The following is an 84,717-nucleotide window of genomic DNA, read 5'->3' as shown; positions in this document are numbered from 1 at the left end:
CTGGTATTGCCTGTTAAAGAAATTGTAGTTCCTGAGGCAGTACAAACAGTTGCATTCGATGCAGAAGCAGTACCACCTACGGAGGCAGCCGAAACAGCTACTGTTACTTCGTTAGAATATGCGACTGCACAAACCCCACTAGTTACTTTGGCTCTATAAATAGTTTCTTGTGTTAAATTCCCTGTCAATAAAGAAGTACGAGTAGAATCTGTAATATCTACGAAAAATCCTGCTACTTTCTTTTGCCATTGAATCGTTCCTGTATTGCCTGTTAAAGAAATTGTAGTTCCTGAGGCAGTACAAACAGTTGCATTCGATGCAGAAGCAGTACCACCTACGGAGGCAGCCGAAACAGCTACTGTTACTTCGTTAGAATATGCGACTGCACAAATCCCACTAGTTACTTTGGCTCTATAAATAGTTTCTTGTGTTAAATTTCCTGTTAATAAAGTAGTACGAGTAGAATCCGTAATATCTACGAAAAATCCTGCTACTTTCTTTTGCCATTGAATCGTTCCTGTATTGCCTGTTAAAGAAATTGTAGTTCCTGAGGCAGTACAAACAGTTGCATTCGTTGCAGATGCTGTTCCTCCAACTGAGGCGGGTGTTACTGTTCCAGTTAGTGGTGATTCAGCAGTTGTTGCTCCTGTAGAAGTTATTTGTAGAGATTCAGCACCTGGGTTTGTCGCAGTAGCCTTCATCCGTATATATACAGTAGTAGCTGCTACTGAACCTCCTGATTGAGTAAGAGTTAATGTTGGAGAAAAATTACTATTATCTGTTGAAAGTTCGTAAGCGCTACCGGTAAAAGATAAAAGAATATCTGCTGTTAAATCAGCACCTCCTACTGTAATGCTTTGAGAAGCCGATGTAACATCGACACAAGAATTAAAATCACCAAGCGTAGAATCATCTAAAGTAATTGAAGGGGATGTTACCCCTAATAATTTGTTCAATGCAGCATCAACTGGGTCAGAGGATGTACTTGAACTCCTTGATGTAAAAGGTGATGAATAAAGTGCATTAGCATCATCCGCTGGATCTACAAATATGAAAGCATTATGCAAACTCGTAGATGTTTGAGTGAAGCTGGCATCGGTTTGAACGAAATAAAATCCTGTTATGTTGTTGCCTGGTTCCTTTATCAAACGAGATATAGTCCCATAAATAGTAGTAGGACCGGGTCCATAAGTCAAAGTACCATTTACATTATTGCCAGAAAATTGGGTTCCAGCAGTGGCAGATGTAAAAGTATACGGTCCAGAACCGGTTTCAGAAGTTATAGTGATCGACGTGGATTCTACTTTATAAGTCCCCGTTCCTTGAAAGATTTTATTAAATGTGACTTGAGGATATGCCGGGGGAGAAGAAGTTAAATTTCCAAAAGAAATAAAACTGATTAAAAAAGTAGAGAGAAAAATAAGCGCAGAACGCAGCTTAAAATACTTAAGATAACTTAAATATCTTTTCATGATATTAATTTTGAACATGTATATAATTTAAAACGTTGCAAGAAAGAGCAATAAACGTAGTTAATGAAAAAAAAGAACGTGCTTTTAGTCTAAAAAATCAAAAATTATACTACAAAACTTATAGAGTTCTAAAAAATTATTAAATTCGCACAGGCTTTACTACCCTAGTTCTAAATTAATACCATGCTTTTCTATATATCAATTGCAATTATCTTCATTGCATTAATCAGTGTGCTGTATAACTACAGAGAAAATCAATCTTCTTTGTACCTCAGCTTGATACTGGTTATTTTTTCTACTTATTCTCTGACGCATTATTACACTGTGTATGGTAAAGACCCAATTCTTTTGGCTTTTTTCTATGGACATTTTTCACCTTTATGGTACTTATTAGGACCTTTGATCTTTTGGTATTCGAAAAGTATCGTTGAAAAAGACCGTTTTAAAATTGGTGGCAAACAGTTTTTTCATTTGATCCCCTTCACTATACATATCGTTTCAATTTTCCCTTATTATTTTTTGCCATTTTCAGTCAAATTAGATATTGCTAAAAAAGTCGTTGGTAATATCAATGAATTCCATCGATTCGATATTGTTAATCGATTTTATTCCCAAGATGTAGCTTTTTTTACTCGTCCAGCTTTACTTTTTATTTATTCGCTTTTTTCCTTAATCTTCGTCTATCAGAGAAACAAATTGCAAAGAAATGAGCACAGTAAATGGGCCATTTATTTTTTAGCTTCTATGGTACTTCTGTCTATTAATTTTGGCTTTTTAACTTACATCACATATAGTAGCAAAAATTTACAAGAGGCTGTCACAAATTCTCCCTTTAATATATTATCAGGAATTGGATATTTGAGTGTACCAATTATCATTTTCACTTTATTCCCTGAAATAATATATGGTAAGACTCATTTCAAAGTTCAAAAAAAGGTACTTCCCAAAACGGAAAATTATGGCCTTTTCATAGATGAATATAAAATCATTGCCGACAAATTTTACGACTTTATGAGCCAAATGCCTTATTTGAATCCCGATTTTAATTTGCGGGATGTTGAAACTCGATTAGGCTATACAGAAGATCAACTCAAAGAATGTTTGAAATATAATTTCAACAAGAAATTCACAGAAATCAGAGCTGAATACCGGGTGAATTACGCCAAAAAATTATTAGAAGATGGAGCCTCCAGAAACACTTCGATAGACGGAATTGGCGCCCTTTCTGGTTTCTCCAATCGAGCCAATTTTTATTCTACTTTTAAAAATTACACTGGACAAACCCCTTCTGAATATTTAAAATCTTTGCAAGAGGTTAGCTGTTAGAAGAGGGAAAAGAGAAGAGAGAAGAGAGGAGAGAGAAGAGAGAAGAGAGAAAAGAGAAAAGAGGAAAGTAAAAATAGGTAATAATGAGAATTAAGAGTCAAAATATCTGAATTATCATACGCACTGCCGTGTTAAATCTGATACCTATTACCTTTTTACATTCAATGTTATTGATTCTATTTATCCACGGATTAAAATCCATGGCTACAATAATGATCATCCCTACGGGATTCTAAATTCTACATTCTTAATTTTTAATTCTACATTCAACGAAAGGGAAAAGAGAAAAGAAATACTTATTACCTTTTACCTCTTTTCTCTCTCCTCTCTTCTCTTTCCTCTTTTCTCTCTTCTCTTTCCTCTTTTCTCTCTTCCTAGTAAACAAACTCTCCAAACTCACTTTTAATCGTCAGTTTCTTCACTTCTGAAGCCTCAACTCGGCCAACGATTTGCGCAGGAATTCCAAATGATTGAGAAATGGAGATGATTTGATCCGCAAAAGCTGGATTAGCATAAGCTTCTAGCCTGTGACCCATGTTAAACACCTTGTACATTTCGCTGTAACTTGTTCCACTTTCTTTTTGAATCAATTCAAATAGGGCAGGGACCTTGAACAAATTGTCTTTGATAACGTGAACATTCTCTACAAAATGCATCACTTTCGTTTGTGCACCGCCTGAGCAATGCACCATTCCATGCAAGTGTGGTCTTAATTCTGTTAACAAAGCTTTTACGACTGGAGCATAAGTTCTTGTTGGCGACAAAATTAATTGCCCTACGTTTAAGGGTGTTCCTGCTACCGGCTCCGTTAATTGCTTGGATCCAGAATACACTAAATCTGAAGGAACTTGTGGGTCAAAACTTTCAGGGTATTTTTTAGCCAAATAATTGCCCAAGACATCATGACGAGCGGAAGTTAATCCATTACTACCCATTCCTCCATTATATACTTTTTCGTAATTCGCTTGTCCGTCTGAAGCCAAACCAATAATTACATCACCTGCCTGAATATTTCCATTAGAAATCACATCAGAACGCTTCATTCTTCCAATAACCGTGCTATCTACAATAATGGTTCGCACTAAATCACCTACATCGGCAGTTTCACCACCTGTAGAATAAATTCCTATTCCATTATCACGAAGCATTTGTAACACTTCTTCCGTACCGTTGATAATTTCGGCAATTACCTCCCCTGGAATCAAGTTTTTATTTCTTCCAATCGTGCTAGAAAGCAACATTTGATCCGTAGCACCTACACAAATTAAATCGTCTGTGTTCATCACTACCGCATCTTGAGCAATTCCTCTCCAAACAGAAATGTCTCCAGTTTCTTTCCAATATAAATAGGCTAAAGACGATTTAGTACCTGCACCATCTGCGTGCATGATGTTGCAATAATCCTCATCTCCACCTAAAATATCTGGTGAAATTTTACAAAAAGCTTGAGGGAAAAGTCCTTTGTCAAGCTTAGAAATTGCTTGGTGGACATCTTCTTTTGAAGCAGAAACTCCGCGTTGTAAATAGCGCTCAGATGACATAATTTTTTATGATATTTTTAATTGTGCAAATTCTTTGGCAAAATACGTCAAGATCACTTGAGCTCCTGCTCTTTTAATCGCCAAAAGGCTTTCTAACATGGCTTTTTCTCCATCAATCCAACCGTTCAATGCTGCAGCTTTTACCATGGCATATTCTCCCGAAACATTATATGCGGCAATGGGTAAATTGCTGTTCTCTTTCAACAAAGCGATAATATCCAAATAGGCCAAAGCAGGTTTTACCATCAGAAAATCCGCTCCTTCCAACTCATCCAACTCCGCTTCACGAAGTGCTTCTCTTTGATTCGCTGGATTCATTTGATAGGTTTTTTTGTCTCCAAATTTAGGGGCCGATTCCAAGGCATCTCTAAATGGTCCGTAAAAGGCTGAAGCATATTTAGCAGTGTAAGCCATAATACCTACATCAGTAAATCCTGCCTCATCCAAGGATTCTCTTAAATACCCTACTCGGCCATCCATCATATCAGATGGGCCAATCAATTTACTTCCAGCTTGTGCTTGAGCAATGGCCATTTTGGCCAAAATGGGCAATGTTTCATCATTGATGATTTGACCATTTTTCACCACACCGTCATGTCCATCGGAACTGTAGGGGTCCATGGCTACATCTGTTAATAAACTAATTTCCGGAAATCTGCTTGAAATGGCATGAATGGACTCTAAATATAAATTTCCTTTTCGGTAACTTTCTGAGGCTATAGAATCTTTTTTATCTTCTGCAATTTGAGGAAATAAAGCAAATGATTGAATGCCTAATGCAACACATTCATCTATTTCTTTTAAAAGTAAATCTAAACTAAAGCGATGAATACCCGGCATAGATGCTATGGCCGACTTTTTATTAACTCCATCCATCACAAACAAAGGGAACATCATGTCCTTCACAGACAATCTATTTTCCTCTACCATTGTACGAATAACAGCACTTTGGCGATTTCTTCTTGGTCTTTGCAGCATACAATTTTGAATTAGGTTGCAATTTACGGAAAAGCAGGGATAGTTATGAATTATGGGTTATGAATTATGAAGTATGATTTGAAGATAATTACCCATATAAATTCATAACTCATAATTCATAACTCATAAATTATACACATCCCACATATTTCCCAGGAATGGGATTATAACCCAATTCTTGAGTTAATCCCACTTCGGAGCTGAAATAACCCCAGGTAGTTAATTGTTTGATGAGGGTAAAAAAATGAGGGGGAAGCTCATTTTCATTAATGCGACTTGCCTTTTTATCTAAATCGAGGACAAAATCCCATTTTTGTTGGGGAGAATACTGCAAGAAATCTTTGGGGATATTTCCCAATCCATCCATGAACACTTTTTGCTCCTCTTTGGTATAACAATCCGAAACAATGGTTTGCATGAAATTGGCTATTTTGGCAGCTTTCGCTCCTGCCGATTTCTTCGTTGTTGGAATGATGATTTCCCCTATTTCGTCCAGTATTTGTAATTCTGTTTCAGAAAAAGCTAGTCCTTTTTCGGAGGATTGACAAGCAGATAAAAATGCTTCTGCTCCAACAAATCCAGCAAAAAATAAAGTGGCACCCGCCTGAATGGATCTTCTTCTGTTCATCTTAGAATTTCCCCTGTTTAAATTCTTCTACTGCATGAGCCACTGCCCTTGCTGTTAAAGCCATGTATAATATGGATGGGCTTTGATTTCCAGTGCTAGTCATACAAGCACCATCAGTTATGTAAACATTTAGACAACTATGTAATTGATTGTTTTCGTTTAGCATAGAAGATTGAGGATCTTTGCCCATTCTGACTCCACCCATTTCATGAATATCTAAACCAGGGGCTTGCTTACTATCATGGACTTCGATGTCCACACAACCAATCCTACCCAACATTTCTTTGCTTTGCTCCAAAAAATCCTTGACCATTAATTCATCATTCTGATCATAGCCTACATCCGTGACCAACAACGGGATTCCCCAAGCGTCTTTTTGGTCCTTGCTCAAATAAACTCGGTTTGTTGCCTTTGGAATGGTTTCTCCTTGCATGTACATATAAATGTGCCAATCGCCTAATTCTGATAACGCCTCTTTATAATCCGCGCCTATTTGTGGACCTTGCTCTGTTCCTGTTTTACGTGTCCGATAAGCCCCCGTAAACGTAGTATAGCCCCCCACAAAATCCATGTCTTTTTTATACAAATTACGGTAATTGGCTAAAATAGCTTCGGTGGGATTATTTCCATATACATACTTATCTAGGAAACCATCGATTTTCGCATTGGCAGAAGCACGATAATTATGGAAACAAATGTATCGACCCAATATATCATGGTCATTTCCTAAACCATTGGTAAAACGGGAGGACCTTGAGTTTAATAAAATCAAATTGGTATTTAAGGCCGAGGCATTCAAAAAAATGATTTTGGCATAAAAAATCTCTTCCTTATGCGTTTCAGCATCGATGATTTTAACGCCTTTGGCCTTGCCTGTTTGCTCATCATAAATCACAGAATGAACTACTGAATGGGGTCTTAATGTCAAATTACCTGTCTTTTTCGCCCATGGCAAAGTGGAGGCATTGGAGCTAAAATAGCCACCATAAGGACAACCTCGCATACATAAATTACGTCCTTGGCAATCGCTGCGCCCTTGTTCTTTTTGAAGCTCAGAGGCTTTACTCAATTGAGCCCAACGCCCTTGGACTACATGCCTTTCTGGATAAAATTCCTTGATTTTATCCGCCATGTATTGTTCTACGCAATTGAAATCGAAAGGTGGCAAAAACTCGCCATCGGGCATGGCATCAATTCCGTCTTTATTTCCACAAACACCAATGAATTTCTCTACATGGGAATACCAAGGGGCAATATCTTTATATTGAATGGGCCATTCAATACCATAACCGTATTTAGCCGGCGATTCAAATTCCGATTGACTCCATCGTTGAGTAGCTCTTCCCCAAATCAATGATTTACCTCCTACTTGATAACCCCTAATCCAATCGAATGGTCTTTTTTGAACATAGGGATGATCCTGGTCTTTCACAAAAAAATGGGCAGTATCTTCCCCAAAGCCTGCAGCTTTTGAAATTAATGGATTTTCTTCCCGATATTTTCTAGTAACTTTTCCACGGTGAGCAAACTCCCAAGGAGCCTTCATGGCCGTGGGATAATCTTTGTTGTGTTCAACATTTCTGCCTCGCTCAAGCACCAAGGTTTTTAATCCTTTTTCACAAAGTTCTTTGGCTGCCCAACCTCCAGAAATACCTGAACCGACAACAATTGCATCAAATGTATTCATCCCAAAAGATGTTAAAACTAAACGTTTTCATTGATCAAACATTCCACATGGGGATGTAACCATAAAAAAGAGGCTGGTAAGAAAGTAGAAATTTTCTTTGTCATCAATTGCTTGATCGCTTCTTCTTTGCCAGAACCTGTTACCAAAAATAGAATTTTTTTGGCTTGTAATATACTTTTCAAACCTAAAGTTAAACCAAAAGCAGGTTCATCACCTTGCGATAAAGTAGGGTCGTGTTGGATGGTACTTTCCGCTAAAATGGCTTTGTGGCAATCAACTTGTAATTCAGCAGCGGGTTCATTAAAACCTATGTGTCCATTTTTCCCCAAACCTAAAATAACAATATCTAAAGGCCCATTTTGATCAATGGAATCCTGGATTCTTTTACATTCTGCCAGCAAATCAGTGTTATTTGTATCAAATTCTTCATAACGGTCAGCCGAAACGTGCAATGGGCCTAGTAAGTGTTGTTTCAAATAACTTTGGCAGGAATCGGGATGTGACATTGGAATAATTCCCCATTCATCCAATTTGGTTACTTGTAAATGATCAAACAAACTAGCATCTTTCTGATATGCCTCCGCTAAAGCGGCATACATTCCAGTTGGAGATCCTCCTGTAGCAGCACCTAATCGTAAATTCTTTTTTTGTGTTAAATCAGATATGATGATCGCACTAGCTGCTGCACTCATGGAAGCGTAGTCTTTGAATCTAGTAATTTTCATGTAATTAAGAATGTAGGGTGTAAAATTAAGAATGAAGAATTAAGAATGTATGACGCATGATGTAAAATTAAGAATGTAGAATTGAAAATATAGAATTAATCTTACATCCTACTTCAACAACTCATACACCCTCACAAAATCGATATCATAACTTAAAGGAAAAACGCTCTCGTCCACGCCTTTGGCGCCACCCCAATTTCCACCAACAGCCAAATTGAGAATCAAATGAAAGCGTTTGTTAAATGGCCAATGGCTTGCATCTTGACCATCATTTTTGAAACTATAAAAAAGTTCATCATCGATAAATCCTTGGATATAATCAGGCGTCCAATCTACTCGATACACATGGAATTCACTGTCAGCAGTGGCGACTTGCTTTTTAACCCCCACTTGAGTCCCTTTGGTATGATTGAAAGCGCCAGTGTGTACGGTACAATGTACCACATTGGGGTCATAACCGACGTGTTCCATGATATCAATTTCTCCGGAATTGGGCCAATTTCCATACATTTGATCTGTTGGAAGCATCCAAAATGCTGGCCAGGTTCCACGTCCTTTTGGTACTCTAATTCTTGCTTCAAATCTTCCATATAACCAATCGCCTTTACCTTTTGTGACTAAACGGGCAGAACTAAAAGTCCCCGATTCAATGCTTTCTTTTTTGGCAGTAATAGACAAAATCCCATTTTGAATACTAGCATTGGCTCCTGAGGTATAATATTGTAATTCATTGTTTCCCCAACCTCCAGCACCTAAATCATAGGACCATTTCGCCAAATCGGGCTTTGTCCCTTGATTAAATTCATCAGACCAAATGGGCTTTTCGGAAAAAGTGTAGTCTTTCTTTTTTTTACTTTGTGTAGACTTTTCTTGAAAACTTAAAAGAAAAAAACTGATGAATAGTAATATGTAACTGATGTATTTCATTATAAAATCAATTTGATTAGTAAAATCTAAATTAGATAATTTTTTTATAGATATTTTAAATTTATGCTTAGATTTAGTTTTTCAAACCCTAAATCAAAAATTCATGAAAAAATTAACTACATTTTTTGCATTAATTTGCTTCCTTTTTATTTCATTTTTCTCTAACGCAAAACCAGCTGACAATCTAGATTATTTTGTTGGAAAATGGCAAATTGTTATCAAAGGAACCCCGAATGGAGATGCTCAAATGGTGTTTCTCCTAACTAAAAAAGATGGAGAAATTGCGGGTGTCATTCAAGATACATCAGGAACTGAAATTTCAGTTATTTCTAAGACTGAGATCAAAGAAGGTGCTATCACCTTGTTTTTTACAGCACAAGGTTATGATGTCAATTTAGATTTGAAAAAGAAAGACGAAAATCATGTAGAAGGCAGTTTAATGTCGATGTTTGATGCCGTTGGTGAAAGAATTAAAACAGACAAATAAAGTTTTAAAGCGGTCAATGACCGCTTTTTTTATATCAATAAACCTGCACTCGATTGAAGCGCGTAAATCGATTTAAATAAATACGACTTTAAATCAATTAATTTTTCAGCAGCTTCCATTGCTTTTGTTTCTCTACTATTGATTAAAAACAAAGATGATTCGCCTTGTTCGAATTTCGATTCTTCCGCTTTTACCAAAGCTTGATAATTTTTCAAAGCATTTTCTTGGGTATTAATCTGCTTTTTTAAACTTTGAAATTGATTGAAATAGGCATGGATTTTTAGCTCAATCCCTTGTTTTTTTTGAGCCAAATTCAAATTCTCTTCCTGTATCTTTAACTTCGCTTGCGCATATTCTCCACGTCCCTGAGAAAACCTTAATGGAATTTCTACCTTTAGGCCATATTGAAAATTATTGTCCAATAAATTGGAAGTATATAACGTTGGGCCACCTTTTGATAACTGATTATAGGTCAAGTCGAGCTTAGGCAATAAACTTTGAAATTTTAATTTTCGATCTACTTGAAGTGCCTCGATTTTGTACTGATAACTTTTTAGTTCTGGATGGTTGGCATAAGCCTTTTCTAACAAAGAGTTTTTGTCTAAATCAAAATCTGCCAACAAAGAAAAATCAGTCCAACGTTCATTGGGGCGTACATCCAAATCCAATTCCATCGGGGTATTATTTTCTGACCATAAATAAACAGAAAGCGACAAGGCATTATTTTGAAAATCGAGCCATTTGTTTTGATATAGATTTTCAAAATATTGAACTTGAGTACTTGCTTCCAATGTGTCTATTGCCGGCCGATCCCCTAATTCCACACTTCTCAATACATAATTTTTACGTTTTAGCGAGATGTCCAAATTCTGCTTTACAATGTTCAAAACGGTATAGCTTTTTGCCCACATAAAATACGCCTCCATCGCCTCATAGATCAAAGTGTTGATCGTGTTCCTTTGTTCTTCAAACGCCATTTTGTTCATTATTTTGGCTTGTGCCAAAGCAGCTCTGCGTTTATCAATCACTAAATTTTTGGCCAATGGGACATTGATTCCTATGTAGCTGGTTTGTCCCAAAGTCCTACTTGGGTCTATTCGAGTTCCTTGTAAATTTTCAATTCCAGCACTCAATTCAATGCCATACCAAGTTGGAATACTCAATTCCGGCGAATGATATTCGTAGTAATTTTTCGAATCTAAGGTCTTTTTTGCACTATAATGCGACAATATGGGGTCAAATGCTCCTCTTGCCTTTAAAATTTCTGCTTCTGATTTTCGGATTCCTATACTCGCTTTTTGTGAAATAGGATGATAGGTCTGAACAATTTTCAAAAACGATTCCGGGTTCAAGACCTTTTCTTGCGCAATGCAAATCTGCCCAATCAATAAAAAAAGAAAGATACTATTTTTCACTTTTCGATTCATTTTTAGATTTTGCTTGATAAAAATCGGCAGGGAAGCCGTTGATGTTTCTCCAAATTTCATACCAAAGTGGGACATCGTTTAATAAGGCAATTCCTTGCACGCCTGCACCTATTTTGATTTGCTTTGGCCATTTTTTTTCCGTGGCATCTTCGATAACAATCACTCGAAATAATCCATTGGGACTAATGGAATTTTCTACCGCTAAAATTCTACCTGAAAATGTTCCAAAACTTTGCTCAGGCCATCCACCCGCAAATACAATTGCTGGAAATCCATCAAAGATGAATCGAACCTTTTGATCAGGAGCAATCAAGGGTAAATCTACTGGTCGAACAAACATTTCTACTGCATAATTATTGCTAGTAGGAACGATAGTCAATAATTCTTCCCCTTCTTTCAATAGTTCTCCAATTCCTGCTTTTTTGGCTTGAATCACTTGTCCATCTTGAGGGGCAATTAAATAATACATCCCATTTCGAATGGTATAGTTGCTAACTTGATTTTCTAGTTTGGCAACATCGCCTTTCGTCGTCTCAATTTGTCCTAAATTTTGAAATCGATCGCTCTCCGCTTTGTTGATTTTTTCGTCATACTCTTGGTCGACACTTCTCAATTCAATTTTGGCATTGCTAATGTCTTGAAGCGTTTGATTCACCTTATTTTCGGAGATAGTTTTTTTTGCCAAAGCATTTTGCATGGCCGCATTTCTTTGTTGATATTGAGTTTGAGATATCAAACCTTCTCGGTACATTTTTTGGTTTCTTTCAAATTGATCTTTGACTAATTGATATTCATTGTTCGTGGCCTCCAATTCTGCTTTTTCTCCCAATATTTTTTGGTTTAATTGGGTTACTTTATTCGTTAATTGCTCTTTTTTTAAATTTTTGGCAGTTTTTAGATTTTCAATTTGAGATAAGGTGGCTTGTACTTTTTGTTCATAAAAAGTCAAAGAATTTTTCTTCGCAATCAATTGATCTTGCGTTCTAGGAATCAAATTAGGATCCAAATATTCCGCCTTGATTTCAGCAATTTTCACAAGTGTATCTCCCTTTTTCACAAAATCTCCTTCTTTAACTCTCCAATAGGCTATTTTCCCCGCAATTGGACTATAGATTTTTTGGGGTTTTTGCTCTTGGTACAGGCTTGTAATATTTCCTTTTGTTCGGATATTTTGAGTCCATGGCAAAAAAATGATGAGTAGACACAACAGGATAAAACCCACCAGCCATATTTTGATACTCGTATTTTTACCGTGCTGATATATCAGGTCGAATGACTTAAATTTTTCCATTTTTGAAAGTAATTTGTTGGTCTGTTTTTGCATTATATTCAGGATCATTGGACACAACAATAATGGTTGCATCGATGTCTTTGGATAATAAATAGGCTTTCAGCCTTTCCGTACTTTTGGAATCCAAGCCGCTCCAAGGTTCTTCTAAAAGAAGTAGTTTCTTGTCGCCAGTTAAGGCTCTCAACAATAAAATTTTGCGAATTATTGTCTGTGGGGTCTTTTTTCCAATGGGCTCAATTTTACTGTCAAATCCCTCTGGAAAATGTTTGATGAAATCTTCAAAGCCTAATTTTCTTGCAGTTTCCATGATGGACGCTGGCGTCATGCTTTCTTGACCTAAGCTAATATTTTCCCATACCGTTCCACCAAATATTTCTTGACCATGTAGTAAAATGCCCGTTTGTAAACGCAGACTTTTTAAGTCATAATTTTGAATGGGAATGTGATTGACTAATAAGTTGCCTTGAAAATCTTGATAATTTCCTGTCAGCATACGTATAAACAAGGACTTGCCTGAACCCTCATCTCCACTTACGCTAACTTTACTTCCCGCAGGAATGTGTACGGATACTTGATCCAGTAATTTTTTGTTGGCTTCAAATTGAAAACTGAAATTTTCCATGGCCAATTCAAAAGGTAATACTTTATTGACAGGCAAGTTGCCCGATTTTTCCAAGGGCGCTTCCGTAACAGAAGCGATTTTTTCTAAGCCGGTGATGACGTCATAAGCACTATCTAAACTGATGATTAGTTTCTCCACCGCTGAAATAATCATCAAAATGACAATTTCTGCTGCAATGAATTCTCCAATGTTTAATTGTTGGTTGACCAATAAATAGGTTCCCAAAGTTAACATGAGGATAGTCAAGCTGACTTTGAAAAAGATCAAGGTTTTGTATTGGAACAACAAAATTTGAAAATGTTTCGTACGGGCTTGTAAATAACCACTTACATTTTTATCGGTTTTGGTTATGTTTAAGTTAGAACCTTGACTAAATTTAAATGACTTCAAAGTTCTCGCCATTTCACTGAAAAAGCCCACGACTTCGTATTTGTAATTCGACTCTTCAATGCTTGTTTCAATACCGATTTTACTGGTAAATTTTAAAATTCCACCTAAAATCAAAAGCAGTACAATTCCCAATAGAATGAATAATGGGTGATATAGCGATAACAAAATGACCCCAAAAATGATTTGAACACTGGCGATGGGGATGTCTAACAGTAATTTCGCAAATCCTTTTTGAATGTTGACGGTATCAAAAAATCGATTAACTTTTTCAGGTATAAAATATTTATCCGTCAATTTTAAATCCATTTTTGGAAGCTTATCGGCAAATTCAAATGCATAATGAGCAAAGATTTTTTGCTGAATTGTTTCGATGATTTTCATTTGATTGACCTGAAACAGTCCAACCAAAAACACGCCAATCACTACCAAAAATATCAAAATATAGATGGAAGTGACCATTGTCGCTCCCATGACTAATCCAATGATGGTTTGTACGCCAAGTGGTAAACTCAAATTGACTAATCCGCTTAGAATAGAAAATAAATAAATGGAAGTTATCTCTTTTTTATTTTCTTTTAATAAAACAGAAACTCGATTCATTGCTGTCTTTTTTTTCATTTTCGTCATTTAGTAAGGCAAAATTAAAATACTTTTTTAAATAATAGTAATACTATTATAAATAAAATTAAAAATATTTTTTGAGTTAGTAATTCTATCAATTAATTTTGCCATCATCATATCTTTAACCAATGGACTATTCACTAAGTTTTAAAGTCAATGAAAAAATTTATCTCCGTGACCCTGAGGGTACGGAATTGGGGAAATCAATTGTCAAAGGTGCCATTGATTTAATCCACCAATTGGGTTTTGAGCATTTTACGTTCAAAAAATTGGCTTTGGAATTGAATACCACAGAAGCCACTATTTATCGATACTTTGAAAATAAGCATCGTTTATTGTTATATATTTTAAATTGGTATTGGTCTTACATGGAGTATTTGGTGGTTATCCAATTACAACCGATAGAAAATCCCAAGTCGAAATTGGAAAGATTGGTGGAATTATTAGCGCATGAATTACCTGAGAGCGTAGGCCAAACGGATTACAATAAAAAGTATTTACATCAAATTGTCATTACGGAAAGTAGTAAGGTATACCTTGTCAAAGAAGTGAAGGAAATTAACCAAAATGAGGTTTATAAACCGTATAAAGACCTTTGTTCTCGAATTTCTGATTTGATTCAATCCTACAATGAGAATTATCCTTTCCCTCATTCGCTGAGTTCTACTTTGGTTGAAACCGCTCATTCCCAATTATTTTTTAGTAGCTTTTTGCCTCGCCTAACCGACGTTGGGAAGGAGAACAAGCAAAAATTTGTTGAGAAATATTTGAAAGATTTGGTTTTTAAGGTGATAGGATTGATGTAAGATGTATGAGGTAAGATGTATGAGGTAATAGGTAAGAGGTAAGAGGTAATGATCCTTAATGGCTTAATGTTTTAAATCTTTGTGTCGTTGTGTTTACACAAAGGCACAGTGTAATTGAACTACAAGTTCAAATCATTGTACACACTAAGCAAAGCTGAGCGCATATTCCTCTTTTCTCTCGCCTCTCTTCTCTCTCTTCCTAAAATTTTATCAAATAACTGAACTCTTAAACCCTTAAATTGCAGGGGGCAAGGGGACGCATAACCCCTTAAAAAAAGAAAATTAGGTTTACTATCTAGTTACTTATATTTCCAATCAATATTCTGATTTTCTTCAATGATGAGGAAAGAGAAAAATCTTAATGGCTTAATGTTTTAAACTTTTGTGTGTTAACTCCAATTTTTAAACACTATGTTCACAAAGAAAAATTTAACCCTTAATTCGCATTAATAGGTAATAGGTAAAAGGTGATAGGTAAAAGGTGATAGGTAAGAGGTAAAAGGTAAGAGGTAATAGGTGATAAGTAAGAGGTATGATACTGATGGCTGGAGTCGAAGCCAGAGGTCGAAATGATTTAGTTATTATGTCGTCTTTGTGGTAAAATGCTTCAACAATCTAATTTATAGACGGAATTAAATACGGAATTTCTTTTTTGGTACTTGCATTCAATAGCATTTTAGACCCACTGGACTTTAGTTTTTCCCCCAATTTTTGCGCTAAAAAACGCCCTATTTTGTGATTCGATAGGAATAAATTTGATTTTTCAGATATATCATTTTGGGTATCATAAAGTTCAAAATGTTGGTCTTTATGGAAATATATCAATTTCCATTTGCCTTGACGGATCGCACTAAATGCTTGAATATCAGATGATCCATTGGTTCGCATGTGTGGATGATGCCAAGTTAAAAATCTATGTTTATTCGATTTTTTTTGTTGAATAAGGGATAAAATAGATTGCCCATCCGATTTCCGTTTAGGCAGCTTTGCTAAATCAAGGATTGTTGGGAAAACATCCTCTATGATGATATTTTCATGGTTGCTAGTTCCATTTTTCCCGATTCCCGAAATAATAAATGGAATACGCAAGCCTCCTTCATAGCCAGAAGTTTTTCCACTTCTCAATGGACTATTATAGGTATTCCTTAATTTTTTTCCTCTTCATACATCGGTTAATCCACCATTGTCTGATAAGAAAATAATGACCGTGTTTTTGGTCAACTGGTTCTTGTCCAAATAATTCAACCAATCGCCCAAACTTTTGTCCATGCCTTCAATCAAAGAAGCATATTTAGCTTCCGTGCTATCCATTCCTTTGGCATAGTAGTAATCCACAAAGCGCGAGTCTGCTTGAATTGGAGTATGCACCGCAAAATTTGAAAAGAGCATAAAAAACGGTTGCTTCTCTTTGCGAACTGAATCTAACACACGTAAACTTTCTTGCGTTAAGGCTTCTGTCAAGTGAATATCTTTTCCCCAAAAACGTTCTAAGTTTGGGACCGCTCGGATGTCAGAATTGCCATTAGGCTTGTTACCAAAATTTTGTAATCCAGAATAACTCGCAGGTTGGCCAGCGGCAGTTCCCGCAATATTGATATCAAATCCATGCAATTTGGGATTTGCACCAGGTGTATCATAAGCTCCAAAATGGGCTTTTCCAGCATGTATAGTGGTGTATCCTTGGTCTTTCAGTTTTTGCGCTAAACTTTTGGCAGTAAAACTATTGGGAAATGGATTTGGACTTAAACCGTTCATATTCCATTGAGGAACTTCATAATTCGAGTCTCCACCTTCTTTTGGATTTTGATCTTTTTGAAAGGTCCATGAAGAAACTTTGTGATTTATCGGATTCATTCCAGTCAACATAGAAACTCGAGAAGGCGTACAATTTTGATGAGCATAGGCATGAGTGAATTTCACACCACGGGCAGCTAATCTTTCCATATTAGGGGTTCGGTACAATCGATTCCAATGTGTAATAGAATCAGCAAATGGGACCGAAACATCTTGCCAGCCAAGGTCATCTACTAAAAATATCAAGAAATTTTTTTGCTGTGCAGTCGCAGAAAAGCTGAATAGAACTAGTCCGCACAAAATGAATTGATATACTTTTTTCATTCCTAAAAGTAGGACTTTTTACCAAATTTTCAAACGGAATGAGCAACCCAAAGCGCTGTACCAATCTGAATTATTTTGTAAGCTTTTACCTGCTGAAAAATCTATTTTTACATCATCCGATATATAATAGGCTAGTCCAAAATCGCCCCAAAATTCAGTATCTATCGATTTAGGGAAACGACCAAATACTTCCACATAAGCGTATCCTCTTTCACCTATATTCATATTAGGAGCAAATCGATAGATGCCTTCTATTTTTCCGTTGGAGTGATATTCCAATCCTACATTATATCCGATTCCAAAGCGTTCAGAGAGGTTATTTTGAAAGGTAAAAACAGTTTCTCCAATGGAATGGGGTAGGTTATTTCTCTCACTTTCATCTCTACTTTCATTGTCCCAATGGTATTGAACGATTAAAGCCGTTTTTGGAAGAAAAGATTTTTGTGATTCGATCAATTGCACTTTAAAACCAAAGGATTCTGTTGTGAATGAAGGTGAAATACCCGTTCCTGCTGATAATACTGTGGTATATCTCAACTCCCAATTTTTGTGAATACCTATTTTCAATAAAGAAGTGGGTAATAGATAGGCAATATCCGTAGGAGAAATAGATCGATTGAAGCCAAATTCCCCTTGAAAATACCCTTTTTTGACAATAAATGGACACTCTGTTTGATCTGGACGGTCCGTTTCTATTCTTCCAATTTGCTGGGAATAGCTTGATAATGAACAGATTATTAATAGTAAAAGGAGATAAATGCTGTGTTTCATGGTGCAATATAATTATTTTTTAGTCTTATCTAAAAAATAATTTATGCAAACTTAAATCGTTCGTTTTTTATCTATCAAGATTTGTAGTAATTTTAGACTCTATCTAAAGCTATTTTGAAAATCCATTTAATCATGAGTAAATCCCTATTTTTAATCCTTAGCATTTTGTCATTCCAGCTTTTTGCTCAAGCAGATTTTGAGAAAAAACTTCAAAAGCAATTAATTCTAGCAGAGGATGGATCCATCATTCAAATAGAGGCAGGAAATTTTCAATTGACAAAAAGTTTGTCTTTGGAAGGGAAGAAAAACATCATCATTCGAGGGAGTGGAATCGATAAAACAGTGTTGAGTTTCAAAGGTCAAGTGCAAGGAGCAGAGGGGATTAAAGTATCTAATTGTGAGAATATCATCATAGAAGACCTCACTGCTGAAGACTCGAAAGGCGATTTAATCAAAACCATGCACGTAAAAGGAATGACCTTTCGACGCTTAAAAACTGCTTGGACAGGTGGTCCAAAATCGACGAACGGAAGTTATGCCTTATATCCTGTTTTATGTGAAAATGTAGTAATTGACAGCTGCATAGCGATTGGCGCTTCTGATGCAGGCATATATGTAGGGCAATCGAAAAATATCATCGTTCGAAATTGCGAAGCCTATCAAAATGTTGCTGGGATTGAGATTGAAAACTCACTAAATGCGGAAGTTTTCAATAATAAGGCGATTGGTAATACGGGTGGGATTTTGGTATTTGATTTACCTGATTTAATTCAGAAAAAAGGGGGTCATGTTCGAGTGTATCACAATGTTGTTCAAGAAAATAATTTGAAGAATTTTGCGCCCAAAGGAAATATTGTGGGGAATGTGCCCAAAGGGACGGGAATGATGGTATTGGCTACCAGTGATGTGGAAATTTTTGATAATCAGATTTTGAATAATCAAACTATTGGTGTGTCGGTTGTCAGTTATTTTATGACTGAATTAAAGATCAAAGACAAAGAATATGATCCCTATCCAACAGGCATTTTTATACACGACAATCATTTTGAAAGAAATGCTGGGCGCGCTCCTGCCGATAGTCGCTTTGGAAAATTATATCGTTTTAAATTGAGATTTGGGCGAAAACTCCCATTCGTGGTTTATGATGGAATTTTGAATTCAGAAAAGCTTGGAAAGGACGGTCAATATTATCCTGAATATCGAATCTGTGTTAAGAATAATATCAACCAATTCTCAGCGATGTTAGATGCCGAGCATGATTTTAAAAATATTCAAATCGGGGAAGACTATTTTAATTGTGAATTGGGAATGATTAAATCCATACAATTTTAGATGAAATATATTACGTTTTTAATTTTTGCTTCTTTGATTTTGTTGGGTTTAATGTCCACGCATCCTGCAGTGGAATTTAATTACAAAGAAAATTTATCTGAATACGGTTTTTTCAAAGGGGATATTAAATTACAGATTCCTTCAGAGGGAGTTGTTCCTTATTCTTTAAATGCTCCATTGTTTTCTGATTATGCTCACAAGTTGAGATTTGTTCGATTACCCAATGGTCAAAAAGTGAATTACAATCCCGATTCAGTCTTGCAATTTCCTGTGGGAACCGCCATCGTTAAAACATTTTATTACAAAAATGATGAGCGAAAAGAACAATCGGGCAGAAGATTAATGGAAACTCGAGTGCTCTTGCATGAGCCAAAAGGATGGATTGCATTGCCTTATATTTGGAACAAAGAGCAAACAGAGGCAGTATTGGAAGTCGCTGGTGGATCAGAGAAAGTTTCTTGGTTGGATCAAAAGGGCGAAAAAAGACAGGTGGAATATTCCATTCCCAATATGAATCAGTGTAAAGGTTGCCATGAACGTGGCGGAAAGATGACTCCCATTGGGCCATCGGCTAGACAATTGAATGGAGATTTTGAATATACGGATGGACGCAAAAATCAATTAGCGCATTGGTCTGATTTAGGATATTTGAATGATTTGCCAAAAGATAAAATAGGGATTCCCCGCTTGGTCAATTATTCCAATCCATCGGAAAGTTTAGATGAACGAGTGAAAGCCTATTTAGATATTAATTGCGCACATTGTCATAATTCTGCTGGGCCAGCACGTTCTTCGGGTTTGTTTTTGGGATGGGATATTCAAGACAAAACGGCTTATGGATTTATGAAACCGCCCGTTGCAGCGGGTAGAGGTTCTGGTAATTTGAGATTTGATATAGTTCCTGGAAAACCAGAGGAAAGTATTTTGCATTACAGGATGGCCTCAAAAGATCCGGGTGTCATGATGCCCGAATTAGGGAGAAGTTTAAATCATGAAGAAGGAATAGAGTTGGTTCGAGAATGGATTAAGTCAATAAACAATAAATCCACGAATCATTAATCCGTGGATTTCAACACTTTTATTCTAATTCTACTAATTAAAAAACAATTTTCATCTAACCCGCTAATGCTAAATGAATGGTGTAAAATTAGAGGACTTGGCACAAATTTCATTCTTGTAATTTGGGATAGTCGCATTCTAATTTGATAAATATCAAGCAATTGCAAAGTTTATCAGTAATTATTCCTTAGTTATGCGGCAAAAAGTTTCTGCCCGCATACCTAAAAAAGAAGCGAGGTATTTAGAAGGAATTTTTTCGATGAGATTCGGATTAAAATTTTCCTTGAAATATTTGAATCTCTCCGATGCGTTCGTGGTTCTTAAAATGGTTTCACGGTCATAAGAAGCCATAAAATATTTTTCGAGAAAAAAACGGTATAGCGCTTCCATTTCAGGGAAATTACTTAAACAATAACGCAAATCGCTTATTTCAATATAGTCTAAATAGCAATCGTCTAAGGCTTGAAAGCTTTCTTTGGAAACTTGATTTTTAAAATAGGATTCAAAACTAAGAATGAACTCTTTTTCCAAGCAAATCCAGGTTGTAATTTCTGTTTTTTCTCGAATCATAAATCCTCGTGCTGCTCCTTTTTTAAGCATGAAAATTCGATCACAAAAATTACCAGAATGGGCAAAAATTTCTCCTTTTTTATAATTGACTTGTTGAATTCTTTCTGAGAGAAAATTTTTCAAACCTTTGGATAAGGGCATTACTTCGGTTAAAGCCAAAATGCTCAATAAATTGCGCGTCGGAAACGCTTCCTGTGTACTGTTATTAGTGGTCATGGTAATAAAATTTACCAAATATATTCAAACTTAGTGGCTAAGCCAATATTATTTTAAAATTGTTTCAAATAACTTATTTTAGAAATTACATGGTTTTCTACTTGGTTTTTGAAAGCGGAATTTTGATAGGCGAATTGATTGAAAACTAAATAGATATAAGACAGTGGTTGATATTCCCACGAAAGTCGAATATTGTAATTATGTGATTCGTTTTCAGAGTTTTTTTGATAAAATCCAATCACTTGTACCCTAGGATTCAATGCAAATCTTCCTTCAAGCGAATATAAATCAATGGTTTTGGTTTCTTTTAAATCGCCTACAGCCTCAAAAGCGTTTCGATTTAATCTAGCTGAAAATGAAACATGTGGAATTGGGACAAACTGTAATGTCCAGTCACCTGAAATTAGCGAACCATTAAAATACGAGCCCCAATTGTAAATGGTTTGTAAATTTAACATTCTGGAAGGGTCAGTACTGGCATAGATTTGATGTCTAACATAATTGTATTCCCCTGTCGAAATTTTAACACCCAATGGCTCAAAAACCTCCGTTAAATTTTGATAAGTTGGGGTGATGCTATACCCAAAATAGGCTCCACTTTGCAAGTTCAACCAAGCAGGGTAAATGGTCCAAGAACGTTCAATTAACTTGCCAGTGGAGGCTTGATGATAAAATTCCGGGAAAATACTTGGCTCCCAAGCTCTAAGCCACTTTTTAAATGGTAATCTTTTTCCTCTATACCAATAAAAAATACCAGGCGTAGTTGCAACCACATCTTTGCGGGAAACAAAACCTAATTCTGGATTATAATCTTTGGAAACAACAGATTGAGTCCACCAAATTTTAAACTGATTGCTTACATAATAATATTGCGCATAGGCGGAATAGCCTTGTTGGCCAGTATTATTGGAAGCGGAATGTGAGGCCATGGCACTCAAAGAATGAGACTCTCCTAATCGAAAAAAACCATCCACGGAATTAACAATATTGGATCCACCAGGTTGATCTTTGACGGTTACAATTCCACCAATTCTATTTTGATCTCCGATGTTTTCGGAGTACCTACCCACAAAAAAATTGGTTGGCACAGGCGTATCTAGGCCCTTTTGTCGCATTAAAATAGCCCCGTAATTTCTTTTGATCGATCGATGAACAAATCTGCCACCCAACTCAATCGGAATCGGATTCCCAAAGTCATCTAATCCAATTCGTCTGCTGAAAAAGGGTTGAATGCGCATATTTCCTCCAGATTCATCAGGGTTTCGACTGATTCCAACTCCAAAAAGGGAGGCGTTTTCCAAGAAAAATTGCCTTCTTTCAGGGAAAAAAACGGAAAACCGAGAAGTATTATTGACTTGTCGATCGGCATCTGCCTGTGCGAAATCGGTGTTTGCCGTAAGATCTAAAACATCATTCGAATTAAAAGCCCATTTTAATTCGCCACCTAATTTTGTACTGAATTGGTTCGCTTGATTTTGAAAATCGCTTCCCGAATAATTGTCGAAAGAATTGAGCAAATAAGGTTGAATTCGAATATTGGGTTTGGGTGGTGGCGGTTGTAAATTGGATAAAATTCCGGCATAGTCCATGCGCAAATAAGTAAAAGACCGAGGGAAAGGTGAAAAGGCACTGAGTTCATTGCTCAATCTTCTATTTCGGTACACATTAAAGCCCCAATTTTGGGTTTTTTGATTGGTTTTTGGATACCTCAAAGTTTCCCATGGAACCGCAATTTCAGCTACCCATCCGCTATCTAATCGAGAAGTCCTTACTCGCCAAAGTCCATCCCAATCTACATCATAATACAAATCGTCAAAGGACAATAAATCTCTTTGAACTCCATAAGGATTGGTGGCAATCGACATGGCATTTCTTTTGTCATTAAATCCGTCAAAAGAAAATGCAACAATATCGTGTGATAAATAATTAAAATCTCTTTTAAAGTCGGTAGCGCGAATGGATTTCTTGCCTAAAGAATCTTTGGCAAATACGCTTAAATAGAGATAATGTTGATTGTAAAGTGCCTTAATTTCGGTGTCATGATTAGGTCGATTGCCTTGAAAAGGTTCTACTTGGGTAAATCTTGTGCTTGGTGCCGATGTTCGCCATTCTTTTTCATTAAGAATTCCGTCCACATGAATTGCTCCATGGATTGGAATTGCTTTGATTTCTTTGCGAATCGAATCAGGTTTGAAAACGCTTGCATCTTGTGCTTGCAATGGAATAGAGAGGATCCCTAGAAAAAATAGAATTATAAAATAGCGCATAAAAAAAGGAAACAGGAGTCGTTTAACTCACTATTTCCTTCAAATTTACGAAAATAAATAAATTAGTTTTGAATAAATTCTCCTCCAGCGCGAAGTTCAATTTCTTCACCTACCATCGCTGCAGGCATAGATCCTACACCCCAAGCCGTACGGTTTAATGTACCAGTTACTTTAAATCCAGCTACTTTTTTGCCTTGACGGTTTGTTGTTACGCCATTCAATGTCAAACTTAAGTTAACAGGCTTAGTAACTCCGTGCATGGTTAAATTACCCACTAAAGTGAATTTACGATCAGCAGTTTTTGCGATAGAAATACTTTTGAAAGCAATAGCTGGGAATTTTGCTGCATCAAAAAAATCTGGACTTTTCAAGTGTGTATCACGGCGCTCGTTATCCGTATTAACTGTGTTTACATCGGCAGTTAATTCAAATTTTGCATCTGAAAAATCATCTTTGGAAGAAGTAAGTGTTGCATCCGTAATCTTGAAAGATCCTTCTACATCTGAAATAGAAAGGTGAACTACGCTAAATCCTAATTTTGAGTGTGCTTTGTCAATCGAAAAAGTTTGAGCAGAAGCGAACAGGGTCGTTAGGCAAAGGCCTAATGCTAACGTTAATTTTTTCATAGAATAATCATTTTTAAGGTGAAAGATTGAAAATACGATTTAATGAATTGTTGGCTTTACAAACACGACCAAATTTATCAAAAAATAGACAAACTCCTCACTTTCAAGAAAAATAACTAATTTGCCTTAATATCTCAACCTATAAACATGAAGTACCTTTTTTCTATTCTTTTGTCATTTCTAGCCTTGCATTTGTTCGCTCAAGATGTGATTGTATCAACCAAATTGGGACAACTAGCTGGCACCCATCTTCCGAAAAGTAATATCGATGAATTTTTAGGAATTCCTTTCGCTCAACCGCCCGTGGGCGATTTAAGATGGAAAGCGCCTCAGGTTATGAATCCTTGGGCGGGTATTCGGCCAGCAAAGGAATTTGGTCCAAGTCCGATGCAAGCAAAGCCAAGCCCATTTTTATATTGGTCGTCCGAATTTTTAATTCCCGAAAGTCCCATCAGTGAAGATTGTTTGTATCTCAATGTTTGGGCACCCTCGAATAAAAAAGCACTTAAACCGGTTTTAGTCTATATTTATGGGGGCGGATTTCGAAGCGGAGGCAGTGCTTGCCCCATTTACAAGGGTGAAGCCATGGCTCAAAAGGAAATGGTTTTTGTGAGTATTAATTACCGAGTTGGAGTGTTTGGATTTTTAGCCCACCCAGAATTAAGTGCAGAATCGGGCGTTGATGCCTCTGGAAATTATGGAATTTTGGATATGATTGCTGCATTAAAATGGGTGAAAGAAAATATTTCTGCTTTTGGAGGAGATCCCAATCTAGTAACGATTGCAGGACAATCGGCTGGCTCCATGGCAGTTAATTATTTATGCGCTTCTCCTTTGGCGAAAGGTCTATTCAAAGGAGCTATAGCGGAAAGTGGAGCAAGTATTTTGCCTAATTCGACACGTACCAATATAAAGAAATCAGATGCGGAAATGATGGGATTGGCTTTTGCCAAATCCGTCGGTTCTTCAAATATTTCAGCTTTAAGAGCATTGTCCGCTGAGAAAATTCAAGCCATGGAAGGAGGGTTGACGAGACCTTATCAAGATGGTTATGTACTTCCTCAATCGATTCAAGAAATTTATCAAAATGGGAAACAAAATGATGTTGGTTTGTTGATGGGTTGGAATGCAGACGATAAAGTTAGCGGGCAAGTCCTTCCTGCATCCGAATTTCAACAGAATATGGAGAAAAAATATGGAATAAATGCAGGGAAGGTGTTTAAGTACTATCCTTTTGAAAAGGTTGCCTCTCAATTTAATTTGAGTAGAGATGAGCTTTTTGGGATACAAGTTCATTCTTGGGCAAAAGCTCAAAATTTACTTGGGAAATCGCCTGTTTATGTGTATCAATTTAACAGAGCCTTGCCAGCGTTTGATTCAAAAACAGCTTTTGGGGCCTTTCATACGGGAGAGGTGCCCTATGCCTATGCGAATTTACAAGCTGTTCATAGACCTTGGGAGCAGGTTGATTATTTGTTGAGTGAAAAAATGTCCAATTATTGGGCCAATTTTGTTAAAACGGGTGATCCAAACGGAAAGGATCTCGTTTTATGGCCAGCGTTTACCAATCAAAAACAAGAAGTTCAGCTATTGGATCAAAAGATTGAAAGCAAAAAATTGCCGAATAGGGAAGCATTGGAAATGTTAGAGGACCTCTTACAAAAATAATCAATTCCAAAATCGCTTTATCAATAAGCAAACTTCCTACTTCTAGTTAATTTGATTAAATTTGAGTCTTGATCAAAAAATAACCATTAAATGAAAAGAATTACCTTAATCATCACTAGTTTAAGCTTGTTATTATTGTTGAGCTTGCCTATTTTTTCACAAAACGTTCAATCTTCTACGATTTCATCAGGAGGTTCAACGGTAAAAGTAAATGGTAAGTATTATAGCCATGTAGTTGGACAACAAAGTGTTGCAGGTACAGTAACAAAAAATGGTTTAACAGTCCGCCAAGGATTTAAACAGCCTAATTTGTTGATGAAGAGTATTAAAAAATCGGGAAAAGAAATCAATACGGCAGAAGTAAATCCCATTGCTTACACCGTATTTCCGAATCCGTTTAAAGATAAATTGACCATCAAAATGTCGCTAAAAACGAGTTTAACCTCTTATTTAGTGATTTACGACATGCAAGGAAATGTTAAGTTGGAACAAACTTTCCCAGCAGATATTGATGAGATTGTGTTAGACAAGTTTGAAAATTTCAGAGGTGGAAAGTACATAATGCACATCCTTCACAAAGGAAATCCATTTGTTTTTACCCTCATTAAAGATGTTGAATAGTTTTTGATCCTTATATGAATCGTTCGAGAATTGCCTTATTGCTGTTGGTTGTGTTTCTTTTTTCTGGAGTGTTTTTTTGGTATAAAAATGGCTCAAATACAACAACAAGCTCAGAGAATAGCCCAAGTCAATTAGTCGAAACGCCCACCTTTGTCGCTGATTCTGCTTATCATTTTATTGAAAAACAAGTTGCTTTTGGGCCTCGAGTTCCCAATTCCGCTGCTCAAGAAAAATGCAAAAATTGGTTGATTGAAAAATTCAAATCTTACGGTTGGACGATTAAAACACAAGCTTTTAGTGCCAATGATTATTCGGGTAAAAAGCTTTTTGGGACAAATATCATCGCACAATTTCAACCAGAAAAAGCGAAACGAATTTTGTTAGCTGCCCATTGGGATGCCAGACCTAAGGCAGATAAAGATTCAGTTCGTGTGAATGAACCGATTGATGCTGCCAACGATGGGGCGAGTGGGCCGGGAGTTTTGTTGGAATTGGCGCGTTTACTTTCAACTAGTAGCAATAAACCCAATGTGGGTATTGATATCGTACTTTTTGATTTAGAAGATAGTGGTAGTTCTGATGATCCTACAGGGATGTCTTGGGCCTTGGGTTCTCAATATTGGGCAGCCCATTTAATGCCAGAAAATTATAAACCTTTTTACGGGATTTTGTTGGATATGGTGGGGGCAAAAGGGGCCACATTTCCTACAGAAGGGAGTTCGATGCAATATGCTCCAGGAATTGTTCATTCTGTATGGTCAATTGCTTCTGAATTAGGTTACAATAATTATTTTATTGATCAAGATGGTCCTGGTATTACTGATGATCATACAGCGATCAATGAAATCGCAAAAATTCAAATGATTGATATCGTGGAGTTGCATCCTGCTACTCCCAATACTTTTGGTAGTTATCATCATACGCATCAAGATAATATGTCAATTATTGACAAATCGACATTAAAGGCGGTTGGTCAAACACTTTTACAAGTTTTATACAGAGAATAATTTCATGGAAGAAGTAGAATTAAAAAAAGTACATCTAAATGATGTGCATGTAGGTTTAGGAGCGAAAATGGTTCCATTTGCTGGATATAATATGCCTGTTTTGTACAACAATCTGATCCAAGAACACCTTTGTGTTCGTTCTGGAGTAGGAGTTTTTGATGTAAGTCACATGGGCGAGTTCTTTTTATCTGGAGAAAAAGCCTTGGATTTGATTCAATATGTTTGTTCCAACGACGCTTCCAAATTGGTTGATGGTAAAGTGCAGTATAGTTGCTTACCAAATAATGAAGGCGGTATTGTGGATGATTTATTGGTGTATAAAATAAAGGACAACGAATATTTGTTGGTGGTAAATGCGTCCAATATTGAAAAAGATTGGAACTGGATTTCTTCGCACAATACCTTTGGGGTTGAGATGCAAAACCGTAGTGATGAATACAGTCTTTTCGCTGTTCAAGGACCTAAAGCTATTTTGGCTTTACAAAAATTAACAGCTGTTGATTTGTCGAGCATGCCTTATTACACTTTTAAAATTGACACTTTTGCTGGTTTTGAAAATGTGATTATTTCTAACACAGGATATACAGGAGCAGGTGGTTTTGAGATATATGTCAAAAATGAAAATGCCTTAGCTGTTTGGAATGCCATTTTTGAAGCGGGTAAAGAATTTGATATGTTACCTATTGGATTAGGTGCAAGGGACACGCTTCGTACCGAAATGGGCTATTGTCTATATGGCCATGATATTGATGACACCACGTCCCCGATTGAAGCAGGATTAGGTTGGATTACTTCGTTCAATAAAGATTTTATTGCCAAGGATATTCATGCTAAAATCAAAGCCGAAGGGCCGAAGAAGAAATTGGTGGGTTTTGAAATGATTGACCGTGGAATTCCTCGTCAGCACTACCCAATTGCGGATGAGAATGGGAATACAATCGGAGAAGTGACTTCTGGAACTCAATCGCCAAGTTTGTCTAAAGGAATTGGAATGGGATATGTTAGTAGTGAAAATGCGAAAGTGGGGACTGAAATTTTCATTCAAATTCGCGATAAATCCTTGAAAGCTCAGGTAGTAAAATTCCCATTTATTTAATTGAATAAAGAATGAGAAAAATTGACGTTTGTTTATCTCCCGATTTGATTCATTTGTATGATTTAACCAACATGGCGGTTGTAGTGGTGGATATTTTCCGTGCAACTTCCTGTATGGTCACAGCCTTTGCGCATGGCGCGCAAGAGATTGTTCCAGTTGAACAATTGGATGTTTGTGAATCATATCGAGAAAAAGGCTATTTAACTTCTGCAGAGCGTAATGGAATTACTCCTGAGGGCTTTGATTTTGATAATTCTCCCTTTAGTTATCAAAAAGAAAAAGTAAAAGGTGCTAAAATTTGTGTAACAACAACTAACGGAACTGTTGCAATCCAGCGTTCAAAATCGGCACCTTTGGTTTATGTAGGAGCATTTTTAAATATTTCAAGCATTGTCGAAGCCTTAAAAGTTTGGCAAGGAGATGCATTGGTTGTGTGTGCTGGTTGGAAAGGAAAACCTAATTTGGAAGATACCTTGTTTGCTGGAGCTGTGATTGATCGGTTGCATGGATCATTTCAAGTAGCAGATGATGCAGCATTGATGGCTTGGAAAGCTTATCATATGGCAAGTTCAGATTTATTAACTGCGGTAAAAAATTCTTCACACGTAAATCGTTTATTAGGCCTGGGGATTGAAAAGGATATTTCTTTTTGTTTAGAAATGGATAAATATCCCGTTCTTCCACGTTTGTCAAATGGCGCCTTAATTTTAGAATAATTTTATTGTATCATTTTGATTTATTTAAAAATTGCATAATTTTAAGATAAATTATTCTTTTTTGTAACCTAAATGTGATTTTATTATGAAGATTTTAACTCAAATTCCGTCCATTTTATTGGCATTTTTGTTTTTATTCGGAGGTTTAAATTTCTTTTTCAATTTTGTTCCGAATCCTCCCATGACTGGAAATCCAGCCAAATTCATGGAATTATTTGGTGGTACAGGCTATATGACTGTAATCAAAGTGTTGGAAGTAATCGGTGGAGTGTTGATTTTATTTCCACTACGTAGAGCATTGGCATTGGTTATTCTAACTCCTATTGTGGTCAATATTTTGTTGTTTGAAATTTATATTTCCAATGCTCCGAGTGTAGGTATTGTTTTGGCAATTTTGGCGATCATTACCATCTACCAAGAAAGAGATAAATTTAAAGGAATCGTTTAAATAGGATAAATGCATATTTTAATTTGCCCTGATAAATTCAAAGGTTCTTTAAGTGCTACGCAAGTTTGTGACGCTTTAGAGAAGGGAATTTATCAGGGTAATTCTTTGTATGAGGTAACTAAATTACCTTTGGCTGATGGGGGCGAAGGGACATTGGATGTTTTGCAAGCTGTTTTAGGCGGAGAGCTAATTTCTGTGTTGGTCAATGATCCCTTATTTAGGTCTATTAAAGCAGATTACCTTTGGATGGAAAGTCGGAAAAAGGCATTTATTGAAATGTCGAGAGCCTCTGGATTACCATTATTGTCGAATTCCGAAAGAGACCCTTTAAAAACCACTAGTTTTGGAACAGGCCAATTAATCTTAGATGCATTAGAAAGAGGCGCTACTGACATCGTGTTAACCGTTGGAGGTTCTGCCACCAATGATGCTGGAATAGGGATGGCTGCGGCATTGGGTTATGCCTTTTTGGATGAAAATGGAAATGATTTAGCGCCAATTGGAGAAAACCTTATTCATATTCAACAGATCATTCCCTCCGAATTTTTAAGTCAATTTTCGCACGTTAAATTTCAGGTGGCGACGGATGTCGAAAATCCATTGAATGGACCTGAGGGTGCGGCTTTTATTTTTGCCGCACAAAAGGGTGGAACAATCGATTCAATTAGATATTTAGATAATGGTTTAAATAATATCGCTCGATTTTTTGATCAAAAGGAAAATATTTCTCAACAAGCAGGTGCAGGTGCGGCAGGCGGCTTAGGAGCTGGGGCTAATTACTTTCTACAAGCTGAAATTATTTCGGGTTCTCAAATGGTGTTAGAGGCGGTTGATTTTAATCAAAATCTAATGAAAGTAGATTTTGTCATCACCGGTGAAGGTAAAATTGATGAGCAAACTTGGTATGGTAAACTCGTAGCGGAAGTTCTAAAAAGAGCCCAAAAAGCAAAAAAGCCCTGTGTTTTAATTTGTGGGATGATTGAAAACGCTGAAATACGACCTTCTGAATTCCAAGCATTCCCTATTTATGCAATTTCAGACTTTGCCAAAAATCAAGAAGATTCGATGCTACATGCAGACCAATACTTACATTTGATTGGTGAAACTATGGCGAAGAAAGGCTTTTAGAATTTTTCTTGGCATAAATATCTCGGCAAAAATTGACCTTTCCTGTTGAGTCTAAATCGACTAAATTGTACCAAATAACAAGCGGTGTATAAGTAGAAAGTGGAACTATTTTGGGTTTACTGTTTTTACTTAATTGATTTGGGTCTAATTGCTTTCGGATGGCTGAGTTGTCTGAAAGAATAAATTTGGCAAGGTCAAAAGGCTTTTCTAGGCGGACACAACCATGACTTCTGAAAAAGCGTTTGGATTGGAAGAGATGCCGTTCTGCTGTGTCATGCAAATAAATTAAGAAAGGGCTGTAAAATTCGAATTTCAAATAGCCTAAGGTTGAATTTACATTTGGGTTTTCTCGTAAACGATATGGAAAATAATTGGCGTTTAGGCTTTGCCAATTAATTTTGAAAGGATTTACCGGTTGATAATTCAGAGTAAACACTTGAAAATGACTTTTTTGTAAATATCCGATATCCTTTTTGATTTTTGGTAAGTATTCTTCTACAGAAATTTTGGTAGGAAGATACCAATAGGGATTCATTATGATTTGATCAATTTTGCTTACAAGCGTTCTTGTTGGTCTTTCTGGTCGGCCAAGAATGACTTTCATCCGTAAAACTTCATCGCCAAATTTGAAGCTTCTTAGTTGAGTGGATGGGATGTTGACCAATATAAATTGGGAATAATTCTTTTTAAATGCTGCCAGCCAGCGATATTGATTGATCGACTTGTTTAAGCGTTCAATTTTTATTTTTTGAGTGGGTTGAGACCTTTCGAGGCTATCTAATGCGTTTAATAGTAGATGAACTTCTTTGGAGGAATTCAAAAATTGGGTTACTAAAACGCCTAAGCTCTGATTTTTACAATGAAAATTGACTAAACTATCAACTTTATAGTTGTATAGACGATTGGGAATTCCATTAAATGCTATGTCAGGTTTTTGATTCCCGTAGGCTAAATGTTTGAAAAATTGGATGGCTGTTTTTTGAATTTGAGCTTCCAATTGAATAGAATCTTGCTGGTTTTTGAGATGATTTGATTTTTGAGCCAAATGCTTCGCATAATCATTGGAATGAAGTGCAAATCGTTTAGAGGAAAGGATTAAACTATCTAAATCGTTGATTGATTGAGTTTGGTTTAACCAAAGGAATTTACTGGTTGTCTGACCAAGCAGTGAGAATTGTAAAAGAACAAGGGCTATGATATATTTCATGCACCATATTTTAAAGCTAAAGCTAATTGACCTGCGTGGTAGGCGGTATGAGATACGATTCTTCCGAATGCTTCCGCTTTAGTTTTAGTTCCAAATTCTTTGGTTGTGATTATTTCTTCCCAATCTTCCTCCGTTTGTTGAGCAACAATGTTCTTTAACTGTTGGAAAGAATTTTCTACGTATTGTATAAGTTCAGGCAAATTGGTCCATTCTCCTGTATCTGTTTGTGCAATGACTGTTTTAGCTATTACTTTAACTTCTGTGTCACCAAAAACGTTCTTTGCAAAAAGTAATTCTACATCTCCAATATGGCGAATTAAAAATCCCACAGAGTTGACAGAATTACCCAATCGTTTTTTTAAGTCGCTCTCTTTTAAATCGGAGGATAATAATTTAGTGAATCGAGTCCTAGACTCAATCCACAATTTAAGCATTAAGTCGGTTTTCGTTTTCATCTTATTTATATTTTAATATCCTTGCTTGATATTTTTGCCATTTCTGCTGGACTACCTTTCCAGATACTCCAAGCGTCTGTTTTTTGTCGAGTAAGATTGGCTCCCATCGCAATGAGTGTTCCTTCTCCCAATACCGTTTGATCTCTGATGGTTGAATTTACTCCGAAGAAACAATAATCACCTACTTGGCAACCACCAGATAATACCACGTGAGAGGTAAAGAAAACGTGATTCCCAATTTTACTATGATGACCAATGTGATTTCCTGACCAAAGAACGCAATCATCACCAATAGTCACATAGGGTTGAATGGTATTATCTTCCAGGATAAAACAATTTTTCCCAATTTTTTCGGTTAAAACGGTTGCTCTGGAACTGATATAGGAAATGTAATCGTAGCCTTTTTCTAAACCTTTTTCATACACTCTTGCGCGAACTTGATTCATTTGTCGTTCGGTTAAAGGAACAAAAAATTTATATTCGCTAGGGGGATAGATAGTTTCTACTGATTCAAATGGAACAACAGGAAAACCATGGAATTCTGATTCGTTGATATAGGCTTCTTCCACAGTAAAGGCAACCACTTCGTGTTCGCTATCTGTTTGAAGATAGAATAATGCCAATTCAGCAGTTTGTGTATTTCCAAAAATTACTACTTTAGCCATAATATATTGATTAGAAAAGGGATGTTCCTGTCATTTCTTTTGGTTGGCTTACTCCCATTAATTTCAAAATGGTTGGAGAAACATCACCAAGTTTTCCATTATTCAATGTTGGATGAAAATCATTATCCACCAAAATACAAGGAACTAAATTAGTTGAGTGAGCTGTATTCGGCGACCCGTCTTCGTTGATCATCACATCTGCATTTCCATGGTCAGCGATGATAATGAAGGAATAACCATGTGCTAAGCCTGCATTGACTACTTTTTCTGCACATGCATCAACGGTCTCAACCGCCTTAACAACCGCTTCAAAAACGCCCGTATGGCCCACCATGTCTGGATTTGCAAAATTTAAGCAAACGAAATCAACTTCTTCTTTTTCTAATTCAGGAATAAGGGCATCGCGTAAATCTGCCGCCGACATTTCGGGTTGTAAATCATAAGTGGCTACTTTTGGCGAATTTCTTAAAATATTGGATTGGCCAATAAAAGGCTGTTCGCGCCCTCCTGAGAAGAAAAATGTAACGTGTGGATATTTTTCTGTCTCCGCAATTCTGATCTGTTTTTTACCTGCACCTTCCAAAACTTCACCCATTGTCATCGGTAAATTGGAATCATTGAAAATGACATTGACACCAACAAATTCTTTGTCATATTCTGTCATGGTCAAATAATACAAATTCAACTTGTGCATATTTTCTTCATGGAAGTCCTTTTGCGTCAGAGCTTGAGTTATTTCACGTCCTCTATCTGTTCTGAAGTTGAAACAAATGACAACATCCCCTTCTTGAATGGTGGCGATTGGACTACCATCTGGATTAGTCATAATGATGGGTTGAATGAATTCATCCGTAACTCCAGCGGCATAACTATCTTGGATAGATTGTAAAACATCGGTAGAAGGATGCCCCTCCGCATGAACCATTGCTTTGTATGCTAAAGCAACACGCTCCCAACGATTATCACGATCCATGGCAAAATATCGACCTACCACAGATGCAATTTTAGCGCCTGTTTTTAAGGTATGTTGATATAAATCTGTCATGAATTTTAATCCTGATTTTGGATCCGTATCGCGACCATCTGTAAAAGCGTGAACATAAACACGGCTTAAATTAGCTTCTTGTGCGGTACTTAGTAATGATTTTAAATGTTCAATGTGTGCATGCACACCTCCATCAGAAACTAATCCCATGAAGTGAACAGATTTATTGTTTTCTTTAGCGTAAGAGAAGGCTTTTTCTAATTCAGGCTCTTGGCCCAAGGTGTTTTCTGTTACAGCTTTATTGATTCGAACTAGATTTTGATAAACGACACGGCCAGCACCTAAATTCATGTGACCAACCTCTGAATTACCCATTTGCCCCTCAGGTAAACCAACGGCTAAACCTGAAGCTTCTAACTTAGAATGCGGATATTTTTGATACAAAGAATTGATAAAGGGAGTTTTTGCCGCATCAATCGCTGAAACTTTTGGATTTGTTGCAATTCCCCAACCATCCAATATCATTAATACTACTTTCTTATTCACGTTATTGTCATTTTAAAATACCCACAAAAATAACCAAAAAAGATGGAAATGGAAGTCCTTCCCATGGTATATTTAGTCCAAATTTAAATCTTTATCAAACGGTCATATTCTTTACTTGTCTCCACAATGTCCTTTACTTCTATGACATTTTTGTCTGAACCAAGGAGCGCTAAATAAATCATGGATTTTCCCACTTCCTGCAATGTGGAAACCATGGATGGCATAATTGCTCTCAAAAGCGGATACATCCAATTGATGTATTTGTAAAACGATAGGGTGTGTGAAAGTCCTTTCGTTGGGAAAATAAGGGAAGGTCTAAAAGCATAAAAACTTTTGAAGCCTACTAAGCGCAAATCATTTTCAGTTCTTCCTTTGACTCTTGCCCACATGATTTTACCATTTTCTGTTCTATCTGTACCCACGCCCGACACATATATAAAGGTCATATTGGGATTATTGTCTATGATTGCCTCAGCAAATCCAAGGGTAAGTGTATGGGTTTTTTCTGTATAATCAGCCTCTTTCATTCCTAGGGAAGAAACTCCCAAGCAGAAAAAGCAGGCATCATACCCTTTTACTTTTGAGCTTAATTCCGCGGGCTTGAGAAAGTCGGGAAGTATGATTTCTTTTAATTTCGGGTCAGATTTTCCAGATGGTTTTCTACTAATGACCAAAACTTCTTCAATAAAAGGTGATTCAAGGCATTCGTGGAGAACGCCTTCTCCAACCATTCCTGTTACTCCTGTAACAATTACTTTGATTTTTGATTTTTCCATCGTACAATTGGGAAATATTTAAATCTCTATTTAATTTTTAAATGAAAACGAGCAATAGACGTAAATTTTTACAAACATCAGGAATTTTTGCAACAGCATCAGCATTCAATTCCATTAATTCTGTAGGATCCGGAAAAATGAATTTCATTCACCATGTTTTATTTTGGGCAAAAAATCCCAACAACGAAGCGGAAGTTAATCAATTAAAGTCCGCATTAAGCGCATTGGGTAAGCTTCCAATGATTCAATCAGCCCATATCGGTAGACCCATTGTAACAGATTTTGATAAACCTGTAACAGAAGGTTCATACACTTTTTCAGTGGTTTTAATTTTCGAAAGTGCTGAAAAGGAAAAGGAGTATTTATATCATCCTTTACACAAAAAATTCATTGACGAGAACAAACACATTTGGGGAAAGGTTCAGGTTATCGATTCTGAGGTTTTATAATTTATCTTTTATTCTAAGAAGGCCGAAAAATAGTAGGCTCACAAGTAAATAGCTGAAAATCAAGGCAATGCTGATGAATTTTAGCATTGCTAAAAGAAAAGTTAATTGAATGCTATATTCATTATAATATCCTGATACGGACAAAAGCATCAAGGTATTTTCCAAATAGTCAAAGATAAAAGGCAAAAAACACAAAGTGATTACGTATTTGCCTATACGTAACAAAATAGAATTATTAGCAAGAGTTGATTGAGCCAATTGTACACTTGTGTAAAAAAAGTAAGTATAGGCTGGGATAAAAAACAAATCAAAGATGATATTGATCATTACATCACTGTAATCCCATTTTGATAGTAGGTCATTTAGTTTTTCTGAAGACCAAGCAAATTCAAGAGAAAGTATTCCACCTTTAACTTGTTCGCTTAATATCGAACCTTGGATTTGTAAAATAATTAGTGCTAAACTAGCCAGGGAAAGACTAATTAGCCATCTTGTTTTTAATGACATGCTGATAATGAAGTGATAAAGAATTGCGAATATATTTGTTTTTTTGATAGATTTAAACGTAGATTCCTTTAAAAAGATTTTTTTCGTGTTATTCACGTATTATATTATTTTCTTAACCAACATATTCTTGACCTAATGAAAGTTCGAATACTATTTTTAATTGCATTAGTATTTCCTTATCAATTTTTTGGACAGTCAATTGATAAACTTATTCGGCTTTCAGAAACGGAGCGAATAGAGAAATATCTTTCTTCGGATGAGTTGGAAGGCAGGAAGCCTTTTACTCCAGGCATTGAAAAAGCGGCACAATTTATTTCCAAGGAATTTGAAAAAAATAAGCTAGACTATTTTTCAGCTAATTCGTATTTGCAGACTTTTCAACTATATAAGCCTAGTCTTATTTCTGCCAAACTAAAACTTGAAAACGTTGAAGTGGTAGGCAATAAAATGGTCGTTTTTACTCGCACGGAAAAAGTTACAATCGATGAAAATTCGGGCTATACTATTTCATCTATTAAAAAAGGTGACAATCTTTTTCGATCCGTCTATCAATATTTATCCAAAAAATCGCCACAAATTGTTTTTGTCGATGAAAGTTTTAGCACTCAATTTTCTCGCTTGTCCAATAGAAATCCTTTGAAGAAAAATCAGGAAACAGTTGTATTTATTTTGTCTGATGTAGTTCCCGCTCATTTTAAAATAGAAGCAGTTCATTCCGTTACACCCTTGAATTTATCCAATGTGGTAGCCATGATTCCGGGAAAGTCATTGACAAACGAATACGTGATTTTTTCTGGACATTATGACCATTTAGGGATCATTTCCAAAGGAGGGAGCATTGTTGACTCTATCTACAATGGAGCCAATGATGATGCGGCGGGAACAACGGCGATGATCATGCTTGCCAAGTACTTTAAAAAGAAAAATAACAATGAGCGAACTTTGCTTTTTGTGGCATTTACTGCTGAAGAAAGTGGTGGCTTTGGTTCCAGCTATTTTTCTGAACAATTAAATCCTGAATCAGTAAAAGCCATGTTCAATTTGGAAATGATTGGTACTGAAAGCAAATGGGGCAAAAATAGTGCCTATATCACAGGTTTTGATAAGTCGAATATGGGTCAAATTTTACAAGAAAATTTAAAAGGAACAGCTTTTACTTTCTATCCAGATCCATATACGGATCAAAATTTATTTTATCGTTCGGATAATGCTACTTTAGCCCGCTTGGGTGTACCTGCACATACTATTTCTACTTCTAAAATGGATTCAGAACCGAATTATCACCAAGCGAGTGACGAATATCAAACGCTGGATTTAGTCAATATGAATGAAATCATAAAGGCCATTGCCAAAAGTTCTGAAAGTATTATTTCAGGGAAAGATACCCCCTCACGAGTAGATACTTTACAATTAAAATAACTGGGATATAATTTTTAAAACCTTAATTCGTTTTTGCACCAATTCAACCCTAAATTAGCCTACAATGATGGAAGACAAAATTAAAAGAAATGAATTTTTAAAATCTCTGGGACTCAAAGGCGCCTCTTTGATGGCAGTTTATTGTGGAGTGAGTACGCTGAGTTCTTGTTCTAAGGAAGAAAGCATTACACCCGCTTCTAATGTAGATTTCACCTTGGATTTAAGTCAGTCAGCTAATTCGGCGCTTACAAAAGATGGGGGTTATTTGATAAATAATCGTGTGGTTGTGGCAAGAATTTCTTCCACGAATTATGTGGCTGTCACGCAGATTTGTTCCCATGAAAATAAAGTAGCCGTTATTTATATGGGTGGTGGATTTTATTGTCTAGAACACGGTGCGACATTTGATACAACGGGAAAAGGCACCAATGGTAATGGGGCACGTGGATTAACAGCCTATAAAGCTACACTTACAGGAACTAGCTTGAGAATTTATTCGTAGTTTATTTTCGCTTGAAAAAGTAAAAATGAATTCCACCGGGTAGTGCAGCAGATTCAGAAATGGTATAATATCCTTGTGCATCTGCTGCAAAGGCCAGTCCTTCCCCTTGCGGTTCTCCTAATCCATCTGCTGAGGAATATTTGGATCTACATGGGACTGTTTTTGCTTGTCTAGCTAAAGCATCTGGAATGGATTCTCCATCTTTTCTTTTCCAATAATAGATATACCCGTAATTTCGAATGATGATTTCTTTATTGTCAAATGAAACATCTCCAGCTGTAATATAAAACAATTCTTTTACGGAAGTATTATTTGAAAAAGGATTGGAAAAACTCAACTCACTGATAAATTCAGCGGTTAATACTGCACCGTCTTTTACATTCGCAGCACTAATTTTATAAAGTCGTTTTAAGTCTTCGCGTTTAGATACAATAAAAATATCTTTGCTAACTTGGTCGACTAGCAAACATTCCATGTCTCGCATTCCATCTGGCAAAACGAAGCTAAGTTTTTTGACTTGGCTAATGGCATTGATATCAGGCCCCGAATTAGAGACCGTAGGTTCAGTAAACCAATAGATATTATAAGATTGATAAACGACATTGTTATCCCCAAAATCTGCTACATAAATCGTTGAGCTACCATCTGCTTCTGTGGTAATACTCATATCCTCCCAATCTCTGTTATTGGCATTGGTTAAGTAAAATTCTTTTTTGCCTTTTCCGTTGGAATCGAAATAAAATATACGATTAAGATCTCCTGAATCGTTCAGTGCCCAAAAATACCCTGGATTTTTTCGGCTAGCGATTAAACCTGAACCTTCATCTAATTGCTCATTTTCAATAATTCCTTTGTCTATATATTCGTTATAGCTGGATTCTGTATCTACAGGCTTTGGAGGAACTGGGGTAGGTTCAGGGCTAGATGGACATGCCATCAGTATAATACTTACTAAAAAGAGTAAAAGGGAATTTTTAAACATTCAATTGCTATTATTGGGGTTTTCTGATTTGGTATCAGTGTTATTTATTAGGGTTACTCTAACTTTTTTAATCCTTCTTGCGTCGACAGAATGAATTTTAAACTGAAAGGATTCTACAATTAGTTCTTCCCCAGCATGTGGAATGCGAGAAAATAGTTCAATCATTAATCCTGCTAATGTTTCACTTTCTCCTTTTACTTTTTCAAAAAATGAGGCATCTAAATCAAAAACTCTTGAAAAATCATTCAATGAGATTTTGGCTTCAAACAAATAGGTGTTTTCATCTAGTTTTTTAAAATCAGCCTCCTCATCATCAAACTCATCATTAATTTCTCCAACAATTTCTTCAATGATATCTTCCATGGTGACCAAACCTTCCGTTTCTCCGTATTCATTCACAACAATGGCCATGTGCACCCTTTTTTCTTGAAAATCGTATAGTAAATCGTCGATTTTTTTATTTTCTGGAACAAAAAATGGTTGGTGAATCAAGGATATCCAATCGAAATTTTCATCTTGATCGATGTGTTTTAACAAATCTTTGATGTATAAAATTCCTTCAATTTTATCAATGGTTTCTTTATAAATAGGGACACGTGAATATCCATTTTTATTGATTTTGTCCATTAATTCATGGAAATCCATGGTAGTATCAAAGGCAACAATATCTCTTCGTGCTTTCATAACCCCTTTCACAGAAATATTCCCAAAATTTAAAATACCTCTCAAGATGTCTTTTTCTTGTTCAGAAGTGTTTTCGTCTGTGGTGATTTCTAAGGCTTGATTTAGCTCCTGAGTAGTTAATGTATATGATTTACGTTCAATTTTTTTCTCGATTAAACCCGAAATGCCCAATAAAACTTTGGATAATGGTGCGAAAATGAACGTAAAAAAAGATAATAAGGGTGCCGAAAACAAGGCAAAATTGATGTTGTTTTGTTGGGCCCAAACTTTCGGAATTAACTCGCCAAAAAAAGTAATGATGAAGGTTACACCAAATAATAAAATCAATGTTACCAATAATGTCTCCACCGAATTTGGCCCTAATAGCTGTTCTGTAAGGTAATTAGCCAGCGTAATAAATATGATATTGACGAAATTTATGGATATCAAAAGAGTTGCCAGCAAACGTTGAGGTTTGTCTAACAAATTGCTTACTTTTTTCTCATTTTCCGATTCACTTTCACGCAAGGAATTGCGTTGCTCAGAATTTAATGAAAAAAATGCAACCTCTGAACCTGCCAATAAAGCTGATAGAGCTAATAATGACAATAAAACAAATCCGATAAGTATAATGGAACTTAGGCTAATTGTTGAGGTAAAGACCAATAAATGATTACTCAGGTTGGGGTCTGCGTCCATGGGGTTAAAGCAAATTTCCTCCAAAAATACAAAAAAAGGGGAATACAAACACCTTATATTCCCCTCTAATCTAAAAAATTAAAATGGTAAATCGTCGCCTTCGCTTTGTACCTGTGCAGGGAATGCCTCCGATTTTGCTGATTCATTGCCAATGTTTACAGCTTCGGGTTTGGGTCTTGGCTCTGTATTTTCGTTGGTATTTCTTCCTCCAATGAGATTCATCGAAGTAGCTCTGATTTTATAGCCTCTGACGGTTGCGCCGTTTTTATCTTGCCATTCTTCGGAGCGAATTTTTCCTTCTATGTAAACTTGGTTCCCTTTACGTAGGTATTGTTCAGCGACATTCGCCAAATTATCCCATAATTCTACGCGATGCCATTCTGTTTGGTCAACTCTTTGACCATCTTTTGCCGTGTATGATTCAGAAGTAGCAACGTTGATATTGGCTACTTTCATACCACTTGGTAAGCTTCTTACTTCAGGGTCATTTCCTAAATTCCCCAAGATAATTACTTTGTTTACTCCTGCCATTTTTTTAATGTTTAAGGTTATTAATGGATATTTTTTCTGCCTTAAAGATAAGCGACAGAATCATCTTGAAAAATACCCAAATGCATATTATCAGTAATCAGATTTAATAACAAAACTGATTTTCCTTGCTTTTCGAAGTCTTTGGGCGACATCCACTCATAATTTGAAGGAATTTCACCCATAAAATTATCACTTATTTGGACATGCCAAGCTTGAGTGTGGATTTTTTGGTGACTTAAAATATGTACAGCAGGAGATTTTAATGGTAATATGGTCTGGGGGATCATTCTCAGAAAATCATCTTTTTCCATTAGTCCATCTAAGGTAGTTTTTTTAGCCGACTCCATTAAATAAAACTCAAATAAACCTTGCCAAATATCTTTTTCTGTTCTTTTTCTAACCAATATTTTTCCCGCTTTTTCCACAATAAAATAATTGAAAAATCGATCTCTTTGCTTGTTTTTTTTAAGTTTGACAGGAAAATCTTTCACCCTTTTTAAAGAAAAAGCCTTGCATTCTTTTTGTAAAGGGCAAGTTTCACAAAGAGGTGCTGGTGCGCATTGAAGCGATCCAAATTCCATAATAGCCTGATTGAACTCGGCTGGAAATTCATGTGGGATCAATTCATCCGCCAATTCAGTAAATATTTTTCGAGCAGACGAATGCGAAATATCAGTTTCAATGGCGAAAAATCGGGCTAAAATGCGATATACATTTCCATCTACTACGGCTTTTGCTTCGTTGAAAGCAAACGAGGCAATAGCCGCCGCCGTGTATGGGCCTACGCCTTTTAATTGAATTAAGTCTTGGTATTTTTGAGGAAAAACCCCTCCTAATTCATTGGCAATGTATTTGGCTGTTTGATGTAAATTTCTGGCTCTGGAATAATAGCCCAAGCCTTGCCAATTTCTAAATAAAAGTGCTTCCTCAGCATTGGCTAAATCCTGAACCGTGGGAAAAGCTTCCAATAAACGATGAAAATAAGGAAGACCTTGGGCAATTCTTGTTTGTTGCAAAATGATTTCAGACAACCAAATCACATAGGGGTCATTGCTTTGTCGCCAAGGTAAATCCCGTGCATTTTTTTTGTACCAAGAAATAATTGTGCTTGAAAATGGGTGCATTTTTACTTGGATCTGCTTTTCCAAATCATTCCAATAATTGAAAGTAATAAAAATCCCAGACTAATGAAATCTTGCCAACTTATGCCTTGTGGATTATTCATTAATGTTTGAAAATTTTGTGCTTCATGTCCTGTCCATAATGCCAGAAATGTTCTAGGCAACATACCCAAGGTGCCCGCAATCCAAAAGTTCTTGAAATTAACTCCAATAAATGCCATGGTGGCATTGGTGATGGCAAATGGGAAGATGGGCGATAGACGGGTTAAAAATACCCATGAAAAAGAATCTTTTTGGACGTTATTTAAAAAATCTTGCATCTTGAATTTTTGCACCATAAACGCTACAATGTGATCACCATGAATCAATTGGCCTAATCCATATCCAATGATGGAAGCAAGAGAATACGAAATAACAAAAGGTAATAAGCCATCGAAGCCCCAAAGATAGCCGACAAATAGGGCAAAAAAGGTAGTGGGGCAAAAGGCCAATCCCATTAAGAAAGTTGATAAAGCCCAAAACAAAGTTTTATCCCAAATAGTAAAATGGACAAAAAAGTCTAGGTGAGAAGATGCAAAATAAACCAAGCCAATACTGGATATAAATGGCACCAAAGCCATCCAAACTAGAAATAGAAGTTCGAAAATGATTCGTTTAAATTGCACTTTATCGATTTAGAAAGGAACAAAGATAAAGGAGTTTTTATAATACAAGGCTATTTGACTACCTTTGCAGGGCTATTTGCCTTAAATAATGATGTCCAAAGAAATCGCAATCGTAAAATACAATGCCGGGAATGTTGCCTCGGTGATGTATGCCTTAGACCGAATAGGGGTTAAATACCGCTGGACAGACGATTTGAAGGAATTAGCGGAGGCGGAGAAAATTATTTTTCCAGGTGTTGGTGAAGCGAGTACAGCCATGAAACATTTGAAGGAAAAAGGTTTGGATACGTTTATCCCCACACTTAAACAACCCGTTTTGGCGACTTGTATCGGCATGCAATTATTGTGTAAAAGTTCGGAAGAAAATAATACCACTTGCATGGGAGTTTTTGATGTGGAAATTAGGCGATTTCAGTCTAATTCTCTGAAAATACCTCATGTGGGCTGGAATTCCATTCAACAAATAGGGGATAATCCTTTGATGCAAGGTTTGAAAAAAGAAGAGTTTGTATATTTCGTGCATTCATTTTATGCACCAGTCTGTGAATTTACCAGTGCTACTTGCGAGTATGTACAACCTTTTTCAGCCATGCTACAAAAAGACAATTTTTATGCTGCGCAGTTTCACGCAGAAATCAGTGGTTTGGCTGGCCAAACCATCATTCAGAATTTTATTGATTTATAAATTATGTTTCAGCTAATTCCCGCGATAGATTTAATAGGAGGTCAATGTGTTCGATTAACACAAGGAGATTATTCGCAAAAAAAAATCTATCATTCTGATCCTTTGGAAGTAGCCAAAGCCTTTGAAGGAGCGGGTATCCAGCGATTACATTTGGTTGATTTAGATGGGGCAAAGGCCAAGCAAATTGTGAATTTGCCTGTATTGGAAAGGCTTGCGAATAATACTAACCTGCATATTGACTTTGGTGGTGGAGTACAATCGGATGAAATGATTGACTCGGCATTTTCTGCTGGGGCCAAGCAAATTACCGCAGGGAGTATTGCAGTTAGGAATCCAGATTTGGTTCAATCCTGGTTCAAAAAATATGGTGCTGATAAAATCATTTTAGGGGCAGATGCCCATAATGAGCAAATCGCAGTGGCTGGATGGCAAGAAAATTCTCAAATTTCTATATTTGATTTTTTACAAGACTACCAAAAGGTGGGTGCAAAATACGTGATTTCCACCGATGTTGCGAAGGATGGCTTGTTGCAAGGTCCTAGTTTTGATTTATACCGAAAGATTCAATTGCAAAATCCTACATTGGAAATTATTGCAAGTGGTGGAGTGGCTACCTTGGAAGATTTATACCAATTGAAAGAAATGAAATTGTTCGGTGTGATAGTGGGTAAGGCCTTTTATGAAGGAAGAATTAGTTTAGAAGAATTGGCCAAATTTGCGCAGGAATCATGTTAACGAAAAGAATCATACCTTGTTTAGATATCAAAGATGGCCGAACTGTTAAGGGGACCAATTTTGTTGATTTACGTGATGCGGGAGATCCCGTGGAATTAGGGGCATTATATGCAGAACAAGGGGCAGATGAATTAGTGTTTTTGGACATTACAGCGACAGTCGATAACCGAAAAACCTTGGTGAATTTGGTGAGAGAAGTGGCAAGGCATGTTAATATTCCATTTACTGTGGGCGGAGGGATAAGTTCAATCAATGACGTTTCTGCTTTGTTGAATGCTGGTGCGGATAAAGTTTCTATTAATTCATCGGCAGTAAGGAATCCAACTTTAGTGGATGAATTGTCCTTAGAATTTGGTTCTCAGTGCATCATTGTGGCCATAGATACTCGACATGTAGATGGCTTGGATTGGGTGCATACCCATGGAGGAAGAAAGATTACGGAAATCAAAACCCAAAGTTGGGCCAAAGAGGTTCAAGAGCGTGGAGCTGGGGAGATTTTATTAACCTCTATGGATGCAGATGGAACAAAAGCAGGTTTTGCAAATCAGTTAACGGCTGAAATTTCCACTCAACTTTCTATTCCTGTGATTGCCTCAGGCGGTGCAGGAACGATGGAACATTTTTATGATGTATTTACAAAAGGAAAAGCGGATGCAGGTTTGGCAGCAAGCATTTTCCATTTTAAAGAAATTGAAATCATGGCATTAAAGAAATTCCTTGCAGAGAAAGGAATTCCGATGCGTATTTAATAAATTGAACGATATTTTAAGCTAATGAGGGCAAATCCAGATTTTTCAAAAGGTTTAATTCCAGCAATTATTCAAGATGCTACCACATTAAAAGTGTTGATGTTGGGCTATATGAATGAAGAAGCCTTGGAAAAAACAAAACAAGAGCAACAAGTAACCTTCTTTTCTCGTTCTAAAAATCGTCTTTGGACCAAAGGTGAAACTTCAGGAAATTTCTTGAATGTAGTGAGCATGGAATTAGATTGCGATGCAGATACACTTTTGATTAAAGTGAATCCTGTCGGCCCTGCTTGTCATACAGGCACTGATACTTGTTTTAATGAAGAAAATAAAGACAATGCGGCTTGGTTAGATTATTTGAAACAAGTCATTCGTTCTCGCAAAGGAGCATCTGCAGAATCTTCTTATACGGCTTCTTTGTTTCAAAAAGGAACGCATAAAGTAGCCCAGAAAGTAGGCGAGGAGGCAGTAGAATTGGTTATTGAGGCTTTGATGGACAATGATGATTTGTTTAAAGGGGAAGCTGCCGATTTGATTTTTCACTTATTAGTTCTGTTGGAAGACCGCGGAATAGGTTTGGAAAAAGTGATTGATTTATTAAAACAAAGACATAGCAAATAAAATATGATAGGATTTATTATTCGTTACATCATTATGGCGGCCATCGTAATGATTATCCCGCGATATTTGAAAGGCATTACGGTAGATTCCTTTACCACATCCTTGTTAGTTGCCTTGATGATGGGATTTTTAAACTCCTTTGTTAAGCCGATTTTGAAAATTATCAGCTTCCCCATCACTTTCATGACCTTGGGCCTTTTTTCTTTAGTAATTAATGTGGGACTCGTTTATTTGGCCGCATTTTACATCGATGGTTTTCATGTTAGCGGATTTGTGGCACCTTTGATTTTTAGTTTGTTGGTAGGTACAACCAACAGTTTGGTGGGATTGTTTACTAAATAGGAAAAGAGAAAAGAGAAGAGAGAAAACTCTTACCTTTTACCTCTTACCTATTACCTAATCTTAGTTTTTTTTGGTAAAATACACATGCACAGGACTGGTTGGATCTACCTGTTCTGAAATAGAATAATAGCCATTCCCATTGGCAGAAAAGGCAATCGCCTCACCTTGCGCTTCTTGGGCACTGGGGATGATCATTGGGTCTCTATGAAGGGCATCAGAAATCGATTCATATTTATTTTTTTTCCAATAGTAGACATCTAAGTAATTACGAATGATAATTTCATCGTTGTTTCTGGAAATATCTGCGGCAGTTAAAAAATACAGTTTCTTCAAAATTTCAAGGTCTGAGCTAGGTTTCGAGAATTTTAATCGCATGACAAATTGAGCCGATGTCAATTTTTTCTTTTGAAAAGCTTTGTCTGGGATTTTGTACAAATGTTTTTTATCCTCTCTTTTTGAAATTAAATAAATATCGCCATTGATTTGATCAACGAACATGGATTCCATATCACGCGATCCATCCGGCAATTCGAAACGAAGGGTTTCTACATTTTTAATCATTCCCGTGTAAAATTCAATGGAATTAGATTTGGGTTCTTTGAATCGATGGATGAAATATTCAGTAAATTTTCCCTCATTGTCGCCGATATCGCCAATGTAGATATAGTTTTCTTCTTTGGAATTTTTCCAAAAGGCCAAGGTTTCCCAATCTCTATTTTGGATCCCTTTCAAAAAAAACTCGTTCCTCCCTCCTCCGGTTTTATCAATTAAAAATATCCGATTTAAATCATTCGAATCGTTAATTACCCACAAACTATCTGGATGCTCTTCTGATGCGACAATACCCGAAGCTTCATCAATTTCTAAATTTTCTAGAATTCCTTTGTCTTCCGTTTCTTTAAAATGAATCGAATGTAGATTGCCATTGATGAAGCTTTCTGACCGACCCGATTTAATGAAAATAAAGATTAATAGATAAGATAAATACTTGATTTTTTTCATTCTAAAACACTTCCAACCACAACAATAACCCTGATGCAACTGTCATTATAATAAAGGCTAATATTCCTAAAATATTCGTTAAACGATCATTCACAAATTTCCCCATGATGGATTTGTTGTTTGAAATATGCAATATAATACCGATTAAGACTGGGGCGGTAATTCCATACAGGATAGCAGTATAAATCAATGCTTGAATGGGAGAAATTCCTATGTAATTCAACGATAATCCCAATACGAGGGAGATAGCGATGACCGTATAAAAACCTCTTGCCTCATGAAATTTTTTATCTAAGCCTTGTTCCCAACCAAAGGTTTCAGCGAATATATAGGACAAAGAACCGCTCAAAACGGGTATGGCAATTAAACCAGTACCAATCACACCAGTAGCAAATAACAAATAAGCAAAATTCCCTGCCAAAGGTTTTAAGGCCATTGCTGCTTCTTCCACCGTATCTATTTGTCTAATTCCCGCATTATAAAGTACAGTGCCGGTAGTTAGAATAATGAAATACATCACAAATCCAGAGAAAGTCATGCCAAAATCAACATCTTGATTAACATCTGAAATGATTTTTTTATTGACCATTAAATGTTTTTTCTTGTGTTTCATTTCTTCTACTTCCATGGATGCCTGCCAAAAGAACAAATAAGGAGAAATGGTGGTGCCTAAAATGCCTACTAAGATGGCCATGAATTCTTTGGTGAATTCAATTTTGGGAATAAAGGTGGATTTTAAGATGGCGATAAAATCTTGTTTGTATAAAAACGGCACGACAAAATACACCAACATCGCGATGCACAGGTATTTTAAGATTGATGCAATTTTGGCATAAGGAAGATAAATGATGAGTCCGAGCAGTAATATGGTAAAAAATACACTAAAAAATGTGGCATCAATGGCGGGGAATAATAAATTTCCAACAGCACCCATTCCAGCAATATCTGCACCAATATTCAATACGATGGCGGGAAAGCTAAAAAGCAACATCAGATACAAAATAGGACGAGGGTAATGTTTTTTCAATGTCCCAGTTAGGCCTTGATTGGTCACCAAACCAATTTTAGCACACATTTTTTGGATGGCGGACATCAAAGGGAAGGCCAAAATGGATGTCCACAAAGTAGATAATCCAAAAGCTGCGCCAGCTTGTGAATAAGTAGCAATCCCTGATGGATCATCGTCGCTGGCTCCTGTTACTAATCCAGGTCCTAAAATCTTCCAAAATTTGGACAGATTAGGAAAACGTTTTTTGGATTCGCTCATATTTGCTTCTTTGAAAATTTCTTTTACAAAGTAAAAGGTTTTAAGATAAGAAAGGCAATTAGAGGTAATATAATAATCCAACTGCCCCTAATCCAAGGATTAGCCAAATGATGCCATTGAACCTTTTCTTTTTTAGGAATAGCAATAAAATTAAACCCGTTAATGAAATGATTGTCATAAAAATGGCGGAGAAATCAATCACCCAAGACCAAGATTTACCAGTATCTCTTCCTTTGTGCAAATCATTGAAAAAGGCCACCCAGCCCAACTCGCGAGTGCTTAATTGAAATTTACCATCTTCTCGCTGAATAAACGCATCTGCCGTATAACCAGGTCCTTGGAAGGAAATAGAAACTTCATTTTCGTCGATTCTAAAATCATTGATTAAGCCTTTTACCGCATATTGATTCCTGAAATGCTCTACAATTTCTAGTTTTTTAATTTGAGAAGTATCTGCCACATTGACCCAAATTGGATTCAATTGTCCTTTTTGCTCCTTTAAAATTTCTTTTTCAGGAAACCAATCTAAGTGATTGAGCGTCAGTCCTGTGATTGAGAAAAACAAAACAATCACAAAACTGAACATCGACAAATAAATATGCAACCACCTCGACCAATTTGACAACCAATTTTTCCAATTTCCTTTTTTCATCCTATTTTATTTCGAAGTGAAATTCAATCGAGCAGCTGAGATTTCTTCATTCCCTGTAAATGATGCCGCTTTGGCTTTTTCATCAAATTTCAAAGATTGTTTCATCAGTTGGTAAGAACCATGTTCCCGAGCTGCTTCTATCACCACGGTGTAATTTCCTTGGTTTACATATTGTCCAGCATCATCTTTTCCATCCCAAACCAAAGAATATTTTCCCGCACCACGCGTCGCACCGGTGATTGGGCTAACATTGAAATCGGTATTTCTAGATCCTGCCGACCAATATCTCAAATCCACAAGCCATCTTGGTTTTCTATACCAAAGGGCAATTCTGCGCACAGGATTATTGTTTTCATCCTCAATCCAAATCGCAACGTAAGGTCTACGCGCATAGCCACCTAAATCTGCAATTTCTAGGTCGATGCTGCATTCCATTTTAGGGTTCCAAAGTTTCTCTTTTAATTGGACAAAAGAGATCGCCGAATGTTCTTCTTTGGCAATGGCAGGCCAATTTTCACTTTGAAATTCGTTTCCTTCTTTGTCGACAATCAAATAATCAGCATTATTGGCTGTTTTTGCAAGTTGGATAGATTCACTAATGGGTAAAATGTTGAAAGCCGTTGCAAGTGCGCCTGCTGTTACTGCATTTTCATGAATTACCGTTGCACTTGCAATTTGATCCGCAGGTAAACCTGTTTGGGGATCTATGATATGCGATAAATGTTCGCCGTTTAATTCAACTCCGCGGCGATAATTCCCACTCGAAGCAATGGTTTTATTATTTATTTCAACGACAGAAATAGGGGCTGCATTTTCATAAGGTGCAGTTGGGTCAGCAACTTTGATTTTCTCTTGGATGTCACCTTTGACAACAATATCACCTCCAATATTGACCACCACTCCTTCCACACCTTCCGACTCCATGGTTACATTGGCCACTTTTTCAGCTACATATAATTTGGTGAAGGTGTGTAATTTCAAATCTGCATCCGAGGTTTTTGTTAAGGTATTACCTTCTATTTCCCAATGATTTTCTTTGACTTTTTCTATTAAATGGTCTAACTCCGCTTGGCTAGGTTGAATCCCTTCCTCACTGGCTTTTTTCCACAATTGAGTAAATTCTTCACTGGCTGGATTGATTGCACCTTGAGTTTGTTCTTTCCAAAAATCGAATTCTTTAGCGATTTCAATTAGTTCATTGGAAACCTCTATTTTTTGTTGGTAGGTATTTTTCCATTGAGCGAATTCATTGCTTTTTTGAAAACTTCCTAATATTTGTTGTAAACGGGTAAGTTCAGTGATGATTTTTTGTTCTGCTAATTGGGCATTGGAATAATTGTTAGCAGATACTTTAAGGTCTAAAGAGGTACCAAGAACTGCTTCGAACTCTGAAAGTAAAATTCCTTTGCTATTTTCCGTGGCTTGGTTGGGGAAGGCGGATAAAATGCCTGATAATCCTAGAGACAGTACATTCATTTTTTTGTTGTTAGATTAAGACCCAAAACTATAAGTCTTCATAAATAGGTTTTGATATTTAAGACGAAAATTCGTTTTTTGTCTACCAGGAAAGTCTTTTAAGATTAATTAACTTTTCTTAAAACAACAGCACAACCTCCTCCACGTTGTAAACGGAAGTTCATTTTGGATTTATTCGTCACCAATCTTTTTTCAATGAGATAGGCCTCTGGATTTTTTTCGAAATCGGCATTTTCTGCATCCATATACAAGGTAGCTTCATAAATTTTGTCCTGATCTAAAAAGTCCATATCAAAACTCATGTTACGCGCATTGCTATTGGTGATAGACCCAATAAACCAGGCATCCTTCCCTTTTTCTTTTCTCGCGATACTGACAAATTCTCCAGGTTCTGCTAAAAGCACTTTGGTATCATCCCAATCCACAGGTACTTCTTTGATAAACTGAAAAGCATCAAGGTATTTCTCGTAATTTTCTGGTAAATCGGCAGCCATTTGTAAGGGACTATAAATGGTTACATACAAAGCCAATTGCTTGGCCAAAGTGGATCGTACTTTGGTTGTTCTCAGGCTATCGAATTGATTCAATGACATGTGAAACAACCCTGGAGTGTAATCCATGGGGCCACCCATTAATCGAGTAAATGGCAATATGGTAGTATGTTCAGGATTAATGCCAAGGGTAGGGGCATTGTTAAATTCAGAACCTCTAGCTGCTTCTGCTGCCATCCAGTTCGGATAGGTGCGGTGAAGCCCAGTAGGATGTACGGATTCGTGCGAATCAACCATAAGTTTGAAAGAAGCCGCTTTTTCTGCTACACGGTTGTAATGATTAACCATCCATTGACTGTCGTGATGTTCTCCCCTTGGGATGATTTTCCCAACATATCCAGTCTTTACCACCTCCATGTTTTTGTTCACCATGTATTGAAATGCCGCATCCATTCTACGCTCATAATTGGTCACAGAACTGGCTGTTTCATGGTGCATGATTAATTTCAAACCTTTTGATTGGGCATATTTTGTCAATGAATCGATGTCATAATCGGGATATGGACTCACGAAATCAAAGACTTCTTCTTTCCAATTTCCAAACCAATCTTCCCAGCCCTTGTTCCAACCTTCTACCAGCACTCCTTGAAATCCATGTTTAGATGCAAAGTCGATATAACGTTTAACATTTTCGGTATTTGCGCCATGTTTTCCACTTGCCAAAGGCCAATTGGCCTTTCCAATGTGCATTTCCCACCACATTCCCATGAATTTCTGAGGTTTGATCCACGTACTATCTTGGATTTTTGAGGGTTCATTTAGGTTAAGAATCGTCTTTGAGGATAAGATTTGTTCCGCTTTGTTGGAGATAATGATGGTTCTCCAAGGGGTATTAAAAGGAGTTTGTAAATAAGCTTTATTACCTACGGCATCTGGTACCAAAGTAGAGGTAAATTCTGTGCCAGTCACCTTCAAATGCATGACAGGGTAATTGATTAAAGCGGCTTCATGCACGTTGATATAAACTCCTTCAGACGACTTCAACATCAATGGAGTTTGCACATAATTTTTTCCAATGAGGGAGGTTACGGCAATGTCTTTTTCTTTAGCTGCCGCAGCAGTGGCGTCAATCTCTGAAATCTTTGTTTTTTGATAAGTGTATTCGTTGGTATCGTAATCGCCTGGAATCCAAAATGTTGTATGGTCTCCTGACATATTGAAAGTAGACCATTCATTGTCCACAATGAAATGTTTAAAATTATCTTGTTCAGGGAAAAAATACCTAAAAGCAATTCCATCGTTGAACACGCGGAAAATGATTTTCATCAAAACGGAACTTTCTTTTACTTGAAAACTCAGTTCTTTATACTGATTTTGAATTTCTTTGACCTCGCCCCACACAGGTTTCCAAGAGCTATTGTGTTCAATGGAATCTACTTGTAAAATTTGAAATTTACGGAGTTCTAATTGAGGCTTTTTGAGACTTATTCCAATGCCAGACAAGGCAATGACTTCTTTGTTGTGAAGGGTTACCTGGTATTTGATGCTACGATCAGGGGCATGAATGACTTGTAAGGCTAGCTGTCCATTGGGACTAGCTATTTTATAAAAATTTTGAGCAAAGGCAGGTACGCTCAATAAGACGAATACGAGTAGTTTATACATGGAATAAAATTAATAAAATTTATCGTATTTGCTTCTTTATGATGGAGATGTTCCACCAATTAGCCTTTGTATTCAGATTGAATCACATATTCGGAAGGCTGGCAAAATCCAGAAACAAAAATTTCTTGCGCGATGGTCCAAGCATGGCCTTCAATTATTCCTACTTCATTTTTTTTGAAGCCAATGAAAACAGAATAAGGAATTTGATATTTTCTTAACAAATGGGCCGCGATCCAAGCTTGGTGCCTACACTTGAATTCCCAAGGTATATACTTATGTAAAATTTTAATGAGAAATCGAATATCTATAATTTTTTGCTTGTCAATTTCCTTTTGGGAGTTTTTCGGAGCTTCAATTGCACCATAAACAACTTTATTATTAAAAAATTGAAACAAAATGTTCGAATAAATTGCTAAGGCAAAGCCCTTCAATAAAAGGATTTTCCTTTGAGCAGACAACCGCATGAAAGTAGCAACTTTTCGTAGCATGAATTATTTTGCGATGAAACCTTTTTGTTCCAAAATTACGAGCATGTTAGTAACAGAAGTTAGACATGTGGCTTCGTCGATATCAAATTCTTCCAACAAACTTTGCACAATTTGTTCTGTATTTAATTGGTTTTGAAGTCCTAAGACGATTTTAGTCATGGTTTCATTGGTGCTAAAATATTCATTTTTTTCTACATGAAACAAAACGCCTTCTTCTCCCAATTGGGTAAATAAAACTTTTTCTGAGTCTAATTGGTACATAATTACATTTTTGAAGGCCAATAGCCAAAATGTTTCATCATTTCTTCATTGACAGTGTTGATATTATTTATTTGTTCCTCTGTTAAGAGGGATTTTCCGTAATTCACTTCGCCTTTGTTAAAGAAGAATTTGGTCTTGGTTCCTTTCTCCCGAAATCCCTTTTCTTCTTCTTGCTTACGTAAATTTTCAAATTTGGTCATCTCCAAAGCATTTTGGATTTGTTCGTCAGAAAATTCAATTTCCATGAATTGGATGGCCTTTTTAAAAGTCTCAAAAGGATGCAATTTCATGTCTTCATAGCGAACAAAAAGTACAGGAAATTGAGGTCTTTCCAACCAACTTTTCACATGGTTATTCCAAGTGTCCAAATGTTGGTAAAATTGATTAGCTGGAGAAGTTCTTTTTTTATTCCGAATGAATGCCGATTTGGTATTATTCAAAAAATTGACGGTTTTGTCTATCGATTGTCCTAAGTGATTGGCCAAAGAAGGCACTACATCGTAAGGATGGCGGACGAAATAAACTGCTTTAAAGGTTGGAGTTTCTGGGACAATGCTTAAACCTGGGTGATTCTCGGAATAATCGAATGCATCATGAATTTTAACAAATAATTTCCGCTTGGCCTTTGCTGCTACAAAATTCCATGTTAATTGTTGGTACAACTCTACTTCAGGGGAGAGTAAATGATCCGCATCTAAGTCCAGCACATTTTCAATGTTGTCTTTGCCTGAAAAAATTCCATCTGTTTTTAAATCATTGATATCAAAGGCTTCATTTTCAAATTTTAGAGCCGTCAAAAATGATCGAAACCAGGTATTTCCTGATTTCGGATAGGAAGCCAACCAGATAATATTTTTAGTTGTTTCCATTCAATGGTGCAATGATTTCCTGCTCGATGGCATTTGAAAATGATTGAAATGTATCTTCTCCTTTGGGCCTATTGGCTATGAAGGCAGGGATCTTTTGACTGATGGCAGACAGCAATTGAAATTGAGGGATTTGTTTTTTCATCCCAATGATCCATTGTTTGCGGTAGACATTATTTCCTAAATGCAGAAATACATTTTTGGACTTTAATGGCTCTATTTTTAATTCTTCTGTATGGTTATTTAAAAAGACCAAAGCTGCCACTTCCATTTTCTCAGTCGAGTATTTATCGCCAAAAGAAATACCAAATTTGTTCATGCCTGGTCTAAGTTCATAGCCATCCTCTGTTTCATATTGTTCACTTTCGTCGATGGAATTTTGCCATAAACGCATGATGGGGTAGGAAGGAGTGGCGTAACATTTTCCATCTTTTACCTCCAACAAAACAGTATCGTCTGAAAAAATAGGATAACCTTTTTTCTCTAAAAAGATAGCGGTGGTGGATTTTCCAGTTCTAGAAGGAGCAGGGAAAAGAACAATTTGCTTGTCATTGATTTTCACCCCAGAGGCATGAAAAGGAATCAAATTTCTTTGATACAAAACCGCTGCCAAGGCATTGGAATAAAAGAAAAGAAGCACTTCTGTTTCATTCTCTGAAATGGGCTCTATGATGATTTCATTGCCATTTCGGATGTAATATTTGGCAATTTCAGGGACTTGATAGAGAAATTCATTTTCGTTAAAGGTTGAAAATGGTTTTTCTTCTGTTGCTGGCTTTTCTAAGTTAAGGGGAACTTTCCCATATTTTAATTGGATGGGATAGGTCAAACCGGCAATGTCTGTAATGGAATTAATTTCAGGTAATACAAATTCGGAAATAATCCATTGTCCGAAAAATAAATAGTTGTTCAATGGGGTATCAATTGAGTGGGCAAAAAAGAGTAAAAAGTTAGGAAGAAAGTGTTCCTCCGATATCAGCTAAAAGTCCAAATGGATTCAATGTTTCAATATCAATCTCTAAAATTTCAGGCTCTTGCCAAGTTTTTTTGTTTTCCATTTTATATAAATGCGTAAATATCAGGATACGATTCCATTATGAACTTCATTGGTGCTTGTAATGTTACCTCCTGATATTATTAAGAGTTGTATTGTAGGAACTTGCCATTGTTTTTTCATCACAAACTTTATGATTGCTGACTAGGCGCAAAAAGTGTAGATTCTGGGGAACTAGTGTGTGTGCCATTTTTAATGATTAAGGACTTCATTTCAGGCACTTGCCAAGTTTTTTTTAGTTTTTTCTTCTTGATTCTGCATTTTGTAATTTAATTATGAACACGAATAATACCGAAATATAAAAAAATCAACATAAATATTTAACAATTAATCAATTTTTTATTTGGGGCGGGTAATTTAACTAAAAGTACTAGTAACACTATTAGGATGGAGATTGAAAGTATATTCTGCTTCTTGATGCTGAGTACCATTCTTTATTTTCAAGGACTTTAACTCCGGCTCTTGCCAATTTTTTTTAATGCTTTCAGATTGATTTTGCATGATATAATTTAATTATGAACACAAACAATACCGCAATATAAAAAATATATAGTAAATATTTACCGAATAATCAATTTTTTATGAATCTATGAAATGGCTATACCAGCTGTAACTTCTCTTGGATTGGGAGGGCCGCCCCCTTCAACATCCAAAACGATTATTTCAGGCTCTTGCCACGTTTTTTTAGGATTTTCTGTTTGATTTTGCATGAGATTATTTAATTGAGAACAAAATATTTATTTAAAGGTAGGTGTTTTTTGTTCAAAAATGCCATTGGATTCTTGTAGTTTTGTTTTTTGCTCCTCGTTCTAGGTTTAATATGAATTCATTTTTACTCAGCTTTCCCCAATTGGCTCGCAAGAGGACTTTTGATACCAGTCTATTTTCATTTCAAAGGGGTGATTTATTTTACCAGGGTTCTCTGCGTTTGGATAATTTGGATGAATTGGAAAATGAATTTCCGAATGAGTCATTCACTTCTCAAGAATCTTTGATCTTAGCTCTTTTTGAAAAATACCAAGAAAAGGCTTTTGAGAAATTATTGGGTGATTTTGCGTTTGTGATTTGGGATTCTAGGAATCAATCGCTTTGGTGTGTCAAAGACCCAATGGGAATTCGTCCTTTGTTTTATTATCAAAACGAGAATACTTTGATTCTTGCTTCTTCCATTTCCGCTATCCGAGATCATGTGGGTCTTTCACATTTGACAATTAATCAACACTACTTAGCTACAGAGCTAAAGAATTATTTAGTAGAAGTCGGAGAAACATTTTTTAAAGAAATTCATCGTTTGCAACCTGCCCATTTTGGATTTCTTAAAATGGGAGAAGACCATTTGACGGAACATCGGTATTGGGAATTTCAAACCATAGATACTACTGCTTTTAAAACGGGAAAAGAAGTTTTTGAGGAATTGAGGAGACTATTTCATCAAGCCGTGGAAAGTCGCTTGCGTGGGGTGAAAATTGCCGGAACCCAATTGAGTGGGGGGATGGATTCTTCTGCCATTACCGTTTTGGCATCAAGGATCATGCCTAAAAAAGATTTACATACCTTCTCATTTGTCTTAAATGAGAAAACTCGTGCATATTCTGAAAGGGGAATAGATGAGCAAGCCACTCAAAATAGTATCATTGAATACGCGCAATTGCATAGAGAAAATCACCATTTGGCGGATGGATTTTATTACAAAGACACCTTTGAGTGTTATGATAAATCAAATGAAATCATGGGTGGATTTGCCGATTCTGATTCTATTTGGCAGGATTCTATGTATAAGCAAGCAGCAGAATACGGCGTAGAGGTGATGTTTAGTGGATTCCCTGGCGACGAAGGAATTTCACATCCTGGAGGGCAATATTATTTTGAGTATTTTCATCAAGTGGACCTGAAATGGATGCTAAGGCAAAGCTTACAACATCCTATTCTTTTCGCCAAACAGGTATATCGTTATCTTAGAGCTAGATGGAATAAGACGATCCTCAAAGGATATGATGAGGTGCAAAAGAGACGTAATTTATTACATCCTGATTCTCCATTTCATGCTCAATTGAAGGACAAATCTTTTTCTTTTTTTCCTTCATTTAGGCAAGAATTGATTCGAAAAGTGTTTAGGCCACATTCTTGTTTACGTACGGAATCGGAGGGTTTGTATGCGAATCAATATGGAATTAACACGGTATATCCCATGGCTGATTTGCGATTTCTTCAATTTGCCCTGAGTTTGCCTATTGAATATTTTCAACCCAAAGAATTTAGTCGTTCCCTTTTTAGAAAAATTTGTGAAGGGATTCTGCCGGATGATGTGCGATTGCAAAATAAGAGCAACGGAGCTTTTACTCTGGCTTTTGCTGAATATTGGAAGAAACAACAATTGAAGGATTTTGAAAATCGGCCTATTAGTAATGCTTTGGGATTATTTGATATGCAAAAAACATTTGAAGAGGGAGAATTAGATCAAGCATCTAGAAAAGTGATTTTGAATAAAATGGATTATTTAATCGATAAAAATCTTCCTGGGCATGATAAATAAATGTATTTGGTTTTTGGGATTGTCAGGTGCAGGAAAAACAACGCTTTCTGAAGAATTAGCCAAAGAACTTGGAAAGGGCGGCCAACAAGTCGTGGTTTTGGATGGAGATGTATTAAGGACGGGTTTAAATAGCAATTTAGGATTTTCAGATTCGGACAGAGTGGAAAATGTTCGCAGGACGGCAGAAGTGGCCAAATTGTTTTTGGCGCAAGGTTTTTGGGTGATAGTGGCGCTCATTACCCCCTTGGAATCAATGCGGAAATCGAATCGAGCTATATTAGGAGAAGATTATTTTGAAGTTTTTGTGGACACGCCTTTGGCAATTTGTCAAGAAAGAGATCCTAAAGGTTTATATGCTAAGGTTAGGCAGGAAGGCTTAAGGAATTTTACAGGAATAGATTCACCCTTTGATTCGCCTTTGAACGCGGATTTATGGATCAAAACAGAGCATGTTAGTGCCAAGTCAAGTGTTCAGTTTATTTTAGGCAAATTGACAGTAGAATGAACTATATCAAGGATTATTTTAGGGCTTATGGAATGATCTGGAAAGCAAATCCGATGGGTTTTGTTTTTCAATTACTGATGCAGGGTTTATTGGCTGGCATTCCGGTTCTTGTTTTGTTTTTTACCAAACAACTTTTAGATCAGGTTTTATTAGCTAAAACCTTAGACGCCAATATTTTGCATTATTTATTTTTGATGGCTGGGGTTTATGTGCTAAATCTGCTTGTTCAGCAAATCCAATCCTACCTAAGTTTTAACAACCAGCATCAGGTTAGTGCCTTTTTTAGTGAGAAGATTTTAAATAAGAGTACAAAAATTCCTTTCGAGTTTAATGAAAACTCAGACTATCAAAACAGCCTTCATTTGGCTCAGCAGCAATCCCTGTACAAAATACCTCAAGTGTATCAAGTATTGCAATCGGTTTTAGTGAGCAGTTTTTCATTGCTAGCCTTGGTTTCTTACTTTTTTAAATTGTTAAGCGATTTTGCTTGGTGGATTGTTTTGTTGGCAATTCCGCTTTCTGTTATTAAGTGGATTTCTGGCAATGCGCTTGCCCAGTTGGATAAAAAGTTGGTTCGACAAGAACGAGAGTCGAATTACTTACATCAGTTGTTGCTGGGTGTTTCTTATGCCAAAGAGGTAAAGACTTTGAATATGGGCGCCAAATGGATTACTCAATTTAGTGTTTTCAAAGCTTTTATTTTTCAGAAAAAGCGCTCTTTGCAATTGAAAATTAGCTTTTTTTCAGGTTTAGCTGAATTGTTGGAAGTCGCAGTGATTGTCATGGTGATGTACCAGCTCATCGATTTGGCCATTGCTAAGGTCATTGGAATTAGTGTTTTGGTGATTTATTTACAAGGCCTACAAAGGATTCAATCTACCTTGAAAACTTTTCTACAAAGTTGGGTTCAATTGTTGCAACAGCGAGTATTTTTAAAAGATTTGTTTGATTATCTCGATTTGAAAGAAGAAAAGAGAGAAATTAAATATTTTGACAAGTATTTAACCCATGAACTAGAAGTAGAAGGTTTGTCCTTCAAATATCCTGAATCTGATCATTGGGTTTTGAAAAACATTGATTTTAAAATCAAGAAAGGTGAGACGATTGCGATAGTTGGAGCAAATGGTTCAGGAAAAAGTACCTTGGTTAAATTACTGGCGGGACTTTATATTCCGACGCAAGGGGATTTGCGTTGGAAAAATAGATCAATTCATCAAATTGATGAGGGTCTTTTCGCGAATGAATCCACGTTTGTTTTTCAAGATTTTGAGAAATATTATGTATCGATTCAAGAATTCATCGAGATGGGTTGTCAGGAAGAGGAGATGAATAGGGAAGATCGGTTGTTGGAGGCATTGCAAATGGCGGATGCGCAAGATTTCGTTCATCAATTTCCACATAAACACCATTCTAAATTAGGCCGAATTTTTGGGGCTGGGGTGCAGTTGAGTGGAGGGCAATGGCAAAAATTAGTGATTGCGAGGGCATTTTTCAGGAATAGTCCTTTATGGATTTTCGATGAACCCACAAGCTCTATTGACGCTATTGCGGAGGCCAAAATAATTGAAAATATCAAAGCAAAATCGGAAGATAAAGTAAGTATCATTATCACCCATCGACTCTATAATTTGAAATTTGTGGATAAAATTTTAGTGATGGATCAAGGGGAAATTGTGGAACAAGGAACATTTGATGAATTGAAAACGAGTTCCGTGATTTTTAATCAGTTATACGAACAGCAAAAAGTGTAGATGAAAAAAGTACTCGCACTTTCTCGCGAATTAGCTTTGTTGGTTCAAATGGTCCAACAAGAGATCCTTCAGGTGAATTCTACTTTTAAAGTAGACGGGATCAATTGGCCAAAATTTAAGAAAGCATGTGCTTACCATGGCATGCGTCACGTTGCTTTTTCAGCCAATCAACAGCAAGCCGTTTTGCCAACGAATCTGTCTCATTTTTATCAAAAATTTGCCCAACAAAGAGCTAAAAGCAATTTGGATAATGTACTCGAAATTAAGCGATTATATACATTGTTTGAGAATGAAGGAATATCACCTCTTTTATTAAAAGGGGCGCTTTATACTCAATTGTTATACCAAAACAAACTATTGCGAGAAAGTACGGACATTGATTTTTTGTTTAAAAAGAGTGATTCTTTGAAGGGGATGAAGATTTTGATCAAAGAAAATTATCAATGCAGAGATTTAGGGACATTCCATACCTCCAAAAATTTGGATTCAGATTTGCAAGAATTAATCAATGGTTCTAATTTTCAAGAATTGCATTTTGATAAAAAATCCTATAACGTCGATTTTCATTGGGAATTATTCAATCAGTTTTTTTATTACCAATTCGATTTGTCGTTTTTGTTTGATCAAACCGAACAGCTAAATTTTTATGGTCAAAAAATCGTTGTGACTCGTCCGGAGGCCTTGTTCTGGTCTTTGATTTTTCACCATGGAGGCAAAGAATTCTGGTTGAAATTCAAGGATTTGGTTGATTTATTAGCCTTTATGAAAACCTATCAAGACCAAATCGATTGGCAATTAATGCTGCAACAAGCCAAAGATTTTAATGTTTTGACAGTCGTAAAAAATGGTTTTTGGTTGATTCGAGAGGTTTTTGCCTTTGAGCTTCCTGAAGCAATTGAAAACGAGTTACAACATTATGCGCCAAAGAAAATTCACTTGACTGTTGATTTTTGGGGAAAGGCTAATTATTGGAATAAAATGATCCCTCGTTGGAATTATGAACAAATTTTGCATCATTCTCAGGATCAAGGTTATACCTTCCTTTCCTACCTTAAAAAATTGTATAACACATATAATTCCCCCAATCCATTTGAACGAAAACGAATATTTAATTTTCCATCAGGTTGGGGTATATTAAATTTTATCGATAAAATTCTAAGTTATATCTTTTACCATTTAGTAGGTAAAAAGTAAGCGACTATTTCTTTTCCTCCATCAACTTTTCAATCGCCAATAATTCATCTCTGAATCTAGCAGCCAACGGGAAGTCGAGTTCCTTGGCGGCTTTTTCCATTTCTTTTTTGACGGCTTCTTTTTGTTTGTTCAGTTCAGCTTTTGACATATAAGCCAACAATGGATCTGCGGCAGCGATTTGTTCTTCTGGTTTTAATAAATAGTTTTTGGTAGGTTTAGCCATTCGATCTGCGATGGAAGTTTGTTCCATGATCTCATCATGACTACGTAAAATGGTTTTAGGAGTAATCCCATGCTCCTCATTATAGGCCATTTGCTTCGCCCTTCTGCGGTTGGTTTCAGAGATGGCTAATTCCATGGAACCTGTCATTTTATCTGCATACATCAAAACTTTTCCATTTTCATTCCTGGCTGCTCTACCAATGGTCTGAATCAATGATCGAATATCTCGTAAAAATCCTTCTTTGTCAGCATCCATGATGGCCACCAGCGATACCTCTGGCAAATCCAATCCCTCTCTCAATAAATTTACCCCGACCAACACATCAATAACTCCCAAACGAAGTTCACGCAGAATCTCTACTCGCTCCAAAGTTTTTATTTCAGAGTGAATGTAGCGGCATTTTATTCCCACACGATCTAAAAATTTAGAAAGTTCCTCGGCCATTCTTTTGGTCAAAGTGGTAATCAATACCCTTTCATTCTTTTTAATACGGTCATTTACTTCATCTAATAAATCGTCGATTTGATTTTTGGTCGGACGAACTTCAATTAGTGGGTCCAATAAGCCTGTTGGACGAATGATTTGTTCAACAACTACGCCTTCCGATTTTTTCAATTCATATTCAGAAGGAGTTGCTGAAACATAAATTGTTTGACCGATTAAATCTTCAAATTCTTGAAAGGTCAAAGGGCGGTTGTCCATGGCAGAAGGCAATCGGAACCCATATTCCACCAAAGATTCTTTTCTGGAACGATCGCCACCGTACATGGCTTTTATTTGGGGCATGGTTACGTGACTCTCATCCACGACCATCAGAAAATCTTCTGGGAAAAAGTCCAATAAACAGAATGGTCTTTGTCCGGGTTTTCGAGCATCAAAGTACCTCGAATAATTTTCAATCCCTGAGCAATAACCCAATTCCCGCATCATTTCTAAGTCGAATTCTGTTCTTTGTTTGATACGCTCAGCTTCCGTTAGTCGGCCTTCTTTCCCGAAATAAGAAATTTGATTCACCAAATCTGCTTGAATATCTGAAATGGCTCTTTGCATGGTCTCACGACCCGTTACGAATAAATTGGCAGGGAAAATGGCGACCATTTTTTCGGTAGAAATTTTCTTACCTGTCCATGGATCAATGCGATGAATTTCTTCAATTTCGTCGCCAAAGAAAATAATTCGATAACCAAAATCAGCATACGCTAAAAATATATCAACGGTATCACCTTTTACACGGAAAGTACCGCGCAAAAATTCGCCCTCGGTTCTTGCATACAAGATTTCTACCAAACGGAAGAGGAATTGATTTCTGGAAATAATTTCCCCAACGCCAATACGTAAAATGGAATTTCGGTATTCATCGGGATTACCCATACCATAAATACAAGAAACGGAGGCGATCACAATGATGTCGCGTCTGCCAGACATCAACGAAGAGGTTGTGGCTAAACGTAATTTCTCAATTTCTTGATTGATGGATAAATCTTTTTCAATGTAGGTACCTGTTGTTGCAATAAATGCTTCAGGTTGGTAATAATCGTAATAGGAGATGAAATATTCTACCGCATTTTCTGGGAAAAAATGCTTGAATTCTCCATATAACTGTGCGGCTAATGTTTTGTTATGACTCAATATCAAAGTCGGTCGATTGACTTCTTTGATGACATTGGCAATAGTAAATGTTTTTCCTGAACCTGTTACCCCCAAAAGTGTTTGGGAAGCCTCTTCTTTTTTCAAGCCTGCAACCAATTGTTTGATGGCTTCTGGCTGATCTCCAGTAGGTTGATAAGAAGAAACTAATTGAAAGTCCATGTGTGATTTTTAAAAAGCAAATTTAGTTTTAAGTTATTAGTTATTAGGTATTAGGTATTAGTTTTTTCAATTAAAATCTCTTTTAGCATAGACGCTAATACTTAAGTAATGCGAATTAAAGGTTAAAATTTCCTTTGTGAACTTAGTGGTTAAAAACTGGTGGTAACACAAAGGCAAAGTGTATTGTGTAATTGAACTACAAATTCAAATCATCGTACACACTCAGCACAGCTGAGCGCGTTTTCCTCTTTCTCTCTCCTCTCTTCTTTCTCTTCCTAAAATTTTATCAAATAACTGAACTTTTAAACGTGTAAATTGCAGGGGGTAAGGGGACGCATTACCCCTTAAAAAAAGAAAATTAGATTTACTATCTAGTTACTTATATTTCCAATCAATATTCTGATTTTCTTCAAGGATGAGGAAAGGTTTTAAGTTATTAGTTATTAGTTATTAGTTTTTTTATGCACTTAAAATGTGTTTTAACAAAGACTCTAATAACTAATAACTAAAAACTAATAACTAAATTTATTGTTCAATTAAATCACCCTTATGAAATACCCCAAATCAGCGGAAGCCTTCGATCGATTATTAGTCATCATGGACGATTTGCGTGAAAAATGTCCTTGGGATAAAAAACAGACAATGGATACTTTACGACATTTGACCATCGAAGAAACCTATGAATTGTCTGATGCCATATTAGAGGGCGATTTGAATGAAATCAAAAAAGAAATAGGGGATGTGTTTTTGCATTTAGTATTCTATAGTAAAATTGGTTCTGAGCAATCAGCCTTTGACGTAACTGATGTTTTGAATAGCATTTGCGAAAAGCTTATTTCTCGACACCCACATATTTATGGTGATGTTGTTGCAGAAACGGAAGAGCAAGTCAAGTCCAACTGGGAGGCATTGAAGTTGAAAGAGGGCAATAAATCGGTTTTATCTGGAGTCCCAGGTTCTTTACCTGCCTTAGTGAAGTCGATGAGAATTCAAGAAAAAGCCAGAGGAGCCGGATTCGATTGGGAAGAAAAGGAGCAGGTTTGGGAAAAGGTAGAAGAAGAATTAGGGGAATTTAAGGCGGAATTTGTAGGTAAAGACTTGGATGAAAATCAGAAAAGCAAAGCCGAAGGGGAATTAGGTGATTTGATTTTTAGCTTAGTGAATTTTGCCAGATTTATTGATATTAATCCAGAAACAGCATTGGAACGCACCAATCGCAAGTTTATTCAACGTTTCCAACATTTGGAAAAACGCGCCAAGGAAAATGGCAAAACCTTGTCGGATATGAGTTTAGCCGAAATGGATGTTTATTGGGAGGAAGCGAAGGAATTATGAGTTATGAATTATGAATTGTAAGTTATTCCCTATTTAAATTAAACCTCAATTCATAATTCATAATTCATAATTCATAACTCATAATTATCAAAGTTTCGCTTCTTCCAACTTAGGAACCAAGGTATAAATGATTAGCCAAGCTAACATATAAGCACTTCCGCAAAGCAAGAAGATGATGTTATATCCATCGTTTTTGTTGCCCAATAATTCGTATTTATCCAAGACAAAACCGACAATCATTGGGAAGAAAATTCCTCCTACAGATCCAGCCATTCCTCCGATACCAATCACAGAACTAACGGCTTTTTTCGGGAACATATCCGTTGCGATGGAGTAAATATTCGCAGACCAAGCTTGGTGAGCCGCTGCCGCCAATGAAATTAATCCAACAGCTTGCCAAATATTATCGCAATAACGGGCTAAAACAATGGGGATTACTGCAACCGCAAAGCTCAACATGGAATATTTTCTTGCTTTAAAAGAAGGCCAACCTTTGTTGATTAACCAACCTGATAAATATCCACCTCCAATACTACCAATCGTGGTAGCAGTATAAACGATAATCAATTCCAAACTTGGCTTTTTTAAATCCAATTCAAATCTTTCTTTGAAATAAGAAGGCAACCAGAATAGGAAAAACCACCAAATGGGATCCGTTAACATTTTGCCAAAGAAAAATGCCCATGTTTGTTTGAATCCAAATAATTTAGCCCATTTTACAGGTTCTTGATTTTCATCTTTTGCTTCCATGTCTGCATGGATGTAATCAAATTCCTCTTTACTTAATTCTTTGTGTTTAGATGGAACTTCATAATATAACCACCAGAAAATCAACCAAATAAATCCGATTGCTCCTGTCACAATAAAGGCCATTTCCCAGCCATAAACACCTAAAATCCAAGGTACTAAAATCGGTGCTGCAACAGCTCCAATGTTAGCTCCAGAATTAAAAATACCCGTTGCTAAGGCTCTTTCGTTTTTAGGAAACCATTCTGCTACGGTCTTTATCGCTGCGGGAAAATTTCCTGCTTCACCTAATCCCAATAATCCACGCATAAACGCAAAACTTAATGTTCCTGTTGCTAAAGCGTGCAACATCGCTGCGATGCTCCAAACAACAATTGAGATGGAATATCCTAGTTTGGTGCCAATTCGGTCAATGATGCCTCCAAATCCTAATAAGCTGATGGCATAGGCCGATTGGAAACAAATGACAATGAATGAATAGTCAGATTCTGTCCATTTGAAATCGTCTTCTAGTACGGGTTTCAAAAGTCCAATTACTTGTCTGTCCAAGTAGTTGATCGTTGTTGCGAAGAAGAGCAATGCGCAAATTCTCCAGCGATATTTTCCTATTTTTTCCATGGTTTAGAGTTTTTTTGAGAAATTATAATTCTCTGTAAGTTTGAATAAGTTGAGTGATGGTATTTGAAATGGATTGATAATTTTGTTCCTTGATCAAGCTAGGAGGGAATAATTGAGATCCCATACCCACAGCAGATGCTCCTGCGGAGAACCACGTAGATAAACTTTCTTTGTTGGGTTCTACTCCGCCCGTAACCATAATTTTGCTGTTCGGCATGGGTCCTTTTAAGGCCTTGACAAATGCAGGTCCTACTACATTTCCTGGGAAAATTTTAATATACTTCGCTCCTAAAACTTCCGCATTTCTGATTTCGGTCAAAGTCATAGTACCCGGCATCCAAGGGATATCGTGCTTTCCACAAATTTCGCCTACTTCTGGTGTTGTGAATGGCTGTAACATAAAATCGGCACCCATCTCAATAAATTGTGCAGCTTGTTTTGCATCGTAAATGGTACCAATTCCCAAAACGAGGTCTGGACATTCTACTTCTACGTATTCGATTAATTTGGCAAAAATTTGTGGGGCTTCTTGACCACGATTGGTGAATTCAAACACTCGAATGCCGCCATCATAACAAGCCTTTAGAACCTTTTTTGCAATGCCCAAATCGGGATTAAAAAACAAAGGAACGATGGGTGTTTCTTCAATTCTTTGGTAAACTACTGTGGATGAATTCCTTGCCATAATTATCTTTTTAATCGTCCTGTAATGTCGCCATTCATGACTGTTTCTATTTCATCTAAATTTGCTAAATTAATATCTCCTTCTATGGTATGCTTCAGAGCAGATGCTGCCACGGCGAATGCCAATGATTGCGCTTCGTCTTTTAAAACAATATTTCCATAAATATAACCCGCCATAAAAGCGTCTCCTCCTCCAATGCGGTCAACGATTTGACTAATTTCAACTGTGTCAGATTTAACATAGTTTTTCCCATCGAATGAAACGCCAGATAAGGTATTTTGGGAAGCTGAAATCTGACCTCTTTTGGTATTAATGATTTTTTTGATTTTGGGAAATCTAGCCATGATTTGTTTGCAAATGGATTCGAAATTGCTTTTCGATTTACCATCTGGCACAATTCCTAAAATATCTTCTGCATCTCCTTTTCCGCAAACGATGATATCACAACCCGCAATTAAATCGGGCATTACTTCTTGTACGGATTTACCATATTGCCATAAATTTTTTCGGTAATTGACATCTGCTGAAACCGTGATACCTAGTTTATTGGCCACTGCGATAGCCTCTTTAGTTGCTTGGGCAGCAGACGCTGAAATGGCAGGCGAAATACCTGTCCAGTGAAACCATTGAGCATCTTTTAAGATTTCTTCCCAATTAAATTCTTTCGGGTCTAAGCTCGAAAAAGAAGAGTTGGTTCTATCATAAACCACTTTGCTAGGACGCATGGCTGCCCCAAATTCGGTATAATACAAACCTAATCTTTCGCCACCATATTGTACATGCGACATATCTACGCCTACTTTTCGGAAGTATTCGGTAGCTGCCTTTCCCATTTCATGGTCTGGAAAGCGGGTAACGTGTGCAGCAGGTAATCCCAAATGAGCTAAACTTCCTGAAACATTGGCTTCTCCTCCTCCGAAGGTAAGATTAAGGGATTGAGCTTGGGTGATTCGGCCATAACCTGGAGGACTTAAACGACCCATGATTTCTCCGAAAGTAACTATTTTTTTCATTGATTAATCGAAATTAAAAAATTGAGCGGCATTGTTGTAGCTGATGTCTGAAACCAACTTGCCTAACCAAGCTGTATCAGCAGGAAGTTCTCCGTTTTCTACATCTTGGCCTAGTAAATTACATAAAATTCTTCTGAAATATTCATGTCTTGGGAAAGATAAGAAACTTCTTGAGTCGGTTAACATTCCAACAAAATGACTTAATAATCCCATGTTAGATAAGGCATTGATTTGCTTTTCCATGCCATCTTTTTGGTCTAAAAACCACCAGCCTGAACCGTATTGTATTTTTCCAACGATGGTTCCATCTTGGAAATTACCAATCATGGTTGCTAATAATTCATTGTCTCTTGGATTCAAATTGTATAAAATTGTCTTAGCCAATTGATTGGTTGAATCCAAGGTATTTAAGAATTTCGACAAAGGTTTCGCTTGTTCAAAATCGCCAATCGAGTCAAAACCTGTATCAGGACCTAAACTTGCCAAAAGACGGTTATTGTTATTTCTCAAAGCTCCCAAATGGAATTGTTGCGTCCAACCTCTGGAATGATCTAAATGGGCAAAATAAACCAACATAGCAGATTTAAACTGCCACTTTTCTTTTTTATTGATCGTTTTTCCCGCATGTAATCTTTCAAAAATATGTTCAATTTCTTCCTCCGTATAGTCCTCTGCGTAAATATGCTCTAGTCCATGATCGCTCAATCGACAACCCACTGAATGAAAGAAATCGTGACGATCTTTGATGGCTTTTTTGTAATCGGATAAATGGTTAATCGAGTATCCAACCACCTTACTCAATTGATTCATGTATTCGATGAACGCTAATTCATCATCCACTGCCATAGCTTTGTCCGGTCGGAAGGTAGGAAGTACTTTGATCGAAAAACCACTCGCAGCAATTTGTTGATGATAAGCTAAATTGTCGATTGGGTCATCTGTGGTACACAAAACCTTTACGTTCATTTTTAGCAATAAATTTCGAACGGAATATTCTTTTTTACGGAGTAATTCAGAACATTGGTCATAAATTCTTTTGCCCGATTCGTAATTGAGTAATTCAGTTACACCAAAATAGCGTTGTAATTCCAAATGCGTCCAATGATACAAAGGATTTCGCATGGTATAAGGAACGGTTTCTGCCCATTTAAGAAATTTCTCTTCATCGCTGGCATTTCCCGTAATGTATTTTTCATCCACTCCATGGGTTCGCATAGCGCGCCATTTGTAATGGTCGCCGTATAACCAAATTTGAGTGATATTATCAAATTGTTTGTCTTCCGCAATTTGTTGAGGAATCAAATGATTGTGATAATCAACAATCGGCATATTGGCAGAATATTGATGATACAATACTTTTGCCGTTTCCGATTGCAATAAAAAATCTTCGTTTAAAAATGGTTTCATATCTAATTATTTTAGGTATTAGTTATTAGATATTAGTTATCAGGTGTTAGTTATTAGTTGTTGGTTATCTAATAACTAATACTTAAAAACTAATAACTAAATCAAACGTATTTCCCCACTGCCTCTTCAAAACCTGGTAATTGGGTTAAATCACTACCCCATAATTTTTCATCTGCCAAAACAGCATGTAAATCGAAATTCTTCCAAGCTTCATAAAAATACCCAGCTAAATCGCACTGAATAGGATAAAATTCTCCATTGCATTCGCCGAAATATTGTCCATTTTCCTCTTTAACGGCATGCATAAATTGCAAATAGGCCGCAAAACCCATGCTGATCAATTCAGGTGCTTTGCCAAATTCCTTGTAATAATTCAATAGCAAAGGAATATTACGCATACGCATTTTGGTACTATACTGTACCGTAATATCAATCAATTTATGATTGATGAATGGATTTTTAAAACGATCCAACACCGATCTTCCGAAACGATCTGCCACTTTGAAATCCATTTTATACGGAATGGCAAAGGCCAATTCACTCAACATCAAATTCATGATTAGTTTACTGAAATAGGAGTTAGCCATCACATCTTTGACCAAACGGAAGCCCAATAAATAAGCCATTCCACACATTAATGTATGGGTTCCATTCAATAAGCGTAGTTTTAATTCACGGTAAATCTCAATATCTTCTTGAATGATAACTCCCGGATCAGCACTTGCGAAACTAAGTACTTTTCTTACCTTATCGTCACCTTGTATGGCCCAAAGTCGGTAAACTTCTGAAATAATCAACAAGGAATCTTGATATCCCAAATCTTGTTGTATCTTTTCTATGGTTTCCGCATCGGGTTTTCCAGGAACGATTCTATCTACCAAAGAATTGCAGAAACGATTCGCACTTGTTAACCAAGCAATAAATTGGCTATCTAATTGATGTTCTTCGGCCAATTGCATCAAAATGCCTTTCAAAACATCACCATTATTGATGATTAATTCTGTTGGAATAATGACCATTCCCGCGGATTCAGCTCCTTTGAAATGCTCGTAACGTGCATGAAGAAAGGCTAATAATTTGGCAGGGAAAGATTTAGGTGCTTGTCCAAAAAGGGTGTCATTGGCGAGGTATTGAATACCAACTTCCGTGGTGTTGGAAATGACAATTTGCATGTCGGGATTTTGTGCACATGCCAAAATTTGGTCCCATTCTGAATTGGCAACCAAGGTTCTAGAGATGGAAGAATTAACCAAATATTCTTCTACCTCTTTGCCTTCTTCTATGCCTTTTACACAATGTGTATATAAATTGTCTTGTTGCTCAAAAGCATTGGAATCTCCTTTGGAAGTCGATTTAACCAAAACAACACGACCTTTGAAAATTCCTTTTTGATTGGCTTTATCAATGAAGTAGTCGCACAGACCACGCAATAAAACCCCAGTACCAAATTGAAGTATTTTTTCTGGGTAATTTTTTATTTCAGGGTTCGGGCAAACAAGCTTTACCTGTGGATTGAATTGATTGTCTGATAAAGTTTGATTGCTCAATATTGGCATGGCCATAACACAAAAATTTTAAATGAATTATCTCTCTAAAGGCGTAAAACTTAATAATTTACCTGAAATTTTACAAAAACTTATCCTTTTGGAAGAAATAAAAAATTTAAAACGTTTACGCTTCGCCGATAGGCCCATTGTAGTTCATCGGAAAATTGAAACCTGAACCATCATTGTCTTTGGAAATAGGTCCAAAAGCCTCTTCGTATTTCGCAATATTTTCTTGCAAAGCCATCAACAAACGATTAGCGTGATCTGGCGTCATAACCACTCTCGATTTTACTTTTGCTTTAGGAATTCCAGGAAGTATACGGATAAAATCCAACACAAATTCTGAAGGTGAGTGGGCGATGAGTGCTAAATTTACATAAGCACCTTCAGCCATTTCTTCTGGTAATTCGATATTCAATTGATTTTCTTCTGGGTTATTTGACATGGTTATGGGGGGTTAATTATCTTGTTTTTTTGAATATTTTGTTAAGCTAGTAATCATTTAATCTAATCAAATTTACAATTTTATCTGTGATAGTAAATGTTTATTTTAGATAAAAAAAGCCCCCACATTTCTGTAGGGGCTTTTAATCTTAGAATTCGAAAGGATTAATTTTCAACACTTGATTTTCTAGTTACCACTTCTGAATCGTCCATAGAAGCATTTCTCGCTTCTAATTGCTTCAATTCATCTACTGGAGTCACCATGATATCTTTGTATTTACGTAATCCTGTTCCTGCTGGAATTAAGTGTCCAACAATTACGTTTTCTTTCAAACCATCTAAGGTATCTTGTTTCGCTCTGATCGATGCTTCAGAAAGTACTTTCGTAGTTTCTTGGAAAGATGCTGCTGAGATAAACGATTGAGTACCTAAAGAGGCTTGCGTGATACCTTGCAAGTTAGCAGATGATACCGCTGCTGCAGCATCACGTACTTTCATGATCTTCATATCTCTACGCTTCAATGATGAATTTTCATCACGTAAAGCACGAGCAGAAATAATCATACCTGCTTTGTATTTCTCTGAATCTCCTGCTTCAGTAATTACTTTCTTATCCAAAATTTGATCATTCTCCTCACGGAATGCGAAACGATCTACATTTTGACCTTGTAAGAATTGAGTATCACCTGGCTCAAGGATTTCAACTTTTTGCATCATTTGACGAACAATACATTCGATGTGCTTATCGTTGATTTTTACACCTTGAAGACGATATACGTCTTGGATTTCATTTACTAAATACTCTTGAACAGCTGTTGGTCCTTTGATAGCCAAGATGTCTGATGGAGTAATTGCTCCGTCTGATAATGGCGTACCTGCACGTACGAAGTCATTGTTTTGAACCAAGATAAATCTTGTCAATGGTACCAAGTAACGACGCTCAGCTCCTTCTTTTGGAGTTACAATGATCTCACGGTTACCACGTTTGATGATACCATAAGAAATAACACCGTCAATTTCAGAAACAACCGCTGGGTTAGATGGATTACGTGCCTCAAATAACTCAGTTACACGTGGAAGACCTCCCGTAATGTCACGAGTTTTACCCGCAGCACGTGGAATCTTCGCGATGATCTGACCCGCTTTGATTTTATCTCCTTCATCTACTGCCAAACGCGCACCTACTGGTACGTTGTACACTAGATCTTCTTTTCCTTTCGCTGTAATCAATACAGAAGGGTTTTTCGTTTTATCCTTCGATTCAATAATTACTTTTTCACGTAAGCCTGTTTGCTCATCCGCTTCTTCTTTGTAAGTATTGTTTTCTTCGATGGCTTCAAATGCTACTTTACCTTCAGCTTCTGATAAGATAACCGCATTGTATGGATCCCATGCACAAATTGTATCTCCTTTTTTGATTTTTTGACCATCCTTCACACTTAAGAATGATCCATAAGGGATATTGTTTGTCATGAAAACTTGGTTGTTCGCTGGATTGATGATTTGAACCTCTCCAGAACGTCCCATAACAATTTCAACTGCATTTCCTTCCGCATCAGTAGAGCTTACCGAACGTACCTCTTCAAATTTAACGATACCATCAAACTTAGATTTTACGCTAGCATCCAAAGAAACGTTTTGAGCAGTACCCCCCACGTGGAAAGTACGTAATGTCAACTGAGTTCCTGGCTCACCAATCGATTGAGAGGCAATTACACCTACCGCTTCACCTTGATTAACCATCGCTGCTGTTGCTAAGTTTCGTCCGTAACATTTCGCACAAACACCTTCTCTAGTTTCACAAGTTAATACAGAACGAATTTCAACTGATTCGATAGCTGTTTCATCAATACGATTTGCAATTTCTTCGTTGATTTCATCACCAGAAGCTACAATTAGCTCATTGGTAATTGGATCATATACATCATGGATAGAAACACGACCCAAGATACGCTCTGATAATGGCTCAATGATTTCCTCATTGTCTTTCAATGGGAATACATTAATACCACGTAAAGTACCACAATCTTCTTCATTCACGATTACGTCTTGTGCAACGTCATGTAAACGACGTGTTAAGTAACCAGCATCCGCCGTTTTAAGGGCAGTATCGGCCAAACCTTTACGCGCACCGTGTGTAGAAATAAAGTACTCTAATACGTCTAGACCTTCTTTAAAGTTAGATAAAATCGGATTTTCAATGATCTCACCCACAGAACCTTGTAAGTTCTTTTGTGGTTTCGCCATCAAACCTCTCATACCACCTAATTGACGAATTTGCTCACGAGAACCACGGGCTCCAGAGTGCATCATCATATAAATCGCATTGAAACCTTGGTTATCCTCTTCCATTTGCTTCATTAACGTCTCCGTAATCTTCGAGTTAACTTTAGTCCAAATGTCAATAACTGCATTGTAACGCTCGTTATCCGTGATTAAACCCATTAAATAGTTATCCCAAACCGCTTGAACATCTTCTTGCGCCTTGATAACCAATGAAGCTTTTTCAGCTGGAATCTGAACATCACCAATACCCATGGATAAACCACCATGGAAGGCTTGTTGGAAACCTAATTCTTTAATATCATCCAAGAATTGTGCTGTACGAGCCATACCACAAATTTTGTGAACTTGTGAGATGATTTGTTGCAATTTCTTCTTAGTCAACAATTCATTGATATATCCTACTTGTGTTGGAACACATAAGTTGAATAAAACACGTCCTGCAACAGTTTCTACCATTTCATCTACCAATGATCCGTCATCTTTACGAACCTTTGCTTTCACAACGATATTAGCATGTTTCGATAATTTCTTCTCGTTCAAGGCGATAACAACCTCCTCAAATCCGTAGAAACGGTTTCCTTCTCCTGCTACTTTATGTGTTTCAGTCGATTTTCTACCTTTGGTTACATAATAAAGTCCCAAAACCATGTCTTGTGATGGTACCGTGATAGGCGCTCCATTGGCAGGGTTAAGGATATTATGAGATGCCAACATCAATAAAGAGGCTTCCAAAACAGCTTCATGTCCTAGTGGAACGTGAACAGCCATCTGGTCACCGTCAAAGTCGGCGTTGAATGCAGTACAAGTTAATGGGTGTAATTGGATTGCTTTTCCTTCAATTAATTTTGGTTGGAAAGCTTGGATACCCAAACGGTGCAAAGTAGGAGCACGGTTTAAAAGAACCGGGTGTCCTTTCATTACATTTTCCAAAATATCCCAAACAACTGGATCCTTACGATCAACAATTTTCTTCGCAGATTTTACTGTTTTTACAATTCCACGCTCAATCAACTTACGGATAACAAACGGTTTGAATAATTCAGCCGCCATATCTTTCGGTAAACCACACTCATGCATTTTCAATTCAGGACCTACCACAATAACCGAACGACCAGAGTAGTCAACACGCTTACCCAATAAGTTCTGACGGAAACGACCTTGCTTACCTTTCAACATATCAGAAAGAGATTTCAAAGCACGGTTTCCTTCTGAACGTACAGCATTTACTTTACGTGAGTTGTCGAACAATGAGTCAACAGCCTCTTGTAACATACGTTTCTCATTACGTAAAATTACCTCTGGAGCTTTGATTTCGATCAAACGCTTCAAACGGTTATTACGGATGATAACACGACGATATAAATCGTTCAAGTCAGATGTAGCAAAACGGCCACCATCTAAAGGTACTAATGGACGCAATTCTGGTGGAATAACAGGTACCATTTTGATGATCATCCACTCAGGACGGTTATCAATACGGCCAATTGATTCACGGAAAGCTTCAACCACTTTCAAACGCTTCAATGCTTCTGCTTTACGTTGTTGTGAAGATTCAGTATCTGCCGAATGACGTAAGTCAGCCGATAAAATATCTAAATCGATACGAGTTAACAACATATTCAAAGCATCCGCACCCATCTTAGCGATGAATTTGTTTGGATCTTCATCTGGTAAATGTTGATTCTCACGAGGTAATTTATCTAAGATGTCTAAATACTCGTCTTCTGTTAAGAAATCCAAGTATTGACTACCGATTTTACCTTCGCTCGCATACATACCAGCTTGAACTACTACGTATCTTTCGTAATAGATGATTTGATCCAATTTTTTGGTTGATAGCCCAAGCATATAACCGATTTTATTCGGTAAGCTACGGAAGTACCAAATGTGTGCTACAGGAACCACTAATTCAATATGGCCCATACGCTCACGACGTACTTTCTTTTCAGTAACCTCTACACCGCAACGGTCGCAGATGATACCTTTATAACGGATTCTTTTGTATTTTCCACAGTGACATTCCCAGTCCTTGGTTGGACCGAAAATTCGCTCGCAGAATAAACCGCCCATTTCGGGTTTGTAGGTTCTATAATTGATGGTTTCAGGTTGTGTTACCTCTCCATTTGAACCTTCTAAGATCGACTCAGGTGATGCCAATGAGATGGTCACTTTCTGGAAGTCGCTATTCAGTTTTCTAGTCTTTTTAAATGACATTTTCTTGTATATTTTTTTGGAAAATGATTGCCTTTTTTAAAGGCTGTTGCCAGCCTTATTTATTACTCTAAAGTGATTTCTAATGCTAAACCTCTTAATTCATGAATCAATACGTTGAATGATTCTGGAATATTTGGTTTCGGCATATTTTCACCTTTTACGATTGCCTCATAAGCTTTGGCACGGCCTATTACGTCATCCGACTTCACAGTTAAAATCTCTTGTAAGATATTAGCTGCACCGAATGCCTCAAGAGCCCAAACCTCCATCTCACCAAAACGCTGACCTCCAAATTGAGCTTTACCTCCCAATGGTTGTTGCGTAATCAATGAGTATGGTCCAATCGAACGAGCGTGCATCTTATCATCAACCAAGTGACCTAATTTCAACATGTAAATGATACCAACCGTTACAGGTTGGTCAAACATATCTCCAGTTAATCCATTGTATAAATAAGTACGGCCCCAATCCGGTAAACCAGCTAAAGTTAACTCAGCAGCTACTTCTGCTTCAGTTCCACCGTCAAAGATAGGTGTCGCATAACGCTTGCCTAATTTTTGTCCAGCCCAACCTAATACAGTTTCATAAATCTGACCTAAGTTCATACGAGAAGGTACCCCAAGTGGATTCAATACGATATCTACTGGTGTTCCATCTTCCAAGAATGGCATATCTTCCTCACGAACGATACGTGCTACAACCCCTTTATTACCGTGACGACCCGCCATCTTATCACCTACTTTCAACTTACGTTTCTTTGCGATATAAACTTTAGCCAATTTCACGATACCTGCTGGTAATTCATCTCCAACCTCTAAAACAAAACGCTCACGCTTGAATCGACCAGCGATTTCATTACGACGAACATTGTAATTTTTGATCAATTGTAAGAATGTTCGGTTTAAATCTGCATCTGTAGTCGCTTCTTCCACGATCAAATCAGAAAGTAAATTTGCTTCCTCTTGAACCGCATAAGTGCTTTCATCACGATACAAGTTTTTGTCTGGGAACAATAACTCTTCAATGTTTTTCGCAGAGAACTTAACTCCTTTTTCTACGATAACCGTTCCAAATTTGTGCTTAATTCCGTTCGAAGTTTTACCATTTAAAAGAGTAACCGTTTTCTCAATCATGATACGACGAATCTCTAATAAATCCTTGCTGTATTGCTTCATTAATTTCTTCAATTCAGCCTTCGACTTCTCTCTTTCTTCTTTATCCTTTTTAGGACGAGAGAATAATTTAGTATCAATTACTACACCCTTCAATGATGGAGGTGCTTTTTTAGAAGCATCTTTAACATCACCTGCTTTGTCTCCAAAGATGGCACGTAATAATTTCTCTTCTGGTGTTGGATCTGATTCTCCTTTTGGAGTAATCTTACCAATTAAAATATCGCCTTCTTTCACTTCAGAACCTACACGAACAACACCGTTCTCGTCTAAGTTACGAACCGTCTCTTCTGATACGTTCGGGATTTCAGAAGTCAATTCTTCTTCACCACGTTTTGTATCACGAACTTCTAATTCAAATTCTTCAATGTGAATCGATGTAAAGATGTCATCACGAACAACTTTCTCAGAGATTACAATCGCATCCTCAAAGTTGTAACCTTGCCATGGCATGAACGCCACTTTCATGTTACGTCCTAAAGCTAATTCTCCAGCTTCCGTTGCGTATCCTTGACACAATGCTTGTCCTTTAGTAACTCTTTCGCCTTTGAAAACGATAGGTTTTAAGTTGATTGTTGTATCTTGGTTCGTTCTACGGAACTTGATTAATTTGTAAGTCTTTGTAGATCCATCAAAACTGATTGCTTTTTCTTCTGCTGTTTGATCGTAATTAACAACAATTTGTAAAGCATCTACATATTCTACCACTCCATCTCCTTCAGCTACGACCAAAGTTCTTGAATCGATTGCCACACGATGCTCTAAACCAGTTCCTACAATTGGAGCTTCTGGTCTCAATAATGGCACCGCTTGACGTTGCATGTTCGATCCCATCAAGGCACGGTTCGCATCATCATGCTCCAAGAAAGGAATCAATGAAGCCGCAACCGATACAATCTGGTTAGGAGCAACGTCCATATATTGTGCTTCTGATGGATTTACCAATGGGAAATCGCCTTCAAAACGTGCTTTTACACGGTCAGATAAGAATTTACCACTTGCTTTATCAATCGGAGCATTCGCCTGAACAATGTTCTTGCCGTCTTCTTCTTCAGCTGTTAAATATTGAACATTGCTAGTAGTATCTACTTTACCTTCTTCAATTACTCGATAAGGTGTTTCAATAAAGCCCATTGAATTCACTTTTGCATGAACACAAAGAGATGAAATCAAACCAATGTTTGGTCCCTCTGGAGTTTCAATCGTACAAAGACGACCATAGTGCGTATAGTGAACGTCACGTACCTCAAAACCTGCTCTTTCACGAGATAAACCACCTGGTCCAAGGGCAGACATACGACGCTTGTGCGTAATCTCAGCCAATGGATTCGTTTGATCCATGAATTGTGATAATTGATTCGTTCCAAAGAATGAATTAATAACCGACGATAAAGTACGGGCATTGATCAAATCAACTGGCTTGAAATCTTCGTTATCACGAACGTTCATACGCTCTTTGATAGTACGAGCCATACGAGCTAAACCTACACCAAATTGAGCATATAATTGCTCACCCACCGTACGAACACGACGATTAGAAAGGTGGTCAATATCATCTACAACCGCACGTGAATTGATCAAACCGATCAAATACTTCACAATCGAAATAATATCTTCTTTGGTTAAAACCTTCACATCCATAGCGATGTCATGGCCTAATTTTTTGTTGATTCTGTAACGACCAACTTCTCCTAAATCATAACGCTTATCTGAGAAGAATAAGTTTTGAATGATGTCACGAGCTGTTTGCTCATCTGGAGCATCTGTGTTACGTAATTGCTTATAAATAACTTCTACCGCCTCTTTTTCCGAGTTAGAAGTATCTTTTTGTAATGTATTGTAAATGATGTTGTAATCAGAAACGTTCACATCATCCTTGTGCAAAATAACTGTCGACATTCCTGAATCTAAAATCGTTTCGATTTCATTTTCAGTAATAACGGTATCACGCTCAATTAAAATTTCGTTACGATCGATAGAAACTACCTCACCTGTATCTTCATCTACGAAGTCTTCTTGCCAAGTTTTTAACACCCTTGCAGCCAAACGACGACCAATGATGGTTTGAACAGATTTCTTATCAATAGCAAATTCCTCAGCTAAACCGAATAAATCTAAAATGTCCTTGTCATTTCCGTAACCAATTGCACGTAACAATACAGTTACTGGGAATTTCTTTTTACGGTCAATGTAAGCATACATGACATTGTTTACGTCCGTAGCAAATTCAATCCAAGATCCCTTGAATGGAATGATACGCGCTGAATACAATTTAGTTCCGTTTGTATGTTTCGATTGAGCAAAGAAAACCCCTGGAGAACGGTGTAATTGAGATACAATCACACGCTCTGCACCATTGATAACGAAAGAACCTCTTTCTGTCATGTAAGGAATGTTTCCTAAGAAAACCTCCTGCTCAATAGTTTGGAAATCTTCGTTGTCTGTATCGTTACAGATCAAACGCAACTTGGCTTTTAAAGGTACTGAATACGTCAATCCTCTGTCGATACACTCATCTACCGAATATTTCGGCGGATCTACTGAATAATCAACAAATGAAAGCACGAAATTTTCTCTCGAATCTGCGATCGGAAAGTTTTCAGCAAACACTTTAAATAAACCTTCGTCCGTACGGTTTTCAGCAGCTGTCTCAAGCTGGAAAAAATCCTGGAAGGATTGGACTTGGATATCCAGAAAATCTGGATAATTGATCACACTCTGCGTTTTCGCAAAGCTGTGTCTTCCGGTGGCTGTGATGTTACTCAAGGCTTTTTTACGTTTTAATTAATGTGAAAAATGACCCAAATGGGCAAAAATCCTCAACTTCTCAGTTGAGTCAATTAAGCTGAATGCCTCGTAGATATTCAGAAATGAGTTCCCTTTGCATTTTCCCTACGATAAAGAAAAGGTGTTTCAGAATCATTTCTTGGATTTACTCAAAGAGTTCAATCCTAAAATAGCCTGCAAAATTACTGATAATTTTTGGATGTGCAATAGAATTTTGAAAATTTATCATTAACTAGTGGAAGAGAGGAAAGAGAAGAGAGAAAAGAGAATCCTATTACCTATTACCTCTTACCTTTTACCTCTTACCTTTTACCTCTTACCTTTTACCTAACCCCATGCGCTCCAAACTCCACTACTACCTCCGATTCATTTTTGGATTAACTCGTGCTGAAATTCAAGGATTTACTTTTCTACTGATACTCATCCTTGCTTATTTTGGTCTCAACGAATATCAAAACTATTTATATCAAAAAGAATTAGACCTAAATTTTCATCCAACCTACTACCAAACTAAACTTGATTCCCTGTTGATTAAACAACATAATAATAAGAACTATTTTGCTTCAAAATGGAATCCTTATACATATATTAATAGAAACAGAGAAAAACATAGTTTTTTTACCTTCCCCAAAGAAATAAAAAAATCTTTCAAGTCAATGCATCGAATGCTAGACATCAATGCTGCCGACTCACTCGAGTGGATTGCCCTGCCAGGTATCGGGCCAGCTTTTGCTAAACGAATTTTGGCTTATCGAGAAAAACTAGGAGGTTTTTATTCCGTAAACCAATTGAAAGAAGTCTATGGTCTGGATTCTAATTTGGTCAATAGTCAATTGAAATACTTCCAAATTGGACAAGGCATTTATCGGAAATTATCCATTCAAAAAACCGAATGGAAAGATTTCAGACATCCCTATTTGCCTTATGCTCAAGCTAAAATTTTTCTAGCTTACCGGCATCAACATCCTGAAATTGCTACTTTTCAGGAATTAGACAAAATTCAATTACTTGATAAAAGCGTATGGAATAAACTAAGGCCTTATTTGGATTAGGCTAAAATGCAGAGAATTAATTACATTTGTCACAAATTTACACTTCATTCTTAATATATAATGTCAACTGGATTTTATCAAGTGCCAACTCCCCAGAATGAGCCTATTTACGCTTATTCGGCTGATTCTAAAGAAAAGAACCAACTATTGCAAACCATAGCATCTTTGAGATCTCAACAAATTGAGGTGGATATGAAGATCAATGGAAAATTCGTTCGAGGCAATCGAAAAGTAGCGATGACTTGCCCCCATGATCATCAACACATTTTGGGGTACTATTATGAAGGTGGACAAAAGGACGTTTCAAATGCTATTAGTGCAGCATTAGAAGCTAAAAGTGCTTGGGCAGCCTTAACTTGGCAAGAACGTTGTTCCATCTTTTTAAAAGCTGCGGACTTGTCGGCCAACAAATACAGAATGCAATTGAATGCCCGCACCATGTTGGCACAATCGAAAAATGCCTATCAGGCAGAAATTGATGCCGCTTGTGAATGGGTCGATTTTCTTCGTTTCAATGTGCATTATGCAACGCAGATTTATGCAGATCAACCTATTTCTTCTCCTGGAGTTTGGAATCGATTGGAATATCGTCCTTTAGAGGGATTTGTTTATGCCTTAACTCCTTTTAATTTTACGGCCATTGCAGGAAATTTACCTGCTGCTCCGGCTTTGATGGGAAATACCGTGGTTTGGAAGCCAGCACCTCAACAAATCTATTCAGCAGCCTTGTTGATGCAAATTTTAGAGGAGGCAGGATTGCCAGCAGGAGTAATCAATTTAGTTTTTGCAGATGGACCCGAAGCGGGAGAAATTGTCTTTAATCACAGAGATTTTGCTGGAATACATTTTACAGGTTCTACCAAAGTTTTTCAAACCATTTGGCAAAACATTGGAAACAATATTTCCAATTATAAATCATATCCTCGGATTGTCGGTGAAACTGGAGGAAAAGACTTTGTCATTGCTCATCCTTCAGCGGATGCAAAAGCTTTATCTGTTGCATTAATTCGGGGAGCTTTTGAATACCAAGGGCAAAAATGTTCTGCAGCTTCCAGAGCATATATTCCAAAATCACTTTGGGCACAAACAAAGGAATACTTAAAAGCAGATTTGGCTACAATTAAAGTGGGCGGTACAGAGGATTTTGGAAATTTTGTCAATGCCGTCATTGATGAAAAAGCCTTCGATAAAATAAGCACTTATATAAACGAAGCAAAAAATTCTTCTGAGGTAGAAGTAGTTTCAGGCGGAGGATGCGATAAATCAAAAGGCTATTTTATTGAACCGACGGTTTTATTGACGACAAACCCGCATTACCGAACCATGGAGGAAGAAATCTTCGGGCCAGTATTAACAATCTATGTATACGAAGACTCGAAATGGACAGAAACCTTGGAGTTAGTGAACTCAACTTCTGCTTATGCCTTGACGGGTGCTATTTTTGCACAAGACGCTTATGCGATGGCGGAGGCAACCAAGGCCTTGGAACATGCCGCTGGTAATTTGTATTTAAATGACAAATGTACAGGTGCCGTTGTTGGACAGCAACCCTTTGGGGGAGCGAGGGCTTCTGGCACAAATGATAAAGCAGGATCTTATCTAAATTTATTGCGCTGGGTTTCTCCAAGAACAGTGAAAGAAGTATTTTCTTCTCCAAGCGATTACCGCTATCCCTTTTTAGGCTAATTAGGTTAAAAATGCTAACTGAGGTATATAAAGAACAGTGACTGGGGTGTATAAATATCGGTGATTATTTAATGTAAAAACGGTGACTGAGGCTCTCGAAGTCACCGTTCTTATTTTTGTTTCTTCCTCAGAAAAAAATGGAGTCCAACTGTATTTATGATACAAAATATCATGCATACATATTCCCAATGAATGCTTTTAAGATAAATATAGGTAAAAAAGGCAATCAAAAAATAAATGCTAGATGCCAAACGACCAACTTCAATAAACTCGTATTTTTCTAATATACGTTTTTTAAGGAAAACTAAAGGACCATACACAAGAATCATGATTGCGAATCCTATCCAACTGTTGTCTGAACTTGTGGAGGCAATTTGAAAGCTTAACATTAACGGGAATAAGTGATAGCTGTAAGAAAGAGTGAAATAGGGGATTTCCATGTTAGTAGTTATTGTCGTCTTTTTTGTATTGAGTTATTAGCATGTACAATGCTATGATACTTCCGATGACAGGAATTAGCCAAACTATGAGAATCAATAATAATTTATCCGTAGTAGGTATCTCTTTCTTTAAGACTAGTAAAATGGTGATGACCGCAGCAAATAGGGTGCATAAGAATAATATAATTCCCAAAAAAGCAAAAGCAGGTGCTATAATGTCCATAGTTAAACATTTTTATTTTTTGAATAATAGGTTAAATCTTGCAAAAGATCCATCGTTATCAACTTTTGATATGGAAGTTTGAATAAATCTCATTCGAAAAAATTTCGTTTTTACATGTGAGATGAGTGGGATAGTCTTTTTTAATTAGTCATTAAAAACTATGGTGGTGATTTTTAGAGAAGTTTTCCCAGTGCCTAATGGGACATAACTCAAGCCAATTTCATTTTCCAAATATTTTTTTAGTTGATCAGAACGGATGTCAACTATTTTGAATGTGTAGCGATTTTTGTCTTTTTCATCACCCACAAAATATCCAATTTTTTTAAATGATTTATTAAGTTCGTCAGCAATTTGTGAAAGAGTACAGTTTTTAGTGATTAATGTTCCAGGTAGGTTAGTGATGGACGAATTATTGTTTGTTTTAGGCTTTCCTGAACCCATTTTTATATTCGTCAAATGATTTCTTTGTTTAACAGAATCTACAACAACGAGTTGAAAGTTTTTTTCAGGACCAACTTCCTTCTCAATTATTTTAAAATTCATCGCTTTTGCGAGTTTTGGCAAAAATGTGTTTTTAATAGTTTTTACATTTAACTCATAATTCTCAAATTTTGCAATTGGAGATTCTTTCAAAGACAGTTTTTTTTGGAAATCTTCATATTTTGCAGAAATAAGTAAATCGCCTTTGTCAGAGTCTTGAAATTTTATCAAAGATTTATCCTTGTTAAGTAATACAGGCAAGCAATCTTTCAATGGTATATTTTCTAAAACTATATCAATGTCACTAAATCCTATTTTCGAATGCCTAATGAAAGAATTATTATCAGATACCTCAATATGAAGTTGGTAATCAGAACCTTTGTAATTAACAAGTTCTTCAGACCCCAATTGGCATCCGGTTAAAGCAATAGAAAGAGACGTTATAATTAATCCAGTTCTAAGTGTAAGGTAATTTTTCATGGTTATGATATTTTGGTGAGTATTGTAAAACAAATAGTTAGGTGCTTGGAGTTAAAGGTTCGTTGATATTTTCAGCATCATACTCACTCGGTTAGCATATTTTTCTTGGTGCATTTGGTAGATAGGAAATTCTCTCCATTTTGTTCCATCCATTATAAAAGTCGGCTTCTTGTCCGTATAAACGCCTAATCCAATTAAATTATCTTGATGATGCCAATCGACCGCCCGTTTTTTGAATCGGAAGGCAATTATGATGCCATTTTCAGGAACGACAAGTTGAGTAGGTAATGTAAATTCATTCCAACCCTTTTTACTTAGAGTGCATTCAAAGGGAGTTGGATTTAATTTTTTATCTGGGAGTTTATCAGCGCCAAGGGAATAAAAATTGATTTCTACGACATTGTCAAGTTCCTTTTTTTGGGTAGTAAAGATGGAAATAGTCTTCGCTTCTTTCTTAAATAAAGCAGGATTATTCATTAAGACCCCATACCAATTAACAATGGGTCCTTTAATTACACTCATTTTTTTTGGTGTCTCAGAAGTTAATGTTTGAGATGGTCCACTGAGAATGATGACCTCCTTTAAGAGGATTGAACTAGAGTCTGAATGTATATATTTTGGAAAGTTTGAATTTCCTGTTGAAGGAAGAAATAAAAATAAACTGAGCGTTGCGCAAAAAATGAGGGGAGCAAGAGAATGATTTTTCATAGTGATTAGGTTTTGTTTTTCAAATGTATCAAAAGGTTTATTAATTCCAAAGCATCAAACCATTAAAATTGGAAGGTTTAATTTTTTGTTAAAATCTAGGCGTCTTTGTGTTAAAATTAAATTATTGTAAAAATTAGAAAAAAAATATTCAACAATTCTGCTTGATTTTCAATGAATTAGGGCTTGATGTTAAAAAAAGATTAAGTTATAGTTTGGTATTTAAAAAATAAACCTACATCTTTGCACTCCCAATCGCTAACAAAAGGTTGTTAGCACGAAGC

76 protein-coding genes are annotated in these 84,717 nt (G+C 36.7%); 27 read left to right on the top strand and 49 right to left on the bottom strand.

Annotated features, from left to right (window positions below; all coding sequences use genetic code 11):
* Positions 1–1,472: hypothetical protein (locus tag V7S79_RS11960; RefSeq protein WP_459490830.1), on the bottom strand; the 1,472-nt coding region annotated here is incomplete at its 3' end.
* A gap of 183 nt (positions 1,473–1,655) precedes the next feature.
* Between V7S79_RS11960 and V7S79_RS11955 the strand changes: the two genes are divergently transcribed.
* Positions 1,656–2,798: a helix-turn-helix transcriptional regulator gene (locus tag V7S79_RS11955; RefSeq protein ID WP_459490829.1), complete on the top strand. Its 1,143-nt coding sequence runs from the start codon at positions 1,656–1,658 to the stop codon at positions 2,796–2,798.
* A 374-nt stretch (positions 2,799–3,172) separates the two neighbouring features.
* Here V7S79_RS11955 and V7S79_RS11950 read toward each other — a convergent pair whose 3' ends face one another.
* The 6 genes from V7S79_RS11950 to V7S79_RS11925 form a co-directional block, all read right to left on the bottom strand.
* Positions 3,173–4,339: an AIR synthase related protein gene (locus V7S79_RS11950; RefSeq protein ID WP_459490828.1), complete on the bottom strand. Its 1,167-nt coding sequence runs from the start codon at positions 4,337–4,339 to the stop codon at positions 3,173–3,175.
* Between the two features lie 6 nt (positions 4,340–4,345).
* Complete coding sequence (gene hemB, locus V7S79_RS11945) at positions 4,346–5,317, bottom strand: porphobilinogen synthase (protein WP_459490827.1); 972 nt, start codon at positions 5,315–5,317, stop codon at positions 4,346–4,348.
* A 130-nt stretch (positions 5,318–5,447) separates the two neighbouring features.
* On the bottom strand, positions 5,448–5,945 hold the full coding sequence (locus V7S79_RS11940) for a gluconate 2-dehydrogenase subunit 3 family protein (RefSeq protein WP_459490826.1): 498 nt from the start codon (positions 5,943–5,945) through the stop codon (positions 5,448–5,450).
* Position 5,946: 1 nt separating this feature from the next.
* Positions 5,947–7,632 carry a GMC oxidoreductase gene (locus tag V7S79_RS11935; RefSeq protein WP_459490825.1) on the bottom strand — a complete coding sequence of 562 codons (1,686 nt, stop codon included), beginning with the start codon at positions 7,630–7,632 and terminating at the stop codon, positions 5,947–5,949.
* Positions 7,633–7,649: 17 nt separating this feature from the next.
* A complete protein-coding gene (locus tag V7S79_RS11930; RefSeq protein ID WP_459490824.1) occupies positions 7,650–8,357 on the bottom strand; it encodes a 6-phosphogluconolactonase in 708 nt (235 codons plus the stop codon).
* Positions 8,358–8,465: 108 nt separating this feature from the next.
* Positions 8,466–9,284, bottom strand: coding sequence for a glycoside hydrolase family 16 protein (locus tag V7S79_RS11925; RefSeq protein WP_459490823.1), 819 nt, complete (start codon positions 9,282–9,284; stop codon positions 8,466–8,468).
* Between the two features lie 103 nt (positions 9,285–9,387).
* Here V7S79_RS11925 and V7S79_RS11920 point away from each other — a divergent pair, with 103 nt between their 5' ends.
* A complete protein-coding gene (locus V7S79_RS11920; RefSeq protein ID WP_459490822.1) occupies positions 9,388–9,771 on the top strand; it encodes a hypothetical protein in 384 nt (127 codons plus the stop codon).
* Positions 9,772–9,800: 29 nt separating this feature from the next.
* Here V7S79_RS11920 and V7S79_RS11915 read toward each other — a convergent pair whose 3' ends face one another.
* From V7S79_RS11915 to V7S79_RS11905, 3 genes are read right to left on the bottom strand one after another with little or no spacing between them, the layout of a single operon-like run.
* Positions 9,801–11,198 (bottom strand): TolC family protein, encoded by a 1,398-nt coding sequence (locus V7S79_RS11915; protein WP_459490821.1) that lies wholly within the window; start codon positions 11,196–11,198, stop codon positions 9,801–9,803.
* Positions 11,176–12,489, bottom strand: a complete 1,314-nt coding sequence (locus V7S79_RS11910) for an HlyD family secretion protein (RefSeq protein WP_459490820.1) — start codon at positions 12,487–12,489, stop codon at positions 11,176–11,178. Before V7S79_RS11910 ends, V7S79_RS11915 begins: the two co-directional genes overlap by 23 nt.
* Positions 12,476–14,119, bottom strand: coding sequence for a peptidase domain-containing ABC transporter (locus V7S79_RS11905; RefSeq protein ID WP_459490819.1), 1,644 nt, complete (start codon positions 14,117–14,119; stop codon positions 12,476–12,478). The genes V7S79_RS11910 and V7S79_RS11905 overlap by 14 nt, the downstream gene beginning before the upstream one ends.
* A 131-nt stretch (positions 14,120–14,250) precedes the next feature.
* Between V7S79_RS11905 and V7S79_RS11900 the strand changes: the two genes are divergently transcribed.
* The gene (locus V7S79_RS11900) at positions 14,251–14,928 is read left to right on the top strand and encodes a TetR/AcrR family transcriptional regulator (RefSeq protein ID WP_459490818.1); all 678 of its coding nucleotides are present in this window, start codon (positions 14,251–14,253) and stop codon (positions 14,926–14,928) included.
* A 615-nt stretch (positions 14,929–15,543) separates the two neighbouring features.
* Here the strand turns inward: V7S79_RS11900 and V7S79_RS11895 are convergent.
* Genes V7S79_RS11895 through V7S79_RS11885 form a run of 3 tightly spaced genes read right to left on the bottom strand, consistent with a single transcriptional unit; the run spans position 15,544 to position 17,817 of the window.
* A complete protein-coding gene (locus tag V7S79_RS11895) occupies positions 15,544–16,053 on the bottom strand; it encodes a sulfatase/phosphatase domain-containing protein (protein ID WP_459490817.1) in 510 nt (169 codons plus the stop codon).
* A gap of 36 nt (positions 16,054–16,089) precedes the next feature.
* A complete protein-coding gene (locus V7S79_RS11890) occupies positions 16,090–17,046 on the bottom strand; it encodes a sulfatase-like hydrolase/transferase (RefSeq protein WP_459490816.1) in 957 nt (318 codons plus the stop codon).
* A gap of 18 nt (positions 17,047–17,064) precedes the next feature.
* Positions 17,065–17,817: a transporter gene (locus V7S79_RS11885; protein WP_459490815.1), complete on the bottom strand. Its 753-nt coding sequence runs from the start codon at positions 17,815–17,817 to the stop codon at positions 17,065–17,067.
* A 132-nt stretch (positions 17,818–17,949) separates the two neighbouring features.
* Between V7S79_RS11885 and V7S79_RS11880 the strand changes: the two genes are divergently transcribed.
* Positions 17,950–19,149: a parallel beta-helix domain-containing protein gene (locus V7S79_RS11880; RefSeq protein WP_459490814.1), complete on the top strand. Its 1,200-nt coding sequence runs from the start codon at positions 17,950–17,952 to the stop codon at positions 19,147–19,149.
* Positions 19,150–20,208, top strand: coding sequence for an SO2930 family diheme c-type cytochrome (locus tag V7S79_RS11875; protein WP_459490813.1), 1,059 nt, complete (start codon positions 19,150–19,152; stop codon positions 20,206–20,208).
* A gap of 180 nt (positions 20,209–20,388) precedes the next feature.
* Here V7S79_RS11875 and V7S79_RS11870 read toward each other — a convergent pair whose 3' ends face one another.
* From V7S79_RS11870 to V7S79_RS11860, 3 genes are all read right to left on the bottom strand, one after another.
* Entirely contained in the window at positions 20,389–20,994 is a 606-nt protein-coding gene (locus V7S79_RS11870) for a Crp/Fnr family transcriptional regulator (protein WP_459490812.1), read from the bottom strand.
* Between the two features lie 53 nt (positions 20,995–21,047).
* Positions 21,048–23,261, bottom strand: coding sequence for a carbohydrate binding family 9 domain-containing protein (locus V7S79_RS11865; protein WP_459490811.1), 2,214 nt, complete (start codon positions 23,259–23,261; stop codon positions 21,048–21,050).
* Positions 23,262–23,323: 62 nt separating this feature from the next.
* Positions 23,324–23,887, bottom strand: a complete 564-nt coding sequence (locus V7S79_RS11860; RefSeq protein ID WP_459490810.1) for a YceI family protein — start codon at positions 23,885–23,887, stop codon at positions 23,324–23,326.
* Positions 23,888–24,034: 147 nt separating this feature from the next.
* Between V7S79_RS11860 and V7S79_RS11855 the strand changes: the two genes are divergently transcribed.
* From V7S79_RS11855 to V7S79_RS11825, 7 genes are all read left to right on the top strand, one after another.
* Entirely contained in the window at positions 24,035–25,555 is a 1,521-nt protein-coding gene (locus tag V7S79_RS11855) for a carboxylesterase/lipase family protein (RefSeq protein WP_459490809.1), read from the top strand.
* A gap of 90 nt (positions 25,556–25,645) precedes the next feature.
* Positions 25,646–26,176 carry a T9SS type A sorting domain-containing protein gene (locus tag V7S79_RS11850; RefSeq protein WP_459490808.1) on the top strand — a complete coding sequence of 177 codons (531 nt, stop codon included), beginning with the start codon at positions 25,646–25,648 and terminating at the stop codon, positions 26,174–26,176.
* Between the two features lie 14 nt (positions 26,177–26,190).
* A complete protein-coding gene (locus tag V7S79_RS11845; RefSeq protein WP_459490807.1) occupies positions 26,191–27,183 on the top strand; it encodes a M28 family peptidase in 993 nt (330 codons plus the stop codon).
* 4 nt (positions 27,184–27,187) lie between these two features.
* Complete coding sequence (gcvT, locus tag V7S79_RS11840) at positions 27,188–28,279, top strand: glycine cleavage system aminomethyltransferase GcvT (protein WP_459490806.1); 1,092 nt, start codon at positions 27,188–27,190, stop codon at positions 28,277–28,279.
* Between the two features lie 11 nt (positions 28,280–28,290).
* A complete protein-coding gene (locus V7S79_RS11835) occupies positions 28,291–28,995 on the top strand; it encodes a 2-phosphosulfolactate phosphatase (RefSeq protein WP_459490805.1) in 705 nt (234 codons plus the stop codon).
* An 85-nt stretch (positions 28,996–29,080) separates the two neighbouring features.
* Positions 29,081–29,443 (top strand): hypothetical protein, encoded by a 363-nt coding sequence (locus V7S79_RS11830; RefSeq protein WP_459490804.1) that lies wholly within the window; start codon positions 29,081–29,083, stop codon positions 29,441–29,443.
* Positions 29,444–29,452: 9 nt separating this feature from the next.
* The gene (locus V7S79_RS11825) at positions 29,453–30,571 is read left to right on the top strand and encodes a glycerate kinase (RefSeq protein WP_459490803.1); all 1,119 of its coding nucleotides are present in this window, start codon (positions 29,453–29,455) and stop codon (positions 30,569–30,571) included.
* Here the strand turns inward: V7S79_RS11825 and V7S79_RS11820 are convergent.
* The 5 genes from V7S79_RS11820 to V7S79_RS11800 all read right to left on the bottom strand — a co-directional run bounded on the left by V7S79_RS11820 (position 30,549) and on the right by V7S79_RS11800 (position 35,205).
* Positions 30,549–31,778, bottom strand: coding sequence for a L,D-transpeptidase family protein (locus V7S79_RS11820; protein WP_459490802.1), 1,230 nt, complete (start codon positions 31,776–31,778; stop codon positions 30,549–30,551). The genes V7S79_RS11825 and V7S79_RS11820 overlap by 23 nt on opposite strands.
* Positions 31,775–32,233 (bottom strand): DinB family protein, encoded by a 459-nt coding sequence (locus tag V7S79_RS11815; RefSeq protein ID WP_459490801.1) that lies wholly within the window; start codon positions 32,231–32,233, stop codon positions 31,775–31,777. The genes V7S79_RS11820 and V7S79_RS11815 overlap by 4 nt, the downstream gene beginning before the upstream one ends.
* A gap of 5 nt (positions 32,234–32,238) precedes the next feature.
* Entirely contained in the window at positions 32,239–32,898 is a 660-nt protein-coding gene (locus tag V7S79_RS11810) for an acetyltransferase (protein ID WP_459490800.1), read from the bottom strand.
* Between the two features lie 10 nt (positions 32,899–32,908).
* Positions 32,909–34,429 (bottom strand): 2,3-bisphosphoglycerate-independent phosphoglycerate mutase, encoded by a 1,521-nt coding sequence (gene gpmI / locus V7S79_RS11805; RefSeq protein WP_459490799.1) that lies wholly within the window; start codon positions 34,427–34,429, stop codon positions 32,909–32,911.
* Positions 34,430–34,512: 83 nt separating this feature from the next.
* On the bottom strand, positions 34,513–35,205 hold the full coding sequence (locus V7S79_RS11800; protein WP_459490798.1) for an NAD-dependent epimerase/dehydratase family protein: 693 nt from the start codon (positions 35,203–35,205) through the stop codon (positions 34,513–34,515).
* A gap of 41 nt (positions 35,206–35,246) precedes the next feature.
* Between V7S79_RS11800 and V7S79_RS11795 the strand changes: the two genes are divergently transcribed.
* On the top strand, positions 35,247–35,654 hold the full coding sequence (locus tag V7S79_RS11795; RefSeq protein ID WP_459490797.1) for a Dabb family protein: 408 nt from the start codon (positions 35,247–35,249) through the stop codon (positions 35,652–35,654).
* Here the strand turns inward: V7S79_RS11795 and V7S79_RS11790 are convergent.
* Positions 35,649–36,161 carry a hypothetical protein gene (locus V7S79_RS11790; protein WP_459490796.1) on the bottom strand — a complete coding sequence of 171 codons (513 nt, stop codon included), beginning with the start codon at positions 36,159–36,161 and terminating at the stop codon, positions 35,649–35,651. The genes V7S79_RS11795 and V7S79_RS11790 overlap by 6 nt on opposite strands.
* Before the next feature lie 135 nt (positions 36,162–36,296).
* On the opposite strand from V7S79_RS11790, the gene V7S79_RS11785 reads away from it, so the two are divergent.
* Positions 36,297–37,580 carry a M20/M25/M40 family metallo-hydrolase gene (locus tag V7S79_RS11785; RefSeq protein WP_459490795.1) on the top strand — a complete coding sequence of 428 codons (1,284 nt, stop codon included), beginning with the start codon at positions 36,297–36,299 and terminating at the stop codon, positions 37,578–37,580.
* Between the two features lie 64 nt (positions 37,581–37,644).
* Positions 37,645–38,082: a Rieske 2Fe-2S domain-containing protein gene (locus tag V7S79_RS11780; protein WP_459490794.1), complete on the top strand. Its 438-nt coding sequence runs from the start codon at positions 37,645–37,647 to the stop codon at positions 38,080–38,082.
* A gap of 1 nt (position 38,083) precedes the next feature.
* Here V7S79_RS11780 and V7S79_RS11775 read toward each other — a convergent pair whose 3' ends face one another.
* From V7S79_RS11775 to V7S79_RS11755, 5 genes are all read right to left on the bottom strand, one after another.
* Positions 38,084–39,064: a hypothetical protein gene (locus V7S79_RS11775; protein WP_459490793.1), complete on the bottom strand. Its 981-nt coding sequence runs from the start codon at positions 39,062–39,064 to the stop codon at positions 38,084–38,086.
* Entirely contained in the window at positions 39,065–40,426 is a 1,362-nt protein-coding gene (gene gldE, locus V7S79_RS11770; RefSeq protein ID WP_459490792.1) for a gliding motility-associated protein GldE, read from the bottom strand.
* 78 nt (positions 40,427–40,504) lie between these two features.
* A complete protein-coding gene (locus V7S79_RS11765) occupies positions 40,505–40,957 on the bottom strand; it encodes a single-stranded DNA-binding protein (protein ID WP_459490791.1) in 453 nt (150 codons plus the stop codon).
* Positions 40,958–40,998: 41 nt separating this feature from the next.
* The gene (gene mutY, locus V7S79_RS11760) at positions 40,999–42,105 is read right to left on the bottom strand and encodes an A/G-specific adenine glycosylase (RefSeq protein WP_459490790.1); all 1,107 of its coding nucleotides are present in this window, start codon (positions 42,103–42,105) and stop codon (positions 40,999–41,001) included.
* The gene (locus tag V7S79_RS11755) at positions 42,084–42,743 is read right to left on the bottom strand and encodes a TVP38/TMEM64 family protein (RefSeq protein WP_459490789.1); all 660 of its coding nucleotides are present in this window, start codon (positions 42,741–42,743) and stop codon (positions 42,084–42,086) included. The genes mutY and V7S79_RS11755 overlap by 22 nt, the downstream gene beginning before the upstream one ends.
* An 88-nt stretch (positions 42,744–42,831) precedes the next feature.
* Here V7S79_RS11755 and hisH point away from each other — a divergent pair, with 88 nt between their 5' ends.
* The 5 genes from hisH to V7S79_RS11730 are packed head-to-tail and all read left to right on the top strand — an operon-like array spanning position 42,832 to position 45,875.
* Entirely contained in the window at positions 42,832–43,428 is a 597-nt protein-coding gene (hisH, locus tag V7S79_RS11750; protein ID WP_459490788.1) for an imidazole glycerol phosphate synthase subunit HisH, read from the top strand.
* Positions 43,429–43,431: 3 nt separating this feature from the next.
* Positions 43,432–44,163 (top strand): 1-(5-phosphoribosyl)-5-[(5-phosphoribosylamino)methylideneamino]imidazole-4-carboxamide isomerase, encoded by a 732-nt coding sequence (hisA, locus tag V7S79_RS11745; RefSeq protein ID WP_459490787.1) that lies wholly within the window; start codon positions 43,432–43,434, stop codon positions 44,161–44,163.
* A complete protein-coding gene (gene hisF, locus V7S79_RS11740; protein WP_459490786.1) occupies positions 44,157–44,912 on the top strand; it encodes an imidazole glycerol phosphate synthase subunit HisF in 756 nt (251 codons plus the stop codon). Before hisA ends, hisF begins: the two co-directional genes overlap by 7 nt.
* Before the next feature lie 24 nt (positions 44,913–44,936).
* Positions 44,937–45,533 (top strand): bifunctional phosphoribosyl-AMP cyclohydrolase/phosphoribosyl-ATP diphosphatase HisIE, encoded by a 597-nt coding sequence (gene hisIE, locus V7S79_RS11735; protein WP_459490785.1) that lies wholly within the window; start codon positions 44,937–44,939, stop codon positions 45,531–45,533.
* Positions 45,534–45,536: 3 nt separating this feature from the next.
* Positions 45,537–45,875 carry a phage holin family protein gene (locus V7S79_RS11730; RefSeq protein WP_459490784.1) on the top strand — a complete coding sequence of 113 codons (339 nt, stop codon included), beginning with the start codon at positions 45,537–45,539 and terminating at the stop codon, positions 45,873–45,875.
* A 60-nt stretch (positions 45,876–45,935) separates the two neighbouring features.
* Here V7S79_RS11730 and V7S79_RS11725 read toward each other — a convergent pair whose 3' ends face one another.
* The 10 genes from V7S79_RS11725 to V7S79_RS11680 form a co-directional block, all read right to left on the bottom strand.
* Positions 45,936–46,877 (bottom strand): hypothetical protein, encoded by a 942-nt coding sequence (locus V7S79_RS11725; RefSeq protein ID WP_459490783.1) that lies wholly within the window; start codon positions 46,875–46,877, stop codon positions 45,936–45,938.
* Position 46,878: 1 nt separating this feature from the next.
* Positions 46,879–48,144: an NRAMP family divalent metal transporter gene (locus V7S79_RS11720; RefSeq protein WP_459490782.1), complete on the bottom strand. Its 1,266-nt coding sequence runs from the start codon at positions 48,142–48,144 to the stop codon at positions 46,879–46,881.
* Between the two features lie 58 nt (positions 48,145–48,202).
* Positions 48,203–48,796, bottom strand: coding sequence for a PepSY-associated TM helix domain-containing protein (locus V7S79_RS11715; protein ID WP_459490781.1), 594 nt, complete (start codon positions 48,794–48,796; stop codon positions 48,203–48,205).
* Between the two features lie 6 nt (positions 48,797–48,802).
* Positions 48,803–50,272 (bottom strand): DUF2271 domain-containing protein, encoded by a 1,470-nt coding sequence (locus tag V7S79_RS11710; protein WP_459490780.1) that lies wholly within the window; start codon positions 50,270–50,272, stop codon positions 48,803–48,805.
* Between the two features lie 104 nt (positions 50,273–50,376).
* The gene (locus V7S79_RS11705) at positions 50,377–52,428 is read right to left on the bottom strand and encodes a glycoside hydrolase family 97 protein (RefSeq protein WP_459490779.1); all 2,052 of its coding nucleotides are present in this window, start codon (positions 52,426–52,428) and stop codon (positions 50,377–50,379) included.
* Positions 52,429–52,487: 59 nt separating this feature from the next.
* On the bottom strand, positions 52,488–52,916 hold the full coding sequence (locus V7S79_RS11700) for a lasso peptide biosynthesis B2 protein (protein WP_459490778.1): 429 nt from the start codon (positions 52,914–52,916) through the stop codon (positions 52,488–52,490).
* Between the two features lie 3 nt (positions 52,917–52,919).
* Positions 52,920–53,177, bottom strand: a complete 258-nt coding sequence (locus V7S79_RS11695; protein WP_459490777.1) for a PqqD family protein — start codon at positions 53,175–53,177, stop codon at positions 52,920–52,922.
* Between the two features lie 2 nt (positions 53,178–53,179).
* The gene (locus V7S79_RS11690) at positions 53,180–54,046 is read right to left on the bottom strand and encodes a sulfotransferase domain-containing protein (protein ID WP_459490776.1); all 867 of its coding nucleotides are present in this window, start codon (positions 54,044–54,046) and stop codon (positions 53,180–53,182) included.
* Positions 54,033–54,956, bottom strand: a complete 924-nt coding sequence (locus tag V7S79_RS11685) for a phosphoenolpyruvate carboxykinase (ATP) (RefSeq protein WP_459490775.1) — start codon at positions 54,954–54,956, stop codon at positions 54,033–54,035. The genes V7S79_RS11690 and V7S79_RS11685 overlap by 14 nt, the downstream gene beginning before the upstream one ends.
* 728 nt (positions 54,957–55,684) lie before the next feature.
* Positions 55,685–55,807, bottom strand: coding sequence for a hypothetical protein (locus V7S79_RS11680; RefSeq protein WP_459490774.1), 123 nt, complete (start codon positions 55,805–55,807; stop codon positions 55,685–55,687).
* Between the two features lie 110 nt (positions 55,808–55,917).
* Between V7S79_RS11680 and V7S79_RS11675 the strand changes: the two genes are divergently transcribed.
* From V7S79_RS11675 to V7S79_RS11660, 4 genes are read left to right on the top strand one after another with little or no spacing between them, the layout of a single operon-like run.
* Positions 55,918–57,630 carry an asparagine synthetase B family protein gene (locus V7S79_RS11675; protein ID WP_459490773.1) on the top strand — a complete coding sequence of 571 codons (1,713 nt, stop codon included), beginning with the start codon at positions 55,918–55,920 and terminating at the stop codon, positions 57,628–57,630.
* Positions 57,620–58,135: an adenylyl-sulfate kinase gene (gene cysC / locus V7S79_RS11670; RefSeq protein WP_459490772.1), complete on the top strand. Its 516-nt coding sequence runs from the start codon at positions 57,620–57,622 to the stop codon at positions 58,133–58,135. The genes V7S79_RS11675 and cysC overlap by 11 nt, the downstream gene beginning before the upstream one ends.
* The gene (locus V7S79_RS11665) at positions 58,132–59,886 is read left to right on the top strand and encodes an ABC transporter ATP-binding protein (RefSeq protein WP_459490771.1); all 1,755 of its coding nucleotides are present in this window, start codon (positions 58,132–58,134) and stop codon (positions 59,884–59,886) included. Before cysC ends, V7S79_RS11665 begins: the two co-directional genes overlap by 4 nt.
* Positions 59,887–61,080: a nucleotidyltransferase domain-containing protein gene (locus V7S79_RS11660; RefSeq protein WP_459490770.1), complete on the top strand. Its 1,194-nt coding sequence runs from the start codon at positions 59,887–59,889 to the stop codon at positions 61,078–61,080.
* A 4-nt stretch (positions 61,081–61,084) separates the two neighbouring features.
* Here V7S79_RS11660 and uvrB read toward each other — a convergent pair whose 3' ends face one another.
* The gene (gene uvrB / locus V7S79_RS11655; RefSeq protein ID WP_459490769.1) at positions 61,085–63,112 is read right to left on the bottom strand and encodes an excinuclease ABC subunit UvrB; all 2,028 of its coding nucleotides are present in this window, start codon (positions 63,110–63,112) and stop codon (positions 61,085–61,087) included.
* A gap of 549 nt (positions 63,113–63,661) precedes the next feature.
* Between uvrB and mazG the strand changes: the two genes are divergently transcribed.
* Positions 63,662–64,447, top strand: a complete 786-nt coding sequence (gene mazG / locus V7S79_RS11650) for a nucleoside triphosphate pyrophosphohydrolase (RefSeq protein WP_459490768.1) — start codon at positions 63,662–63,664, stop codon at positions 64,445–64,447.
* 87 nt (positions 64,448–64,534) lie between these two features.
* Here the strand turns inward: mazG and V7S79_RS11645 are convergent, their stop codons facing one another.
* From V7S79_RS11645 to rpoB, 8 genes are all read right to left on the bottom strand, one after another.
* Entirely contained in the window at positions 64,535–65,812 is a 1,278-nt protein-coding gene (locus V7S79_RS11645) for an MFS transporter (protein ID WP_459490767.1), read from the bottom strand.
* Positions 65,813–65,834: 22 nt separating this feature from the next.
* Positions 65,835–66,497 (bottom strand): bifunctional 4-hydroxy-2-oxoglutarate aldolase/2-dehydro-3-deoxy-phosphogluconate aldolase, encoded by a 663-nt coding sequence (locus V7S79_RS11640; protein WP_459490766.1) that lies wholly within the window; start codon positions 66,495–66,497, stop codon positions 65,835–65,837.
* Between the two features lie 2 nt (positions 66,498–66,499).
* A complete protein-coding gene (locus V7S79_RS11635; RefSeq protein WP_459490765.1) occupies positions 66,500–67,510 on the bottom strand; it encodes a PfkB family carbohydrate kinase in 1,011 nt (336 codons plus the stop codon).
* A 3-nt stretch (positions 67,511–67,513) separates the two neighbouring features.
* On the bottom strand, positions 67,514–68,917 hold the full coding sequence (gene uxaC, locus V7S79_RS11630; RefSeq protein WP_459490764.1) for a glucuronate isomerase: 1,404 nt from the start codon (positions 68,915–68,917) through the stop codon (positions 67,514–67,516).
* A gap of 101 nt (positions 68,918–69,018) precedes the next feature.
* Positions 69,019–70,479, bottom strand: a complete 1,461-nt coding sequence (locus V7S79_RS11625) for a tagaturonate reductase (protein WP_459490763.1) — start codon at positions 70,477–70,479, stop codon at positions 69,019–69,021.
* A gap of 109 nt (positions 70,480–70,588) precedes the next feature.
* Positions 70,589–70,909 (bottom strand): DUF3467 domain-containing protein, encoded by a 321-nt coding sequence (locus V7S79_RS11620; protein WP_459490762.1) that lies wholly within the window; start codon positions 70,907–70,909, stop codon positions 70,589–70,591.
* Positions 70,910–71,073: 164 nt separating this feature from the next.
* On the bottom strand, positions 71,074–75,408 hold the full coding sequence (gene rpoC, locus V7S79_RS11615) for a DNA-directed RNA polymerase subunit beta' (protein ID WP_459490761.1): 4,335 nt from the start codon (positions 75,406–75,408) through the stop codon (positions 71,074–71,076).
* Positions 75,409–75,470: 62 nt separating this feature from the next.
* Complete coding sequence (rpoB, locus tag V7S79_RS11610) at positions 75,471–79,346, bottom strand: DNA-directed RNA polymerase subunit beta (RefSeq protein WP_459490760.1); 3,876 nt, start codon at positions 79,344–79,346, stop codon at positions 75,471–75,473.
* Positions 79,347–79,702: 356 nt separating this feature from the next.
* On the opposite strand from rpoB, the gene V7S79_RS11605 reads away from it, so the two are divergent.
* Together V7S79_RS11605 and pruA are read left to right on the top strand one after the other, a co-directional pair.
* Positions 79,703–80,419, top strand: a complete 717-nt coding sequence (locus V7S79_RS11605) for a helix-hairpin-helix domain-containing protein (protein WP_459490759.1) — start codon at positions 79,703–79,705, stop codon at positions 80,417–80,419.
* Positions 80,420–80,479: 60 nt separating this feature from the next.
* The gene (gene pruA / locus V7S79_RS11600) at positions 80,480–82,105 is read left to right on the top strand and encodes an L-glutamate gamma-semialdehyde dehydrogenase (RefSeq protein WP_459490758.1); all 1,626 of its coding nucleotides are present in this window, start codon (positions 80,480–80,482) and stop codon (positions 82,103–82,105) included.
* A 441-nt stretch (positions 82,106–82,546) separates the two neighbouring features.
* On the opposite strand, the gene V7S79_RS11595 is transcribed toward pruA, so the two are convergent.
* From V7S79_RS11595 to V7S79_RS11585, 3 genes are all read right to left on the bottom strand, one after another.
* Positions 82,547–82,768, bottom strand: coding sequence for a hypothetical protein (locus V7S79_RS11595; protein WP_459490757.1), 222 nt, complete (start codon positions 82,766–82,768; stop codon positions 82,547–82,549).
* 144 nt (positions 82,769–82,912) lie between these two features.
* On the bottom strand, positions 82,913–83,728 hold the full coding sequence (locus V7S79_RS11590; protein WP_459490756.1) for a hypothetical protein: 816 nt from the start codon (positions 83,726–83,728) through the stop codon (positions 82,913–82,915).
* A gap of 51 nt (positions 83,729–83,779) precedes the next feature.
* On the bottom strand, positions 83,780–84,250 hold the full coding sequence (locus V7S79_RS11585) for a hypothetical protein (RefSeq protein WP_459490755.1): 471 nt from the start codon (positions 84,248–84,250) through the stop codon (positions 83,780–83,782).
* Positions 84,251–84,717 lie beyond the last annotated feature (467 nt).

This window comes from Aquirufa sp. ROCK-SH2, assembly GCF_054558315.1.
The sequence above is the reverse complement of the archived record's forward strand: the minus strand, read 5'-3'. Positions and strand labels throughout refer to the sequence as shown.

Excerpts from the sequence above, each read along its gene's own strand:
- V7S79_RS11860 (WP_459490810.1), bottom strand. The coding sequence starts at position 23,887 with ATGAAAAAATTAACGTTAGCATTAGGCCTTTGCCTAACGACCCTGTTC.
- V7S79_RS11680 (WP_459490774.1), bottom strand. The coding sequence starts at position 55,807 with ATGCAAAATCAAACAGAAAATCCTAAAAAAACGTGGCAAGAGCCTGAA.
- V7S79_RS11845 (WP_459490807.1), top strand. The coding sequence starts at position 26,191 with ATGAATCGTTCGAGAATTGCCTTATTGCTGTTGGTTGTGTTTCTTTTT.
- cysC (WP_459490772.1), top strand. The coding sequence starts at position 57,620 with ATGATAAATAAATGTATTTGGTTTTTGGGATTGTCAGGTGCAGGAAAA.
- V7S79_RS11635 (WP_459490765.1), bottom strand. The coding sequence starts at position 67,510 with ATGAAAAAAATAGTTACTTTCGGAGAAATCATGGGTCGTTTAAGTCCT.
- hisH (WP_459490788.1), top strand. The coding sequence starts at position 42,832 with ATGATGTCCAAAGAAATCGCAATCGTAAAATACAATGCCGGGAATGTT.
- V7S79_RS11935 (WP_459490825.1), bottom strand. The coding sequence starts at position 7,632 with ATGAATACATTTGATGCAATTGTTGTCGGTTCAGGTATTTCTGGAGGT.
- V7S79_RS11855 (WP_459490809.1), top strand. The coding sequence starts at position 24,035 with ATGAAGTACCTTTTTTCTATTCTTTTGTCATTTCTAGCCTTGCATTTG.
- V7S79_RS11640 (WP_459490766.1), bottom strand. The coding sequence starts at position 66,497 with ATGGCAAGGAATTCATCCACAGTAGTTTACCAAAGAATTGAAGAAACA.
- V7S79_RS11590 (WP_459490756.1), bottom strand. The coding sequence starts at position 83,728 with ATGAAAAATTACCTTACACTTAGAACTGGATTAATTATAACGTCTCTT.
- V7S79_RS11830 (WP_459490804.1), top strand. The coding sequence starts at position 29,081 with ATGAAGATTTTAACTCAAATTCCGTCCATTTTATTGGCATTTTTGTTT.
- V7S79_RS11675 (WP_459490773.1), top strand. The coding sequence starts at position 55,918 with ATGAATTCATTTTTACTCAGCTTTCCCCAATTGGCTCGCAAGAGGACT.
- V7S79_RS11690 (WP_459490776.1), bottom strand. The coding sequence starts at position 54,046 with ATGGAAACAACTAAAAATATTATCTGGTTGGCTTCCTATCCGAAATCA.
- V7S79_RS11725 (WP_459490783.1), bottom strand. The coding sequence starts at position 46,877 with ATGAAAAAAATCAAGTATTTATCTTATCTATTAATCTTTATTTTCATT.
- V7S79_RS11710 (WP_459490780.1), bottom strand. The coding sequence starts at position 50,272 with ATGAATGTACTGTCTCTAGGATTATCAGGCATTTTATCCGCCTTCCCC.
- hisA (WP_459490787.1), top strand. The coding sequence starts at position 43,432 with ATGTTTCAGCTAATTCCCGCGATAGATTTAATAGGAGGTCAATGTGTT.
- V7S79_RS11890 (WP_459490816.1), bottom strand. The coding sequence starts at position 17,046 with ATGAAAAAAGTATATCAATTCATTTTGTGCGGACTAGTTCTATTCAGC.
- V7S79_RS11820 (WP_459490802.1), bottom strand. The coding sequence starts at position 31,778 with ATGAAATATATCATAGCCCTTGTTCTTTTACAATTCTCACTGCTTGGT.
- V7S79_RS11810 (WP_459490800.1), bottom strand. The coding sequence starts at position 32,898 with ATGGCTAAAGTAGTAATTTTTGGAAATACACAAACTGCTGAATTGGCA.
- V7S79_RS11715 (WP_459490781.1), bottom strand. The coding sequence starts at position 48,796 with ATGAAAAAAGGAAATTGGAAAAATTGGTTGTCAAATTGGTCGAGGTGG.
- V7S79_RS11620 (WP_459490762.1), bottom strand. The coding sequence starts at position 70,909 with ATGTCAAATAACCCAGAAGAAAATCAATTGAATATCGAATTACCAGAA.
- V7S79_RS11645 (WP_459490767.1), bottom strand. The coding sequence starts at position 65,812 with ATGGAAAAAATAGGAAAATATCGCTGGAGAATTTGCGCATTGCTCTTC.
- V7S79_RS11765 (WP_459490791.1), bottom strand. The coding sequence starts at position 40,957 with ATGGCAGGAGTAAACAAAGTAATTATCTTGGGGAATTTAGGAAATGAC.
- V7S79_RS11625 (WP_459490763.1), bottom strand. The coding sequence starts at position 70,479 with ATGGCCATGCCAATATTGAGCAATCAAACTTTATCAGACAATCAATTC.
- V7S79_RS11585 (WP_459490755.1), bottom strand. The coding sequence starts at position 84,250 with ATGAGTGTAATTAAAGGACCCATTGTTAATTGGTATGGGGTCTTAATG.
- gldE (WP_459490792.1), bottom strand. The coding sequence starts at position 40,426 with ATGGACGCAGACCCCAACCTGAGTAATCATTTATTGGTCTTTACCTCA.
- V7S79_RS11775 (WP_459490793.1), bottom strand. The coding sequence starts at position 39,064 with ATGTTTAAAAATTCCCTTTTACTCTTTTTAGTAAGTATTATACTGATG.
- hisIE (WP_459490785.1), top strand. The coding sequence starts at position 44,937 with ATGAGGGCAAATCCAGATTTTTCAAAAGGTTTAATTCCAGCAATTATT.
- pruA (WP_459490758.1), top strand. The coding sequence starts at position 80,480 with ATGTCAACTGGATTTTATCAAGTGCCAACTCCCCAGAATGAGCCTATT.
- V7S79_RS11825 (WP_459490803.1), top strand. The coding sequence starts at position 29,453 with ATGCATATTTTAATTTGCCCTGATAAATTCAAAGGTTCTTTAAGTGCT.
- hemB (WP_459490827.1), bottom strand. The coding sequence starts at position 5,317 with ATGCTGCAAAGACCAAGAAGAAATCGCCAAAGTGCTGTTATTCGTACA.
- V7S79_RS11795 (WP_459490797.1), top strand. The coding sequence starts at position 35,247 with ATGAAAACGAGCAATAGACGTAAATTTTTACAAACATCAGGAATTTTT.
- V7S79_RS11780 (WP_459490794.1), top strand. The coding sequence starts at position 37,645 with ATGATGGAAGACAAAATTAAAAGAAATGAATTTTTAAAATCTCTGGGA.
- rpoC (WP_459490761.1), bottom strand. The coding sequence starts at position 75,408 with ATGTCATTTAAAAAGACTAGAAAACTGAATAGCGACTTCCAGAAAGTG.
- V7S79_RS11705 (WP_459490779.1), bottom strand. The coding sequence starts at position 52,428 with ATGTATAAACTACTCGTATTCGTCTTATTGAGCGTACCTGCCTTTGCT.
- V7S79_RS11875 (WP_459490813.1), top strand. The coding sequence starts at position 19,150 with ATGAAATATATTACGTTTTTAATTTTTGCTTCTTTGATTTTGTTGGGT.
- V7S79_RS11910 (WP_459490820.1), bottom strand. The coding sequence starts at position 12,489 with ATGGAAAAATTTAAGTCATTCGACCTGATATATCAGCACGGTAAAAAT.
- V7S79_RS11700 (WP_459490778.1), bottom strand. The coding sequence starts at position 52,916 with ATGCTACGAAAAGTTGCTACTTTCATGCGGTTGTCTGCTCAAAGGAAA.
- V7S79_RS11790 (WP_459490796.1), bottom strand. The coding sequence starts at position 36,161 with ATGTCATTAAAAACAAGATGGCTAATTAGTCTTTCCCTGGCTAGTTTA.
- V7S79_RS11695 (WP_459490777.1), bottom strand. The coding sequence starts at position 53,177 with ATGTACCAATTAGACTCAGAAAAAGTTTTATTTACCCAATTGGGAGAA.
- V7S79_RS11605 (WP_459490759.1), top strand. The coding sequence starts at position 79,703 with ATGCGCTCCAAACTCCACTACTACCTCCGATTCATTTTTGGATTAACT.
- V7S79_RS11850 (WP_459490808.1), top strand. The coding sequence starts at position 25,646 with ATGAAAAGAATTACCTTAATCATCACTAGTTTAAGCTTGTTATTATTG.
- V7S79_RS11950 (WP_459490828.1), bottom strand. The coding sequence starts at position 4,339 with ATGTCATCTGAGCGCTATTTACAACGCGGAGTTTCTGCTTCAAAAGAA.
- V7S79_RS11660 (WP_459490770.1), top strand. The coding sequence starts at position 59,887 with ATGAAAAAAGTACTCGCACTTTCTCGCGAATTAGCTTTGTTGGTTCAA.
- V7S79_RS11800 (WP_459490798.1), bottom strand. The coding sequence starts at position 35,205 with ATGGAAAAATCAAAAATCAAAGTAATTGTTACAGGAGTAACAGGAATG.
- V7S79_RS11665 (WP_459490771.1), top strand. The coding sequence starts at position 58,132 with ATGAACTATATCAAGGATTATTTTAGGGCTTATGGAATGATCTGGAAA.
- V7S79_RS11920 (WP_459490822.1), top strand. The coding sequence starts at position 9,388 with ATGAAAAAATTAACTACATTTTTTGCATTAATTTGCTTCCTTTTTATT.
- V7S79_RS11870 (WP_459490812.1), bottom strand. The coding sequence starts at position 20,994 with ATGACCACTAATAACAGTACACAGGAAGCGTTTCCGACGCGCAATTTA.
- V7S79_RS11730 (WP_459490784.1), top strand. The coding sequence starts at position 45,537 with ATGATAGGATTTATTATTCGTTACATCATTATGGCGGCCATCGTAATG.
- V7S79_RS11815 (WP_459490801.1), bottom strand. The coding sequence starts at position 32,233 with ATGAAAACGAAAACCGACTTAATGCTTAAATTGTGGATTGAGTCTAGG.
- mazG (WP_459490768.1), top strand. The coding sequence starts at position 63,662 with ATGAAATACCCCAAATCAGCGGAAGCCTTCGATCGATTATTAGTCATC.
- V7S79_RS11595 (WP_459490757.1), bottom strand. The coding sequence starts at position 82,768 with ATGGACATTATAGCACCTGCTTTTGCTTTTTTGGGAATTATATTATTC.
- V7S79_RS11835 (WP_459490805.1), top strand. The coding sequence starts at position 28,291 with ATGAGAAAAATTGACGTTTGTTTATCTCCCGATTTGATTCATTTGTAT.
- V7S79_RS11955 (WP_459490829.1), top strand. The coding sequence starts at position 1,656 with ATGCTTTTCTATATATCAATTGCAATTATCTTCATTGCATTAATCAGT.
- hisF (WP_459490786.1), top strand. The coding sequence starts at position 44,157 with ATGTTAACGAAAAGAATCATACCTTGTTTAGATATCAAAGATGGCCGA.
- uxaC (WP_459490764.1), bottom strand. The coding sequence starts at position 68,917 with ATGAAACCATTTTTAAACGAAGATTTTTTATTGCAATCGGAAACGGCA.
- gcvT (WP_459490806.1), top strand. The coding sequence starts at position 27,188 with ATGGAAGAAGTAGAATTAAAAAAAGTACATCTAAATGATGTGCATGTA.
- V7S79_RS11720 (WP_459490782.1), bottom strand. The coding sequence starts at position 48,144 with ATGAGCGAATCCAAAAAACGTTTTCCTAATCTGTCCAAATTTTGGAAG.
- V7S79_RS11885 (WP_459490815.1), bottom strand. The coding sequence starts at position 17,817 with ATGAAACACAGCATTTATCTCCTTTTACTATTAATAATCTGTTCATTA.
- V7S79_RS11880 (WP_459490814.1), top strand. The coding sequence starts at position 17,950 with ATGAGTAAATCCCTATTTTTAATCCTTAGCATTTTGTCATTCCAGCTT.
- V7S79_RS11865 (WP_459490811.1), bottom strand. The coding sequence starts at position 23,261 with ATGCGCTATTTTATAATTCTATTTTTTCTAGGGATCCTCTCTATTCCA.
- uvrB (WP_459490769.1), bottom strand. The coding sequence starts at position 63,112 with ATGGACTTTCAATTAGTTTCTTCTTATCAACCTACTGGAGATCAGCCA.
- V7S79_RS11785 (WP_459490795.1), top strand. The coding sequence starts at position 36,297 with ATGAAAGTTCGAATACTATTTTTAATTGCATTAGTATTTCCTTATCAA.
- V7S79_RS11940 (WP_459490826.1), bottom strand. The coding sequence starts at position 5,945 with ATGAACAGAAGAAGATCCATTCAGGCGGGTGCCACTTTATTTTTTGCT.
- V7S79_RS11925 (WP_459490823.1), bottom strand. The coding sequence starts at position 9,284 with ATGAAATACATCAGTTACATATTACTATTCATCAGTTTTTTTCTTTTA.
- V7S79_RS11900 (WP_459490818.1), top strand. The coding sequence starts at position 14,251 with ATGGACTATTCACTAAGTTTTAAAGTCAATGAAAAAATTTATCTCCGT.
- V7S79_RS11905 (WP_459490819.1), bottom strand. The coding sequence starts at position 14,119 with ATGAAAAAAAAGACAGCAATGAATCGAGTTTCTGTTTTATTAAAAGAA.
- V7S79_RS11930 (WP_459490824.1), bottom strand. The coding sequence starts at position 8,357 with ATGAAAATTACTAGATTCAAAGACTACGCTTCCATGAGTGCAGCAGCT.
- V7S79_RS11915 (WP_459490821.1), bottom strand. The coding sequence starts at position 11,198 with ATGAATCGAAAAGTGAAAAATAGTATCTTTCTTTTTTTATTGATTGGG.